The following is a 112,998-nucleotide window of genomic DNA, read 5'->3' as shown; positions in this document are numbered from 1 at the left end:
CACCTTTGATACCAGCGCCTACCCGGCGCCGGTGCGCGATTACGGCGCCTACCGCAATTGGGCCTGGCGCAACGGCCAGCTGCCGGCCGGCACGGCGTGGGCTGATTCGGCGCAAGTGGCCGAAGCGGTCAGCGGTGCCCTTGACCAGCGCGGCTTGCGCCCGCTGCATGACAAGCGTGCCCCGGACCTGTGGGTAAGCGCCGATGTGCGCCTGGAGAAGCGCCTCAAACAGGTCCAGGACGACTATGGCTACGGCTACGGTGGCTATAACCGTTACGGCAATGGCTACGGCATGTACAACTCGGCGCCCATCGTGCGCACTTATGAAGTGCAAGTGGTGGTGGTGCGCGTCAATCTGTTCGACGCGCGCAGTGGCCAGCCGGTGTGGAGCGCCAGCGCGGAAACCAGCAGCCAGGGCAGCCTCAGCGAGCGCGCGGATGCGTTGCGCCAGGCGGTGCAAAAGGCGCTGACGGCGTATCCTCCGAGTTAACAGCTATTCTCATCTGACGCCTTGCTCGTTTTTGGAGATCACCATGTTTCGTCGCATCGCTACGCTTGCTGTTGTCGTGCTGCTGGGCGGTTGCCAGACCAGCCAGGTCAACCACGATTTCGACGCCAGCCGAGATTTCGCCGCCTACCGCAGTTGGGCCTGGAAAGACCCGGCGCTGCAATACCGCCCGGATGATCCGCGTATCAAGAGCGACCTTACCGAGCAGCGCATCCGCCAAGCCGTGGGCGACCAACTCGACCAACGCGGCCTGCGCCCTGCGGCGGCCGGTACCAGGGCTGACCTGAACGTGCAGGCGTACCTGATCGTCGAAGACCGCCAGCAACAAGTCACCACCCGCTACGGTGGCGCCTGGGGTGGCCCGTGGAATGGCTATTGGGGCGCGCCGATGTACGACGAAACGCGCAACATCACCTACAAAGTCGCGACCATCCAGATCGACCTGCTCGACGGCAAGGACGGCAAACTGGTGTGGCGCGGCAGCGATGAACAGATGATGAGCAGCACGCCCAACCCGCAGGATCGCGACAAAGCCATCCGCACCACGGTCAGCCGCGTGCTCTCCAGCTATCCGCCGCACTGAAAAACGCCGCACCGGCCCCAGAGGCTGTCGTACCGGTGGTGATGGTCAGGTCGCGGGCGGTTACGCCTAAGATCGGCAAGCTGCCCAGGGTGGTGCCCAGCGTGTGTCGGTGCCGGCGCCGCTGCTGCAGCCGCCGAGCGTCATTGCGACTGCCAGGGCCAATGCGGTACTGGTTTTCCAAATGTATAGGTGTTTTAAATCAGAAGCTTAATTAACAGAAGCGGGCCTGATCAGGCCCGCTATAACTTTTTGCGTATATATACAATTAATCAATGCCGTTCCGTGATCGGCTGCCATTTACCCCGCATATGTTCAATGTCGCCCGCACCTTTCAACATCAATTCGCCACGGGCACCGGCAGCACTGGCAAGCAATACCACTTCACTGGGCAGGCGCACGGGCTTCTGGAACTCGACCGTTAGTTCAATATTGGCCGCGGGCAGATGCTCAGCCAGTGCGGCGAGTGTGCGCGCCTTGTTCCACAGGCCGTGGGCGATGGCCTGGGGGAAGCCGAACAGTTTTGCAGTGAAGGCACTGAGGTGGATCGGGTTGTAGTCGCCCGACACACGGGCATAGCGGCGACCGATATCGGCCGGGGCTTTCCAACGGGTGATTTCGCCGGTTTGAGTGGGGGCGGCTTGCACGGCCTGCGCCGTTTCGCCGTCGAGTTTCACGCCTCGGCACAGCATGCGACTTTCGGCTTCCCACAACAGGCCGAGGGAATCTTCGACGCGGGTCACCACGTCAAACGTCGCACCCTTGGGGTGTGGCTGCAGGTTTTGCGCGTGCACGGCGATGGACAGTTCACTCACACCGCCCAAAGGCCGGTGGATGCGTATGCGGTTGCTCAGGTGGATCAAGCCCAACAGCGGGAAAGGAAAGGCGTGATCGGTGAGCAGCTGCATCTGCAAGCCGAACGCCAGGATATGCGGGTAGGTGGCCGGCAGCACCGGGCTGTCGGCAAACCCGCAGACTTTGCGATAGGCCGCCACCTGCCAGGAATTGACGCTGACCCGGCAGCGCACGCCCTGTTCAGGCAGGGCCGTGCCGGTGATCTTGCGTTTGAGTGCCGCGCGCCAATACAGCGGCGGCAGAAACGGGGGGCTGCTCAAGGTCTGCCATTGCATGCATCACGCTCCTAATAGGCTTTGCCCACACACCCGCACGGCTTGCCCACTGACCGCACCGGAGCCCGGCTGGGCCAGCCACGCCACGGCCTCGGCGACGTCCTGCGGCACACCGCCCTGGCCCAGCGAACTCATGCGTCGCCCGGCTTCGCGCAGGGCAAACGGAATGTGCGCGGTCATCTGGGTTTCGATAAACCCTGGGGCCACGGCGTTGATGCTGATCCCGCGTTCCGCCAGCAGCGGCGCCCATGCCTGGGCCAGGCCAATCAAGCCTGCCTTGCTCGCGGCATAGTTGGTTTGCCCACGGTTACCGGCGATACCGCTGATGGACGCCAGCAGCACCACGCGTGCGTTGTCGTGCAGGGTGTGGCTGTCGAGCAGTGCCTGGGTCAGTACTTGCGGGGCACTGAGGTTGACCGCCAGCACCGCGTCCCAATATTCCGGGGTCATGTTGGCCAGGGTCTTGTCGCGGGTGATCCCTGCGTTGTGCACCAGAATGTCCAGGCCATCGGGCAACTGTTCGATCAACTGGCCGGCGGCGTCTTCGGCGCAGATATCCAGCACCACTGTGCGCGCACCCAGGCGCGCGGCCAACGCTTCGAGATCGGCCTTGGCTTGGGGCACATCCAGCAGGATGACGTCGGCGCCATCGCGGGCCAGGGTTTCGGCGATGGATGCGCCGATGCCTCGGGCCGCGCCAGTGACCAGCGCCTTGCGCCCGGCCAACGGGCGAGTCCAGTCTTCAACGGGCGTGGCGCAGGCCTGCAGGCGAATCACTTGGCCAGAGATGTACGCGCTTTTTGGCGAGAGGAAGAAGCGCAGCGCGCCTTCCAACTGGTGTTCGGCACCGTCGCCGACGTAGAGCAATTGCAGCACGCCGCCGTTGCGCAGCTCTTTGGCCACGGAGCGGCTGAACCCTTCCAGGGCGCGCTGGGCGCTGGCGGCGAACGGGTCGCGCAGGCTTTCCGGGGCACGGCCGAGGATCACCAGGTGCGCGCTGTTATCCAGGTTTTTCAGCAGCGGTTGGAAGAACTCGCGCAGTTGCTTGAGTTGATCGGTGTGCTGCAAGTGGCTGGCATCGAACACCACGGCCTTGAGTTTTGGGCCGTGCCCTGGAATCCACGTCGAGCTCTCGGTGCCGTAGCTGTAGATGGCCTCGGTGAGTTTATGGGCAAACGCCTGCACCCGGCTCGCCAGCGCGCCGCCGCCCACCAGCAGGGCACCGTCCACCGGGCGCAGGCGCCCGGCTTGCCAGCGTTCCAGGCGTACCGGTGACGGCAGGCCAAGGGCGGCGACCAGGCGATGGCCGAGGCTTGAGTTGGCGAAGTCGATATAACGGTCAGACATGGAACGCTCTCCGAAGGCTGGGGTTCAAAGGGTTGACCATCCCAGGGTAGCAGTCGTTCGACTAGGCTCAGCTATCTGGCCCACCGCAGCCGCCCACCCCACAGAGGGAGCTTTCCATGACTCAATTGCGCCGTGTAGCGATCATTGGCGGTAACCGCATTCCGTTCGCCCGTTCCAATGGCCCCTACGCCACGGCAAGCAACCAGGCGATGCTGACAGCGGCGCTCGAAGGCCTGATCGAACGCTACAACCTGCACGGCCTGCGCATGGGTGAAGTGGCCGCCGGCGCGGTGCTCAAGCATTCGCGTGATTTCAACCTCACCCGCGAATGCGTGCTGGGCTCGCGCCTGTCGCCGCAAACCCCGGCCTACGACATCCAGCAGGCCTGCGGCACCGGGCTGGAGGCGGCGCTGCTGGTGGCCAACAAAATTGCGTTGGGCCAGATCGAATGCGGCATCGCGGGCGGGGTGGACACCACCTCCGACGCGCCGATCGGCGTGAATGAAGGGCTGCGCAAAATCCTGCTGCAGGCCAACCGCAGCAAATCCATGGCCGATAAATTAAAACTTCTGTTACAACTTCGTCCCCATCACCTCAAGCCCGAGCTGCCGCGCAATGGCGAGCCGCGTACCGGGTTGTCCATGGGCCGGCACTGTGAGTTGATGGCGCAGACTTGGCAGATTCCCCGTGCCGAGCAGGACCAGCTCGCCCTTGAAAGCCACCAGAAAATGGCCGCGTCCTACGCCGAAGGCTGGCACAACGATTTGCTCACTCCGTTCCTGGGGCTGACCCGCGATAACAACCTGCGCCCCGACCTGAGCCTGGAAAAACTGGCGGCGCTCAAACCCGCGTTCGAACGCAGCGAAAAGGGCACGCTCACCGCCGGCAACTCCACGCCGCTCACCGATGGTGCATCCCTGGTGCTGCTGGGCAGCGAAGCCTGGGCCCAGGAACGTGGCTTGCCGATCCTGGCCTATTGGCGCGATGGCGAAGCGGCAGCCGTGGATTTCGTCAACGGCGCCGAAGGCCTGCTGATGGCGCCGGTGTATGCCGTGCCACGGTTGTTGGCGAGGAATGGTCTGACGCTGCAAGACTTCGATTACTACGAGATCCACGAAGCTTTCGCGGCCCAGGTGTTATGCACCCTCAAGGCCTGGGAAGACGCCGACTACTGCAAGACCCGCCTGGGCCTGGACGCGCCACTGGGTTCCATCGACCGCAGCCGGTTGAATGTGAAGGGCAGCTCGCTGGCGGCCGGCCACCCGTTTGCCGCCACGGGTGGCCGTATCGTCGCCAACCTGGCCAAATTGCTGGGCACGGCGGGCAAGGGGCGCGGGTTGATTTCGATCTGCGCCGCGGGTGGGCAAGGCGTCACGGCGATTATTGAGCGTTGATTGCCATGGAAACTGGCATATAGGATGCATTCTTGAGTGGTCAAAGGTCGGTCGCCTCTCCCACCGGCGGGCCGATTGCCGTATAACGAGTGCCATACGCGTATTTGGTAATAAAGGACCCACAATAAAAGCTGATGAAGACTCCTAAACGCATTGAACCCCTGATCGAAGACGGTCTGGTCGACGAAGTGCTGCGCCCACTCATGAGTGGTAAAGAAGCAGCTGTTTATGTGGTGCGCTGCGGCAACGAATTGCGTTGCGCCAAGGTTTACAAGGAGGCGAATAAACGAAGTTTTCGTCAGGCGTCCGAATACCAGGAAGGGCGCAAGGTCCGTAACAGCCGTCAGGCCCGGGCCATGGCCAAGGGCTCCAAGTTCGGCAAGAAAGAAACCGAGGATGCCTGGCAGAACGCCGAAGTCGCGGCGTTGTTTCGCCTGGCCGGTGCTGGCGTTCGCGTGCCCCAGCCGTTCGACTTCCTCGAAGGCGTACTGCTGATGGAACTGGTGGCCGACGAGTACGGCGATGCGGCGCCGCGTCTGAACGACGTGGTGCTGGAGCCGGACCAGGCGCGTGAATACCACGCCTTCCTGATCTCCCAGATCGTGCTGATGCTGTGTACCGGCCTGGTGCACGGTGACCTGTCCGAGTTCAACGTGCTGCTCACACCTACGGGCCCGGTGATCATCGACCTGCCCCAGGCGGTGGATGCGGCGGGCAACAACCACGCGTTCAGCATGCTGGAGCGGGATGTCGGCAATATGGCTTCCTACTTCGGGCGCTTTGCCCCGGAGCTGAAGAAGACCAAGTACGCCAAGGAAATGTGGGCGCTGTATGAAGCCGGCACTTTGCACCCGGCCAGCGTATTGACCGGTGAGTTCGATGAGCCGGAAGAATTGGCGGACGTGGGCGGTGTGATCCGCGAGATCGAAGCGGCACGTTTGGATGAAGAGCGTCGTCAGGCGATTCGGGCTGCGGATGATGCGCCCGCGAGCAAAGCGTCCGAAGAGCCACCGCCTCCGCCTTGGATGCAGTGATCTTCCAGCAAATGAAGATCTGAAAAATGTGGGAGGGGGCTTGCCCCCTCCCACATTGGTTTTTGGTGGGCCACTAAGATGATCAGGGGCAGCAACTGCCCGATGCCAACTCCTTGAGAATCGGGCAATCCGGTCGATCATCACCGTGGCAGTGTTCCACCAAGTCTTGCAACGTGTCGCGCAGTTGCCCCAGTTCCACAATTTTCTGATTCAACTCCTCGATATGCTGGCGTGCCAGGGCTTTCACATCGGCGCTGGCCCGTTGCCGGTCCTGCCACAGGGTCAGCAGCTTGCCGACCTCCTCCAGTGAAAACCCCAGATCCCGCGAACGCTTGATGAATGCCAGGGTGTGTAGGTCCTCAGCGCCGTACACGCGGTAACCGCTGTCGGTACGGTGGGCGGCCTTGAGCAGGCCGATGGACTCGTAGTAACGAATCATCTTTGCACTCAGCCCGCTCTGGCGGGCGGCTTGGCCGATGTTCATGGGCGTTGATCCTCCAGATCCTTGGGTTTCCAGGTTTTGAGCAGCAGTGCATTGCTCACCACGCTGACACTGGACAAGGCCATGGCTGCGCCCGCAAGCACCGGGTTAAGCAGGCCGAATGCGGCCAGGGGAATGCCGATCAAGTTATACACAAAGGCCCAGAACAGGTTCTGGCGGATTTTTGCGTAGGTCTTGCGGCTGATCTCCAGCGCGGCCGGCACCAGGCGTGGGTCGCCGCGCATCAGGGTGATCCCGGCGGCGTGCATGGCCACGTCGGTGCCACCGCCCATGGCGATGCCGATATCGGCGGCGGCCAGGGCCGGGGCGTCGTTGATGCCGTCGCCGACCATGGCCACCACCGCGGTTTTCTTCAGTTCGGCGACGGTGGCGGCTTTATCGGCGGGCAGCACTTCGGCGTGTACGTCGTCGATGCCCAGCGCCTGCGCGACTACTCGCGCGCTGCCGCGATTGTCGCCGGTAAGCAGGTGGCTGCTGATATTGCGTGCCTTGAGTTGCGTCACCGCTTGCAGTGCGCCGGGCTTGAGGGTGTCGCCAAAGGCGAACAGCCCCAGCACCTTGGGTTGCGCGCCTTGTTCAAGCAGCCACGACAGGGTGCGGCCTTCGGCCTCCCAGTCTTGGGCGCGGGTGGCCAGGTCGCCTGCGCTCAAGCCGCTCTCTTGCAACAAGCGGCGGTTGCCCAGGGCCAGTTGCCGGCCGTCCAGGGTGCCGGCGATGCCGCGTCCGGTCAGGGATTGGCTGGCGCTCACATCCGCGACTGCCAGCCCTCGTTCGTCGCAGGCATCCAGCACTGCCTTGGCCAACGGGTGTTCGCTGCCACGCTGCAGCGCGCCGGCCTGTTGCAGCAGCAAGGCTTCATTGCCATCCAGCGCCGCCAAGTGGGCGATTTTGGGTGCGCCGGACGTGAGGGTGCCGGTCTTGTCGAACACCACGGCGCTCACTGCATGGGCACGCTCCAGGGCTTCGGCGTCTTTGATCAGGATGCCGTAGCGGGCGGCGACGCCGGTGCCGGCCATGATTGCAGTCGGGGTGGCCAGCCCGAGGGCGCAAGGACAGGCGATCACCAGTACCGCCACGGCGTTGATAATCGCGGTTTCCAGCGAGGCGCCGTATAACCACCAGCCCAGCAGAGTGATCACGGCCAGCACCAGCACGGCCGGTACGAAGACCTGGCTGACTTTATCCACCAGTTTCTGGATCGGCGCCTTGGCGGCCTGGGCGTCTTCCACCAGGCGGATGATCCTGGCCAATACGCTTTCGGCGCCCAGCGCGGTGGTGCGTACCAGCAGGCGGCCTTCGCCATTGATGGCGCCGCCGGTGACCTTATCGCCCGGTTGTTTGGGCACCGGCAGGCTTTCCCCGCTGATCAGCGCTTCGTCGGCGTGGCTTTGCCCTTCGAGCACTTCACCGTCCACCGGGAAGCGCTCGCCCGGCTTGACCAGCACCCGGTCATCCAGCTTCAGCGCGCTGATGGCCACATCTTCTTCGCGGCCGTCCTGCACACGAATGGCGCGTTCAGGGCGCAGGGCTTCCAGCGCACGGATGGCGCTTGCGGTCTGGCGTTTGGCACGGCTTTCCAGGTATTTGCCGAGCAGTACCAGGGCAATCACCACGGCCGAGGCTTCAAAATACAGGTGCGGCATGCTGCCTGCGGGGGCGGTGAGCCATTCATACAGGCTCAGGCCGTAACCGGCGCTGGTGCCGATGGCCACCAGCAAGTCCATATTGCCGGCACCGGCGCGCACGGCTTTCCAGGCGGCGCTGTAAAAGCGCGCACCGAGGATGAATTGTACGGGAGTGGCCAGCGCGAATTGCGCCCAGGCGGGCAGCATCCAGTGCATGCCGAAGGGTTGCACCAGCATTGGCAGCACCAGGGGCAGTGCCAGCGCAATGGCCAGCAGCAGCGCCCAACGCTCGCGGTGCAGGCGCTGGGCCTGGTTGGCGTCGGTGGCGGTTTCACTTTGGGGCAGGGTGGCGGTGTAGCCGGCTTTGTCGACGGCCGCGATCAATACGGCCGCGTCCATCTGGCCCATGACTTCAACATGGGCGCGCTCGTTGGCCAGGTTGACGCTGACGCTTTGCACCCCCGGCACCTTGCCCAGCGCGCGCTCGACACGCCCGGCACAGCTGGCGCACGTCATGCCGCTGATGGGCAGGTCAAAGGTGGTGGATCCGTTCATGGGGCAGTCCTCCGGAAGAAGTTGCGCCTAGGATCAACCTTGACCTGTGGGGAAGGTCAAGCGCCTTAGTAGTCCAATTTGGCGCCTTTGAGGTACATGCCGTCCGGGCCTTGGGCGATACGCAACTTGCGCACGTCACCGGCCTTGAGCGTGATGTTTTGCGCAGGCGGAGCGAGCAGACCGGGCAAGCAGCCTGCTGCCTGGCCCGGCAACAGTTTGAGGCGCAGCGATACCGTTCCGGGCGCCAGGTTGAACGAGGTGGCCTGTTCCTGGAACAGCCGACCGGCGAGCTGGTCATTGAGATACAGGCCGATCTCACAATTGGTCGACACCTCCAGGCGCTCCCGGGAAATGATCAGCACTGCATAGTCTTCAGCGGCGCTGGCCAGGGGCGCAGCGGCAGACAAGCTCATCAGGCCGACAAGGCCAAAATACGACCAGCGCATGGCGAATGCTCCGTGGGTTGAATCAACGATGCCTCAAGCTTGGCCGACCGTGCCGCCGAATACCAGCCCGGCCGATATTTTCAAAACTTGACCTTGCCATCGTGGCAAGGTCGAGACTGGCGTCAACCTCATCAAAGGAGTCATGTCATGCAAGTATTCAGCGTTGAAGGAATGACCTGCGGCCATTGCGTCAAAGCGGTGACCCAGGCGGTGCAGAGCCAGGACCCGGCGGCCAGTGTGAAGGTGGATCTGGCTGCCGGGGAAGTGGGCGTGGAAAGCCGTTTGTCTGCCGACGAGGTGATCAACCTCATTAAAGAAGAAGGCTATAAAGCCACGCTCGCCTGATTTTAATAGTTAGCGAGCTATCGTTATGTTCAAGGCACCCAGGCCCGGCTAGACTGTCGGGCTGCCGACTCACTTGGGTGCCTGATGAACCTTCGCATAATTCTGATCCTGGGGGCCTTGAGCGCCTTTGCCCCGCTGGCGATCGACTTTTACCTGCCGGGCTTTCCGGCAATGGCCACGGCGTTCGCCACCGATGAAAAACACATCCAGTTGACCCTGGCGGTGTATTTCGCAGGGTTGGCCATCGGCCAATTGATCTACGGCCCGCTGGCGGATCGCTTTGGCCGGCGCGGGCCGCTGCTTAGCGGCGTGACCTTATTTACCCTGGCGTCTTTCGCCTGTGCCTACGCACCTTCCCTCGACTGGCTGATCGGCGCCCGCTTCGTGCAGGCCCTGGGCGGTTGCGCGGGCATGGTGATTTCCCGCGCGGTGGTCAGCGACAAATGTGATGCGGTGGGCTCGGCCAAGGTGTTTTCCCAATTGATGCTGGTAACCGGCCTGGCGCCGATCCTTGCGCCGCTGGCCGGCGGCTTGATGGTTGGGGTGTGGGGCTGGCAGTCGATTTTCCTGGCGTTGTCGATCTTCAGCGTAATGGCCGCCGTCGCCGTTGCATTCGGCCTGCCGGAAACTTTCCCGGCCCATCAGCCGCGCCAGCCGCTATCCGGATCGTTGCGCCGCTACTTCGGGCTGCTGTCGGACCGGGTTTACCTCGGTTATGCGCTTACCGGCGCGCTGTCGATTGCCGGCATGTTTGCCTATATCGCCGGTTCACCGTTCGTGTTTATCAAGCTTTATGGCGTGCCCGCCGAGCATTACGGCTGGGTGTTCGGTTCCAACGCTGCCGGTTTTATATTGGTGGCGCAGCTCAACGCGCGCCTGCTGGCCAAGCGTGGCCCGGCGTTTTTGCTGTCGCGCACGGTGTGGCTCTACGCGTTGGCAGGCATGACGCTGCTGGGCATTTCGGCGTTGCACACTGATGCACTGTGGCCATTGCTGGTGCCGCTGTTTATCTGCATCGCCAGCCTGGGCTGCATTTTGCCCAACACCTCGGCCTGCGCCATGAGCGGGCAGGGCGCCCGTGCCGGTAGCGCCTCGGCGTTGCTGGGCTGCATCCAGTTCGGCGTGGCGGCGGGGGCCGCGTCATTGGTGGGGATGTTGCACGATGGCACGGCTATGCCAATGGCGATGGTCATCAGCTTGTGCGGTGTATTGGCCGTGGCGGTAGCCGTGTCGACCCAGCGCCTGCAGCGGGCCAGGGCCTTGCAGGCGCAGGCCTGAAGGACGCTCAGCCGGCGGCGGATTGTGGCTGGCTGAGCGGGAAACGATGGGGCGCCTGGATGCGCGCCTGCAGGGTATCGGCAAAGGCGCGAGCCTCGGCTTCGGTGTGGAAAACAATGGCTTTCTGGTCCAGACGGACCTCCCATTGGGATTTTGCTAACGCTTTTATCAGGATCTTCATTGCTGACTTCCTCACGTAAAAGAATCGTGGCAAAGGCGGCCAATATAAACCTGAATACGCTCACAAATATGACAAGGATCAAGTCTCTGACTAGCGGTGTCGTCCCTTACTCACGCGAATAACGGACGACACTGACCGACGTTACTGTCAGAAGCCTTCCAGCACGATCTTGCCCTTGGCCTTGCCGCTTTCCAGCAGCGCATGGGCACGGCGCAGGTTGGCGGCATTGATCACGCCAAAGTGTTCACCCAGCGTAGTTTTCAAGGTGCCGGCGTCGATCAGTTCGGCCACGCGGTTGAGCAGGTTGTGCTGCTCGATCATGTCCGGTGTTTCGAACATCGACCGGGTGTACATGAACTCCCAATGCAGCGACAGGCTCTTGCGCTTGAGTTTGCTCACATCCAGCGCCTTGGGGTCGTCGATCAGGGCCAGCTTGCCTTGGGGCCGCAGCGCTTCTACCAGTTGGTCCAGGTGGTGGTCGGTCTGGGTCAAGCTCGCGACGTGGGTCACTTGCGCGTGGCCGGCCTGCTTCAGTGCTTCGCTCAGCGGTTGGCTGTGGTCGATCACCAGATCGGCGCCGAGTGCCTTGGCCCATGCCTGGGTTTGCGGCCGCGAGGCGGTACCGATGACTTTTAGCGCAGTGAGCTGGCTGGCCAATTGAGTCAGGATCGACCCCACACCACCGGCGGCGCCGACGATCAGCAGGCTCTGGCCTTCATCCTGTTTACCCTCACGCACTTGCAGGCGTTCGAACAGCAGTTCCCACGCCGTGATGGCGGTCAACGGCAGCGCAGCGGCCTCGGCAAAGCCCAGCGTCTTGGGCATATGGCCGACGATACGTTCGTCCACGGTGTGCAGTTCGCTGTTGCCGCCCGGGCATACCAGGGAGCCGGCGTAGAACACCTTGTCGCCGGCCTTGAACAGGGTCACTTCGCTGCCGATGGCCTTGACCACACCGGCCACGTCCCAGCCCAACACCTTGGCGGCGCCGTTTTCCGGGGCGACGTTCTGGCGCACCTTGGTGTCCACCGGGTTGACCGAGATGGCTTTGACTTCTACCAGCAGGTCGCGAGGGCCGGCGACCGGTTCCGGCAGGTCGATGTCCTGCAGGGAATTTTCGTCGTTGATGGGCAGTGATGCGTAGTAGGCAATGGCTTTCATGGGGGCTCCGGAAAAAGGGCGGTGATCAGGCAAGAAATTTCAGGCGCTTAAGCTCGAAGTGTTCGAGTACGTCAGCGGCCTTGGCGCGAAACTCCTGGATATGCGCGCTTTGGTCGTGGTCTGCCAGCGCGGCGTCGTTGCTCCAGCGTTCGAGCATGTAGAAGGTCTCGGGGTGTTGCAGGTCTTGGTGCAGGTCGTACTGCTCGCAGCCGGCTTCGCGGCGGGTCGGCTCCAGCAGGCCACGCAGCAGGGGTTCCAAGGTGGCCTGTTGGCCGGGCTTGGCGATCAGGGTGGCGATAACGTTAAAGGCAGCAGACATATTCAACTCCAGGCACGTGAAGAACGGGATGAACAGATCATTGGCTATTTCCCCGCAAGAAAAAAGCGGCTAAAACAGCACGCTGTTTCAACCAAATTTTGATAATGGGGCGCCAAATGCTGCGTTTTGATGATTTGCAGCTGTTTGTGCGCGCGGCGGACCTGGGCAGTTTGTCGGCGGCGGCTCGAGTGATGGACCTGTCACCCGCTGTAGCCAGCGCAGCGCTTAAACGCATCGAGCAGCAACTGGGCGCGCGCTTGCTGGCACGCTCCACTCGCAGCCTGCGGCTGACTGCCGAAGGTGAAGGCTTTTTGGAATATGCCCGCGCGGCCTTGAGCTCACTGGACGAAGGGCGGCGCCTATTGGCCAGCGGCCAGGACCATGTCAGTGGTGTGTTGCAACTGTCGGCGCCCTCGGATTTTGGTCGCAACCAGCTGTTGCCATGGCTGGATGAATTCCAGCGTGAACACCCCCAGCTTGCCGTGCGTCTGCTGCTGGGCGATCGGATTGCCGACCTGTTCCGCCAACCGGTGGACATCGCCCTGCGCTACGGTGAGCCCGAAGATTCGAGCCTGATCGCATTGCCGGTGGCGCCGACCAATATTCGCGTGCTGTGTGCCGCCCCCGGTTACCTGGCGCGCCACGGCGAGCCCCGGCACCTGGAGCAACTGGCCCAGCATAATTGCCTGCTTTACATGCTGGGCAGCCGGGTGCATGACCACTGGACATTCCACGACGGCAAGCGCGAAGTCAGCCTGACGGTGTCCGGAGACCGATTCAGCGATGATGCCGATGTCGTCCGGCGCTGGGCTGTGGCGGGAGTGGGCATTGCCTATAAATCCTGGCTGGATGTGAGCAGCGACGTGCTGGCCGGGCGCTTGCGCCTGATCCTGCCGGAGCTGCGTGGCGAGCCTACGCCGCTCAATCTGCTGTGCGCCCACCGTGCCCAGCTGAGCAAACCCATCAACCTGCTGCGCGAAATGCTCGCGGCGCGCTGTGCGACATTGACGGCGCAGTTGCCGTCCCGAGCGGGCGTTGGGCAATAACCTCCACCATCAGCGGAAATTTCGCTCAAGCCCTGTCCCTATTCCCGGTGTCAGACGCCACGGAACTGGCGCTTGGCGCACCTATACTTTGGCGCCAACTGCGGTACAAAAATAATTCGACAGGGAGTTAATAGATGGAAGAGGCACCTTGCATCAGTCAGATCGCCAGCTTGCTCGCCGAGCCCAAACGCACCGCCATGCTCTGGTCCTTGATGGACGGCTCGGTCAAGTCATCGCAGGAACTGGCGACAGTGGCCGGGTTGTCGGCGGCCTCGGCCAATGCGCATCTGGCACGGTTGACGGGTAGCGGCTTGCTGCGTGTCGAGGCGCGACGTGGCAAACGGCTGTTTCGCGTGGCGGCCGCCGATGTTTGCGCTGCCATCGACGCCTTGGCCAGTACCACCCTGGCCAGTGCGGCACGCAGCGCGCCGGATGCTTCACCCGCGGTGCTGCTGGCGCCGCCCTCGTTGAGACGGGCGCGACTGTGCCATGGCCACCTCGGTGGCGAAATGGCGGCGGGGCTGTATGAACGGATGATGGCGGCGGGGTGGCTCGAACGTCATGAGCATCGTACCGACGTCACGGTCAAAGGCGCGCATTGCCTGGCGCAGCTGGGCATTTTTACCCAGGCACTGGTATCGCCGCTGGTGTGCGACTGTTTCGACTGGAGCCAGCAGCAACCGCACTTGGGCGGTGCGCTGGGCGCGGGGTTAATGCAATTGTTCCTGCAGTCGAACTGGATCAGCCTGGTCAACGAGTCCCAGGCCGTGCAGGTCAACGAGATCGGCATTCAGGAGATCGCCCGATTGACCCTGCGGTAGGCGCCAGCGCCTTCAGGCGCCCACGCCTACCGTCGGGGCGTGTCAGGGTTTTACGAGGCGCGCATCCAGACTGTTTTGCGCCAGGCGTTTGGCCTGGTCCTGGGTCATGCCCAGCGAGGTGTACAACGCGTGGAAGTTCTCGGTCACGTAACCGCCGAAGTACGCGGGGTCGTCCGAGTTTACCGTCACCTTCACACCACGCTCGAGCATGTCGAGGATGTTGTGCTGGGCCATGTCATCGAACACGCAAAGCTTGGTGTTGGACAGTGGGCACACGGTGAGCGGGATCTGCTCGTCGATGATGCGCTGCATCAGGCGCTCGTCTTCGATGGCACGTACGCCGTGGTCGATACGCTGGATTTTCAGCAGGTCGATGGCTTCCCAGATGTACTCGGGCGGGCCTTCTTCGCCGGCGTGGGCCACGGTGAGGAAGCCTTCATGGCGGGCACGATCGAATACGCGCTGGAACTTGCTCGGTGGGTGGCCCATTTCCGAACTGTCCAGGCCTACGGCCACGAACGCGTCACGGAACGGCAGCGCCTGGTCGAGGGTTTTCTGCGCTTCGTCTTCGCTCAGATGGCGTAGGAAGCTCAGGATCAAACCGCTGGTGATGCCCAGTTGCTGCTCGCCATCTTTAAGCGCAGCGGCGATGCCGTTAAGCACCACTTCAAACGGCACGCCACGGTCGGTGTGGGTTTGCGGGTCGAAGAAGGGTTCGGTGTGGATCACGTTCTGCGCTTTGCAGCGCAGCAGGTAGGCCCAGGTCAGGTCGTAGAAGTCCTGTGACGTGCGCAGTACGTCGGCGCCCTGGTAATACAGGTCGAGAAACTCTTGCAGGTTATTGAAGGCGTAGGCCTTGCGCAGGGTTTCGACGTCATTCCACGGCAGCGCGATTTTGTTGCGTTCAGCCAGGGCGAACAGCAACTCCGGCTCCAGCGAGCCTTCCAGATGCAGGTGCAGTTCAGCCTTGGGCAGGGCGTTGAGCCAATCGTACATGTCTAAATTCTCATCAGGTGCAATGGCGGCATTCTACAGGTCATGGCTGAAATAATCGGCAAAACCTGACCGGCAGGAGAGTATTCGGTTTATTCGCGCAAGGGCGACGTGAACTAAGGTGTAACGAAACGTTAGCAGCGTGGCGCAGTCTCTACCCCATCAATGACTGATTTGGCGTTTGAAAAGGCCCGTAATGCTCACACTCCTCAAGCAAGAAAAATTCATGCTGCTGGCGCTGATTGCCGCCATCGCCGCTTATCCGCTGGAGCACTGGATGCTGCACAGCGGGCAGATAGTGGCGCTGTTGGCCGGTGTGGCGTTGATCGCTTTTATTGTGGTTGCGTCAATGCGTGTGGCGCATCACGCCGAGCAACTGGCGGAAAAAGTCGGTGACCCCTACGGCACCATGATCCTGACCCTCGCGGCGGTGTTGGTGGAAGTGGTGATCCTGGCGATCATGATGAGTAACGAGCCGTCGCCGACCTTGGTGCGCGACACCATCTATTCGGCGGTGATGCTGGATATCAACGGCATCCTCGGCCTGGCCGCGTTGATGGGTGGCATCAAACATGGCGAACAGTCCTACAACGATGATTCAGCACGCACCTACAGCGTGATGATTCTCACCGCCATGGGCGTATCGATGGTGGTGCCGGAATTTATCCCCGAAGCCGACTGGAAAATTTACTCGGCCTTCACCATTGGCGCGATGGTGGTGCTCTATACCTTGTTCCTGCGCATGCAGGTGGGGCCCCACAGTTATTTCTTCAGCTATAGCTACCCGGAAAAACGCCGCAAAAAACTGCCGGAAGAAGAACAGGAAACGCCGGTGAACCTCGCGTTTTCCATCGGCACTCTGGTGTTTGGCGTGATCGTGATTGGCGCGCTGGCCGAGGTGATGTCCAAGACCCTCGACCTGGGCCTGGAAGGCACGGGCGCACCGCCGGTGATCACGGCGATTGTGGTGGCGGCTATTTCGGCCGCGCCGGAGATTCTGACCGCGCTACGCGCCGCACTCGCCAACCGCATGCAGTCGGTGGTGAATATTGCGCTGGGCGCGTCGCTGTCGACGGTGATTTTGACCGTGCCGGTGATGGAGGCCATGGCGCTCTATACCGGCCAGCCGTTCCAGATGGCGATGACGCCGGTGCAAACGGTGATGGTGTTTATCACGTTGATCGTCAGTGCGATCAACCTCAACGATGGCGAAACCAACGCCATCGAAGGGATGACCCATTTTGTGCTGTTTGCGACCTTTATCATGTTGTCGCTGCTGGGCGTGTAGTCAGCCTGCAATCAGGTGTCGCGCGGCCTGGGTGTGATCGGCGATCAAGCCTTTGAGGTCCAGGCCTTCGACCTGGCCATCGACCACGCGCCATTTGCCCGCAATCATCACCCGATCGGCTCGGTCGGCGCCGCACAACAGCAGCGCCGAAATCGGGTCATGACTGCCGGAGAAGCGCAGCTCATCAAGCTTGAACAGCGCCAGGTCGGCCTGTTTGCCCACAGCCAATTCGCCGATATCCGTACGTCCCAGCAATTGCGCCGAGCCTTTGGTGGCCCAGCCCAGTACGCCTTCGGGAGTAATTTTTTCTGCGCCATAACGCAGGCGCTGAATGTACAGGGCCTGACGCGCTTCGAGGATCATGTTCGAGGCATCATTGGACGCAGACCCATCCACGCCAATACCGATAGGCGCGCCGGCAGCGAGCAAATCCAAGGTCGGGCAGATGCCGGAGGCCAGGCGCATATTCGAACTCGGGCAATGGCAGACACCGGTGCCGGCAGCGCCAAGGCGCGCAATTTCATCCGGGTTGAAGTGAATGCCATGCGCGAGCCAGGTGCGCGGGCCGAGCCAGCCGACGCTGTCGAGGTAATCCACGGTGCGCAGGCCGAAGCGTTGCAGGCAGAAGTCTTCCTCGTCGAGGGTTTCCGCCAAGTGGGTGTGCAGGCGCACATCAAGGCTGCTGGCCATCTCGGCGCTGGCGCGCATGATTTCGGCAGTGACTGAAAACGGTGAGCAGGGCGCCAGGGCAATCTGGATCTGCGCCCCGTCGTCCCGCTCATGGTATTGGCGGATCAGCCGTTGACTGTCGTCGAGGATCACCTGGCCTTGCTGCACCGTCTGCTGGGGCGGCAAGCCGCCGTCCGCTTCGCCCAGGCTCATGGAGCCCCGGGTGAGCATCGCGCGCATGCCCAATTCGCGCACGCTGGCGACTTGTACATCGATGGCGTTTTCCAGCCCATCGGGGAACAGGTAGTGGTGGTCGGCCGCCGTGGTGCAACCTGAGAGCAGCAACTCGGCCAGCGCGACTTTGCTGGCCAGGGCGAGTTTTTCCGGGGTCAGGCGTGCCCATACCGGGTACAGGGTTTTGAGCCACGGGAACAACGGCTGGTTGACCACCGGCGCCCAGGCACGGGTGAGGGTTTGGTAAAAGTGATGGTGGGTGTTGATCAACCCCGGAAGGACCACATGCTCACGGGCATCGAACACCTGTGTGCAGGGCTGCGTGGGGACTTGCCCGTGGGCCAGCACTTGGGTGATCACACGGTCTTGCAGCACCAGGCCGCCACGCGCGTCGAGGCCATTGGCGGTGAAAATCGCGAGGGGGTTTTTTAACCAGATACGGGTCGCAGGCATTGGCCGGCTCCTCTGAATGATGGGTTCAGGTTTGCCAGCTCAGTGTTGCCCTGTCTGCTGATCCAGGGTCGCCGGGAAGGGCGAGATGCTTAGACTACGTGTAGTTCGAGGTCTGGTCTAGATGTAGGAAAGCGGATACGGCCAGTGTGGGAGCGGCTTGCTCCCACCGTCTGCCCCGTGGTGTTTACCAGGCGATGGTGTCGCCTTTGTAGTCCACGAAGTGATGGCCGCCTTTGCCGGTGTAGGCGTTCACTTGGTCGACCAGGCCGCGCACGCTGGTGTCGACATCGATGTGCGCGTCTTCACCACCCATGTCGGTTTTGACCCAGCCCGGGTGCATCGACAGGACGGTGAGCTTATGGTCGCCGAGTTGGGTGATGAAACTGTTGGTCATCGAGTTGAGCGCGGCCTTGCTGGCCTTGTACAGCGCCAGGTCCGAACCGTCGGGGATGGTCACGCTACCCAGCACTGAACTCATGAAGGCCAGTACGCCGCTGTTTTTGCGGATCTGCCCGACAAAGCGCTGTGCCAGGTTGATCGGCGCCACGGCGTTGGTGAAAAACAGCTGGCCGACTTCGGCCAACGTAGCGTGGCCGGGCTCCTGGTTGGCGGGGCCTTTTACCCCTGCGTTGACGAACAGCAGGTCAAAGGTGCGCTCCTTGAGGCGCAGGGCCAGGGCGATCACGGCTTGCTGATCGTCCATGTCGAGTTTCTCGATCTGCACCGGGCCCACGGCTTTCAGGGCATCGGCCTTGCTTGGGTCACGCACGGTGGCGGTCACGTCCCAGCCGTCCTGGAGCAGTTGCTTGACCAGGCCAAGGCCCAGCCCGCGCGAGGCGCCGATGATCAATGCGGTTTTTGGCGTAGACATGAAAAGCTTCCTTTGGCGTCGAGGTTCAGAGGGGCAAGCAGTTTCAACGTTGCAGCAGGATACGCCCACGGCTCAAGTCGGCAAGCTGGGTTTGCAGCGTATCGATGTGGGCGGCGCCCAGGGCCAGTTGCAGTTCCACACCGTTGGCGGTGAAGTTTTCCTGCACCACCAGCCCGCCCAGTTCGGCGACGCGCAGTTTCACCAGGTTCAATTCGGAAAACCCACAGGCGCAGCTCAACGGCACGCGGCTGATCAGCTCGATGCGTTCGGCGTTTTGCAGGCATTTATTTGCACCGCCACCGTAGGCGCGGGCCAGGCCGCCGGTGCCCAATTGGATGCCGCCGTACCAACGGATCACCAGCACCGCGACTTGATCGAACCCCTGGGCCTCGATGGCTGCCAGGATCGGCCGGCCGGCCGTGCCGCCGGGTTCGCCATCGTCATTGCTGCGGTATTGATCGGCCAGCTTCCAGGCCCAGCAATTGTGCGTGGCGTTCAGGTCGCTGTGCTGCTCGAAAAACGCCTGGGCGTCCTGCGGGCTGGTGATGGGGGCGGCGAGGGTGATAAAGCGGCTTTTGCGTATTTCTTCACGAAATTCGCAACAGCCTGTGAGCGTGAAAGACATAGGTTGCTTCGTCTAGAGGGCCGGCTTGATGCCGCAGCCTTTGAGAATGATGTGGATCAGGTTGGTGCCGGCGTCTTCCATGTCTTGCTTGGTCAGTTTGGTGCGACCGGTGACGCGGCAGATCTGGGTCGCGAAGTCGGCGTAGTGCTGGGTGCTGCCCCACAGCAGAAAGATCAGGTGCACGGGGTCGATGGGGTCCATCTTGCCCGCATCGATCCAGGCTTGGAACACCGCGGCGCGGCCGCTGAACCAGGCGCGGTAGTCCTGGCTGAAATATTCGGTAAGGCATTCGCCACCGCTGATGATCTCCATGGCGAAGATGCGCGACGCCTGGGGTTGGCGCCGCGAGAACTCCATCTTGGTGCGGATGTAGCGGGTAAGCGCTAGCGCAGGGTCGTCCTCGGCGGTCAGTGTGTTGAAGGTGCTGTCCCACAGTTCGAGGATATTGCTGAGCACTGCGATATACAGGCCCAGCTTGTTGGTGAAGTAGTAATGCAAGTTGGCCTTGGGCAGCCCGGCACTCGCGGCGATGGTGTTCATGCTGGTGCCTTTGTAGCCATGGCGCGCGAACTCATCTTCAGCCGCCTGCAGAATCGCTTGTTCGTTCTTTTGCCGAATGCGGCTGGCGGGTTTACCGGCGTGGTTGCTATGGGCAGGAACTTCGAGGCTCATGGAGATTACCGTGCTGATCGATAGAGACGACGTGTGCACAGATAACCCACCCTCAAGCCCCAGACAAGTCCCGATGCAATAAAACCGTCAAAGCGATTCCAGTGTGTCGCTCTCCGGCGCGTGGTTTGCGCCCGCGTGGGCCGCGTTGGCTTCCGGCAACAAGAGGCACAACACAATGGCGGTCAGGCCGCCGCTGGTGATGGCGGAGTCGAACAGGTTCTGGACCAATGTCGGCATCAGGTGCAACAGGTTCGGTTGGGCTGCGATGCCCAGGCCGACGCCGAACGAGGTAGCGATGATCAGCATGCTGCGTCGGTCCAACGGTGCCTGGGCGAGGATGCGCACGCCGGCGGCGGCCACGCTGCCGAACATCACCAGGGTTGCGCCGCCCAATACCGGTTTGGGAATTTGCTGCAGCACGGCACCGATCAACGGAAACAAGCCGAGACAAAACAGCACCACACCGATGTATAAACCCACATAACGGCTGGCCACTCCGGTGAGTTGGATCACGCCGTTATTCTGCGCAAAAGTGGTGTTGGGGAAGGCGCTGAAGGTGGCGGCGATCATACAACTCACGCCATCGCCCAGCACGCCGCCCTTGAGCCGTCTTATATAGGAGGGGCCGCTGATGGGCTGTCGGGCGATCATGCAGTTGGCGGTGAGGTCACCGACGGTTTCGATGCTGCTGATCAGATAAATCAGCGCGATCGGTAGGAAGGCGCTCCAGTCGAAGTTGAACCCGAAGCGAAATGGGATTGGCAGGCTGACCCAAGGCAAGTCGGGCAGGGCCTGGGGCACCAGTTTTCCGCAGAGCCAGGCGGCGAGGCTACCGAGGGCCAGTCCGATGATAATGGCTGAAAGGCGCACCCAAGGTGTGTTCGAGCGGTTGAGGAGGATGATCGTCAACACCACGAACAAGCCCAAGGCCAGATTGGTGGGAGCGCCGAAGTCGGGGGCATTGAAGCCGCCGCCGAGGTCGGTGATGCCGACTTTGATCAGGCTGATGCCGATCAACGTAATCACGATGCCGGTGACCAGTGGCGTGATCACGCGGCGTAGTTGGCCGATGAAACGGCTCAGTACGATCTGCACCGCCGCGCCGAAAAAGCACACGCCGAAGATCATCGCCATGATGTCTTCCGGGCTGCCGCCACGTTGTTTCACCAAAAAGCCCGCTGACAGCACGGCGCCGAGGAACGCAAAACTGGTGCCTTGCAGGCAGATCATTCCGGCGCCTATCCCAAATGGCCTGCGCGCCTGGATGAAGGTGCCAACACCCGACACCATCAACGCCATGCTGATCAGGTAGGGCAAATGGGCTGCCAGGCCCAGAGTGGAACCAATGATAAGTGGCGGCGTGATAATGCCGACAAAAGCGGCCAGCACATGTTGCAGTGCGGCCAAAAAGGCCGGGGCGGGTTTGGGACGGTCGTTGAGGCCGTAGATCAGGTCGCTGGGGCTGGAGGATTCAGGTGTCATGGTGGGCAAACTCGTGGAGGACGGTTCAAGTGCCATGTGCCCTGCAAAAAGCTGTCCAGTTGCTCAGCTTTTTGTGCGAGGCCCGAGTTAGCGCGTTGCGGCCAGACTTTCCAGGAAGCTCTCCAGCACCAAATGAGGGCGGCGGCCCTTGCGCGTGACCGATGCCAGGCTTAAATCGTAAAAACGCGTAGCCGGTTTCAGCGCGCGCAGTCGTCCTTGTTGGACCCATAGGCTGGCATAGTGGTCGGGCAAGTAGCCGATATAGCGGCCGGTGAGGATCAGGAACGCCATGCCTTCGCGGTCCGAGGCGCTGGCGGTGCAGTTGAGCGCCTGGTAGTGGGCCTGGATCTCGGCAGGCAAGCGAAACGTGGGGGCGATGGCGTCCTGGCTGTCGATGCGTTCGTCGTCCAGTTGCTTGTCGTCAGCGTAAAACAACGGGTGACCGACCGCGCAGTAGAGCAGCGAGCGTTCGCTGTACAGCGGCTGGTACTCCAGCCCCGACAAGGCGCTGGCCTGCGGCACTACGCCGACATGCAGGCGACCATCGAGTACGCCTTGTTCGACTTCATTGGGGGCGATCATGCGGATCTGGATTTGCACGTCCGGGCCGCGCTCTTTCAACTGCGCCAAGGCGTGGGTGATGCGCATATGGGGCAGGGTCACCAGGTTGTCGGTGAGGCCAATGATCAGCTCGCCGCGCAAATGCTGGTGGAGGCCGTTGACCTCGGTGCGAAAGCTTTCCAACGCGCTTAACAGTTGCAGGGCGGACTGGTAGACCTCGCGGCCTTCTTCGGTGAGTGAGAACCCGGCTCGGCCGCGTTGGCAGAGCCGCAGACCGAGGCGTTGCTCAAGGTCGCTCATTTGTTGACTGATGGCCGAGCGGCCAATGCCGAGCACGGTCTCCGCCGCCGAGAAGCCGCCACACTCCACTACACTGCGAAAGATGCGCAGCAGGCGAATATCGAAGTCGCTGACTTGGGCCAGGGGATCGGGTCGGCGGCTGCTCATAGTTTAGTAGTGGCCTGACTGAAGGTTAGAAGAGTTGGATTTCACCGACTTTATCCCCGTGGCAATTTAGCTGCAACTACGCTTTTCAATCCCGACGCTGCCTTCTGCCCTGCGAGGTTTTGCTGATGAACATGCATGAAAACGCCCCATCGTCCCTGGCCAGCCAACTGAAGTTGGATGCGCACTGGATGCCTTACACCGCCAACCGTAACTTCCAGCGTGACCCGCGCCTGATCGTGGCCGCCGAAGGCAGCTGGCTGACGGATGACAAGGGCCGCAAGGTCTACGACTCGTTGTCGGGCCTTTGGACATGCGGTGCCGGGCATACGCGCAAGGAAATCCAGGAGGCGGTGGCCAAGCAATTGGGTACCCTGGATTACTCGCCGGGCTTCCAATACGGTCATCCGTTGTCCTTCCAGTTGGCGGAAAAGATTACCGACCTGACCCCAGGCAGCCTGAACCACGTGTTCTTCACCGACTCCGGTTCCGAGTGCGCCGATACGGCGGTGAAAATGGTGCGTGCCTACTGGCGCCTGAAGGGGCAGGCCACCAAGACCAAGATGATCGGTCGTGCCCGTGGTTACCACGGCGTGAACATCGCCGGCACCAGCCTGGGCGGGGTCAATGGCAACCGTAAGTTGTTTGGCCAGGCGATGATGGATGTTGACCATCTGCCGCACACCTTGCTGGCGAGCAATGCCTTTTCCCGTGGCATGCCGGAGCAGGGTGGTATTGCCTTGGCCGATGAGTTGCTTAAGCTGATCGAGCTGCACGACGCTTCCAACATCGCGGCAGTGTTTGTCGAGCCGATGGCCGGTTCCGCTGGTGTGTTGGTGCCGCCACAGGGTTATCTCAAGCGTCTGCGCGAGATCTGCGATCAGCACAACATCCTTTTGGTGTTCGATGAAGTCATCACTGGTTTCGGCCGTACCGGGTCGATGTTCGGTGCCGATAGCTTCGGCGTGACGCCGGATTTGATGTGCATCGCCAAGCAAGTCACCAACGGCGCGATCCCGATGGGCGCGGTGATTGCCAGCAGTGAGATCTACCAGACCTTCATGAACCAGGCGACGCCGGAATACGCGGTGGAATTCCCTCACGGCTATACCTACTCGGCCCACCCGGTGGCGTGCGCGGCCGGCCTGGCGGCATTGGACTTGTTGCAGAAGGAAAACCTGGTGCAGAGCGTAGCCGAAGTCGCCCCGCACTTTGAGAATGCACTGCATGGCTTGAAGGGCAGCAAGAACGTGATCGACATTCGCAATTACGGCCTGGCCGGCGCGATCCAGATTGCCCCGCGCGACGGTGATGCCATCGTGCGTCCGTTCGAGGCCGGCATGGCCTTATGGAAAGCCGGTTTCTACGTGCGTTTTGGCGGGGACACCCTGCAGTTCGGGCCAACCTTCAACAGCAAGCCGCAGGACCTGGATCGCCTGTTCGATGCGGTCGGCGAAGTGCTGAACAAGATCGACTGATTTCTCCTTCTATATAGAACAACTTTTCAGGAGCCCTGCATGAGCCTTATCCAACACTTGATCAACGGCGAATTGGTCAATGACAGCGGTCGCAGTGCCGACGTGTACAACCCGTCCACCGGCCAGGTGATTCATCAAGTGCCGTTGGCCAGCCGTGACACCATTCAGCGTGCAATCGACTCCGCCAAGGCGGCTTTCCCGGCGTGGCGCAATACGCCGCCGGCCAAGCGCGCCCAGGTGATGTTTCGTTTCAAGCAGTTGCTGGAGCAGAACGAAGCGCGTATCTCGCAGTTGATCAGCGAGGAGCACGGCAAGACTCTGGAAGATGCGGCTGGCGAGTTGAAGCGCGGGATCGAGAACGTGGAGTACGCGTGTTCGGCGCCGGAGATTCTTAAAGGCGAGTACAGCCGTAACGTCGGGCCAAATATTGATGCCTGGTCGGATTTCCAACCGTTGGGTGTGGTGGCAGGTATTACCCCGTTCAACTTCCCGGCGATGGTGCCGTTGTGGATGTATCCGCTGGCGATCGTGTGCGGTAACTGCTTCATTCTCAAGCCTTCGGAGCGTGATCCGAGCTCGACGCTGTTGATCGCGCAATTGCTGCAGGAGGCCGGCTTGCCCAAAGGCGTGCTAAGCGTGGTACACGGCGACAAGGGCGCGGTGGATGCCTTGATCGAGGCGCCGGAAGTGAAAGCGCTGAGTTTTGTAGGCTCGACGCCGATTGCCGAGTACATCTATTCGGAGGCGACCAAGCGTGGCAAGCGCGTTCAGGCGCTGGGTGGGGCGAAGAACCATGCGGTGCTGATGCCGGATGCGGACCTGGACAATGCGGTGAGTGCCTTGATGGGCGCGGCATATGGTTCCTGCGGCGAGCGGTGCATGGCGATCTCGGTGGCTGTGTGTGTAGGTGACCAGGTGGCGGATGCGTTGATTGCCAAGCTGGTGCCGCAGGTCAAGGCGCTGAAGATTGGTGCGGGTACGTCATGCGGGCTGGATATGGGGCCGCTGGTGACGGGGCAGGCGCGGGATAAGGTCAGTGGCTATATAGAAGACGGTGTGGCGGCGGGTGCTGAACTGGTCGTCGACGGCCGAGGCTTGAGTGTTGCGGGGCATGAAGACGGGTTCTTCCTCGGCGGCAGCCTGTTTGATCGTGTGACCCCTGAGATGCGCATCTATAAGGAAGAAATCTTCGGGCCGGTATTGTGCGTAGTCCGGGTGGACAGCCTGGAAGCGGCGATGCAGTTGATCAATGATCACGAATATGGCAACGGTACCTGCATCTTCACCCGCGACGGTGAAGCGGCGCGTCTGTTCTGTGATGAGATTGAAGTAGGCATGGTGGGGGTGAATGTGCCTTTGCCGGTGCCGGTGGCCTATCACAGCTTTGGTGGTTGGAAGCGTTCGCTGTTTGGCGATTTGCATGCGTATGGGCCGGATGGGGTGCGCTTCTATACGCGCCGCAAGGCGATTACCCAGCGTTGGCCGCAACGGGCCAGCCATGAAGCGTCGCAATTCGCGTTCCCCAGCTTGTAAGGCTCGGTAGCCAGAAGGCCGGCCCTTTGGGGCCGGCTTTCGCGTTTCTGGGCTTTTTTGGTCCATATGACAGAAATATGAAAAAGAAGGTTGACGCCAGATTCTGGAAGCCTATAATTCGCCCCACTTCCGGCGCAGTCGAAACGGAAAACTCCTTGGTAAACAATGAGTTACGCAGTTTTCGGCAGCAAGTTGCTTCAGTTCATCGAAGCCAAAAGGAAGTTGAAAAAGAGGTGTTGACAGCAGCGTGTAACGCTGTAGAATTCGCCTCCCGCTGACGAGAGATCGGAAGCGCAAGTGGTTGAAGTTGTTGAAGAAATCTTCGAAAGCTTCTGAAAATAACCGCTTGACAGCAAATGAGGCTGCTGTAGAATGCGCGCCTCGGTTGAGACGAAAGCTCTTAACCAACCGCTCTTTAACAACTGAATCAAGCAATTCGTGTGGGTGCTTGTGGAGTCAGACTGATAGTCAACAAGATTATCAGCATCATAAGTTACTCCGCGAGAAATCAAAGATGTAACCAACGATTGCTGAGCCAAGTTTAGGGTTTCTTAAAAACCCAAAGATGTTTGAACTGAAGAGTTTGATCATGGCTCAGATTGAACGCTGGCGGCAGGCCTAACACATGCAAGTCGAGCGGTAGAGAGAAGCTTGCTTCTCTTGAGAGCGGCGGACGGGTGAGTAATGCCTAGGAATCTGCCTGGTAGTGGGGGATAACGTTCGGAAACGGACGCTAATACCGCATACGTCCTACGGGAGAAAGCAGGGGACCTTCGGGCCTTGCGCTATCAGATGAGCCTAGGTCGGATTAGCTAGTTGGTGAGGTAATGGCTCACCAAGGCGACGATCCGTAACTGGTCTGAGAGGATGATCAGTCACACTGGAACTGAGACACGGTCCAGACTCCTACGGGAGGCAGCAGTGGGGAATATTGGACAATGGGCGAAAGCCTGATCCAGCCATGCCGCGTGTGTGAAGAAGGTCTTCGGATTGTAAAGCACTTTAAGTTGGGAGGAAGGGCAGTTACCTAATACGTGATTGTTTTGACGTTACCGACAGAATAAGCACCGGCTAACTCTGTGCCAGCAGCCGCGGTAATACAGAGGGTGCAAGCGTTAATCGGAATTACTGGGCGTAAAGCGCGCGTAGGTGGTTTGTTAAGTTGGATGTGAAATCCCCGGGCTCAACCTGGGAACTGCATTCAAAACTGACTGACTAGAGTATGGTAGAGGGTGGTGGAATTTCCTGTGTAGCGGTGAAATGCGTAGATATAGGAAGGAACACCAGTGGCGAAGGCGACCACCTGGACTGATACTGACACTGAGGTGCGAAAGCGTGGGGAGCAAACAGGATTAGATACCCTGGTAGTCCACGCCGTAAACGATGTCAACTAGCCGTTGGGAGCCTTGAGCTCTTAGTGGCGCAGCTAACGCATTAAGTTGACCGCCTGGGGAGTACGGCCGCAAGGTTAAAACTCAAATGAATTGACGGGGGCCCGCACAAGCGGTGGAGCATGTGGTTTAATTCGAAGCAACGCGAAGAACCTTACCAGGCCTTGACATCCAATGAACTTTCTAGAGATAGATTGGTGCCTTCGGGAACATTGAGACAGGTGCTGCATGGCTGTCGTCAGCTCGTGTCGTGAGATGTTGGGTTAAGTCCCGTAACGAGCGCAACCCTTGTCCTTAGTTACCAGCACGTCATGGTGGGCACTCTAAGGAGACTGCCGGTGACAAACCGGAGGAAGGTGGGGATGACGTCAAGTCATCATGGCCCTTACGGCCTGGGCTACACACGTGCTACAATGGTCGGTACAGAGGGTTGCCAAGCCGCGAGGTGGAGCTAATCCCATAAAACCGATCGTAGTCCGGATCGCAGTCTGCAACTCGACTGCGTGAAGTCGGAATCGCTAGTAATCGCGAATCAGAATGTCGCGGTGAATACGTTCCCGGGCCTTGTACACACCGCCCGTCACACCATGGGAGTGGGTTGCACCAGAAGTAGCTAGTCTAACCTTCGGGAGGACGGTTACCACGGTGTGATTCATGACTGGGGTGAAGTCGTAACAAGGTAGCCGTAGGGGAACCTGCGGCTGGATCACCTCCTTAATCGACGACATCAGCTGCTCCATAAGTTCCCACACGAATTGCTTGATTCATTGAAGAAGACGATAAGAAGCAGCCCGAAATTGGGTCTGTAGCTCAGTTGGTTAGAGCGCACCCCTGATAAGGGTGAGGTCGGCAGTTCGAATCTGCCCAGACCCACCAATTTTGTGTGGGAAACGCCTGTAGAAATATGGGGCCATAGCTCAGCTGGGAGAGCGCCTGCCTTGCACGCAGGAGGTCAACGGTTCGATCCCGTTTGGCTCCACCACTACTGCTTCTGACGTATGAAAGCTTAGAAATGAGCATTCCATCCTAGCGATGGTGAATGTTGATTTCTAGTCTTTGATTAGATCGTTCTTTAAAAATTTGGGTATGTGATAGAAAGATAGACTGAACGTTACTTTCACTGGTAACGGATCAGGCTAAGGTAAAATTTGTGAGTGATTACAGATTTTCGGCGAATGTCGTCTTCACAGTATAACCAGATTGCTTGGGGTTATATGGTCAAGTGAAGAAGCGCATACGGTGGATGCCTTGGCAGTCAGAGGCGATGAAAGACGTGGTAGCCTGCGAAAAGCTTCGGGGAGTCGGCAAACAGACTTTGATCCGGAGATGTCTGAATGGGGGAACCCAGCCATCATAAGATGGTTATCTTGTACTGAATACATAGGTGCAAGAGGCGAACCAGGGGAACTGAAACATCTAAGTACCCTGAGGAAAAGAAATCAACCGAGATTCCCTTAGTAGTGGCGAGCGAACGGGGACTAGCCCTTAAGTGGCTTTGAGATTAGCGGAACGCTCTGGAAAGTGCGGCCATAGTGGGTGATAGCCCTGTACGCGAAAATCTCTTAGTCATGAAATCGAGTAGGACGGAGCACGAGAAACTTTGTCTGAATATGGGGGGACCATCCTCCAAGGCTAAATACTACTGACTGACCGATAGTGAACTAGTACCGTGAGGGAAAGGCGAAAAGAACCCCGGAGAGGGGAGTGAAATAGATCCTGAAACCGTATGCGTACAAGCAGTGGGAGCCCACTTTGTTGGGTGACTGCGTACCTTTTGTATAATGGGTCAGCGACTTATTTTCAGTGGCGAGCTTAACCGAATAGGGGAGGCGTAGCGAAAGCGAGTCTTAATAGGGCGTCTAGTCGCTGGGAATAGACCCGAAACCGGGCGATCTATCCATGGGCAGGTTGAAGGTTGGGTAACACTAACTGGAGGACCGAACCGACTACCGTTGAAAAGTTAGCGGATGACCTGTGGATCGGAGTGAAAGGCTAATCAAGCTCGGAGATAGCTGGTTCTCCTCGAAAGCTATTTAGGTAGCGCCTCATGTATCACTGTAGGGGGTAGAGCACTGTTTCGGCTAGGGGGTCATCCCGACTTACCAAACCGATGCAAACTCCGAATACCTACAAGTGCCGAGCATGGGAGACACACGGCGGGTGCTAACGTCCGTCGTGAAAAGGGAAACAACCCAGACCGTCAGCTAAGGTCCCAAAGTTATGGTTAAGTGGGAAACGATGTGGGAAGGCTTAGACAGCTAGGAGGTTGGCTTAGAAGCAGCCACCCTTTAAAGAAAGCGTAATAGCTCACTAGTCGAGTCGGCCTGCGCGGAAGATGTAACGGGGCTCAAACCATACACCGAAGCTACGGGTATCACGTAAGTGATGCGGTAGAGGAGCGTTCTGTAAGCCTGTGAAGGTGAGTTGAGAAGCTTGCTGGAGGTATCAGAAGTGCGAATGCTGACATGAGTAACGACAATGGGTGTGAAAAACACCCACGCCGAAAGACCAAGGTTTCCTGCGCAACGTTAATCGACGCAGGGTTAGTCGGTCCCTAAGGCGAGGCTGAAAAGCGTAGTCGATGGAAAACAGGTTAATATTCCTGTACTTCTGGTTATTGCGATGGAGGGACGGAGAAGGCTAGGCCAGCTTGGCGTTGGTTGTCCAAGTTTAAGGTGGTAGGCTGGAATCTTAGGTAAATCCGGGATTCTAAGGCCGAGAGCTGATGACGAGCTAACTTTTAGTTAGCGAAGTGGTTGATGCCATGCTTCCAAGAAAAGCTTCTAAGCTTCAGGTAACCAGGAACCGTACCCCAAACCGACACAGGTGGTTGGGTAGAGAATACCAAGGCGCTTGAGAGAACTCGGGTGAAGGAACTAGGCAAAATGGCACCGTAACTTCGGGAGAAGGTGCGCCGGTGAGGGTGAAGGACTTGCTCCGTAAGCTCATGCCGGTCGAAGATACCAGGCCGCTGCGACTGTTTATTAAAAACACAGCACTCTGCAAACACGAAAGTGGACGTATAGGGTGTGACGCCTGCCCGGTGCCGGAAGGTTAATTGATGGGGTTAGCTAACGCGAAGCTCTTGATCGAAGCCCCGGTAAACGGCGGCCGTAACTATAACGGTCCTAAGGTAGCGAAATTCCTTGTCGGGTAAGTTCCGACCTGCACGAATGGCGTAACGATGGCGGCGCTGTCTCCACCCGAGACTCAGTGAAATTGAAATCGCTGTGAAGATGCAGTGTATCCGCGGCTAGACGGAAAGACCCCGTGAACCTTTACTATAGCTTTGCACTGGACTTTGAATTTGCTTGTGTAGGATAGGTGGGAGGCTTTGAAGCGTGGACGCCAGTCTGCGTGGAGCCAACCTTGAAATACCACCCTGGCAACTTTGAGGTTCTAACTCAGGTCCGTTATCCGGATCGAGGACAGTGTATGGTGGGTAGTTTGACTGGGGCGGTCTCCTCCTAAAGAGTAACGGAGGAGTACGAAGGTGCGCTCAGACCGGTCGGAAATCGGTCGTAGAGTATAAAGGCAAAAGCGCGCTTGACTGCGAGACAGACACGTCGAGCAGGTACGAAAGTAGGTCTTAGTGATCCGGTGGTTCTGTATGGAAGGGCCATCGCTCAACGGATAAAAGGTACTCCGGGGATAACAGGCTGATACCGCCCAAGAGTTCATATCGACGGCGGTGTTTGGCACCTCGATGTCGGCTCATCACATCCTGGGGCTGAAGCCGGTCCCAAGGGTATGGCTGTTCGCCATTTAAAGTGGTACGCGAGCTGGGTTTAGAACGTCGTGAGACAGTTCGGTCCCTATCTGCCGTGGACGTTTGAGATTTGAGAGGGGCTGCTCCTAGTACGAGAGGACCGGAGTGGACGAACCTCTGGTGTTCCGGTTGTCACGCCAGTGGCATTGCCGGGTAGCTATGTTCGGAATAGATAACCGCTGAAAGCATCTAAGCGGGAAACTAGCCTCAAGATGAGATCTCACTGGAACCTTGAGTTCCCTGAAGGGCCGTCGAAGACTACGACGTTGATAGGTTGGGTGTGTAAGCGCTGTGAGGCGTTGAGCTAACCAATACTAATTGCCCGTGAGGCTTGACCATATAACACCCAAGCAATTTGACTACTCGAAAGAGCATCAGATTGCGGTGTGTGAAGACGAAACGAACCGAAAGTTTGTAACTCACAAAACACCGACTGCTGTCACATACCCAATTTGCTGAAGCGAGGCCATCTGGTCACGAGTCAGTACCCGAATTTCTTGACGACCATAGAGCATTGGAACCACCTGATCCCATCCCGAACTCAGTAGTGAAACGATGCATCGCCGATGGTAGTGTGGGGTTTCCCCATGTGAGAGTAGGTCATCGTCAAGATTAAATTCCGAAACCCCATTTGCGAAAGCAGATGGGGTTTTGTTTTGGGCGCTCGAAAAGCCAGACGAAATTCTCCAGCGAGTGACCGACAAATTTGCACAGTTATTTCTGAACCAGACCACTAGAATAGGCACCTAACCTTTTTAGAGTCAGAGCCCTATCTATGCCCGATCCGGTTGATGCCCTCGGGGTGTCGGATTTACCACTGGACGATCTGGTGGCATGCCATGAGTGCGACTTGCTGATGCGCAAACCCGTACTTGCCCTCGGTGAAAAAGCCCAATGCCCGCGTTGCGGTTACGAGCTGTACGCTCACCGCCACAACGTCATTGAGCGAAGCCTCGCCTTGGTGCTCGCTGCGTTGCTGTTGTACATCCCTGCGAACTTTCTACCCATCATGCAGCTCAATCTACTCGGGCAATCCTCAGAGGACACGGTATGGAGCGGTGTAGTCGGCCTGTTCGACACCGGTATGCAAGGTGTAGCCGCCGTGGTGTTCATGTGCAGCATGGGCATTCCCTTACTCAAGTTGCTCTGCCAATTGGCCGTGCTGCTCAGTATTCGTTGGAAGATCGGCCGCAGCTATGGGCTGTTGTTGTACCGCATCTATCACCATATGAAGGATTGGGGAATGTTGGAGGTCTATCTGATGGGCGTCCTGGTGGCGATCGTCAAGCTAGCCGACATGGCCTCCATCACGATCGGTCTTGGTCTGGTCTGCTTCGTCAGCTTATTAATGGTTCAGGTTCTGCTTGAGGTGGTGATGTCGCCGCACCAGATCTGGCAAGCGCTGTCAGGGGGCGATGATCATGCGGGCGATTGATGCAGGCATTCTGATTTGTACCGAGTGCCACGAGTTGAACAGGCAAGAAGAGGATTGCGATGAGCAAACCTGCACGCGTTGCGGTGCACTGATCCATGCTCGTCGTCCCAACAGCCTTGCACGTACCTGGGCCTTGCTGATCACTGCGGCGATTTTGTATATACCCGCTAACTTATTACCGATCATGACGATCAACACGCTGGGCCAAGGCTCTCCCAGTACGATCATGGCTGGCGTAATCGAATTGGTGCAGCATGGGATGTATCCCATCGCCGCCGTGGTATTTATCGCCAGTATCCTGGTGCCCACATTCAAGCTGGTGGGCATTGGTCTGCTACTGTTCTCGGTGCAGCGTCACCAACCGCTCTCCGCGCAACAACGTATTGTGATGTACCGTTTTATCGAATTCATTGGGCGCTGGTCCATGTTGGATATCTTCGTGATCGCCATCCTGGTGGCGGTCGTTAACTTTGGACGACTTGCCAGTATCGAGGCCAACCTCGGCGCTGCGGCGTTCGCCAGTGTGGTGATCTTGACGATGCTTGCCGCTGTAACTTTTGATCCCCGACTGATTTGGGACAACACGGAGTCGGACGACGACCATGAGTGATCTACCTAAAGCTAAAACCCGCCCAGCCTCCAACTGGTCGGCCATTTGGGTATTGCCCCTGATTGCCCTGATCATTGGCGGCTGGCTGGGATGGCGCGCCTATTCCCAACAAGGTATTGAGATCCAGGTGCGCTTCGAAAGCGGCGAAGGAATCCAGGTCAATAAGACCGAAGTGGTCTACAAAGGCATGCCCGTGGGCAAGGTCAAGGCGCTGGCCCTGGACGATGAAGGGAACAATCGCGGCGTGATCGCCACCATCGAGATGAACAAGGACGTCGATCAATATCTTAAGACCAACACGCGCTTCTGGCTGGTCAAGCCCAGTGTCAGCCTCGCGGGTATCACCGGCCTGGAAACACTGGTATCGGGTAACTACATCGCCGCCAGCCCTGGCGATGGAGAGCCCACACGCAAGTTCAAGGCGCTCTCCGAGGAGCCTCCGCTGTCTGACGCCAAGCCCGGTCTGCACCTGACCATCAAGGCTGACCGTCTTGGTTCGTTGAATCGTGGCAGCCCGGTGTTCTACAAGCAGATCCAGGTCGGCCAGGTCAAAAGCTACCTGCTGTCCGAGGACCAGAGCACCGTTGAGATCAAGGTCTACATCGAGCCGACCTATGCCAGCCTGGTGCGCAAACACACGCGTTTCTGGAACGCCAGTGGTATCAGCATCGACGCCAATCTCTCTGGTGTGAAGGTGCGCAGCGAGTCGCTTTCCAGCATTGTCGCCGGCGGTATCGCCTTCGCTACGCCGGAAAACCGCAAGGACAGCCCGCCGACCGACCCAAGCCTGCCCTTCCGCCTATACGAAGACTTCGACGCCGCAGCCGCTGGTATCAGGGTCAAGGTCAAGCTCACCGACTTCGAAGGTCTGCAAGCCGGGCGCACGCCGGTGATGTACAAAGGCATTCAGGTCGGTAGCCTGAAAACCTTGAAGATCGACCCCGACCTGTCCAGCGCCAACGCCGAGCTGACCCTCGACCCGCTGGCCGAAGATTACCTGGTGCAGGACACCCAATTCTGGGTGGTCAAGCCGTCCATCTCCCTGGCCGGCATCACCGGGCTGGAAGCTTTGGTGAAAGGTAACTACATCGCCGTCCGTCCTGGCGACAAGGGCAGTGCCCCGCAGCGTGAATACGTTGCCCGCGCCAAAGCGCCACCATTGGACCTGCGTTCCCCCGGCCTGCATCTGGTGCTGTTCACCGACAACCTGGGCTCCCTGGATGTCGGCAGCCCGATTCTCTACAAGCAAGTCAAAGTCGGTTCGGTGCAGAGCTACCAGTTCTCGCGCAAGAACAAGCAACTGGTGATCGGTGTTCACATCGAAAAGGAGTACGAAAACCTGGTCAACGGTTCGACGCGTTTCTGGAATGCCAGCGGCGTCACCCTGACCGGTGGACTTACCGGCGGCATCCAGGTCAAGAGTGAATCCCTGGCCAGCTTGATGGCTGGCGGTATTGCCTTCGAAACTCCGGAACCGAACGTACCCCTGAAAAAACGCATCCCACGCTTCCGCCTGTTCGCTGATCGCGAGGCCGCCAATCAACACGGCACCCTCGTAACCATCAAGGTCGACCGCGCCGACGGCATGCGTCCCGGCACGCCCGTACGCTTCAAAGGCCTGGATGTGGGTAAGATCGAAAGCGTCGACCTCAGTGCCGACATGCAGTCGGTATTGCTCAGCGCCCGTATCACCCAAGTGGCTGACCGGATTGCGCGCGTCGGTACTCAGTTCTGGGTGGTCAAGCCTGAACTGGGCCTGATGAAAACCTCCAACCTGGAAACCCTGGTCACCGGCCAGTACATCGAAGTACAGCCAGCCGCGAAAAACGCCGGCCCGCAAAAGAGTTTCGTCGCGTTGGACCAGCCGCCTGAAGCCGTTCACCAGGAGGCGGGCCTGAGCCTCACCCTCAGCGCCGCGCGCCGCGGCTCGTTGAAGGAAGGCGTACCGGTCACCTACCGCGAAGTTACCGTCGGCAAGGTCACCGGGTACGAGTTGGGCCAGACCGCCGATCGCGTCCTGGTCCACATCCTGATCGAGCCCAAGTACGCACCCTTGGTGCGCAGCGGCAGTCGCTTCTGGAACACGAGTGGTTTTGGCCTCGACTTTGGTCTGTTCAAGGGCGCGACTGTACGCACGGAGTCCCTGGAAACCCTGGTTGCCGGCGGCATCGCGTTCGCCACCCCAGACGGTGAGCGCATGGGCAATGCTGCACGGCCGCAGCAAACGTTCCCGCTGTTCGACAAGTTTGAGGATGAATGGCTGACCTGGGCGCCCAAGATTCCACTAGGCAAATAGACCGAGGCGCGGCTATCGGGCCCCCTCCCACATTCGATGTATGAGTGCATGCAAAATGTGGGAGGGCGCTTGCTCCCGATAGGGCCTTCAAAGACACCGCAAAACCCCAGCCCAAAAAAAGGCCGCGATCCATAAGATCGCGGCCTTTTTGCATTTCAGCGCAACACGTCAGACCTCATCCAGCTCCGGCTCATCCGCCTGCACATTCATCGTTGCCTTCACCACATCGTGACGACGGATGTACTTCCAGTCCGCCTCATCGATGTAGATCCCGTTCGGTCCGCTGCCGCCTTCCAGGTCGATCGCCACCTGCGCCGATACCTGCGGCTTCACACTCGCCAGAATCGGCACGAAGCCCAGTTGCAGGCTGGTTTCCAGCAGTGCCGCCTGGTTCTTCTCGTCGATGTCTGCCGCTTCGTCGAGGTAGTACGGCAAACGCACGCGACCGGCTTGGTCGCGGTCCATCAAGTGCAGCAACAAGTACATGTTGGTCAGCGCCTTGATGGTCATGGTCGTACCGTTGGACGCCGCGCCATCGATGTCGGTGTGAATCACCGGCTGGCCATGCACCTTGGTGATCTCGAATGCCAACTCGAACAGGTCCTTGAGGCCCAACTGGTTATGGTTGGCCGCTACCAGACGAGCCAGGTACTCCTTGGCCTCTTCGTTCTTGTTGTCCTGTTCTGCGCTCTGGCTGAGGTCGAATACCGACAAGGTTTCGCCTTCTTCATACTGACCGGCACTGTGGATGATCTGGTCGATATGCTTGAGGGCTTCCTTGTTTGGCGCCAGTACGATGCGAAAGCTCTGCAGGTTGGACACCTGGCGTTTGTTGATCTCGCGGTTGAACAACGCCAACTGGTGTTCCAGGCTGTCGTAGTCACTACGGATATTGCGCAAGGTACGCGCGATATCGGTGACCGCCGCACGGCGAGCCTTGCCCAGCGTCAGCGCCTCGTCGGTACGATGCGCATAGGCGTTGATCAGCAGTTGCAGGCGACGCTCAACGTCATCCTCGCTGTCGAACTTGGCCACGCCCTTGAGGCGTACCTGAGCGTACAGCGCCTCGATCTGGCCATCGGCGCGCAGCAAGCCTTGCCAGCTGTCCTGGTAGTCGTTGAGCAGCGGCAGCAGGTTGTCCATGGAATCGTCGACCGGGTCCATGAATGGCGTGCCGAACGGCAGGTCCGCCGGCAGTAGCTGGCGACGGCGCAAGGCGTCATCCAGCGTCCGTTGCTTGGCTTCCATATCACCGATCTGGCGGCCGACCAGTTGCAGCTTGGCCGACAATTGCTGGACGCGTTCGGTAAAGGCATCGCTGGAGCGCTTCAACTCATCCTGGGCCGCTTCCATCTGCGCCAGGTTTTCCAGCTTCTCGCCTTCTTCGGCGCTCAAGGTTTGCGCGCGGCGGAAATCTTCCAAGGCTTTTTGCGCGTCCAGCACTTGCTGATACAGCGCTTCAGTCTGGGTCTTGCTGGCAGCACGGTCAGAGGCGACCGCTTGCTGGGTTTTCAGCTGTTTGAGTTCTTTTTCCAGGCGCTCTTTCTGATCACGCAAGGCCGCACGGTCCGCCAGGGCCTGCAACGCAGGCGGCTCGATGTGCGAAATGTCGATAGACAACCCCGGCACTTCAAAACGCTCGCCCTTGAAGCCATCCAGGATCTGCTCCAGGGATTTGACCCACTGGCCGTCCTCATCCAGCGTGATGCCATGCTCGCCCAACGGCAGGCTGAACAACGAGCTGTTGAATAGACGCATCAGGCGCTCGACATCCTGCTGCGAGAATTCTTCGCGCAGCTTGGCGTAGCTGTTGTTGTCCGCGTGATCGAGCTGCTGCCTGACCGACTTCAAGCGTTTTTCCAGATCGCGCAGGCGCTCATCCAGATCCTCGGCGCTGAACTGCCGCGACTGCGCCAAAGCGCCCGCCAGCTCATCGTGGGCATCCTTGGCCGCCAGCAATTGTTGCTCCAGCACCTTCACGTCATCGACCAGCGCAAAGCGATGTTTGAGCACCGACAATTCGCCCAGCCAACGCTGGATACCGCTGATCTCGCGCTCCAGGCGCATCAGCTCCTGGGTACCGCCGCGCTGGTCGTTCTGCAGCGCGTCCTGCTCGTTACGGTAGTGCTCGGCCTGGATGGTCAGCTCTTCCTTGCGGGCACTGGCGTAGTCCGACCAGGTCCCCAGCAGCGAATCCAGCAGCGGCGACAGGCGATGCAGTTTGCCGCGCAGGATGTCGCGCTGCTTCACGCCATTGGCCAGCGCTTCTACCAACGGTCCGGCGGCGACCAGAGAGTTGTAGTCCTGTTCCATGCGTCGCACATCGCGGAAGGCTTCTTCACACGCGGCGATGTAGTCCACGCTGCCGGAGCGCAGGCTGTGTTCGAACGCATCCAGGAACAATTGCTTGAGCTTGGCCGCCGTGATTTCGCGCATGTGCAGCAAGTTGATGAACAGCGCGCGGAAGGTCTTCAGGCTCTGCTCACTGGTGGAGCGCAGCGGAATCAGCGTCAGGTCCAGCGGGATCGACGTGTGGCCGCCCACCAGCAAGCGGCGTAGCTCATCGGGCTTGAGTTCGTAGGCTTTCAGGCCCTCGCGCTCAAGGTTGGTGAACAGCTCTTTCTGACGCAGGCAAGTGTCGTTCTTCTGGTAGTGGGCCAGGTCGAGCTTGCCCGCGTAGGCGAAAAACTGATGACCGAAACCGCCGCCCGGGCCGCGCCCGACCACGCCGATCACATGCGGGCCGTGGGGCAGGGAAACTTCCACCAGGATGTAGCTGGTGTCGGTGGCAAAGTAGAAGCGCCGTGATTGTTCCAGGGTGTACTTGCCGAAACTCATGTCCGACATGCGCGCCAGGATCGGGAACTGCAAGGCGTTGATCGACGCCGATTTACCCAGGTTGTTGGCGCCATACACTGACAACGGTTCTTCCAGCGGGAACAAGCCCAGGCTGTAACCGGCCGTGTTCAATAGGGCGAAGCGGCGGATGCCGTAGCGTTCCTTGCTCATGCATCGGTCTCCTGTTCTTCGGCAATGGCGCGGGCCAGGGCGTCTTCTTCGCTTTCTTCTGCAAAGTCGCTCAAGTCGAGCGGGTCATCGGTCTTCAGCAGTTTTTCATCGCTGTCTTCGTCGATGATCACAGGCGCCGGCAACGGCAACACGCTGTGCACGCTGGCAGCCAGGTCGCGGTCCTGCTGCACCGACAGGCACACGTCGAGGAAGCGGTGCATCGGCGGCAGAAAGCGATAGATGCCGTTGTCTTCGCTGGCAAAACCCAGTTGGGTCATGCGGCGCATGATTTTCTCTTCGAGTTCTTCCTGGGTCTGCACTTCGGCCTGGATAAACAGGTCGCGGTACTTTTCCAGCAGGGACGGCAGTTCATCACGGCCCAGGCTGCCACCGTCGAGCACGGCGATCGGGTCACGGCCCTGGTCGGCCAGGTGCTCGACGATGATGAAGGTGAAGAGTGCCAGGCGCTGGGCGGTCTTGTTCACTTGCGCAGCGGCCACGGCGGTGTCCGGCACGAAGTAATAGAAACCACGGGTATCGCAGACCAGCTCGAAGCCCAGGGCCTTGAACAACGTGCGGTATTGGTCCTGGAAGTTCGACAGTTGCGCGTACAGCTCCGGGTCGCGGCGGCTGACGTGGTAACCCTTGAACAGCTCGCGAAAAATCGGCGCCAACTGGGACAGTTCGGATAAATCAAGATGCATGAGGTGTACTCGCAGAGTGCTCGGCGGCGTCAGGCGTGGCCGGGAGCAGGGCGAATGAGCGCAGGCTGACCTGGTGCTCGTGTGTGTGGTAGTCGCGGCGTTCCAGGCGTTCGCGCTTGAAGCGTTTTTCCCGCGAGAGACGCGAGAACCAGTACAGCAATTCGTCGGTGGCGCCGTCCGGTTCCTGCTCCAGCAGCCAGGTCATCAGGTCTGGCATCGGCAACGCGTCTTCGCAACGCTCAAGCATTTCCTTGACCGTACGCGGCGCGCGCTGGGCTTCGCCCTTGTGGGATTTGTGCGCCTTGGGAAAGCGCGCCGGCTTCGGCTCGAAATTGGCCAGCGCATACACATAGGCTTCGACCTGGCTGGCGCTGCCGAGGAAGGTGCTTTGCGGCCGGGTAAACATCGGCATCGCCGCTTGCGGCACCGCGTCCAGGCCTTTACGGCGGATGGCCGACAGGGCCAGCGCCGCGCCCCGGGTCACGGCGTTGTGCCGGCGCGCTTCTTCACGCAGCGGCAACAACAGCTCGCGCGCATGGCGCAAGGTCAACTGGGCGCTGGTCTGCATTTCGAGGATGCGCGCATGGGTGCGCAGCAGCATGTCGTCGTCCACCAGGTGGCCGAGGCGCTGTTGCTCGGTGAGCAGGCGCAGCAGCACGTTTTCCACCTTGCGCACGCCTTGCTCGAAGGCGCCGTCGGCGTTCACCAGTTGAATCATCGGTTCGACGTATTCGTCCCAGGTCGCCAGGACTTCGGCGTAGCGCTGGCGCAACGGGATCTGGCGGTCGCTGGTCTTGGCGCGGTCGGCCACGGCGGCGAGAGCCTGCTCGTCGTTGGCGAGTTTTTTCAGTACGTCGCGCACGCGCATATCCAACAGGCGCAGTTGGCGCGCCAGGTCGTGGCCGTCGCGGATATCAAAGGCGTCCTGGATATAGCCGGCCAGGCGTTCGAGGTGGCGCAGGTAGGCTTCGATCTCCAGGCACAGGCCAAGCCGGTGCTCCTTGCGCAGGTACGCCAGAAAATCGTGGATCTGCGCGTTGAGCTCGAAACGGTTCGGGCTTTTGGCGACGGGTACCAGGATATCCAGGCGGATCCACACGTCCAGCAGGCTGGTGATGTCCTGGGGCGTGCTGTCCAGTTGTTGGGCGGCCAGTTGCGCGCGCAGCTCGCCGAGGCTCAGGGTGCCTTGGTCGAAGTGTTCGCACAGTGGCTCAAGTAAGGCCCAGTGTTCGGCGAGGGCGCGCAGGACGCGCTTGGGTTCGATCATGGGAATGGCCGGCTGGTTGGCGATTAAAAGTCGCGATTGTACTGCATCAGGCGCGGGATTTATCCACAGCCGGTCAGTGCGCAGTGGGCGATTGTTACCGAACAGCGGTAGAATCCCCGCTCTTTACTTATCCACAAGTGGCCGAGCTGTGCTTATCGAGTCCCGACGTCGCGCCTACTTGACCGCCATGCAGGTGGTCAACTGGCTACCCCGCACCGAACTGCCGTTTGCCGCGCCGTCGCGGCCCGAGCTGTTGCAGGCGCTTGAGCCCTATGAGGCGTTCGCGGTCTCGGGCGAGGAGGCGGCGGCGCCGGTGGCGCTGGTCAAGCCGGAGCCGCAGGTGCGTCCGTCGGTTGAACGGGCCAGGGTCGAGGTGCCGCGTCCGGCGCCGATGGCCAAGCCGGCGATCGCCGAAGTGGCGGCCCCGGTGGCCAAGGCGCCGGTGGTACCGCCGCCGCGTTTTGCCCTGCAATTGCTGCGGGCCGGGCGTTGCCTGCTGTTGGTGGAGCTGCCCACCGGCGAGCGCTTCCAGACCCGCGACCCCGCCTACATGCTGCTCAAAGACATGCTGCGCGCCGCCGGCCTGCCCGACAGCCCGCAAATCGTCGGTGACCCGGTGCGCTGGCCGCTGCTGGCGCGCGGCACCATGGACCAGGGCCCCGAAGCGGCGCGGGATTTTGTACAAGGCTTTGTTTCGGCGCGCCTGGAAGACGAACCCTGTGTGTGCCTGTGGCTGATCGGCCTGCCCGCCGTGCGCTTTGCCGGCGAAGCCAATGCCGAAGCCTGGTACCGCGAACTGCAGGTAGAAGGCCTGGGTTCGGTGTGGGCCCTGCCGGGCCTGGAATTATTAATGGAAGAGCCACAGCGTAAGGCTGATGTCTGGCAAGCCATGCGCCGGCTGATGGCGCGCTGGAAAACAACCGATGAGTGAGGCTTTATCCTTCCGCCCGATGACCGAGGCCGACCTCGACGCCGTGCTGAAAATCGAATACGCCGCGTTCAGCCATCCGTGGACACGCGGCATCTTCCTGGACGGCTTGGGCAAATACCAGATCTGGCTGATGTTCGAAGGTGAGCAGCAGGTGGGTCATGGCGTGGTGCAGATCATCCTCGATGAAGCGCATTTGCTGAATATCACCGTCAAGCCGGAAAACCAGGGCCGTGGCCTGGGCCTGGCGTTGCTGGAACACTTGATGTCCCGCGCCTACGCGGCGAACGCCCGGGAGTGCTTCCTGGAAGTGCGTGACAGCAATACCGGCGCGTTTCGCCTCTACGAGCGTTACGGTTTCAACGAGGTCGGCCGTCGGCGCGATTACTACCCCGCCGTGGGTGGGCGTGAAGACGCCGTCGTGATGGCTTGCACCCTGGTCGATTAAGCACACGAACCCTGTGAAAGGGGGCTTGCTCCCGCTATCGGGAGCAAGCCCCCTTTCACACATTTCAATCAGCGCTTGGCGTTGAGCGGGTCCAGATCGGCCAGCTCGGCCTCGTCCAATCCGTTTCCACCGCCGATGTCATCTTCACCGACAACGCTCAAGTCGTAGTCGGCGGCGCCGGCTTCACCTTCCTCGCGCGCATCCCGCGCACCGTCTTCCTGGATCAGCGTTTCCGGGCTCATGTCGTCATCAGTCGACTCATGATCATCCACCGAGGCCCCGGTCAGCCCGGCTTCGCGCACCCGTTCGTCGGGCATTAACAGGTCGCGTTCGCGGCCTGGCAGTTCGTCGCCGATCTCTGCTGTCTGGTCTTGTTCGTCAAAATCCAGCTCGCGCACTTCACCCATGCGGTCTTCGTTGTCATCAATCGGTTCGGGTTGCGTAGCGCCGTAGGGACGTCGTGATTCAGTCATGGCCAATCCTCATACTGTGGGGCTTATAGTGTGTGGACAGGCACAGCTACCCAAAGATTCAAGCTAATTGGCGCTCGGCGTGACCCGGACGAAGGCTCGTCAGTCACACACCTGCGCATCATTCCTGAGGCTTTCCCTGATGAACGAATTACAAGACCTGCTTGATAACAACGAACGCTGGGCGGATGCGATCAAACAGGAAGATCCCGAATTCTTCGCCAAGCTCGCCCGCCAGCAAACCCCGGAATACCTGTGGATCGGTTGTTCCGATGCCCGTGTGCCGGCCAACGAGATCGTCGGCATGCTGCCCGGTGATCTGTTTGTGCACCGCAACGTGGCCAACGTGGTACTGCATACCGACCTCAACTGCCTGTCGGTGATCCAGTACGCGGTCGATGTACTCAAGGTCAAACACATCCTCGTCACCGGCCACTACGGCTGCGGCGGCGTGCGTGCCTCGATGCAGGACCGCCAGTTCGGCCTGATCGACGGCTGGCTGCGTACCATCCGCGACCTCTACTACGAAAACCGCGACGTGCTGGCCCAACTGCCAACCGAAGAAGAGCGCGTAGACCGCATGTGCGAGCTGAACGTGATTCAGCAAGTGGCCAACGTCGGTCATACCAGCATTGTGCAAAACGCCTGGCACCGTGGGCAGAGCCTGTCGATCCATGGATGCATCTACGGGATCAAGGACGGTCGCTGGAAAAGCTTGAACACCACGATCAGTGGCTTCGAGCAGCTGCCGCCGCAATACCGCCTGCGCCCCTTGGGCGAAGCCTAAGGGCGTTTGCGCATCCGCCACTGGGCCATGAATGCCTGCCCTTCGGCGTTCAATGGTTCCTGGCTGCCGGTGATCCAGCCCCGGCAGTTCAGCTCGCCGCAATCGCAAGCGAACTGCCGGAACAGCACGTCCTCGGTGCTGGCGTAGTCCAGGGTCAGCGGGGCGCGGGCGGCGATAGGCTGCAGGGTCCAGAGCTCCAGGTACGTGGTGTCGAAAAACACATTCGGGTTGCACGAATGCTGTAACAGGCCGCAGAACCAACAATCGTACAAGTGGATGCGCGGCGATAGCTGCAACGTGTGCAGGCGGCGTTCGCCCACGACATAGCCGGAGACGTTGGCGATGCGTATGCGCCCGTCCAGGGCTCGGCGAGCCCGGACTCCGCCGCCTTGGTCAGCGACGCTTGGCACGACACTGAATTGCGCGCTCGAGGGGTAGCCTTGTTCAATAAGCAGCGTCTTGAAGGGGTAAAGACAGTCACCCACAGCCGTTTTAACCTTATCCATGGCTTGAGTTTTCATAACTCTCCTTGGTGAGGCTGCATCGACCTGCGGGTGATAGCTGAGTTCCAGTCTTGCAGCGGATAGGCGCGTGTTAAGGCTGGCTGAAGTTGGATTCGATTTCTACTGTCAAATATGACAGTAGAAACCGATCATTTTTTTGGCAGCTTAGAGCGCTGGCGCTGTGATTGCGGGGGTTGGAGCGGCGTTCTTGAGCTGTTTCAACTGGTTTTTGATGGTTGGCGTAGCGCATTTGGCATTCGCCTGCTCCGGGCTCAGGTCGCGTACCGAGGTGTAGAACAACTCGCAGGTCTGCTCTTTGCGCGTGACTTGCCAGGTGTTCATGCAGGCCTTGAGCAGTACATTCGGGTCGCTCGCCGGCTTCTGACCCATTCCTGCCTGCCAGCAAGCCGCGCTTAAATCCTGGCCCATCACCTTCAAACCAGCCTCGTCGGCCTTTTGCTCGTTGCCGTCATAGGTTGCGGGGTCGGCCGCATACCAGATATAGCTGGGATGGTTGGCGCCCAATACCGAAACGCTTTTGCCGTCCTCGGGGCTGATCTGCGCCAGGCCCAGCACGCCCACGGTTTGCCCGTATTGTTGCTTGACCCAGTTGCGCACCGGCGCGCCGAACGCGACCATCGGCAACGAGCCGGTGGGCCCCAGGCTCAGTTCCTTGACCATGCGCGTCTGGTAGTCGGTGAAATAGCTGTAGAGGCCCTCCAGGTCTTTGCCCGCATTGGAGGGCGCAGCGATAGGGGCGATATCGATGATCGTCTGGTAGGCCGGGGTTTCGGTGGCAGGCACGCCGTTGGTGGTGAGCAAGTCAGCCCAGCGGTCGGTGGTTTTGGACTCCAGGTAGTCCTGGGCCTGGGTCAGCGAGTAGTCCGGCGGAAAGTGCAGCAATTCGATGCTTTTGCGATTTTCCAGGGCCATGCCCAGCGGCAGGAACAGGTACCAGTTATAGGCCCACTTGCCGTCGCTGTTGAGCTTGCTGGCGCCCTGGTAGGCGAGGTCGGCCGTATCGAGCAGCTTCGTCAGGGGCTGGCCATAACTGTCGGGCACGCCGCTGAAGGTGGCCTTTACCTGCCCGTCATGGACCTTGACGCTGACTTTGGCTCGGCTGTAGCCGTCGCGCTGCACACTCTGGTTCAGATAGTGCTCGGCGGTCTGCTCCAGCGTCCAGGGCCGATAGCAGATCACGTTGCAGTTATTGGGGTAAGCGAACAACTGGGTGACGCGTTGCGTGCTGCCCAGTGGTACGTCGATGTCCGCCTGTACGACCGCACTGCCTATCAGTGCGGCCACGGCTAGGCAGAGCCTGGTCGGTTTGAACATAGTTGATTCCTTGTCAGCGAAAGCCCGTCTGCGCGGGTTGAAAGCCCACTTCCACACAGTAGCGGTTGACCAGGAAAACCGCGTGCTAAATCGTCGGGCATGTCGCTATTGGATAAGCGTCCTACACGCTGAACTGCAAAGCGTTGCTCAAATCGCCCATGGGTTTCTGCCCGCGTGCAACCATGGCGTCATCGCGCTGCTTGAGGCCATCCAGGGTCTCCAGCCCGAATACTCGGGTGATCAAACGCAGGATAGACGCCGTGTCGTACACCGTATGGTCCACCAGGCCTTTGCGCGCGAACGGCGACACCACCAGCGCCGGAACCCGTGTGCCAGGCCCCCAGCGGTCGCCCTTGGGCGGCGCCACGTGGTCCCACCAGCCGCCGTTTTCGTCGACCGTCACCACCACCACCATGTTTTTCCACTGCGGGCTTTCCTGCAGTACTTTCAGGGCGCGCGCGATATGGCGGTCGCCCGAGGCTATGTCGGCGTAACCGGCGTGCATGTTCAAGTTGCCCTGGGGCTTGTAGAAGGTCACGGCCGGCAGCTTGCCCGCCTGGGCATCGGCGAAGAACCTGTTGGTGCTGGACTCATCGCCCAGGCCGCCGTCGCGCAAGCGCTTGTCACGCTCGGCGCGATTGTGCGGGCCCTGTTGCTTGAAGTAATTGAACGGCTGGTGGTGATACTGGAAATTCGGGATTTTCGGGATGCCGCCCGAGTCCTTGAACTGATCCAGCGTCGCCTGCCAGGCGCCGGCGTACCACGCCCAGTCCACATTCTTTTTCGACAGTTTGTCGCCGATGTGCTCGTGGGTTTGCGGTACCAGTACGTTGGGCAGGTCGGGCTTGGCAAAATCCGGATTGTCCGGGTCGCGAATCCAGGTCGGCCAGTAGGGCGGGGCCAGGGTGTTCACGGCGTAACCGTCCGGGGTCAGCGCACTGGGGCCGAACTGCGGTGGGCCGGTCATGGCGCTGGCCGGGGATTTGTCCAGAGGCTTGAGGCGCGTATCGGTCGGGTCATCGCTTTGCAGCGTAGCGATCTGGGCCTTGGCCACCGATTGCGCGGCATTCGGGTACACCGGCGCGGTGGCGCTGATCAGGTATTGATGGTTCAGGAACGAGCCGCCGAACGCCCCCTGGAAGAAGTTATCGCAGAGCACAAACTCCTTGGCCACGTCCCACAGGCGCAGGGCATAACGGCTCTGGGCATAATTGCCCATCACCAGGGCGCCGGAATCGGCCCAGGCGACGAAACCGTCGTTCTTGCCGCCGTTGATCTGCATCTGGTTCTGGTAGAACACGTGCCACAGGTCGCGGGTGACCAGGCTCAAGGGCAGGTCTTCGCCATTTGGACCTTTGAGGGCGTAGGGCGCGTTGGGCAGGTTTTCCTGGAATTGTACTTCGCTGGGGTACGTGACCCCGTCCACCGTTTGCGGGCCCACCTGCAGTACGCCGCCCCAGGACGGGGGCAGGGTGGACAAGACGCTGCCATTGCGGTCGCGTTGCTGGTAATCGTTGGCCTTAAGGGCCGACAGTGGTTTCTCAACGCCTGGGAAGTCAGCAAATAAATTATTGAAACTGCGGTTCTCGGCATAGATCACCACCACGGTTTTCACCTGGTCGTGCAGGGCTTTATCCAGTTCTTGTGAGGTCAGCGGCCGCGCCACCGGTTTGCCCGGTGTTTCGCTGGTATTGCCGCAGGCACTCAAGGTCGCGCCAACCCCCAGCACCGCCGCGCCTCCGAGGAAGCGTCGACGGCTGGTGTCTACCGCCGGTTGGATGGCGGAATCGGAGGAAGGGCGGTCTTCGTGCTCATCACTCATTGCGGAGAGTCCTTGGCGAGTTGTTGCAAGATATTTCGCAGGACGGTAGCAATGCAATGTGACGGAACGGAGACAGACGATTACAGCAACCGCAGTGCCAGTTGGCTGCCGGCCCGCAAGTACTCGACCTGCGCGGTGAGGGCATCCTTGACGATGGCTTCGCCAGTGTCGGTCAGCTGGTTTTTCTTTGCGTCGATGACGCTGGTCTGTAGTAGCTGCATCGCAACGTCGATGGCTTTTTGAAAGGCCGTGACATTGTTGTGCAGGCCAAACTCTTTGATAACGGCAGACATGCGGCGGTCTGCATCGTCTCGCAGGGTTCTGTATTCAACGAACGACACGTTATCGTCCTGGTAAATAGCGCTGAGCAATTCTTCAAGCGTCTTGGATAACGGGGTCATCGGATTTCCTTGGTGTTGTGTGAGGAATCATCCGCGTCAGGTTAATCACAGGCGTTGAGGAAAAAAGTCAGGGGTTGCCATCGTGTTGAGTGGGACAAACCTGTGCGTTCAACTCGAAAAGTAGTTTTGCAGGCGTCGATTGTATAAAAGCATCGGTGTATTTTTCGAAGATCAATGCAAAGTCTCACCTATACCAAGGCGGTAGCAAGGATGCGATGGGCTGCCTGTGTCTACAGGCAGCCAGCGCTGCTAGACTGGCTCGATGATGGATAGCACCGAGGTGAACTGTGAAACCTTCAACAGGTGCGTTGTCCTTTGATCAAGGCATCACCGGCGGCAAATACTTCAACGTCGTCCCCAGCGCCCACAACAAAAACAGCACCAACGGCGTGTGCACCAACAACTGCACAAACGAAAACCCGATCAGATCCCGCGCTTTCAGCCCCAGTACGCCCAGCAGCGGCAGCATATAGAACGGGTTGATCAGGTTCGGCAGCGCTTCGGCGGCGTTGTAGATCTGCACCGCCCAACCCAGGTGGTATTGCAGTTCGTTGGCCACCTGCATCACGTAAGGCGCTTCGATGATCCACTTGCCGCCGCCCGAGGGGATAAAGAACCCCAGCACCGCCGAGTACACGCCCATCAGCAGCGCGTAAGTGTCGTGGGACGCGATGGACGTGAAAAAGGTCGAGATATGGTGCGCCAGGGTCTGGCCGTCGCCGCCCTTGACCACGGTCATCAGCGCGGCGATCGAGCCGTACAGCGGGAACTGGATCAGCACGCCAGTGGTGGTGGGCACCGCGCGGGCCACCGCATCGAGGAAGCTGCGCGGGCGCCAGTGCAGCAGCGCGCCGACCATGATGAACAGGAAGTTATAGGTGTTGAGCCCCGAAATGGCGCTGATCGCCGGCTTGGTCGAGAACTCATGGAACAGCCAACCGGCCGCCAGCAGCGCCAGCAAAATAGTCAGCAGCGGGCTGTGTTCCAACCATTCGCCGGGGCGGCTCGGTGCTTGCGGCTTGGGTAAGTTGAAGGCCGGGTCGACACCGCAGGCCTTGGCGTCACGCGCACTGTTCGGGCCGGGCGCGGTGGCGTAGGCGATGATCAGCGATACCACGATCAACGCCAGCAACAGCACGCCCGATTGCCACAGAAAAATGGTCTCGGTAAACGGGATCACCCCGGTGATCGACAAAATCGATGGCGGCAAGCTGCCCGGGTTGGCCTGCAATTGCGCGGCCGACGACGACAACCCCAGCGCCCATACCGCGCCGAGGCCCAGATAAGCTGCGGCACCGGCCGCGCGGTAGTCCATGCGTAAATCCGTGCGACGGGCCAGCGCCCGCACCAGCAGGCCACCGAACACCAGAGACAGGCCCCAGTTGAGCAGGGAGGCGAGCATGGAGATCAACGCCACCCACGCCACGGCGGAGCGGCCGTTTTTCGGGATGCGCGCCAGGCGGTCAATCAGCTTCACCGCCGGCGGCGAGCTGGCGACCACGTAACCGCCGATCACCACAAAGGCCATCTGCATGGTGAACGGGATCAGGCTCCAGAAACCATCGCCGAACGCCTTGGCGGCCTCGGTGGGCGCGGCGCCCATGCTCAGGGTCGCCACCGCGACAATGATCACCGCGAGAGCGGCGAACACCCAGGAGTCAGGGAACCAGCGTTCGGCGAAGTTGGAGCAACGCAGGGCAAATCGGGCATAGCGGCTTTCTTCGATAGCATCGGCCACGAGTCGTACCTCTTGTATTTATTATGGGGCGGCAGTTTTCGCGCATGTTCCTCCACGCCCATTGATATTGGAATGCAGTTATCTTCATCGATCCATGAGGAAAACAAATATATCTGCAGCGATTGCCATCCCCCGGCTCAGCTCATAACCTGCACGCCATTTTGTCTGTCTACCGAGCTTGCACATGACTGCCACCTTTGTCCCACAGGCGCAGCGTTTTTCCCGCTCCGACTACAAAACCCTGGGCCTGGCCGCTTTGGGCGGCGCCCTGGAAATCTACGATTTCATTATTTTTGTGTTTTTCGCGCTGACCCTCAGCCAACTGTTCTTCCCGCCAGAAATGCCCGAGTGGCTGCGCCTGCTGCAGAGCTTCGGCATTTTCGTCACCGGCTACCTGGCGCGCCCGCTGGGCGGCATCCTGATGGCGCACTTTGCCGATCACCTGGGACGCAAACGCGTATTCAGCCTGAGCATCCTGATGATGGCGCTGCCGTGCCTACTGATCGGGATCATGCCGACCTACGCGCAAATCGGTTATTTCGCACCGTTGATCCTGCTGGTGCTGCGCGTGCTGCAAGGCGCCGCGGTGGGCGGCGAAGTGCCCAGCGCCTGGACATTCGTGGCCGAGCACGCCCCGCGTCATCACCGAGGCTATGCCCTGGGTTTCCTGCAGGCCGGCCTGACTTTCGGCTATCTGCTTGGCGCCTTGACCGCGACGCTGCTGGCGCAAGTCTTCACCCCTGCCGAAATCCTCGACTACGCCTGGCGTTTCCCTTTCCTGCTCGGCGGTGTGTTCGGCGTGATCGGCGTATGGCTGCGCCGCTGGCTCAGCGAAACCCCGGTGTTCCTCGAAATGCAGGCGCGCCGCCAGGCGGCGGCTGAACTCCCGCTGCGCACCGTATTGCGCGACCACCGCGCTGTGCTGCTACCGGCGATGATCCTCACCTGCGTGCTTACCTCCGCAGTGGTCGTCCTCGTCGTCATCACCCCGACCATGATGCAAAAAACCTTCGGCATGAGCCCTGGCCACACCTTCGCCCTGAGCGCCCTGGGCATCGTGTTCCTGAATATCGGCTGCGTGCTCGCCGGCCTGCTGGTGGACCGCATCGGCGCCTGGCGCGCGGTGTTGGTGTACAGCCTGCTGCTGCCGCTGGGGATTTTTCTCCTGTATGCCAGCCTGATCAGCGGCGGAGTGTGGCTGGGCGCGGCTTACGCCGTAGCAGGCTTGAGTTGCGGCGTGGTGGGCGCGGTGCCCTCGGTGATGGTCGGTTTATTCCCCGCGCAGGTGCGGGTGTCGGGCATTTCCTTCACCTACAACATTGCCTACGCGCTGTGGGCCAGCACCACACCGCTGATGCTGATCGCGCTGATGCCCACCAGCCCATGGATTTGCGTAGGGTACTGCGTGGTGATGGGCGCGGTTGGGGTGGGCAGTGTGGCGTTGTTTGGCAAGCGCCACGCCTTGGCGGCCTAAGCGTACTCAGGTCAGGAAGTGCCAAAGCACCAACGTCCCCACCAGCCCGACCACCGACACGATGGTTTGCAACACCGACCACACCCAGATCGTCTGCTTTAACTGCAAGCCAAAGTATTCACGCACCATCCAGAACCCGGCGTCGTTGACGTGGCAGAAGAACACCGAGCCGGCGCCAATCGCCAGGGCCACCAGTGAGCTTTGCGTCGCCGCCAGACCGGCCATCATCGGCGCGAGGATACCGGCCGTGGTGGTGGTCGCGACGGTGGCCGAACCGGTGGCCTGGCGCAACGCCACGGCGATCAACCAGGCGAGTAACAAATAGGGCATGTGCGCACCTTCGGCGACCTTGCTGATGGTCTGGCTCACACCGGCGTCAAGCAGGGTTTGCTTGAGGCCGCCGCCGGCGCCGATAGTCAGCAACAGCACGGCGATGGGCGCAAGGGCTTTGCGCAGCGTGTTGCCGACGTCCGCGCGCGGCATGCCAGCGGCCCAGCCCAGGCAGACAACGGCGGCGATCACCGCCAGGCCGAGGGCGATCAGCGGTTCACCGAGGAACTTCAACGTCAGGCCGACGCTGCTTTGCGCCGGCAGCGCGACTTTGGCCAAGGTACTGCCGAGCATCAAGATCACCGGCAACAGAATGATCAGCAACGACACGCCGAAGCTCGGTTGGCGCGCGGCTTTAGGCGGGGCACTGAACAGCGCGCCGATGTCCGTCGGCTCATCCACGTGCAGGCGCCTGGACAACCAGTTGCCGTAGATCGGGCCCGCGAGAATCACCGCCGGCACCGCCAGGCAAAAGCCCAGCAACATGGTCAGGCCCAGGTCTGCGTGCAATGCGCCCACCGCAATCAGCGGCCCAGGGTGCGGCGGCATCAAGGCGTGCAGCGTGGTCATACCCGCCAGTGCCGGAATGGCGATTTTCAGCAGCGGCTGGTTCGAACGCTTGGCCATCACAAAGATGATCGGCACCATCATCACCAGGCCCACTTCGAAGAACAACGGCAAGCCGATCACCATTGCCACCAACGCCATTACCCACGGCAATGACTTGCCTTTGCCCAACCCCAGCAGGGTAGTGGCGATGCGATCCGCCGCGCCGGACTCGGCCATCAGCGCGCCGAGCATCGCGCCCAGGGCGATGATGATTCCGGCTTCACCCAGGATCGCTCCGGCGCCTTTGCTGAAAGCCTTGGCGACTTCTTCCGGCGGCAGGCCGGCGCCGACACCGGCGACAAAGGTGCCGATCAGAATCGACAGAAAAGGGGGCAGCTTGGTCGCGCTGATCAGCACGATGATGCTGGCGATGGCCAGCAGTACGCAGAGCATCAGGCGGGTGTCGTGAACCATCCACGCGGCAGTCGATAACTCCAAGACGGGACTCCTTATCGAACGAGGCTTGGGAAATTGTTTCTTTATGTTTCATGCCTGAAAAGCATACCTGATAGCAGCTGCTTCCAGTGCGCAGTACGGATGTGCCGTTTTGGTGCGGGCAGCGGTGCGCCCCAGAGGCCTGGGCCTACCGGCGAACGAATGTGGGCAAGGTACGCTGGAGTGCGGCGGTGAGTACGGCGACAGGATGTCAGCGCCCGAGCATTTTCACCCAGCGCGACGGCGGCATGCCGTAGGTGCTGCGAAATTGCCGGGTCATGTGGCTCTGGTCGGTGAAACCGGCGGTCATTGCCGCATCCACCAATGACTGACCCTGGGTCAACAGACTGCGCACCAGGTCCAGCCGGCGCATGGTCAGGTAGCGGTAGGGGCTGGTGCCGAACAGCACACGAAAATCCCGCGACAAGGCCCAACGGTCACGGCCGGCGTGGCCAGCCATTTCATCCAGGGTGATGCTGCGGCCCAGGGCGCTGTGGATAAATTCCCGAGCGCGTTCAGCTGCCAGGTAATCGAAGGTTTTGCGGCTGACAATGGCTCCCGAGGCATTGTCGAGGGCCTGGGCCAGGTCGAACAGGGCGTCCTGTTCCTGCAACGGGTCGATCGGGCAATCCAGGCTTTGCAGCAGCACTTCGCTGGCACGGAACAGCCTCGGGTCGGTGGTCAAGCCGCCAGGGATAAACGGCAGTGGCTTGCCGCCGAGGATCTGCTGGATCAACGCCGGTTCTACGTAAATCATCCGGTACATGAAACCCTCGTCGCTGCCTGCGCGGCCGTCGTGAATCTCATCGGGATGAATCACCATGGTCGTGCCCGGCAGGCTGTGGGTCATGCCGCCACGATAGTGAAAACTCTGCACGCCGAACAACGTACGCCCGATGGCGTAGGTGTCGTGGCGATGCGGGTCGAAGGCGAAGCCGGCAAAGTACGCCTCGATACGGTCCAGGCCGCTGGCGTGCGGGGCACGGTGCAGCCAGTCGAGAGTGTGGGTCAGGTTGCCCATGGTGACTTGTCATAAAAAAGAGGTGGAAACACGTTAACCCAGTCTGCGGGTCCTTGTCTGCCGGGGTCTTGTACGATTGTGCGGGCGTGGGGCGAGGCCTATGATCCTGGCTCGTGCATCGCGCTGATGGAGCTGAACGCCATGGATTTTCTCAACCCTGCTTACGTGGCCCCGCTGGTCTCGCTGGCCCTGCTATGGACCGTGGCGGTGGTCACGCCCGGCCCCAACTTCTTCAATACCGCGCAACTGGCCGCGAGCTGTTCGCGCCGTCATGGCGTGGTGGCGTCGGCGGGTGTAGCCACTGGCACGATCATGTGGGGGCTGGCGGGTGGGCTGGGGATCAAGTCGCTGTTTACCGCGGCGCCCATGTTGTACCTGGCGTTCAAGGTCATCGGCGGTTGTTACCTGATCTACCTGGGGCTGAAGCTGTTCAAGCGTTCCGCGCCAGCCATGGGCCAGCGCCTGTTGCCGGATGAGCCCAAGCGTTCGCTGTTCTCTGCCTGGCGTCTGGGTTTGCTGGGCAACCTGTCGAACCCCAAGGCAGCTCTGTTCGTCGCTACTATCTTCGCGTCCACCATGCCGCCGTCGCCCTCGCCGATGTTGCTCACGCTGGCGGTGATCACCATGGCCACCTTGTCGTTCAGTTGGTATTCCAGCGTGGCCCTGGTGTTTTCCAGCCAGCGCATGGCGAACCTTTACAGCCGTTCGCGCAAGTGGCTCGACCGCTTTGCCGGCGGCTGTTACATGCTGTTCGGCGCGCATCTGGTGGCGAATCGCTGACGGCCCGTGGTAAGAAGCCTTACGTTCAACAGTGAGGCTGGGTCATGAGCAAGGTGCGGGTAGGGATTATTTTTGGGGGCCGTTCGGCCGAACACGAAGTCTCGTTGCAATCGGCGCGCAATATCGTCGATGCGCTGGACCGTTCGCGCTTCGAGCCGGTGCTGATCGGTATCGACAAGGCCGGCCACTGGCACCTCAACGACACCTCGAACTTCCTGATCAACAGCGAAAACCCGGCGCTCATTGCCCTCAACCAATCCAACCGCGAACTGGCGGTGGTGCCCGGCAAGGCCAGCCAGCAAGTGGTGGAAACCGCGGGCCAGGGCGTGCTGGAACACATTGATGTGATCTTCCCCATCGTCCACGGCACCCTCGGCGAAGACGGCTGCCTGCAAGGCCTGCTGCGCATGGCGGACTTGCCTTTTGTCGGCTCCGACGTACTCGGCTCGGCCGTGTGCATGGACAAGGACGTCAGCAAACGCCTGCTGCGCGACGCCGGCATTGCCGTGACCCCGTTTATCACCCTGACCCGCCGCAACGCCGCGCGCACCTCTTTTGAGGCCGCCGTGAATAAGCTCGGCCTGCCGATGTTCGTCAAACCGGCCAATCAAGGCTCGTCGGTCGGTGTGAGCAAAATCGCCAGTGAGGCCGAGTACCATGCCGCGGTTGAACTGGCGTTGGGTTTCGACGAAAAAGTGCTGGTGGAATCAGCCGTCCGGGGCCGCGAAATCGAATGCGCGGTGCTGGGTAACGACAACCCCATCGCCAGCGGTTGCGGCGAGATCGTCGTGAGCAATGGCTTTTACTCCTACGACAGCAAATACATCGACGATCAGGCGGCGCGAGTGGTGGTGCCGGCGGCTATCAGCCACGCGGCCAACGAGCGGATTCGCAGCCTGGCCCTTGAGGCGTTCGGGGTGCTGGGGTGTGCAGGCCTGGCGCGGGTCGATGTGTTCCTCACCGATGACGGCGAAGTATTGATCAATGAAATCAACTCGCTGCCCGGTTTTACCCGTATCAGCATGTACCCCAAGCTATGGCAGGCGGCTGGGATGAGCTACAGCGAGTTGGTGAGCCGGTTGATCGAGCTGGCGCTGGAGCGGCATGCGGGGCGCAAGGGGTTGAAGATCAGTCGCTGATCTTAGAAAGAGGTCAGTAACGCCATCAGGCGTTACTGAGGACCTCACGAAAAACGTCTGGTCGGATGGTGGCAATGTGCAGCAGTGAGCGTGCTGCGCCGGAGGGTGAGCGCCGGCCTTGCTCCCATTCTTGAAGCGTTCTTACAGAAACCCCCAGCAACTCGGCGAATTTGGGTTGTGACAAGCCTGTTTTACTGCTTGCTTCGGCCGCTTGAGTGGTTTCTACGTGATGGACGCCGCCATGACGGCCCGCGCCTTCACGTCCACGATGGCGGCGAGCAATTCCTCGCCAATATTGCGCTTGGCGTCGCGTTCTCTTAGCTCTTTCTCAGTGAGTGGCATGGTTCATTTCCTTCGCGATTTTATACAGGACATGCGCTGGAATATTCTCGGTGGCGCCTTTGCCATAAATCAGCAGTGCTACCAGCGATCCGCGAAGGGTGTAGGAGCCATGTCACCGATCAGTACGACCAATCCACGAATACAACAACGTCTTCGCCTCCTCCGGGTGATGCGTCCTTCGGCGGTAGCTGGCAAACATCGTTGAAGTGCAATACGTACACACCTCACTCACCTCGATCTGTTCTCGCCGAACCCCGGCCGCTTGCAGCAGCATCAGCCCGTATCCGCTCAAGTCAAACCAGGCACTTTGTGCTTGCCGCGCCTGCGGTGGGGTGATCTGCGGTGGCAACAACGGCTTGGGTTGCGCAACGCTCCATGGTGCTTCGCCGTCACGCCACGTGTGCCCTTGATCCGCCTGAAACTCGGTAATAAACCCTTCGCTCACTTCATAACAGCAGGGCTTGATCGACGGCCCGATTGCAACGTGCAGTTGGTCGGCCGCAAGCCCCAGATCGGCAAAACGCCGCACCGTATTCGCCACGATCCCGCGTTGCAGTCCCTTCCAGCCACCATGAATCGCCGCCACATGCTGACCGTCCTGCGATGCGAGCAGAATGGGCAGGCAATCTGCGGTGATCACTGCGACAGGTTGATGCGTGTGCGCAAGCACCCCATCGGCCTCGACCGTATTGGCCACCAGCCCTGCCTGCCACTCAATCACCGCGGCACTGTGCACCTGCTTGCAGATAAACAGGTTATCCGGACGCAGCGGATCGTTGATCGAACAGAAACCATGATCGACGCCCGCAATGGCGCCGAGATTTTTTGCCTGGTGCAAAGGGTTGCCTCCGCTCAGTACCTCAGTCGCCGACCGCTTCGCCTTCGCGTCGTGGGTCGGCACCGCCACTCAATGACACTTTTCCCTGAGCATCCCGCGTACGAACAATCGCCTGGATACCGCTGGTCATCTCAATGTCGCTCAAGGCGTGGCCTTTGTCCTTGAGCGCCTGTTTCAACCCTGGGCTGAACAAGCCGGCCTCCAGCTCCGTAGGCCCATTGCGGCTACCGAAGTTGGGCAAGTTGATGGCGGTTTGCGGGTCGAGGTGCCAGTCGAGCATCGCCACCAGGGATTTGCTCACGTACTCAATGATCTGCGAACCGCCGGGCGAGCCGACCGTGGCCAGCAATTCACCGCTCTGGCGGTCGAACACCAGGGTGGGTGCCATGGCCGAGCGCGGGCGTTTGCCCGGTTGTACACGGTTGGCGACGGGTTGGCCGTTTTCTTCAGGGATGAACGAGAAATCGGTCATTTGGTTGTTCAGTAAAAAGCCCTGCACCATCACATGTGAGCCAAACGCGGCTTCCACCGTGGTGGTCATCGACACGGCGCCACCCTGGTCATCCACCGCCACCACTTGTGAGGTGGAGATGCGCAGCGGCGAACGGTCTGGCGCATACGCTACTTGAATACCGGCAGGCTGGCCTGGCTTGGCGATGCCCATGCTGCGCTTACCGATCAATGTGGCGCGTCGGGCCAGGTAATCCGGGGCCACAAGGCCCGCGACCGGCACGGGCGTGAAGTCCGCATCGGCCACATATAGCGCGCGGTCGGCGAAGGCCAGGCGGCCGGCTTCGGCAATCAGGTGGACGGCTTCGGGTGCTGGCTCCAGCCCGGCAGGTGATGCGGTTTTCACCGGTGTCATCGGCGCGATGGCCAGGCGCGGGTCGCGGGCCTCCAACGCCTGTAATGTCCCCAGGATCTGGGCGACGGCGATCCCACCCGACGACGGTGGCGGCATGCCGCAGATTTTCCAGCGTTTGTAATCGGTGCACAGTGGCGCGCGTTCCTTGGCGGCGTAGCCCTTGAGATCCGCCTGGGACAGGGTGCCCGCGTTGCGGTTGCCCTGCACTTTGCGCGCAATCTCGTCGGCAATCGCGCCGTGGTAAAGCGCATCCGGCCCTTCCTTGGCGATGCGCCTGAACACCGCGGCCAGCGCCGGGTTTTTCAACAGCGTGCCGGTGGCCTTGGGGGTGCCATCGGCATTCAGGAAGTAGGCTGCCATCTCTGGCGATTGCGGGATAAAGCGATCTGCGGCGATCAAACTGTGCAAGCGTGGGGAAATGGCAAAGCCCTGTTCAGACAAACGAATCGCCGGCTCGAACAGCGTGGCCCATTGCAGCCGGCCAGTTTTCTGGTGCGCCATTTGCAACGCGCGCAACACGCCGGGCGTACCCACCGAGCGCCCGCCGATCTGCGCATCGGTGAAGGCCAGCGGCGTACCGTCAGCGTTCAGGAACAACCGCTCAGTCGCTCCGGCCGGGGCCGTTTCGCGGCCGTCATAGGCGTGCACGTTGTTGCCGTCCCACAGCATGATGAACGCGCCACCGCCGATGCCGGAAGATTGCGGTTCCACCAGGGTCAGCACGGCCTGCATGGCAATGGCTGCATCTATCGCCGAACCGCCTTGGCGCAACATCTCACGCCCGGCTTCGGCGGCCAGCGGGTTGGCGGCGGCGGCCATATGGCGTGTGGCATGTTGGGTGGCCAGATCGGTGCGATAGCCTGACCCCAACTCCGGTGCCGGTGGCTGTTCGTTGACCGGGGTGTGGCAGGCCGCGAGGGCCAGGGCTGCGGCGATGACCGACAATTGACGGCGGGAAATCGAAAACACGCGCTGAACTCCGTTCATTTTGAGAATGATCTGTTGTCCTGGGGAGCTGCTTTTTACAGGTGAATCTGGCCTTGCAGATACAGCACGGCCTTGCCGGAAATGATCACGCGGTCCCCCTTGAGCTCGCAGCGCAACTGGCCACGGCGCTGGCCGCCTTGTTCTGCTGTCAGTGTTGTCTTACCCAGGCGCTCGGCCCAGAACGGCGCCAGCGAGGTGTGCGCCGAACCTGTAACCGGGTCTTCATTGACGCCCACATTCGGCCCGAACCAACGTGAGATGAAATCAAACTGTGTGCCCTTGGCGGTCACCGCGATGCCGCGCTTAGGCAGGCCCTTGAGGCTCGCGAAATCCGGAGCAAGCGCCGCGACCTGGGCTTCGTTGTCCACCCGTACGATGTAGTCATCGGTGCCAAATACCTCGGCGGTTTCAACCCCTAGTGCTTTCAGCATGCCGGCTGGCGGCTCACAGCGCTCAGGTTGCCTGGCCGGAAAATCCATCGCCAGTTCGTCGCCTTGGCGCGTGACCCGAAGCTCACCGCTGCGGGTGGAAAAACGCAGCACGTCAGGCGCATCGCGCAGTTGGTTGATCAACACCCACGCGGCTGCCAGCGTGGCATGGCCGCACAGCTCCACTTCGACTTGCGGGGTAAACCAGCGCAACTCATAGAACCCATCACGGGGCACGAAGTAAGCGGTTTCGGAGAGGTTGTTTTCGGCGGCGATGTTTTGCAGTTGCTCATCCGCCAGCCACTCGCCAAGCGGGCACACCGCCGCCGGGTTACCGCCAAAGGGCCGATGGGTGAAGGCGTCGACTTGATAGATGTCCAGTATCACTGTGGCGTACTCCGTGTGTGGGGGGAGGCTGGACACTAACAGTGGGGTCGGGCGAGCGTCAAAATACAGATGGGCAGTATTTTTGCGTGCATCTGTGATTGCGCCACTGCGATTGCCTGGCTGGCACATAGCCAAAAAAAACGGCATACCGAAGTATGCCGAATGAGAGGCGGGCAATCGTAGTCAGAACTTGGCGCGCAGTGTCATGGACACGGCACGGGGATCACCGAAGATATTCCCGTCCTGGAAGGTGTTAATCCGCTGGAAGTACTTCTTGTCGGCCAGGTTGGTGCCGAGTAAGTCGGCGGAGAGGTTTTGCGTGATCTGGTAGCCAATGCCCGCATCGTACAAGGCGTATCCGCCCTGGCGCAGTTTGGTGCCGTTCATGCCGATGCCGGGGACATCCAGTTTGTTGTAGGTCTCGCTGACGACGCTGACGCCGCCCTGGAGACTCCACTTCTCCAGCTCACCGGGCAGTTTGTACAGGCTCCAGACCCGCAACATGTTTTTCGGCAGGTAGGTCTGCAACTGCTCGTTGGCGCTGTCATAGCGTTTGTAGGTGTGGGTGAAGTTTGCGCTGAGAAACCAATCGGGCGTCATCTGCCCACTCAGTTCCGCCTCGAAGCCGCGCGTGCGTGCCTTACCGCCGGCCACCACGGCGCGCGAGGCAGGGTCGTTCATATCTGGAATCGCGCGGTTTTCTTCTTCGATCTGGAACGCGGCCAGCGAGGCGTTCAACGCGCCATCGAGGAACTCGCCCTTGATTCCCACTTCGTGCTGCTTGCCTTCCAGCGGCTTGAGGATGTTGTTGTTGATGTCCAGGTTGCTGACGGCCTGCGGTTGGAACACTCCGGAATAGTTGGCATACAAGGAGTAGGTATCGTTGAGGTCGTAGATCAGCCCGTAAAACGGGGTGAATTTCTGCGACACGCTGTCACCGTTCTTTTGCGACGGTGAACCCGCCTCGGGCTGGTGCTGGCTGCGGTGCATCTCAAGCCAGGTCAAGCGCCCGCCGAGCACCAGCGTCAACGGGTCGGCAAGGCTCAGGCGCAGATTGCTGTAGAGCGCTTTGGCGCGGGTGTTGGCCACGCTGGTGGGCAATTTGTCCGAGTCCGGGAAGGCCGGGTAAGCAAAGTCGGGCTGCGGATTCTTGAGATCTACGTCACCCAGGTAATCCGAGAAATACCCCCCGTTGGAGGCGAATTCGGAGCGCGAATAGTTGGCGCCCAGCAGCACTTTGTGTTCACGCCCCAGCAAGCTGAATGGACCGTCGACATACACGTCGGCCTCGTCCTGTTTTTCCCGGTAATCAAACATGATCGAGTTCATCGACACCTGCTTGTCCACCGGGTCTATGCCTCCACCGTTGCGCGCGTAAGCCTGGGTCAAGTCGTAGTTATTGTCGGCGTGTCGCAGGGACAACTTGGTTTTCCAGCCATCCCCTAACTGATGCTCGAGTTCGGTGAATACGGCGGTGCTCCAGAAGTAGTCACGGTTCCAGTCTTCACCGTAAAAATGTTTGCGCGACGCATCCGGCAGCGACATGGCCGCCTCACCGGCCGCATTGGTGTAACGATAGGCCGGCAGCGAGCGCTGGGCGCCGCGGATGTCGGTATTCTGATTGCTCGCTCCGATGGTCCAGACCGTGTCCGGCGTCAGGTCGATATCGACAATGCCATAGATCTGATTCGACTCACGCTTGCCGCCACCGTCGTAGTAGTAACCCTTGTCGTGCTCGCTGAGTACCAGGCGCCCACGCACATTACCGCTCTCGGTCAACGGGCCGGTGGCGTCCACCATGCCACGGTAGTCATCCCATGAGCCGGCGCTGATTTGCGCCGAGACTGCCGCCTCGGCCAGCGGTCGCTTGCGTACCAGGTTGATGCTGCCGCCGGGGCCGCCGGCACCGGTCAAGCTGCCGGACGGCCCTTTAAGTACCTCAACGCGGTCATACATGGTCAAGTCGGGAGACAGGAACACCCGGTTGTCCATGGTGGTCGGCGTACCGTCCAATTGCAGCGAGGTCATTTCGAAACCCCGCGAGAAAAAACTCAGGCGGCTGGCATCGATTCGCTGCACGGTCACGCCGCCGACCTTGCCCAACGCATCTTCAAGGGTATACAGGTTTTGTTTTTGAATGCGCTCCTGGCCAATCACGTTGATCGTCTGCGGCACCTCGCGCAGACGCAGCGGGACTTTCGTGCCCACGGAGACGGTCGGGGCTTCGGTCTGCATGCCGACAATCGCTTGCGCCGGTAACGTCATGCTGCCGAAGGCATCCAGTGTCAGGGTGCCACCAGAGGTGGTACGTACTGACAGGCCGCTGCCTTCAATGGCCATTTGTGCAGCCTGCTCGGCGTTCATGGTGCCCTTGATGGCTGGCGCGCGCAGCCCGGCGGCGAGATTCGGCACATACACAATTTCGCTGTCGCTCTGGCGAGCGATGCGGTCGAGGGTCGCCGCCAGGGCGTCGGCCGGCAAGTCAAAATGGTGTAGAGACTGGCTGCCCGTCGACGCCGATTCGGCAAGGCTGGTCGACGCGTATCCCTGGGCCAGTAAAAGGGCGAAGCACACAGACGTCAGCCTGAACGCACTGTTAAAACGATTGGACATAGGTCACTCCATGTTGGCGGCTCCGCTTTTATTAGCGGTTTATGTCTATGTCCAACGAGATTGAAAAAGCGATACAGGGCAGATGAAAAAAACTCAGCCGCGCAGTTCGATCTGGGTCCAGAAGCCCAGGTACTCCTTCCTGCGTACAGGCAGGATCTGCTCCAGCGCGGCAAGTGCGCGGTCACTGCTGTCCAGGGGGAACAGACCGGAGACACGTAGCCTGGCCGCCGCCGGGCTGATGCGTAACACCCCGCGCCGATAAGGCTGCAATGCCTCGATCACGTCGCCCAGCGACCAGTCGTCCACACTGAGCTTGCCGCTTTCCCAACTGCTTTCGCCTTTACGATTCGCCGCCAGTGGCGTGATGCCTTTGGAGTCCAGGCGTGCCCCTGCGCCGCTCTGGAGCACTGAACAAAAGCCGTTGGGGCGAGCAACGCAGAGGTTGGACCGCATGCCCCACACGTGCGCGGAGCCGTCTTGCAGCGAAACCATAAAGCGCGTGGCGGTGCCGCGTGCAAATCCGTAGGGCGTTTGCACAACCAACGGTCGAGGGTCGTCACTCGCCTCAATCACCAGCTTTGCCGGCATGCAGCATCAGGTTGCGCTCACTCTTGGTGAAATTGATATCCACCGCACTGCGCGCATCCAGCAGCAACGTGCTGCCATCCGCCAGGTTGAAGTTCGCCCGTTGCGCGGTGGCGGTCCGAAAGTCGGCGCCGACGGTGCTCAACAGTGTGCTCTGCCGACCCACCAGCGCCACACCGATGCCCACGCCGCCGAATACCAGCGCGCCACGCAGCAGGCGCCGTCGCTGCGGGTCGGGGGCTTGCAGCACTCGGCGTACTTGTGAGTCCGCGCCGCGTACAAGGGGGGAAAACGTCGCACCCAAATGCCCCTGCACTTTCTCCCAGGCCTGGGCGTTGCTCGGGTTGGCAAACCAGGCGTCGAAGGCCTTTTGTTCGTCGGCCAGGACTTCGCCCGAACGCATGCAGGCCATCCACTCGATGGCTTCATCGACCGCTGAGCACGTGCGTTTCATTCGTGCCTCAGCTGCTTGCAGCACAGCTTCAAACCCTTGGCCACGTATTGGCGCACCCGGATAGTCGAGACGCCGATCAGCTCGGCAATGTCGGCATACTTCATACCGTCTACCTGGCTGCATAGAAATGCGGTACGGGCCCGCGACGAAAGGCCTGCCAGCAAGGTATCGATTTCAAGCAATGCTTCAATTGCCAGGGCGTGGGCTTCAGGGGAGGGGGCGAAGGCTTCGGGTTGCAACGCCAACACTTCCAGGTAGGCGCGCTCCAGATCGCGTCGGCGCCAAGTGTCATACATCAAGCGCTTGGCAATGGTGGTCAGCAGCGCCCTGGGTTCGCGTATCGCCTGCGGCTCGGATAAGGCGACAACCTGCGCAAACACTTCGGCAGCCATGTCAGCGGCATCATAAGTACAACCAAGCCGCGCCCGCAGGCGGCTGAGCAGCCACCCATGGTGGTCGCCAAAAAGACTGTGCAGAACCGTCTGCCGAACACTGGAAGAAGCGAGCGCAACATGGGTCATCGGAGTGTACTTAATGATAATTCTTATCATTATCATGGGTGTTGCGATTTTTTCAAGGTGCCATGAGATTTCAGGCATTGGCCATGTTTTAGGAGTAGGGGGATACGGCGCTGAACGCCAGAAACAAGAAAGCCCGCACGAGGCGGGCTTCTTGAGGTGATTCACAGACTGCTGTAGACATCTATGGATCGGTACTTGGTGGCTACGCAGGGACTTGAACCCCGGACCCCAGCATTATGAATGCTATGCTCTAACCAACTGAGCTACGTAGCCAAGTGGCGCGCATTATTCGCGTAGAACGGAAATGCGTCAAGCGTTTATTTTTAATTTTTATCTGCGCTTTCAACTGTTTAACCAAAAATGCCAGTTTTGGGGCGGCTACAGCCCAACGCGGACCAGCGCTCTCGCCACAGAGGGTTGAACTCGCCCTCATGGGAGACGTGTGCAGGCAGTCGAGGGCTACGCGGGTGTGTGGGGGGGCGGGCGATATGCGGATGATCGCTGGCGGGGCTTCGGGTTGCTGGCGCTCTTGCAGCGGCGTACCCAAAAATTTGTGATCGAGTTGGGCAATATCCCTGCCGCCCAACACTTGGTTTTGCTTATGGGTAAATCGAGCTGTGGGTGACACGCTTGAGGTGTTCGCGCGCCCGTGACAGGCGTGAGCGAACGGTGCCTATGGGGATGTCCAACACGTCGGCAGTGTCCTGGTAGCTGCCGTCGGTTTCCAGTGAGGCGTACAGCGTTTTACGCATTTCCGCAGGTAGGTGGTCAATGGCGCTCAAGGTATTTTCCAGGCGCCGGTTGATCTCGAACTCCCAGTCCAGGTTTTTGTTGTCTTCCTGGCCATGCCACAGCGACTCGTCGAATTCGCAATGCACCGGCTTGGCATACAGGCGCCTGAAGTGGTTGCGGATCAGGTTCTGCGCGATGCCGCACATCCAGGTGCTGAGGGCCGCCTGGCCACTGAAACGTTCCCTGTTACGCCATGCTTCCAGGTACGTCAGTTGCAGGATGTCGTCCGCATCTTCGTGGTTGAGCACGCGTTTGTGAATAAAACGGCGGAGTTTTTTTTGTTGGTCGTCCGTCAGTTCGAGCATGAATTGAGGCGAGCCGCCAACAAGGTGCGCTAAAGCATCAATAGGGATATTCACGGTGTTTTCCTCAAGGTAGACACTGTCGAAAAGTTTTCGACGAGAACCCCTTTAGCACTGGCTGTGCCAACCGAGAGAAACGTTCAACCTACTGATTTATATAGATAAATATATTTAAATAGAGTGCTGCTGCGCAATTTTTTGCAAAAGGCCTCGATGGTTTGTGTCGGTCTTTTCAAGGCAGTCGACGGATAAACTTTGATGGAACCGTATCGGCGCGCGTTGCCACATAGGGACACACTCTTCCCGTCTTGGCATGCTCATGAAAGTCGAAGCTCTTAACGATGTGCCATCGTCCCAACGCCTGGATCAATCGGTCGTTGCACGCGTCTCCACGCCTGAGCCAGTCAAGCTCGAGGAGCTTGCCCAGCTCTTCGACCAAGAAGTAGTGGCCAATAACCGAGTGCTGCGCGCGACGTCGATACGCGTTCCGCCTGTCGAGCAGCTTGCGCAACTTTATGATCAGCTTGGTCATCCGGCCCAGGAGACCTTCGCGGCTATTTCTCGGCGGTTCAGGCAGCAGTTGCAGCACAACCCCAGTGCCGACAAGTTGCTGGAGCTTGCCGAGGGCGACCCGGCGCGTGCGTTCGTGGTGCTCCGGTACCTGGAAGTCCAGGCGGACGCTGAGGTGCGCTCGTCTGAAGCGGCCAAGGCGCGGGATGCCATTGCCATGCTGAGCATCGGCTACAAAGGGGAAATCCAGGCAGGCCTCAAATTCGCCACGGCGTTGCTGGAGGCCGGCGGCGATGCTCAGGAACGCCAGGCGCTGCGTGCTCTCTATTACGCCAGCGTGGCCACGCGCCAATCCCTGGCGACGATGATGCAGGCCCTGCTGGGTGTATACGGTGGCGATACGTTTTCCACCCGGCTCGGCAGCATGCGTAAGGCCTTGGCTGACGACATCGCAGTGCTGGTTTCTGCAATGCCCACCCCTCGGCTGCGCACCTTGTTGCTGGCCCTGCAAAGTTGCGCTCAGTTGAGCAGCGTGTTGGCCGGTTGCCAGGCGTTGAACCAGCGCCTGGCCCTGGACTGCGACGCCGTGAGCCTGCTGCAGCGTCTGCTGGGTTACGCCGGCAGCGGGATTGATGCGGGTGAAGTCCTGCGCCTTGGGCATGATCTGGGAAGTGCCCCGAATACCCAGCAAGTGGTCCTGCTTAACGCGCTTTTCCCGCTGATTCGGCAACTGCCCCTGGCCTTGTGGCCGGACAGTCGAGTGCGTCAGAGCGCCCTGGATAGCTTTTTGGCGGTAATGGGCGAGCTGGACCGGGTTGAGCGCGGCCCCGCACGCTTTGTCGGTGGTCTGGGGGCTCCGGTGTGACCGTGCTGTCTACCGTCAACAAGGTGTTGCTCAAAGCGGCACAGCGTGCCGAAGTGCTGGGCGCCGTGGTGGTCCTGGGCATCGTGTTTATCTTTATCGTGCCGCTGCCCACCTGGCTGGTGGATATTCTTATCGCGGTCAACATCTGCATCTCATGCTTATTGATCGTGCTGGCGCTGTATTTGCCGGGGCCCCTGGCGTTCTCTTCGTTTCCGTCGATCTTGCTGCTGACCACCATGTTTCGTCTGGCGCTGTCGATCGCGACCACACGCCTGATCCTGCTGGAACAGGACGCCGGCGACATCGTCGAGGCGTTCGGCAATTTCGTGGTGGGGGGCAACCTGGCAGTGGGGATGGTGATCTTCCTGATTCTGACCCTGGTCAATTTCCTGGTCATCACCAAGGGCTCGGAGCGGGTCGCCGAGGTCGCCGCGAGGTTCAGCCTGGATGCGATGCCGGGTAAGCAGATGTCCATCGACAGTGACTTGCGCGCCGGTCTTATCGACGGCATGCAAGCGCGGGAAAAACGCGAGCAGTTATCTCGCGAGAGCCAGCTGTTCGGCGCCATGGACGGGGCCATGAAGTTCGTCAAGGGCGACGCCATCGCCGGTTTGATTATCGTGGTGGTCAACCTGCTGGGCGGTTTTACCACGGGTATGTTCCAACACGATCTGAGTGCGGCCGAATCGATCCAATTGTATTCGGTGCTGACCATCGGCGACGGCCTGATCGCGCAGATTCCGGCGCTGCTGATCTCCCTTACGGCCGGCATGATCATCACTCGCGTGGCGCCGGCTGGGGGCAAGGGCATCACTCACATGGGCGCTGAAATTGCCCGGCAAATGACCAGTGAACCCAAGAGCTGGATGATTGCGTCGATAGGGATGCTCGCGTTTGCAGCGGTGCCCGGCATGCCCACCCTGGTGTTTATCCTGCTCGGCGCGGCAACCGGTGCCTTGGGGTATTACTTGATGCGTCAGCGTCAACGCAAGGACCAGCCCGAGGATGAAGCCGCCGACGCCGTCCGCCCCGAAGAGAACGGAGAGGAGGATTTGCGCGGGTTCGATCCCTCACGGCCTTATCTTTTGCAGTTCCCCCCGGCGTTGCGCGGCACACCTGAGGTGACGGATCTTATTCACGGGATCCGCCAGGCCCGAAATTCGCTGGTCGCCAATATCGGCCTGACATTGCCGCCGTTCGAGGTCGAGCTCGATGACGCCCTGGCCGACGACGAAATGCGCTTTTGCGTGCATGAAGTACCGATGATCAAAGCCTCGGTCGTCACCCGCTTGGCCGTTGATCGCGGGGCCTTCACGGCAGAGCCCGAGCACGCAATACCGGGGCTGGCCGAGCGTGACGAAGAGGGCTGGCTGTGGTTGCCGGCCGATGATCCGCTGCTTGATGACTCACAGTTGGAGCGCTTTAGCGCTACGAGCCTGATCATCGAACGCATGAGGCAGGCCATGATGCTCAGCGGGCCGCAGTTCCTGGGGATCCAGGAGAGCAAGGCGATACTCAGTTGGCTTGAGCACAACCAGTCGGAACTGGTGCAGGAGCTGCAGCGCATCATGCCGTTGTCGCGGTTTTCAGCGGTGTTGCAACGTTTGGCCAGTGAGGGCGTACCACTGCGAGCGGTGCGGCTGATTGTCGAAGCGCTGATCGAGTACGGCCAGCATGAGCGCGAACCGGACGCGCTTGCCGACTATGCGCGCATTGCCCTCAAGGCGCAGATCTTCCACCAGTACAGCGAAGAGGATGGTCTGCATGCCTGGTTGCTGTCCCCCCATAGCGAAAACATCTTGCGCGATGCCTTGCGCCAGACCCAGACCGGGGTGTTCTTTGCGCTTGATAGCGAAACCAGTGCCGCGTTGATCAACCTTCTCAACCAAGCTTTTACCTTACGTGCCAAAACTAAAAGTGTGATGTTGGTTGCGCAGGACCTGCGTAGTCCATTGCGCACCTTGTTGCTGGAGGAGTTCAACCATGTGCCGGTGTTGTCCTTTGCCGAGTTGGGAAGCACATCCAAGGTAAAGGTGCTGGGGCGTTTTGACCTTGGTCAGGATCAACTGATGCGCGGTGCGGCGGCATGATTGCCCAACCCGTTGCAACGCGCGGAAGGGCTCGCTGATGGTTGAGCTGCGCGTGCTCAATGGTCTGCGTCATGGGGCCGCGTTGCCGCTTTTTGGCGAGACGTGGAGCATTGGCGCTCACCCTGACGCGGACCTGGTGCTGAATGATCCAGGCATCGCCGAGCAGCACGCGCGGTTGCGGTTGATCGGCGCCAATTGGTCCGTGCAGGCCGAAGCGGGGCTGCTGCATGACGCCGAGGGGCAGGTGCTGGCGCAGATCACGAGCCTGACACTGAACGTACCGTTTTCAGTTGGGGCCATTCGTCTGTCTGTTGCCCTCGCCGAGCAGCCGTGGCCTGAGCTGCCCGCACCCACCCCGACGCAACGGGCCCATGAGGCGCCGCGTGCGTTGCCGTTGTCGTCCATGTCCCATGTGCAGCAAAAACGCCTGATCAGTGTGGTGCTGTTGGTTGCGGTGATCATCGCGGTAGTGGGCATGGTTTCCCCGGGGGAGCGTGATGCCCAGGCCTCCTTGATAGCGCCCGCGACGGCCAAACCGCTATTGGCCTCTGCGTTTGAAGTGCGGGAGCAATTGTTGAAGATGCTCGCCGAGCGCGAATTGAGCCAAAGGGTCAGCCTGGAGGTGGTCAATGGCCAGATCGTGCTCAACGGCGCGGTTTCCCCGGACGATGTGGAGCTGGTGTCGCGGATGCTCAACCGCTTTGGTGAGTTGTTCGACAACGCCGTGCCGGTGATCAGCCGCGTGCGTACGCGCGATGGGACGCTGCCGTTCAAGATTGTGCAGATCGTCGGCGGGCCGAACGGCCATGTCGTTCTGGAGGATGGCAGTCGGCTGTTTGTGGGTGACGAAGTGGAGAATGTGCGGTTGGTGCTGATCGACAATGCCAAGGTGGTCTTCGATGGCGCGCAGCGTTATGAGGTGCACTGGTGAGTGAGGAGCTGCGAGCACGCCTCGACGCCTGGGAGCGGCGCCAGACCCAGTCACTGAGCAACCTTTTGCCGGTGACGATGCGCGGTCGGGTCCAACGCGTCAACGGCATGTTGCTGCAATGCCGGTTGCCCGGCGCGCGTATCGGTGACCTGTGCCAGGTTGAAAAGTCTGTCGATGAACACATGCTGGCCGAGATCATCGGGTTCGATCAGCAGGACGCCGTCCTCAGCGCCTTGGGCAATCTTGAAGGGGTACGCGTGGGCGCGGGCGTGCAGCGTCTGGGCGTGTCGCATCAGGTGCGGGTCAGTGATGAGCTGCTGGGGCAAGTGCTGGATGGCTTCGGACGACCGATTACCGGTGTTGGCCCCAGCGCGTTTGTCGAGACCGAGAGCCCCGATGCCAGCATGGTGTTGTGTGAGGCCCCTTTGCCGACCGACCGGCCGAGGATCCATCGGGCCCTGGCTACCGGGGTGCGCTCGATCGATGGTTTGTTGACGCTTGGCGAGGGCCAGCGTGTGGGTCTGTTTGCCGGCGCGGGCTGTGGCAAGACCACCTTGCTGGCCGAAATTGCCCGGAACGTCGAGTGCGACGTGATTGTGTTCGGCTTGATCGGCGAGCGCGGCCGGGAGCTGCGTGAATTTCTCGACCATGAGCTGGATGAGCAATTGCGGGCCAAGGCCGTGCTGGTGTGCGCGACGTCCGACCGCTCCAGCATGGAACGAGCCCGAGCAGCGTTCACGGCCACCGCGCTGGCCGAGGGTTATCGCCGTGAGGGTAAGCGGGTGTTGCTGTTGATCGACTCCTTGACCCGGTTCGCGCGCGCGCAGCGAGAAATCGGCTTGGCGGCCGGTGAGCCTTTGGGCCGTGGCGGCTTGCCGCCTTCGGTATACAGCTTGCTGCCGCGGTTGGTGGAGCGCGCCGGGTTGACGCGCGACGGCGTGATCACCGCGATCTACACCGTGCTTATCGAGCAGGACTCCATGAGCGACCCGGTGGCGGATGAGGTCCGCTCGCTGCTCGATGGTCATATTGTGCTGTCGCGCAAACTGGCTGAGCGTGGTCACTACCCAGCGGTTGACGTACTGGCCAGCCTTTCGCGGATTCTGAGCAATGTCGCGACGCCTGAGCATATTAATGCCGGCACCGCGCTGCGACGCCTGTTATCGGCGTACCAGCAGATCGAGTTGATGCTCAAGCTGGGTGAGTATCAGGCCGGCAGTGACGCGCTGACCGACCTGGCAGTGGACAGTCGCGCGGCGGTGGATGGTTTTCTGCGTCAGGACTTGCGCGGGCCTTCAGCGATAGAGACGACCCTGCAACAACTGACGGAGCTGACGGCCTATGTCCCTTTCTGAGTTGGAAACCCTGCGGCGTCTGCGCAAGCATCGGGCAGACCGCGCCGAGCGCGTCCTGGGCGAGGCTAAAAGGCATCAGCGAGCGCTGCAATTGCAAGTCGAGCAGGCGCAGCGCGTCCTTGAGCAAACCCGCCTGCAGGAAGCCCAGCAAGGTGCGCAGCTATTGAGCAAGCATCAAGGGCAAGTGATCTCGTTTCAGGAACTCAAATCGTGGAATACGCAGGAACGCTCGTTGTCCGCCAGCACGCTGCGCGAAGAAGCGCAGGTGCGTGGGTTGCACGGGCAGCAAGAGCAGCAGGTGGCTCAGGTCGACACTGCGCAAAAGCAGGCCACCCAATGCTTGCGCGAAGTCGAAAAGCTTTTGGAGTTATCAAGGTTACTGCTGCAGGAAGAAACATGAGCAAGATATCTGAAGGCAAGCCCGAGCGGCCTGGTGCGCGCGAATATGGCGCCGACGAGGAACCCGCCATTGGCGGTGCGGTGCCGGTGGACGCCATGCGTGTGTTCGCCCGGCTGCTGGTCAATGCCGATGGCGTAGGCGGTTATGTTTCCTGCGCTCCCGCACCGCAGTTGTGGGCGAACAGGTTGATGATCGAGGCGCTGGCTGAGCAATTGGCGCCTCGAATACAGGCAGGTATGCAATGGCCGCTGCTGGCGGTGCTTTACCTGCGAGGGCAGGGGCGAATCAAGGCTTGTGTGCAGCGCCAATCGGGCGTCTGGAACATCGGGCTGCACGCTGAAGAACAGCACGCCACGCGATGGCTCGGCGCAGTGAGCAACAGCCTTCAAAACCGGCTGAGCGAAGCCTTGGGGCAGGCTGTCGATGTGCGCGTGACCTCGGCATGATCCTGTCCGCGTTAACACTGCCATTGGTTGAAGCCACCAGGGTGGCCGCGCTGCATCGGCTTGGGCGCGGCTTACGCATGCCGTTTGCGGTTGGCGATCAGCACGGCGCGTTTTCGCTCGAGCCAGGCTGTGCCCCTGACGCTGCCAGCCCGTTTTTTTTCGAGAGCGCCCTGGGTGTGCTCGCGTTCTCCGACCCCGAGGCGATGTTCAGCCTGATGGGTGAATGCCCGGTGACCCTGGCCGAGGCCGGCAACGACCCGACCTCCTGGTTCTGGGAGCTGTTCCAGCACCACCTTAGCCCGCAAGTGTTGGCGTTATTTGGTTACCTGCGTTTGCTGCCGACGCCCAGGAAGCTGAACTTTGGTTGTCGTTTTACGGTGACGCTGGGGCCTTCCAGGGTTGCAGGTTACCTGTGGATGGCTCCGCAGAGCTTGCTGGCTGCGTATGCGGCGGGCCCGTGGGAGCCGACGTGCGATCCGCTGCCTGCCTCTTTTCCGTTGGTCATAACGGCGTCCCTTGGCCGCTTGAACCTGCCCGTCGCGCAAGTGCGCGGCTTGCGCGCGGGTGATGTGTTGATACTCGAGCAGGCGTTTTTCGATGTGCAGGGCCAGGGCCACCTGCATGTCGGCCGTCATCGGCTGCACGGGCGTATTGATGATGAATCCGGGCGGTGGTGCCTGAACCTTACTGCGATAGAGGAAGCGCGTGTGAACGAAGAGTTTGTAATACCGGAGTATGCGCAAGAGGAGCCGGATCAGCCGATGGAGGATGTCTTTGGCCGGGAACCCTTTGATGACTTGAGTATGGCGCTGACCGTGCGCTGTGGCGTCTTGAACCTGACCCTGGGCGAACTGCGCAATCTGGCGCCCGGTGCTGTGTTGGGCATCACCGGCTATGCCCCCGGTACCGCCGGCCTGTATTACGCCGACCGGCCGATTGGGCAGGGGCAGTTGGTGGAAGTAGACGGGCGCCTCGGTTTGCAGTTGTCGCGCGTGGTGTTCTCGCGATGATATTCCAGGGCGTCGACCCCGTTGTCCTGGCGTTGTTTTTTGGTGCGCTGTCGTTGCTGCCGATGCTGTTAGTGGTGTGCACGGCGTTCTTGAAAATTGTCATTGTGCTGATGATTACGCGTAACGCCATCGGTGTTCAGCAGGTGCCTCCAAGCATGGCGATCAATGGCATCGCTCTGGCCGCCACGCTTTTCGTCATGGCCCCCGTGGGCTATCAGATCGCCGAAAACCTCCAGAGCACGCCCCTGGACATGAGTAGCGTGCAGACGATGCAAGAGACCGGCCTTGTGGCCGTGCAACCGTTACGCGTGTTCATGAAACGCAACACCGATCCGGATGTATTGACCCATCTGCACGAAAACAGCGTGCGCATGTGGCCGCCTGAAATGGCGCAGAGCACCCAGCGCGAAGACTTGATTTTGCTGATCCCGGCCTTTGTGGTGTCGCAGCTGCAGGCCGGGTTCGAGATCGGTTTCCTGATCTACATTCCGTTCATCGTCATCGATCTGATTGTGTCCAACCTGCTATTGGCGCTGGGTATGCAGATGGTGTCGCCCATGACCATTTCCCTGCCGCTCAAGTTGTTGTTGTTCGTCATGGTTTCCGGATGGTCGCGGTTGCTCGACAGCCTTTTCCTTTCTTACCTTTGAGTGCCCCATGGAACCGATCGTGCTGTTCAAGCAAGGCATGCTGTTGGTGGTGGTGCTGTCGGCACCGCCACTGATCGTGGCGGTGATTGTCGGTGTGCTGACGTCGCTGGTCCAAGCCCTGATGCAGATACAGGACCAGACCCTGCCCTTTGGCATCAAGCTGGTTGCCGTGGGCGTCACACTGATATTGACGGGGCGCTGGATCGGCGTGGAGTTGATTCAACTGATCAACCTGATGTTCGACATGATCGCCCGCTCGGCACTCAACTGAGGGCATGCCCGTGCTGCTTTATCTCGAACTTTTGCCCAGCCTGCTGATCGCCATGGCGCGTATCTATCCGTGTGCCATTCTGGTGCCGGCGTTCTGTTTCCAGCATGTTCGCGGTTTGTCTCGGCACGCCATCGTGATGGTCCTGGCGTTCATTCCGGCGCCAGGTATTCACGCGGTATTGGCGGGCCAGGACTACTCTGCGCTGATGATCCTCGGGCTGATACTCAAGGAGGCGGCCCTGGGTATGTTGCTGGGGGTGCTGTTGGCGATGCCCTTCTGGATGTTCGAGTCAGTCGGCGCACTGTTGGACAACCAGCGTGGCGCCTTGGCGGGTGGCCAACTCAACCCTTCACTGGGGCCGGACGCGACGCCCGTGGGGCATCTGTTCAAGCAGTTGGTGATTTACCTGCTGATCGCCGTGCTGGGGCTGAGCGTCCTCACACAAGTGATCTGGGACAGTTACCAACTGTGGCCGGCCACGGCCTGGGTGCCGCTGCCGGCCGTCAATGGGTTCGGCATTTTCCTGGGCCTGCTCAGCGATACCTTTAACCACATGATGCTCTACGTGGCGCCCTTTGTTGCGGTGCTGCTGCTCCTGGAGTTCGGCATCGCACTGTTGGGGGTTTACAGTCAGCAATTGCAGGTGAGCACCCTGGCGCCGCCGGTCAAGAGCCTCGCGGGCATCGCCGTTCTGTTGCTGTACTTTGCGTTGCTGCAGGACTTGATCGTCGGGCGCCTGAACCTGCTGGGCGACCTCAAGCACTCACTCGGGCTGATGTTTCAGGCCTCGACGCCATGAGTGATTCGGGGGAAAAAAGCACCCGGCGTCCGCCAAAAAGCTGCGCGATCAACGCAAGAAAGGTCAGGTTTCCCAAAGCAAGGACGTCGGCAAGTTGCTGGTGCTCACGGCCATCAGCGAGCTTGCGTTGTTCACCGCCCAAACCAGCATGCAACGCTTTCAGCAACTGATGGCACTGCCCATGTCGAGCATGGCCCAGCCCTTTGCACGGGCATTGGAAGAAGTGCTGTTTGAAGGGCTGAAGGTGTTTTTCTCGTTCGCGCTGTTAATGGCCGGCACGGCGATACTCATGAAGCTGATCAGCGGCTGGATGCAGTTCGGATTTCTGTTTGCTCCAGAGACGTTGAAGCTCGATTTCAACCGGATCAACCCGCTCAAGCAACTCAAGCAGATGTTCTCGGCCAAAGCGGTCATGGACCTGCTGATGAGCCTTGCCAAGGCAGTGCTCCTGGGGGTGGTGTTGTATGGGGTGATCTGGCCGTCATTGGGCACGCTGATCAACCTGGCCAACAGTGACCTGCACACTTATATCGTGGCGCTGATCACGCTGTTCCGCCATTTGCTGCATGTCTGCCTGGGGTTGCTGCTGGTGCTGGCGCTGATTGACCTGGCGATGCAAAAACATTTTTTCGCCAAGAGCATGCGCATGACCCAGGTCGAGGTCGTCAAAGAGTACAAGGACATGGAAGGCGACCCGCATGTGAAGGGCCAGCGCCGCTCGTTGGCCTATCAATTGGCTCAGGAAGAACCCAAGGTCAAGCTGCCCAAATTGGAGGAGGCCGACATGTTGGTCGTCAACCCGACGCACTTTGCCGTGGCCCTGTACTACCGGCCGGCAACACGCCTTTGCCCGTGCTGGTGAACAAAGGCACGGACGACGAGGCCCGCGAATTGATCCGGCAGGCCAAGGCGGCCGAGGTGCCGGTGATTCAGTGTGTGTGGTTGGCCCGCACCCTCTACACGCACAAGCTGGGTGCGAGCATCCCCCGCGAAACCTTGCAGGCTGTAGCGTTGATCTATCGTACGTTGCGCGAGCTCGATGATGAGGCCAAGCGCGAAACCCTGGAGTTGCCGGAGCTGGAGTTGCGCTGATCAGCGCCGCATCCGCGTTGTGCCAGGCCGGATGCCCCAGGCCGAGGGCAGGTGAGCGGCAGCGCCGCTCACCCGATAACCTCGGGCGTTAACGGTTGCAGCGCGACTGAAAACTCATCGTTCCAGCGAGATCGTCTGGTAGTCCGCGCGCTCGCCGGACGGGCCGGGCTCGCTGCGCATCTGCGGTGGCCACCAGATCACGATGGTGTCTTTGGTCGCTTGTGGGCGGGAGCAGGAGTCGCCTCTGCAAGTGGGGCTGCAGCCGCTGATAAGCAGCACTGTGCTGATCAAGATGAGGCACAACGAGCGGTGTTTCATGGGGTGGCCTTCTGAACGGGAGTGATCAAGGAGGGGCGGGGCACGCTGAGGTACTCATCTTTGACTACCGGGCGCATGGCGATGAATACCTCGGCTTCTTCACCGGGTTTGAGCCAGGCACGCGGCCATACGGTGACCGCCAGGGTCTGCGAATTGCTGCATTCTTTTTCGTCGATGCGCACATTGCGTTTGAACTGATTGCGCAGCACGACCACGGCTACGTTGAACTGCGGGCCGGCGTACCACTGACTGCGTTCGGTATTCATGGCCAGCAGCTCGCGAGTGCTGCACAAGGTGTCCAGCCCCAGTGGCATGGGGGCCGCCTTGAATGCCTGGGGCACTTCCCCCGCAACCAGATGGGCCAGGGTGCTGGTGATGTCACTGCGTTTGATGACCGGCTCGTGTTCGGCATAACGCCTGGCTAATGGCTTGAGCGCGGCCTGAAGCTCGACCTGATCGTCCTGCGGCAAGTAACGTGAAGGGTCGGCTTGATCACCGACCACGCGTGGAGTCAGGATAAACAGGCGTTCGCGACGATTGTTCTGGCGCTCGCTGGAAGAGAACAACGCCTTGCCCAGCAAGGGTATATCCCCCAGAAGGGGAACCTTGTTGCGCTTGTCGACGCTTTCGGTGACATGAAACCCACCCACTACCAGTGAGCGCTTTTCCGCCATGACCGCCTGGGTGCTGACATTGCCCCGGCGTACATCGGGGCCCAGGCGGTTGGGGTTGGATTCGTCGAAGTTGCCGTCTTCGATATCCACCAGCAGGTGAACCTGATGAGTGCCGCGTGTGGTAATCACCCTGGGCACGACTTGCAGGCTGGTACCCACTGTAATCGGCAGCACGGTGGCGACTTCTGTACCCGCCGTGAGGTATTGGGTGCGGTTGAAGTCAATCACCGACGGCTGGTTTTCCAGGGTGAGCACGGAGGGGTTGGAGACCATGGTCGCCAGTCCGCGTTGCTCCAGTGCACGTATTTTGGCAAAGAAACGGTCACGGTTTTCGATCGACAGCTGCGATGAGCTACCCGGTGCCAGCCTCATGTCGCTGCTGAAATGACGGTTGCCCCAATTGATCCCGAATTCGCGCAATTGTTCGCGTTCTATGTCGAGGATGATCGCGTCGATTTCCACCATTTTGCGCGCCACGTCGAGCTGGGCAATCAGCTCGCGGTACATCGCCTGTCGCTCCGGGAGGTCATAGATCAGCACGGCGTTGTTGCGTATATCGGCCTCGACGCGGATTTTGCTTGTGGGAACCGGGGCCCTGGGGGTGAGCGTCGCTCCCGTGCCCAACTCCCCAGCGTTCGTCGTCTGGCCGAGCATTTGCCCCAGCATCGGGTTGCTCAGCCGGGGGAAGTTCGGCGTGATGGGCGAGGGCTGTGATGCGAAGGGGCGGGGGTTAAGGCTGGAGAGCGAGGACGTTGCCCGAGGCTCCAATAACCCACGCAACATGCTGGCGACGCCAGGGAGGGTTAGTTTTTCGCCGCGATAATCTATCTGTCGGTCTCCCGCGTTGGCAAATTTCAGCGGGTAGCTGAGTACGCTCTGTTTTTCGTCGGGAGATTTACGCTGGCTGCTGAATTGCTTGATCTGCTCGATGTAACGCTTGGGGCCAGAGACCAGCACGACCCCTTCATCCGGCAATTCACCCCAGCCGAAACGGCTATCGAGCAGACCGATGTCGGTCAGCGCCCTCTTGAGGTCGGCAACGGTCTCGGCAGACACCTCCAGACGCGCGGACTCCTGCAGGTCCAGGGTGCTGATATAGAGCGTTTTGTTGTACAGGAACCACTGGAAACGGTGCTCTACCGCCAGCCTGTCGAGCATCGACTGCGGGGTATTGGCGCGTATCTTGCCATTCACGCTCCCCTCCAGCAGGCCGTCTATTTGCACCTGTATACCAAAGGTCTGAGCGAAGTCCTCCAGCACTTCTTGTAGGGGCTTATGCTCGGCTTCATACGCATAGGCGGTGTTTTTCCATTCGGTGGGAATAGCGGCAAGCGCGCTGTGCAGCGGCGCCAGCAAAAAGGGCAGGGCGAGCAGGCAGCGCCAGTGAGGGCTTTTTATTGGCGCAGGGCGCGGGTTTAAACGCAGGCCGGTGGGCTTGTTGAGTTTGCTATACATGACAGGTTCTCTGTTTCAGTGCCGTAGCTTACGAAATGAAGTGGGCGCAGATTCCCGCCCGGCCTTGTTCCGGCGCGCAGTGACGCTGCGCCAGGTATCACGGTGGTTGGAAAGTGCTTTGGCGGGGAACTCGTCAGGCTGGGCTGATCGAGGTGAGACCAGGGCCGCGGCGGAGTGTGTACTCGTGGGCCACTCCCAACGTCAGCCGGGATTGGCTGCCAGTCACTAGACGACATTGATGGCGGATTTAAGCGTTTCGTGCTTGTAGCTGAGATAGGTCGAGTTCACCGCCAGGTTGTTCACAAGGGCGGACTTTTGCTCATTGAGCTGTTCGAAGAGCCGTGCGAATTCTTCAGTGTCTTCGCTGGTAATAACCTCGCTACCGATCTGGTCGAGGCGCTTTTCGGAACGGACTTGCTCTCTGTAGAGACTGTTGGATACGCGTGAGTCGGTATTCATCGCTTGAGCTCCGGTGGGGGTCTGCTCCTGTGTGGTGCCTGAGTGATGGCCAGTTCCATTGACCGACATACTTCATAAAAGAAGAAAGGCTCCAGCGATAAAAGTTGTTACTTGGTCTGGGCCTTGGGGGGGATTACCACCAGGTTATCGAGGGCATGGGCCCAGTTGATGTGAAACCCACCCTCTTGTGTCTCAAGCAGCAGCGACTGGGCGGCGAGTCCATCTTCCACTTGAAGTGTCCAGGGCACGTTGCAGTGCAGGTTGAGCCATAGCTCGACGTGCTCGCGGTCCAGTGGGTTGCACATCAGGTTTGCCTCGACCGCAGGCAGTTGCGCCGCCAGCAGCTTATTGAGCAATGCGCTGAGGCGTTGAGCGGGTACGGCCTCCTCCAGGAGGCTTCGAATGGCGGTATTAATGACCGAGGTCGCGGCGTGTTCCAGATGGTCGACCATCATCTGGCGCTCAGACTCCCAACGATGCAGTTGGGCATTGGCACGCTGCCAGAACTCATCGCTGGCGCGTTCGAGCATCTGCTCGCATTGGTCCTCGGCTTGGCGTATGAGCGCCTGCGCTTGGGTTTGGGCGTGATCAAGCAATTGCTGCGCCTGGGAGTGTTCGGCAAGCATTTGCCTGGGGATCAGCGCCGTTGGCAGATCGTGAGGCTGGGTCTTCAGCTCAATCTTGTGGGCGCAAAACATGCTGGGAATTCTCTTGGGAGGCACGCAGGGTGTTATCGACGGTGGGAGAGGTTGCGCGCCAGACAGTGGCTTGCCACAGGGTATCCAGCCGGCCATGGGTGTCCGCCGGTTTGGGATGTCGTTCCAGCTCGAGCACCCTTGGGCGCGCAAAGCACAAGCGCAGCCGCTGCCAGATAGCAGGGGCGACCCACGCGCGCAGATATTGCAAGGGATCATCGATGCTCGACGAGGCCGGGCCAGGCGGCAGTGCCTTGGCCAAGCGCTGGCACCAAAGCAGTTGTTCCTGATTCAAGCGCTTGTCATGGGGCGCGTTGTACACCTCATTGACGAGGATGAGCACGAGGTCCCGTTGCTGCGCGCTGCTCAGCACCAGGTGTAACAATGCCGAAGACGCGGCCGGGGGCAGCTCGGGCTCGATGCCGAACAGGCTGCTCACACGGCGGTGATGGCTGCGTGAAAGCGCTGCGGCGTCGACAAAGCCCGTTTGGGTGAGCCAATCGATGTGGGCATGTTTCCACGGCAAGGCCCACCATGTTGCCCAACTCAGGTCTTCACTCATGAGCCTGTGCCAATGCAGGCTCTACAGGGTTGGGCTGTTTGCCGCGGCGCCATAACCGCCAGCCAACGCCAGCCAGGATGAGGGCGACCAGAGGTAATAAAACGCTGGCGCGCCAAAACCCCAGGTCATGCTCCGGCACCAGGAACGGGCCGAAATACACCAGCTGTTGCTCTTCTTTGTAGGCGATGGCCGGTACGAAAATCACGGTCAGTTTTACGGTGTTGTCTAGGGCCGAGGCCATCCCGGGGATGCTGCTGGCCACCATCCTGCGCACACGCGGGTTTATTTTGTCCGGGTCCAATCGCGGGTCATGCTTGATGAATACCGAGGCGGAGGCCGGCTGTACCGGCTCGCCTGGCGCGACTCGTTCAGGGAGCACCACGTGAACCCGGGCGACGATCACACCGTCTATGTTCGATAGGGTCGACTCCAGTTCCTGGGACAGCGCGTAGATGTAGCGTGCACGCTCTTCCAGAGGCGTGGAGATGACGCCTTCCTTGCGAAATACGTCCCCCAGTGTCGAACGGGCCAGCCTGGGCAGCCCCGCAGCGTCCAGGGTACGCACCGCTCGACTTATGTCACTGGCATTGACGCGAACGGCGACGCCGTCTTTGCCTGGGATTTTCTGGGCGCGGATCTGTTTATCGGCCAGTTCTGCGATGACTTCGTTAGCTTCCTGCTCAGAGATGTTGCGATGAAGCTCTACGCTTTCACCACAGCCAGTCAGCATCAGCGCCGATGACAGAAACACGAGGGCGATCAGGCGGCGATACATGCATCTACCCCAGGTTTGAAATTTTATCGACGCCTTTTGCGATTGCGCCAATGACCTTGACGCGTGACATCACGTCTATATGCGCCTCGGCGAGCGATTGGGGAAACTCGTTCGCATCCTTGGTCTTCTTGTTCTGGCTTGCATCCCGAAACCCTTTGGATACGCGTCTGGACAGTGTTTGCGACTCAGTGGAGTCCCAGGGCGATGCGGCAGAGGCCAGGGCGGGCGCAATGCCGTTACCGGACTGTTCGGTGGTGTTGAGTTGGGCGTTGAAAAAATTAATGTCAGAAACCGCGCTGTTCGCGTCTGGCGTGTCGACCTGGGCAGCGATGGTCGCGTTTTTTCGAAACCCGGCATGGGTAATATCCATGTGAACCTCTATCGAACGAATCAGGTGCTGTGCCTGCAGTGAGCGTAAAAACCTCCTCAACCTGCGGGTTGAGGAGGCTCGTCTTACTTAGGCGAATCGCAGGGATTTAATGCGGCCCGCTTTAGCTGTGGTCAGTTCTTGCTCAGCGGTTTTTTTTGCTTCTTCAACCACTTTTCGTTCTTTGTCTGCGTTGATTGCGTCCAATTGTGCTTGGTTGCCAGCGCTACCACCAATGCCAGAGATCATAGATCACCTTTCAAGTTTTAAATAAAGAGTGATAGCAAGTAACCTGCTATCTGTGCATGTTGAGCGACGTTGAAGTTGCTCAGGCTTTGGGTGGTTTGTTACAAATGAAACGTTCCATTTTATTGCGCGTGAAATATTTAAATTTATTTCGGTTGGTGCGGTAGTGTTTATATTTCGAGTTGTTTCATCCGGTAATAGAGTGTGCGCTTTACCACCCCCAACTCAGTCGCCACGCTATCGACACAGTGGTCGTTGCGCTGCAGTGACTCTTCAATCAGCGCTTTTTCGATTTGTTGCAGGCGGGTCTTGAGGCCTATTTCGTTACCTTGTGGGTTGCTCATCGGGGTTGCGAGCGGTGCCAGGCCCAATACGAAGCGTTTGGCGGCCGAACGTAGCTCACGAATGTTTCCCAGCCAGGAATGGCAGAGTATTTGTTGCAACAACTGGGCGGGCGGGGTTGGCGCAGGACATTGGAACTGTTCGGCCTCCTGCCGGACCATGTTGAGAAACAACGGGATGATCCGTTCTCGTTGGTCGCGCAGGGCGGGAAGCTGGAGGCTGACAATGTTCAATCGAAAGTACAGGTCACGTCTGAAAGTGCCTGATTCGACCATCTGGTGCAGCGACTGCTGGGCTGAGGCAATGACGCGCATATCCACCGGGATGAAACGGGTTGAGCCTAGGCGCTCCACGCCGCGAGACTCCAGTACCCGCAGCAGTTTGGCTTGCAGGTTCAACGGCATGCTGTCGATCTCGTCGAGGTAAAGCGTGCCCAGATGAGCGGCTTCCACAACGCCTGCCCGCGACTGCACCGCCCCCGTAAAGGCGCCGCTGTTGACCCCAAACAACTGGCTTTCCGCAAGGCTTTCGGGGATGGCCGCACAGTTCACGGCAACGAAGTTACCGCGCCGTCCCGATAAACGATGAACCCGTTGGGCCAGCGTGTCCTTGCCGGTGCCGGTTTCTCCCAGCAATAAAATATCGATGTTGAGTTTCGCGGTGCTGTGAAGCGTACTTTCAATGTCTGGGTCTTCCAGGAACGACATGTCCGTTTCAACTTCCCCATGACAGGAATTCAACATCGAAGGGGTGCTCCATTATGTTTCGCGATTGAGAAGGCCGTGATCAGCCACGCCTTCACTGGCGCGAAAAATTATAGGTTTCTCACACGGAGCTTGAAGTAGGAAGTTACGTGAATGCTGTAGGAAAAGTTAGATAGGTTTATGTTTTGTTGTGGCTAATTACGAACGCGTCAAAGTTCGGGTGTTAAATAATGGCCCACAAAAAAGCCGATGCAATGCATCGGCTTTTTAAGTGCGGGGTAAGCCGCGAATACTACTTACACGTTGAAACGGAAATGCATCACGTCGCCATCCTTGACGATGTATTCCTTGCCTTCCAGGCGCCATTTACCGGCTTCCTTGGCACCGGCTTCACCCTTGAACTGGATAAAGTCGTTGTAGGCGATCACTTCGGCGCGGATAAAGCCTTTTTCGAAGTCGGTGTGGATCACGCCGGCAGCCTGTGGCGCGGTGGCGCCGACTTTGACGGTCCAGGCGCGGACTTCTTCGACGCCGGCGGTGAAGTAGGTCTGCAAGTTGAGCATTTCGTAGCCGGCACGGATCACGCGATTCAGACCAGGCTCTTCCAGGCCCAGGGCCTCAAGGAACATATCTTTTTCTTCGCCGTCGTCGAGTTCGGCGATTTCCGCTTCGATCTTGTTGCACACCGGAACAACTATGGCGCCTTCTTCGTCGGCAATGGCCTTGACCACATCCAGCAGCGGGTTGTTCTCAAAACCGTCTTCAGCCACGTTGGCGATGTACATTACCGGTTTGGTGGTCAGCAGGTGGAAGCCCTTGATCACGGCCTTCTCATCAACGCCCATGTTCTTCATCAGGCTGCGCGCAGGCTTGCCTTCGGTGAAGTGAGCGATCAACTGCTCCAGCAGGCCTTTCTGGACCACTGCGTCCTTGTCACCGCCCTTGGCGTTACGCGCAACTTTCTGCAATTGCTTTTCGCAGCTGTCGAGGTCGGCGAAGATCAGTTCCAGGTCAATGATCTCGATGTCGCGTTTCGGGTCGACACTGTTGGAGACGTGAATCACGTTCTCGTCTTCGAAGCAGCGGACCACGTGGGCGATGGCATCGGTTTCGCGGATGTTGGCCAGGAACTTGTTGCCCAGGCCTTCACCTTTCGATGCGCCAGCCACCAGGCCGGCGATGTCGACGAATTCCATGGTGGTTGGCAGGATGCGCTTGGGGTTGACGATGGCTGCCAGCGCGTCAAGACGCGGGTCCGGCATCGGCACGATACCGCTGTTGGGTTCGATGGTGCAGAAGGGGAAGTTCTCCGCCGCAATACCGGACTTGGTCAAAGCGTTGAACAAGGTGGATTTGCCGACGTTGGGCAGGCCGACGATGCCGCAATTGAATCCCATGGTGTTTCCCCTCGGTAAGAGTCAGGCCTTCTGGCTGTGCAGGTTTTTCATCGCACGGTTCCATTCCCCGGCGAAGATATCCGGCAGCACGCCGAGGGCAAAGTCGATGCTGGCATCGAGTTTTTCCTGTTCGGCGCGTGGCGCACGACCCAGGACGAAATTTGAAACCATACTGGCAACGCCTGGGTGGCCAATGCCGAGCCGCAGGCGGTAGAAATTATTCTGATTACCCAACTGCGCGATGATGTCGCGCAGGCCGTTGTGCCCACCGTGCCCGCCGCCCAGCTTGAGCTTGGCAACGCCGGGTGGCAGGTCCAGTTCGTCATGGGCCACCAGGATTTCTTCGGGTTTGATCCGGAAGAAGCCCGCAAGCGCCGCGACAGACTGGCCGCTGCGGTTCATGTAGGTGGTGGGAATCAGCAGACGAACATCCTGACCCTGGTGCGAGAAGCGCCCGGTCAGGCCAAAATACTTGCGATCGGCCGCCAGGTTTACACCCTGGGCATGGGCGATACGCTCAACAAAAAGGGCCCCCGCGTTATGCCGGGTCTGTTCGTATTCGGCGCCTGGATTTCCCAGGCCAACGATCAGTTTAATGGCAGTCACGACAGGGGCCCTTCCTTTGGAGTTGTGGATAACATCGCCGACCTGAGTGCGGCGAAAGTGGATGACAGGAGCTCACTTATCCAGAGATAAACTTCGCGTTGTCGCCCGCTTTCTCGCTACGTTCCGGTCCGCGATGTTGCCTCAAGCTCCGGCAAGACAGAGTGAATTACTCTGCAGCGCCTTCTTCAGCTTCTGGTGCAACGCGTGGAGCGTGTACGTTTGCGACAGCTTTGTCGTCACCGTGAGCCAGTGCAACGAACTCAACGCCTTTAGGGGCTTTGAGGTCGGACAGGTGAACGATTGCGCCGATTTCCAGAGCCGACAGGTCGACTTCGATGAACTCAGGCAGATCTTTCGGCAGGCAGGTCACTTCGATTTCGTTCAGGACGTGAGAGATCTCGCCGCCTTTCTTGACCGGAGCTTCTTCACCAACAAAGTGTACTGGAACGATAGCGGTCAGTTTCTGACCGGCTACGACGCGTACGAAGTCAGCGTGCAGTACGTGACCCTTGGACGGGTGACGTTGCAGGGCCTTGATGATGACGTTCTGCTTTTTGCCGCCAACGTTCAGTTCGATAACGTGGCTGTAGGCAGCATCGTTTTCGAGCAGTTTGGCAACTTCTTTAGCCAGCATGCTGATGGATTCAGGGGCTTTGTCGCCACCGTAAACTACAGCTGGAACCAGGCTTGCGAGACGACGCAGGCGGCGGCTCGCACCTTTCCCCAGGTCGGAACGCAGTTCAGCATTCAAAGTAAAGTTGTTCATGTTGTATCTCCAAATTAACCACATTCGCCCCAGCGTTTGCGACCAGCGCTAAAGGCGATATGGGCAAAAAAGCCCCGCCCCAACAGAATGCTGGGGCGGGGCGCTTTTCGTCAGGTTGATGTCGCTAAGGTTTGACCCTTAACGGAACATCGCGCTGATCGATTCTTCATTGCTGATACGGCGAACCGCTTCGGCAACGACCGGTGCGATATCCAGTTGACGGATACGCGCACAGGCTTGAGCAGCGGCGGACAACGGGATGGTGTTGGTCACCACCAGTTCGTCCAGCACGGAATTCTCGATGTTCTCGATCGCTCGGCCCGACAGCACAGGGTGTGTGCAGTAGGCGAAGACTTTAGCCGCACCGTGCTCTTTCAAGGCTTTAGCCGCGTGGCACAGGGTGCCGGCGGTGTCGACCATGTCATCAACCAGAATACAGGTACGCCCTTCGACATCACCGATGATATGCATCACTTCAGAGTGATTGGCTTTCTCGCGGCGTTTGTCGATGATCCCGAGATCCACACCCAGGGATTTGGCAACGGCCCGTGCACGCACGACGCCACCAATGTCCGGGGACACGATCATCAGGTTTTCAAAGCGCTGATCTTCGATGTCATCCACCAATACGGGGGAGCCGTAGATGTTATCTACCGGAATATCGAAGAACCCCTGGATTTGGTCAGCGTGCAGGTCAACCGTGAGAACACGGTCGATGCCTACCACGGTGAGCATGTCAGCAACGACTTTCGCGCTGATAGCCACCCGTGCGGAACGCGGACGGCGATCCTGACGGGCATAACCAAAGTAAGGGATTACAGCTGTGATTCGAGTCGCTGAGGAGCGGCGGAAGGCATCAGCCATCACGACGAGTTCCATCAGGTTATCGTTGGTCGGAGCGCAGGTCGGCTGAATAATGAAGACGTCTTTACCGCGAACGTTTTCATTGATCTCGGCTGTAATTTCGCCGTCGGAGAACTTACCGACAGAGATGTCACCGAGAGGGATATGCAGCTGACGTACGACACGTCGAGCCAGATCGGGGTTGGCGTTCCCCGTAAAGACCATCATCTTGGACACGCGCAGTACCTAGAGGCTGAGGGTAACCTGGATGAGTATTAGAAAATGGCAGGGGCGGCTGGATTCGAACCAACGCATGGCAGGATCAAAACCTGCTGCCTTACCGCTTGGCGACGCCCCTGTATCTGTTGCAACGAGTACCCAGTACTCGATTCCTTTTAGAGCAGACTTTGCAGCTTGCGATGCAACATCGAAACGTTGCTTCCCTTTGCTACAAACCCTGTAAGGGTCTCTGTAAGAAGGGCCGAGACTTTATCAGCTTCAGCTTTGCTTGGGAAGCCCCCAAACACACAACTTCCAGTTCCGGTTAATTTTGCTTCGGTAAATTTACCTAACAAATTCAAAGCGTTACGTACCTCTGGATAACGCCTTGCTACAACCGGTAAGCAGTCATTTCGACTGTTTCCCTTGGGAACGGGGCGCACTTTAATGGGAGAAGAGTTACGTGTCAACAACGGATCTGAAAAAATTTCTGCTGTACTTACAGATACTTGCGGGACAAGCACGACATACCACGGCTCTTCGGGGAATTGCGGGGTAAGTTTCTCCCCTACGCCCTCGGCAAAAGCCGCATGCCCATGCACGAAAACCGGGACATCGGCGCCCAGCGTGAGGCCCAGCGCGGCCAGGCGATCTTGGCCCCAGCCCAGTTGCCACAAGTGGTTGAGACCCAGCAGGGTGGTCGCGGCATTTGAGCTGCCCCCGCCGATCCCGCCACCCATCGGCAGGATTTTATCGATCCAGATGTCGATGCCCTGCGAACAGCCGGATTGTTCCTGAAGTTTTTTTGCCGCCCGCACAATCAGATTGCTGTCGTGGGGCACGCCGTCGAATTCGGTGTGCAGTTGGATCACGCCATCGTCGCGTACGGCGAAGGTCAGCTCATCGCCATAGTCGAGAAATTGAAACAGCGTCTGCAACTCGTGGTAGCCGTCTTCGCGGCGCCCCAGAATGTGCAGCATCAGGTTCAGTTTGGCCGGGGAGGGCAGAGTCAGTTTGTCTACGCTCACGTCACTGCCCCAATTTGCGCGGTTGCCAGTCCTTGATCACCAGCGTCACGTCCAGGTCGGTACCGTGCAGCTTGATGCGCTCGGGCAGCCAATAACCGCTTTGTTGCACATAACTGAGGTACTCGACCTGCCAGCCATCCTGTTCCAGGGTGGCCAGGCGGCTGTCACCGTTGAGGCTCAGGCGACTCTTGCTGTCCGGCGCGGGCAGGCCGCGAACCCACCACACCAAGTGCGAGACAGGCAGCTTCCAGCCGATCTGCTCTTGCAGCAAAGCTTCCGGTGACGTCGCTTCATAGCGGCCCTGGTTGGCCACTTCAAGGCTCACCTGCCCCGGACGCCCGGTCAGGCGAGCCGCGCCACGGCCCAGTGGGCCCGATAAACGAATGTCGTAATAATCCTGGCGTTGCAGCCAGAACAACGTGCCGCTGCCGGAGTCTTTCGGTGCGCGCACCCCGACTTTGCCTTCGATCTGCCAGCCATCAATGCTGGCTAGCTGATCCTTATGCTGCTTCCATTGCGCCGGGTTGCCCTGGCCTTCAACGGATTCACGGTTGCCCAGGCCTGCGCAACCGGCGAGCAGGGCGATAAGACTGAACATTACAACGTGGCGCAAGAACATAAGCTTAAAGGGTCTCGGATCCGGTCAGGCGCTTGATGGTGCCGCGCAGGATGGGGCTTTCGGGTTGTTCGTTGAGGAATTTTTCCCAGATTTGGCGTGCTTCGCGCTGTTTGCCATTGGCCCACAACACTTCGCCCAGGTGGGCGGCGACTTCCTGATCGGGGAAGCGCTCCAGCGCCTGGCGCAGCAAACGTTCGGCTTCGTCCAGGTTACCCAGGCGGTAGTTCACCCAGCCCAGGCTGTCGAGCACGGCCGGGTCTTCGGGGTTGAGCTTGTGCGCTTGTTCGATCAGTACCTTGGCTTCGTCGTAGCGCGTGGTGCGGTCGGACAAGGTGTAGCCCAATGCATTCAGCGCCATGGCGTTGTCGGGGTCGCGCTTGATGATCAGCCGCAGGTCTTTTTCCATCTGCGCCAAATCGTTGCGTTTTTCCGCCTGCATGGCGCGGGTGTACAGCAGATTCAAGTCGTCGGGGAATTGCAGCAAGGCTTGTTGCAGCAGTTTCCAGGCGCGCTCGCCCTGATTGTTGGCTGACAAGGTTTCGGCCTGGATCAAGTACAGTTGGATTGCGTAATCCGGCTCGGCATCGCGGGCGGCGGCCAGGCGTTTTTCGGCCTCGTCGGTGCGGCCGTTGCTTATCAGGATATCGGCTTGGCGCAACTGAGCCGGCAGGTAGTCATTACCGGGGCCGACCTGGGCGTATTCGAGCAGGGCGGCCTGTGGGTCGTTGCGCTCTTCAGCGATACGGCCCAGGTTCAGGTGCGCGGAGTCCACGTGGCTTTCCCGGGCAATCAGCTCTTCCAGATACCCCTTGGCCTCGTCCCAGGCCTTGGCTTCCAGGCACACCAGCGCCAGGGAGTAACGCAGTTCGTCATCGTCCGGGTATTGCTGGACCAGGCTGGCGAACTGCACTTTGGCGTCCTCCATGCGGTCCTGCTCGACCAGCATGCGCGCATAAGTCAGGCGCAGGCGTTTGTCTTCCGGGTACTTCTTGATGCTTTTTTCCAGCAGTACAATCGCTTCCTTGCCACGATTGAGGTTCTGCAGCAGGCGCGCGCGCAGCAGGATCGGCGCGACCTCGCCCTCTTCCGGCGGGTTCTGCTCCAGCAGCTTAAGGGCCGCTTCGGCTTCGTCATCCTGTTGCAGCAACAACGCCTTGCCGAAAATCAGCTGGCTGTTCTTTGGATGCTTTTGCAGCAGGCGGTCGAAACCTTTCATCAACCCATTGCGCGTGTCCTGGTCGGTGTCGGCGGCCGATAGCGCGAGAAAGTCGAAATGCGTGTCACCCTTGCCCTGCAGGACTTTCTCCATATACACCATGGAGTCGTCATAACGCCCTGCTCGTGCCAACTGAATGGCGGCTGCGCGCTGCGCTTCCAGATCATCGGGCGCGTTTTTCGCCCAGATCAACGAGGTATCCAGCGCAGCCTGATCGGCACCCAGGTACTCGGCGATGCGAAACGCTCGCTCGGAGATTCCCGGGTCCTGGGTGTTGATGGCCTGGGTCACGTAATTATCCAGCGCAATGTCGAAGCGATTGCGTTGGCCGGCCAGTTCCGCACTCAGCAGGCTGAACACCGTTTCTTCACTGAACGAGGAGTAAACCTTGGGCTTTTCAGGGGCGGGAGTGCTGTCTTCCACCGGCGGGGTACCGTCCGGCGACACGGGGGCCAAGGCCTGGCAGCCGCTGAGGAAGACAAAAGCAAGGAGCAACGCGGAAGATCTATTCATATAGGAAGAGGACGACTAACCTGCGGTCGGATCATCATGACACAAGCCTTCGGCCAAACATAACCGAGTCTCAGTGGATACCTTTATAGGCACAAGGTATAGGGACAATAGACGACGGTGGTTGTTCTGAATCTTTCGAAGTAGGACAATTGTCGGCTTCCCGACATCATCAGCGATATTGAATGGCCTTCCTCGCACTCGGTATTAACCACAAGACTGCCTCCGTAGACGTGCGCGAGCGCGTGGCGTTTACCCCAGAGCAGTTGGTTGAGGCCTTGCAGCAGCTCTGCCGGCTCACCGACAGCCGCGAAGCTGCGATCCTTTCAACCTGCAATCGCAGCGAACTTTATATAGAGCAGGAACATCTCAGCGCGGATGTCGTCTTGCGCTGGCTGGCGGATTATCACCATTTAAGCCTCGATGACCTGCGCGCCAGTGCCTATGTGCACGAAGACGATGCGGCAGTTCGTCACATGATGCGTGTGGCTGCCGGTCTCGATTCGCTGGTACTCGGCGAGCCGCAGATCCTCGGCCAGATGAAGTCCGCCTACGCGGTAGCGCGTGAGGCCGGTACCGTCGGCCCGCTGCTGGGTCGCCTGTTCCAGGCCACGTTCAATTCGGCCAAGCAGGTGCGCACCGACACCGCCATCGGCGAAAACCCAGTGTCCGTGGCGTTTGCCGCCGTCAGCCTGGCCAAGCAGATTTTCAGCGACTTGCAGCGCAGCCAGGCCTTGCTGATCGGCGCCGGTGAAACCATCACTCTGGTGGCCCGCCACCTGCATGATCTGGGTGTGAAGCGCATCGTGGTCGCCAATCGCACCCTGGAGCGCGCAAGCATCCTGGCCGAACAGTTTGGCGCCCACGCCGTGCTGCTGGCGGATATTCCGGCCGAGCTGGTGCGAAGCGATATCGTGATCAGCTCCACCGCCAGCCAATTGCCTATTCTTGGCAAGGGCGCGGTGGAAAGCGCGCTGAAGCTGCGCAAGCACAAGCCGATCTTTATGGTGGATATCGCCGTTCCCAGGGATATCGAGCCCGAAGTCGGCGAGTTGGACGACGTTTACCTCTACAGCGTCGATGATCTGCATGAAGTGGTCGCCGAAAACCTCAAGAGCCGCCAGGGCGCTGCCCAGGCCGCCGAGGAAATGGTCAGCACCGGCGCCGAAGACTTCATGGTGCGCTTACGTGAACTGGCGGCGGTGGACGTGCTCAAGGCGTATCGTCAGCAGGGTGAACGCCTGCGCGACGAGGAGTTGCTCAAGGCTCAGCGCTTGCTGGCCAACGGCAGCAGCGCCGAAGAGGTGCTGATGCAACTGGCTCGCGGCCTTACCAACAAGCTGCTCCACGCGCCCAGCGTGCAATTGAAAAAGCTTACCGCCGAAGGCCGCCTCGATGCGTTGGCCATGGCCCAGGAACTCTTTGCCCTCGGTGAGGGCGCGTCAGAAAGCTCTTCGGATAAAAAACCGCAATGAAAGCGTCACTGCTCAATAAACTGGACGTGCTCCAGGACCGTTTCGAAGAACTGACCGCCTTGCTCGGCGATGGCGAGGTCATCTCCGATCAGGCCAGGTTCCGCGCTTATTCCAAGGAATACGCCGAAGTCGAGCCTGTCGTGGCGACCTACAAAAACTTGCTGAAAGTGCAGGCCGACCTTGAAGGTGCCCAGGCGCTGCTCAAGGACAGCGACCCGGACATGCGCGAAATGGCCGTGGAAGAAGTCCGCGAAGCCAAGGACAAACTGGCCGAGCTGGAAGGCGACCTGCAACGCATGTTGCTGCCCAAGGACCCCAACGACGGGCGCAACGTGTTCCTCGAAATACGCGCCGGCACCGGTGGCGACGAGGCGGCGATTTTTTCCGGCGACCTGTTCCGCATGTATTCGCGCTATGCCGAGCGGCGTGGCTGGCGGGTGGAGATCCTGTCCGAGAACGAAGGCGAGCACGGGGGCTATAAAGAAGTCATCGCGCGGGTCGAAGGCGAGAATGTCTACGGCAAGCTGAAGTTCGAATCCGGCGCGCACCGTGTACAGCGGGTGCCGGCGACCGAATCCCAGGGCCGCATCCATACCTCGGCGTGCACGGTGGCCGTATTGCCCGAGCCGGATGAGCAGGAAGCGATCGAGATCAACCCGGCGGACCTGCGCGTCGACACCTACCGCTCGTCGGGCGCCGGTGGCCAGCACGTCAACAAAACCGATTCGGCGATCCGCATCACCCACTTGCCGTCGGGCATCGTGGTGGAGTGCCAGGAAGAACGTTCCCAGCACAAGAACCGTGCCCGCGCCATGTCCTGGCTGTCGGCCAAGCTCAACGACCAGCAGACCAGCGCCGCCGCCAATGCGATTGCCAGCGAGCGTAAATTGCTGGTGGGCTCGGGCGACCGTTCCGAGCGCATCCGTACCTACAACTTCGCCCAGGGCCGGGTCACCGACCACCGGGTCAACCTCACCCTTTACTCCCTTGACGAGATCCTCGCCGGTGGCGTCGATGCGGTGATCGAGCCGCTGCTCGCCGAATACCAGGCCGATCAATTGGCGGCGATAGGTGAATAAATGACCATCATCGCCAGCCTATTGCGCGCCGCCGACCTGCCGGACTCGCCCACCGCGCGCCTGGACGCCGAATTGCTGCTGGCCGCTGCCCTGGGAAAATCGCGCAGCTACCTGCACACCTGGCCGGAGAAAATCGTCAGCAGCGAAGATGCGCTGACCTTCGCCGGCTACCTGCAACGCCGCCGCGCCGGCGAGCCGGTGGCTTACATTCTTGGCCAGCAAGGTTTCTGGAAACTCGACCTGGAGGTCGCGCCGCACACGCTGATCCCGCGTCCGGACACCGAATTGCTGGTGGAAGCGGCGCTGGAATTATTGCCGGCCACGCCCACCCAGGTCCTCGACCTGGGCACCGGCAGCGGCGCCATTGCATTGGCCCTGGCCAGCGAGCGTCCCGCCTGGCGGGTCACGGCCGTTGATCGCGTGCTGGAGGCAGTGGCCTTGGCCGAACGCAACCGCCAGCGCCTACACCTGAACAACGCCACGGTGCTCAACAGCCATTGGTTCAGCGCCCTGCAAGGTCATACTTATGACCTGATCATCAGTAACCCGCCCTACATCGCCGATAACGACCCGCACCTGGCGGCGGGCGATGTGCGTTTCGAACCGGCCAGCGCGCTGGTAGCGGGCCATGATGGCCTGGACGACCTGCGCTTGATCATCAAAGAGGCTCCGGCCCACTTGAATGCCGGTGGCTGGCTACTGCTCGAACACGGTTACGACCAGGCTCTGGCCGTGCGCGATCTGTTACTGAGCCAGGGCTTTGACGACGTGCATAGCCGCATCGATCTGGGCGGCCACGAACGCATCACGTTGGGGCACCGGCCGTGCTGACCGACCAAGAGCTGTTGCGCTATAGCCGACAGATTCTGTTGCAGCATGTCGACATCGACGGCCAACTGCGTCTGAAAAACGCCCGCGCGTTGATTGTCGGCCTGGGTGGCCTGGGCGCGCCCGTGGCGCTGTATCTGGCGGCCGCCGGCGTGGGCGAGTTGCATCTGGCCGACTTCGATACGGTTGACCTGACCAACCTGCAACGCCAGATCATCCATGACACCGACAGTGTCGGGCAGGCCAAGGTCGATTCGGCCATGCGCCGCCTGACGGCGATCAACCCGGACATCGCCTTGGTTCCTCATCGCCGCGCACTCGATGCGGACTCCCTGGCGGCGGCCGTGGCAGCGGTGGATGTGGTGCTCGATTGCAGCGACAACTTCTCCACCCGCGAAGCCGTCAATGCGGCCTGTGTCGCTGGCGCCACGCCCTTGATCAGCGGCGCGGCGATTCGCCTGGAGGGGCAATTGTCGGTGTTCGACCCGCGCCGCGCCGACAGCCCGTGTTACCACTGTTTATATGGGCACGGCAGCGACACCGAGCTCACCTGCAGCGAAGCCGGCGTGGTAGGGCCGCTGGTCGGTTTGGTGGGCAGCCTGCAAGCGCTGGAAGCCTTGAAGCTGCTGGCCGGCTTCGGCGAGCCGCTGGTGGGCCGCTTGTTGCTGATTGATGCCTTGACCACGCGCTTTCGCGAGTTGCGCGTCAAGCGTGACCCAGGTTGCAGCGTCTGCGGGACGCAGCATGGTTAAGGGCGCGCCGGTCGGTGTGTTCGATTCCGGTGTCGGCGGCTTGTCGGTGCTGGATGAAATCCAGCAACTATTGCCCCACGAATCACTGCTGTATGTCGCCGATGGCGGGCATATCCCCTACGGCGAGAAAACCCCCGCATTCATTCTTGAACGCTCGCGGCGGGTGGCCGAGTTTTTCCGCGCGAAAGGCGCCAAGGCATTCGTGATCGCGTGCAACACGGCCACCGTCGCGGCAGTGGCCGATTTACGCCAGGACTACCCCGACTGGTCACTGGTGGGCATGGAGCCCGCCGTCAAACCCGCCGCTGCCGCTACCCGCAGTGGTGTGGTCGGCGTGCTGGCCACCACCGGCACCCTGCAAAGCGCCAAGTTCGCAGCCTTGCTCGACCGTTTCGCCACCGATGTGCAAGTGATCACCCAGCCATGTCCGGGCCTGGTGGAATTGATTGAAACCGGCGACCTGAACAGCCGGGCCCTGCGCCAGTTGTTGCTGGGCTATATACGCCCGCTGCTCAGTGCCGGTTGCGACACCATCATCCTCGGTTGCACCCACTATCCCTTCCTCAAGCCCCTGCTGGCACAGATGCTGCCCCCCAGCATCATCCTCATCGACACCGGCGCCGCCGTGGCCCGCCAGCTCAAGCGCTTGCTGGGCGAGCGCGACCTGCTGGCGGTCGGCCCGCCCGAGCCCGCACAGTTCTGGACCAGCGGCGATGTGCGTCATCTCAGAAATATCCTACCGACACTATGGAAACATTCCGGAGTTGTGCGAAGCTTCGATTCGTGAAAATTTCGTGAAACGTCGCTGAACTTCTGGCTGTGGGTCAGCTTCTATAGCGAGATGGCCTGTACAAAACCATACAACTTCGTTTTCAAAGGATTGTTTCTTATGAAGCGCTTGTTCTGTTTGGCTGCAATCGCAGCCGTAGTGGTGGGACACTCGGTTTCAGCCCAGGCTGCCGGCCTGGAATTGGGGGTGGGAAGCACCAGCGACTCCACCATGACCTATCGGTTGGGGCTGACTTCGGAGTGGGATAAAAGCTGGTGGCAAAGCGACGTGGGCCGGTTGACCGGCTACTGGAGCGGCGCCTACACCTACTGGGATGGCGACGAGCGTGCCGGTGCCAGCAGCCTGTCGTTTTCGCCGGTGTTTGTGTACGAGTTTGCCGGGCAATCGGTCAAACCCTACATCGAAGCCGGGATCGGCGTGGCGGTGTTCTCCCGTACCCAACTGGAAGACAACAACATCGGGCAGGCCTTCCAGTTCGAAGACCGCCTGGGGTTCGGCCTGCGGTTTACCGGTGGACATGAAGTGGGCATTCGCGCCACGCACTACTCCAACGCCGGCATCAGCAGTCATAACGATGGGGTCGAGAGCTACTCGCTGCACTACACCCTGCCGTTGTAATTCCTCACAACACTGCAGGTCTCCTGTGGGAGGGAGCAAGCCCCCTCCCACATTTGATCTCCATAAGTTTTAGATCAGCGGTAGGCCGTGGCGATTCCTTCGCGCTCTTCCAGGCATTCCGGCGCGCCCATCTCGAACTCCCGGCAAATCAGCGGCCGCCGTTCATAAATCGTACACATCATCGTGTCCCGATCCAGCGCCGCGCACCAGCCGTCGTCCAGGCGCAGCATCACTTCGCCGCCCCAATCGTCCGTGTCGATATAGCGCTCCGGCACGCCGGTGTCGGTGATCAACATGACTTCCAGCTGGCAGCAGCAGGCGGCGCACGTTGAGCAGGTGACGGCGGGTTCGGTGATTTGGGTGTGGGGGATGTTGGTCATAGGCGCGCAGTGTAAGGCAAGCCGATGCTGTGCGTATGAATGCTCTGACGGACGTCAGCGCGCCAGCCGGTGTAGCCCGACGAAAACCCAGACCCAGATGACGGCCAACCCGGCCATCGTCGGCCCCAGGCCGAAACCGAACTGCACGCCTGCCAGCTGGCTCCCGGCGTAGTAGGACAACGGCCCCCCCATCGCGCCGAGCAGGGCGGCGCACCACCAGGGCCGAGCGCTCCAGGCCAGGCAATGGTGCAACGTGGTCGCCAGCAACGCCCACAGCAACATCAGCCAAAACGGAATCAATGGCCCCGGTTCGCTGAAGTGGAACACGCCCAGGCTACGTAGCAGCGTGTCCAGCAGCGTGCCTGCCAGCGTGACGCTGATAATCAACACGCCATCCTCGGCGGCCGAACTTATCCACAACAGGTGAATGACCAGCGCCGCCACCCCCACCAGCAGCCACAGGCTGTCACCGCCGAGCACACAGGCAAACCAGCCGCACTGGAACAGCACGGCATTGGCCAGGTTTTTAAGCATCGAAGCGTCCCAGCAGCGGCGGGTTGATCGCCGAGGGCTTGGCCAACAGCAATTGCGCGGTGCCGATGGTGCGCTCCATAAAGCCGCCTTCGCAGTAGCACAGGTAAAACTCCCACAGCCGCAGGAAGTACTCGTCATAGCCCAGTTCCGCGAGGCGGCCGTGGGCGCGGCGAAAGTTCTCACGCCACAGGCGCAGGGTTCGCGCGTAATGCAGGCCGAAATCTTCCATGTGCAGCAGGTTCATATCGGTGTCACGGCTGACGATATGCAGCATGTTCTGCACGCTCGGCAGCGCGCCACCGGGGAAGATGTAGCGCTGGATAAAGTCGACGCTGTTCTTGGCCTGCTCGAACCGCTGGTCGCGGATGGTGATGGCTTGCAGCAGCATCAAGCCGTCGTTCCTGAGCAGATGCGCGCATTGTTTGAAGTAGGTCGGCAGAAAGCGATGGCCCACCGCTTCGATCATCTCGATGGACACCAGCTTGTCGTACTGGCCGGTCAGGTCGCGATAGTCCTGCAGCAACAGCGTGACCTGGCCGTGCAAGCCCAAGGCTTCGATGCGCCGTTCGGTGTAGGCGAATTGCTCCTTGGACAGCGTCGTGGTGGTGACCTTGCAGCCGTAATGCTGCGCCGCATATAGCGCCATGCTGCCCCAACCGGTGCCGATTTCCAGCAAGTGGTCGGTGGGTTTGAGCGCGAGTTTCTGGCAGATGCGCTCCAGTTTGTTCAGTTGCGCTTGTTCCAGCGTGTCGTCGGCGCTCAAGAATTGCGCCGCCGAATACATCATGGTCGGGTCGAGAAACTCTTCGAACAGGTCATTGCCGAGGTCGTAGTGGGCGGCGATGTTTTTCTGCGAGCCCTTGCGTGTATTGCGGTTCAACCAGTGCAGGCCTTGGGTCAATGGCCGAGCCAGGCGCGCCAGGCCACCTTCCATTGCGTCGAGTACGTCCAGGTTGCTGACCATCACGCGCACCACGGCGGTCAAGTCCGGGCTGGTCCAGTACCCATGGATAAACGCTTCGCCGGCGCCAATGGAACCGTTGGCTGCCACCAGGCCCCATACGGCCGGGTCGAGGATCTGGATCTCTCCCAGCAAATGCGCTTCCCGTGCGCCGAATATTTGCCGTTCGCCGTCTTCAATCACCACCAGTTGGCCGTGGCGCAATTGGTTGAGTTGACGCAGCACACCCTTGCGCAGCAGCGCGGTAGTCATGCCGTTGACGTTCAGGCGGTTGGCCTTGACCGATAAGCTAGGGGGTTTCATGGCGGCGATCCTTGGTGTAACCGACGGCTGTGCGAGAGGCGCCATCGGCGGCCCGGTGGGGAAAAATCGGTGTGCGTTTGAGCAGCAGGCGCAGCGCCTGCCAATAAATCGCCAGGCAGGTCTTGGCGGTCATCCACGGAAAACGCCACAAGTAGCGATGCAGGCTGGCGCGGTTCAGTGTGTGTTTTTGCAGGCTCAGGGTGGCGTCGAAGATTTTCAGCTCGCCCTGCCAGTCGGCCATGTGCACGCCGAGCCGGGCAGCGGGTAGGCTGAAGCTCATGCGGTATTCCAGGTCGCGCGGTAAAAACGGCGACACATGAAAGGCCTTGGCCACGGCGAAATGCTGGTGTTCATCCGCGCCCAGGGCTTGGGCCGGCAGCACGTAGTGGTAGCGCTCGCGCCATGGGGTGTTGGTCACTTCACAGAGGATCGCGGCCAATTGCCCATCGGCCTCGAAGCAATAGAAGAAACTCACTGGGTTAAAAGCCAGGCCCCAACTGCGGGCCTGGGTCAGCAGGCAGATAACGCCCTGGGGCGCATGCCCAAGGGCCTTGCCGACTTCCTGGCGCACGGCATCGCTCAAACTCATGCCGTGGCGCGTCAATTCACGCAGGTAATCCTGCTGGCGAAAGCCAAAAGGCGCGAACAGGCTGCGTCCGGCCAGGGGCGATAGCCCAAGTACGTGCTCTTCTTCGCTTAGATCCAGGTACAGCAGGCCGATGCGGTAGCGAAAGGCGTGGGCCCTGGGCGCAAACCGGCGATGGGCGATCCAGCCGCTGTACAAGGCACTGTTCACAGGGCCTCTCCAAAGGCTCGGGCTACGCGCAAGGCGCTGACCACGCCGTCTTCATGGAAACCATTGGCCCAATAGGCGCCGCAATAAAAGGTGTTTTGCGCGCCCGCCAGTTCTTCCCAGCGGTTTTGCGCGGCCACCGCCGCCAGGCTGTATTGCGGGTGGGCATAGGTGTAGCGCGCAAGGATCTTCAACGGGTTGATCATGGCTGTCTGGTTCAGGCTCACGCAAAAGGTCGTGGCGCTGTCGATGCCTTGCAGGATGTTCATGTCATAGGTCACGGCCGCCTGGGCCTGGGCAGGGCCGCTCAGCCGGTAGTTCCAGCTGGCCCATGCCAGTTTGCGGTCGGGCAACAGGCGTGTATCGGTGTGCAGCACCACGTCGTTGTCAGCGTAGGGCAGGGCACCGAGGATCTCCTGCTCGGCCTGGCTTGGGTCGCCGAGCAACGCCAGTGCCTGGTCGCTGTGACAGGCGAACACCACGTTGTCGTACGCCTCGGTGCCGGCCGCGCTGTGGATAATCACCCCGTCTGCGTTGCGCTCAACCCGGTGTACCGGGCAATTGAGGCGTACCTGCTCGCGAAAGCTGCGGGTCAACGGTTCGATATAGCAGGAGGAGCCGCCTTCGATCACGCACCACTGCGGGCGATTGTTGACCGAGAGCAAACCGTGGTTCTTGAAGAAGCGGACGAAAAACTGCAAGGGAAAGCCCAGCATGTCGGCCAGGGACATCGACCAGATCGCCGCGCCCATCGGCACGATGTAATGCCGCACAAAGCGCTCGCCGTAGCCGCCGGCGGCAAGGTAATCGCCCAAGGTCATCTCGGCGCTGATGCGCTGCTCTTGCAAGTCTCGCGGCGCCTCGCGGTTGAAGCGCAGAATATCGCGCAACATGCCCCAGAAGCCCGGCGACAAGAGATTGCGCCGCTGCGCGAACAGGCTATTGAGGTTGTTGCCGTTGTACTCGAACCGCGTGCTTTCATCGCACACCGAAAAGCTCATCTCGGTAGGTTTGAACGTCACCCCGATTTGCCCCAACAGGCGAATGAAGTTGGGGTAGGTCCAGTCGTTGAACACGATAAAACCGGTGTCCACCGCGTAGCTTTTGCCTTCCACCGTGACATTGACCGTGTGGGTATGCCCGCCGATGCGGTCGCCCGCTTCGAACACGGTAATGTCGTGCCGCCGGCTGAGCAGGTAGGCGCTGGTCAGCCCGGCAATGCCGCTGCCGATAATGGCGATTTTCACGGGTTGTCCTTTTTCGGTGGCGGGCTGCGCAGCATGCGTTTACCGATGATCAGTTGCGCGCGGTTGGGCAGTTTCGACAGCGGCCACAGCGTGGCGATAAACAACGCCGGGAAGGCGATTTCCAGCGGGCGTTTTTCCAGCTTGGCGAAGATATGCCGAGCGGCTTTGTCGGCCGGCCAGCTCAGGGGCATGGGGAAGTCGTTGCGCTCGGTCAGCGGGGTGTCGACAAAGCCTGGGCTGATCACCGTGACGTCGATGTTTTCCGGCGACAGGCTGATGCGCAGGGATTCGAACAGGTAACGCAGGCCGGCTTTGGACGCGCCGTAGGCTTCGGCGCGAGGCATCGGCAGGTACGTCACGGCGCTGGCGACGCCTACCAGGTGCGGGGTAACCCCGGCGCGCAACAACGGCAGGGCCGCTTCGATGCAGTAACTGCTGGCCAGCAGGTTGGTGCGCACCACGTGTTCGATGATGGATGCATCGAACTGCCGCGCGTCGACATATTCACAGGTGCCGGCATTGAGAATCACCGTATCCAGCGAGCCCCAGTCCGCGGCGATCCGTTCGCCGATTTCGCGCACGGTCTGGCTGTTGGTCAGGTCGCCGGCCACTACCAACACTTGGCCAGGGTAACGTTGCGCCAGGGCGTCCAACGGCGCTTTGCTGCGTGAGCTCAAGGCCACATGGGCGCCGCTGTCGAGCAGTTCCACGGCCAATGCGGCGCCAATGCCACTGCTGGCGCCGGTCAGCCAATAACGACGGGGTGATACAGCGTTCATCCCACTCTCCTTTTCAGCCAACTGACGACTCTGCCCAGCACGGGCAGGTGTTCGTACAGCATGGCGCCGGCATCGAAATAGTCGCGATGGCGGTAAACCTTGTCGCGCCACATCAGGTGCGAGCAACCCTCCACCCGTATGACTTGGCCCTTGGCCAGGCGCGGGTGGCAAAAACTCATGTTCCAGCGCAGGTAGCCTTCGCCCTCGGCCACCTGATCGAAGCCATGAAAATCGAAGCGCAGCTGGCTGACGTTGCTGTACAGCGTTTCGAAGTAACGGTGCAGCGCCGTCAGGCCGTGGACCTCATGCAGCGGGTCGGTGAAGGCGACGTCCTTGCTGTACAAGCTGTCGAGCAGGTGCAGGTTGTGCTTGTCCAGCGTGGCGAAGGTGTGGGCGAAGCGGCGCAGGAAATCACTCATGCTCGGCCACCTCCTGGCGTGAAGGCAGGCTGCGGAAAGCGGCCAAGGCGCGCTCGCGGGATTTTTTCAAGTCGACGATGGCGCGTGGGTAATCCGCCACGCCAAACAGACCGCCGGCGGCCTCGGGGTTATGGACTTCCTTTTTATTCAATGCGGCCAGCTCCGGCAGCCAGTGCTTGATAAACAGGCCTTCGCTGTCGAATTTTTCCGACTGGCTCAAGGGGCTGAAAATCCGGAAGTAGGGCGCCGAATCGGTGCCGGTGGACGAACTCCATTGCCAGCCACCGTTGTTGGCCGCCAGATCGCCGTCGATCAGGTGGCGCATAAAAAAGCGCTCGCCTTCACGCCAGTCGATCAACAGGTTCTTGGTCAGGAACATCGCCACTACCATGCGCAGGCGATTGTGCATCCAGCCGGTTTCCAATAGCTGGCGCATGGCTGCGTCGATGATCGGCAGGCCGGTGCGCGCTTCTTGCCAGGCGGCGAGGTCCTTGGGCGCCTGTCGCCAGGCCACGGCTTCGGTCTCGGGGCGGAATGCGCGGTGGCGCGAGACCCGTGGGTAGCCCACCAGAATGTGCTTGTAGAACTCGCGCCAGAGCAGCTCGTTGATCCAGGTAATGGTGCCGATGTCACCGCTCTCGAACTCGCCCCTGTTGCTTTGCAATGCCGCATGCAGGCACTGGCGCGGCGAAACCACGCCGGCGGCGAGGTACGCCGATAGTTGGCTGGTGCCGGGCTTGGCGGGATAGTCGCGTTCGTCTTTGTAGTAGCTGATCTGTTGGTCGGCAAAGGCGTCGAGGCGGCGACGGGCTTCGTCCTCGCCTGCGGGCCACAGCGCGCGCAGGGTGGCGCTCGGCGGCTCGAAGCCGTCGACGGTTGTCGGAACCGGGTCGCTGGCGAGGTCGAGTTTCGGCTGGGCTTTCGGCGTCGCGATGATAGGCGGCAAGGCGCTGTGCAGGCGCGCGTAGCAGACCTTGCGGAACTGGCTGAACACCTGGAAATAAGTGCCGGTCTTGGTCAGCACACTGCCCGGTTGGAAAAACAATTGGTCCAGGTAACTGTGGAAGGTCACGCCGCAGGCTTCCAATTGCTGGGCCACTGCCGCATCGCGGCGGCTTTCATGGATGCCATATTCCTCGTTGACGTGTACCGACTTTACCGACAGCTCCCGGCACAGTGCGCTGAGTACGCCGGGCGCCTGGTCCCAGGTGGCGGCGCTGCGGATCAGCAGGGGAATGTTCAACTCGCCCAGGGCCCGGCTCATGTGCTGCAGGTTGCGCAGCCAGAAGTCCACTTTGCACGGCGCATCGTCATGGGCCAGCCATTGCTCGGGCGTGATCAGGTACACGGCCGCAACCGGGCCGCGCTGGCTCGCGGTGGCCAGGGCGGTGTTGTCGTGAAGGCGCAGGTCGGTGCGCAGCCAGATCAGGTGCATTTACAGGAGTCCACGCTGGAGCAACAACTGGTGGGCCGACAAGGGGTCTTCGGCGACGGACAGTGTTGGGTTGTCACGGGTCAGCACGGCCAACTCGGCCTGGTGGATACACACGGTCGGCCCGACGATCAACGTTGGGCAACTGACGCCGCCCAGCAGTTTGTGCAGCGTGGGCAGGTGCAGGGCCTTGCTTGAATACAGCAGCACCGCACGCGGTTGCAGATGCTCCGCCGCCAGGGCCAATTCGCCGGCGGGCAGCGGCCAATCGAACACTTCCACCGGGCAGTCGGCGCTGCTGGCCAGCCAGGCGCTGAGCCACAGGTGCGGCTCGAGCGGCAGGTCGGACTGGTTGACCAGCAACAGCGGCGGGCCCTGTAGCTGACGGTTGTTGTGGTAGATGCGCGCGCCGAATTTGCTGCGCAGCCACGACAGGAAAAACACCCGTTCCATCTGTGCGCCGAACTGGCCTTGCCAGCGCTGCTCCAGTTCGTTGATCAACGGCAACAGCAATTGTTCGCACAGGGTGCGCGGCGGATACAGCGCCATGGCCTGGTTAAAGGCGTCGTCGACCCGGCGTTCGGCCAGTTCGCCGATGGCCTGCACCAGGGCCTGGCGCAGGGCATGCCATTCATTTTCGACCGCGTCGGGGCTGGTTTGGGCGGAGTCGATCAGGTGTTTCACCTGGCTGACCGGCACGCCACGATTGAGCCAGGTCAGGATGGCGTGGATGCGTTGCACGTGCTCGGCACTGAACAACCGATGACCCTTGGGCGTACGCTGGGGCACGATCAGGCCATAGCGGCGTTCCCACGCGCGCAGGGTCACGGCGTTGACGCCGGTCTGGCGCGCCACTTCACGGATCGGCAACCAGCCGTCCTGGAGGGCTTGGGCGATGTCTTCGCCGGGTTCGTCTTGCAAGGCGGCTTTCATGGTCTAGATCGCATTACGCAGGCTGAGATTTTCCGGGTGCGGTTGCAGGTAGGCCTGCTGCGCGATGTAACGGTCCGGGTGTTGGCGAAAGTGATGCTTGAGCAGGGTCAGCGGCACCACCAGTGGCACGATGCCGTGGCGGTATTGGCCAATGAGCGCCTGCATTTCCTGTTTATCGTCGGCGCTGATCACCTGTTTGAGATGACCGCTGATGTGGTGCAGCACATTGGTGTGGGTGCCGCGGGTGGCGCACTTTTTCAACCCGGCCATCAATTCGCCAAAGTAGCCGGTGGCCAGTGCTTTAAGGTCGATGTGTTTGTCCATGCTGCCCAGCAGGTGGCCGAGGCTTTTGTAATGCGCCGGGCTGTGGGCCATCAGCAGGTATTTGTAACGCGAGTGGAATGCGAGCAGGCGATGACGGGTCAGGCCCTCGGCCAGCAAGCGTTGCCAACTGGCGTAGACGAAGACGCGTGTCAGGAAGTTTTCCCGCAATACCGGGTCATTCAGCCTGCCATCCTCTTCGACCGGCAGGTGGGGGTGCCGGGCACAGAACGCCTGGGCGTAGATGCCGCGCCCACCGCCGTCCACCGGCGCGCCGTTGTCGCGGTAAACCTTGACCCGTTCCAAGCCACAGGACGGCGACTTTTGCATAAAGATGTAGCCGCACAGGTCGGTGTGTTCGCGCGCCATTTGCTGACCGTATTCATCCAGCGGCTGGGTCACGTTGAGCTCGCGGTGCACGGTGCCCACGGCCTGTGGGTTGGCGGCGTCGCCCACCAGGCGAATGGTCTCGCGAGGGATACCCAGGCCGATGGCGACTTCAGGGCACAGCGGCACAAAGTCGAAATAGTCAGCCAGGGTCTGGCTGCACAGCAGGGATTGTTTGTGTCCGCCGTTGAAACGCACGTTCTCGCCCAAAAGGCAGGCGCTGATGCCGATCTTCGGTTTCGCGGGAGTGGACATAAGCAAACCTCTGCAAGATTCCTGTACAAACTAAAGTCGCTGTACAACTAGGTCTTATCATAGGTTTGAAGCTGTACAAGTCAAATTATTTGTACAGGTTTGTGCGTTGAGGCTATTTCCACCCCATTTTCCACGCGTCGGCGTTCTGCAGCGTTTGCCACGGCAGGCGTTCGCCGCGGCGGGTGAGGACGGCTTGCAGCTCGATTTCCAGCACGGTGCCTTCCTCATCGCGAAACAACTCGGTGACCAGAAAGTGTTTTTCCTTGCGCAAGGGGCGGGCTGCCGTCCACTTCGACAGCAGCAGTTTTGCCGGGTTGATGCGGTTCATTGCAGGTGTTCCGTCAAGCGTCGGGCGGCTTCCTGGCCGCTGAGCCAGGCGCCTTCCACGCGGCCGGAGAGGCACCAGTCACCACACACGTATAGGCCCAGGTCGGCATCGGCCAGCACGCCAAACTCGTGGGCGCCGGACGGTCGGGCGTAGAGCCAGCGGTGCGCCATGCTGAACGACGGCGCGGGCATGGCGCTGTGCAGCAGCTCGGCGAAGGCGCCGTGCAGGTGCTCGATCACGGCTTCCTTGGGCAGGTCCAGGTGCGCTTTGCTCCAGGCGCTGGTGGCGTGCAGCACCCAGGTGTCGAGGGTGCTGTCACGCCCCGGTTTACTGCGGTTGCGCGCCAGCCAGTCGAGGGGGCTGTCTTGTACGAAACAGCCTTCCATCGGCGTGTCCAGCGGCTTGTCGAAGGCCAGCGCAATGGCCCAGGTCGGGTCCATTTTTACCCCGGCGGCGGCGCTCGCCAGTTTGGGCGCTGCAGCCAGCAGAGTGGTGGCCTGGGGTGCCGGTGTGGCGATGACCACATGGCTGAAGGGGCCATGGTTGCCGCCGTCGGCGTCGAGCAGGTTCCAATGTTGTGCGCCCTGGAACACCTCGGTGATGCGACAGCCGAACTCCACGGGCAGGTCGTCGAGCAAGGCGCGGGTAATGGCGCTCATGCGCGGCGTGCCGACCCAGCGGATCTGCTCATCAGGGGAGGGCGTGAGCTGGCCGGACTTGAAATTGTACAGCTGCGGTTTCCACTGCTCGGCCCAGCCGTTGCTCTGCCAGCGTTGCACCTCGTTGACGAAGCGCCGGTCGCGGGCGGTGAAATATTGGGCGCCCATGTCCAGTGCGCCGGCATCGCTGCGCTTGCTGGACATGCGGCCACCACTGCCGCGGCTTTTATCGAAGAGTTGTACGACATGCCCGGCGTCTTTAAGCGCTCGGGCGGCGGAGAGACCGGCTATGCCGGTACCGATGATCGCGATGGGGACAGTCATGGGAGGCCTCGTTTTACCGTTGGGTACAGACTACGCCGACACCAATAGCTGTACAATCTCGTTTTTTGGTATAAGTTTTGGCGTGCCTGAACGTGTGGCGTGACCTATGGTTAAGCTAAGACTTAAACCTGATGCCTAAACAAAGGCCGCGCCCGATTAAGTTGATCCCTGCTTATAAAATAGACCAATGACGGGCGGCGAACGTTACATGAGGAAGATCCCATGCATATTTTGCTGACCGGCGGTACGGGTTTGATCGGCCGCCAACTCTGCCGACACTGGCTGGCCCAGGGGCATCGCCTGACCGTATGGAGCCGTCAACCTGAACGCGTTGCCGCCTTGTGCGGTGCGCAGGTGTTGGGGGTTGCGCGCCTGGAAGAGGTGATCGGCGTCGTGGATGCGGTGGTCAATCTGGCCGGCGCGCCCATCGCCGACCGCCCCTGGACCCACAAGCGCAAGGCGTTGTTGTGGAGTAGCCGTATCGGGCTCACTGAAACCCTGCTGGCGTGGCTGGAGCGCCTTGCGCAAAGACCGGCGGTGTTGGTGTCCGGCTCGGCGGTGGGTTGGTACGGCGACGGTGGCGAACGTGAATTGACCGAGGCCGGCGGCCCGGTACTGGACGATTTTCCCAGTCAGCTGTGCATCGCCTGGGAAGAAACCGCTCAACGCGCCGAAGCCCTGGGTATTCGTGTGGTGCTGGTGCGCACCGGCCTGGTGCTGGCGGCCGAGGGCGGCTTTTTGTCGCGGTTGCTGCTGCCCTTCAAACTGGCGCTGGGCGGGCCTATCGGCAATGGGCGGCAGTGGATGCCATGGGTGCATATCAAGGATCAAATCGCCCTGATTGATTTTCTTCTGCACAAGGATGACGCCAGCGGTCCTTATAATGCGTGCGCGCCGCACCCGGTGCGTAACCGCGAGTTCGCCAAGACCCTGGGCCAGGTGTTGCATCGCCCTGCATTCATGCCGATGCCGGCGTTTGCCTTGAAGGTTGGCTTGGGGGAGTTGTCCGGCTTGTTGCTGGGCGGGCAGAAGGCGGTGCCCGAACGCTTGCTGGCCACCGGTTTCACTTTTCAGTTCACTGAGTTGCGCGCGGCTCTGGACGACCTGTCCAGCCGCCTCTAGCCATAGGATGTTGCATGACGGATCACGCGTTGTTACTGGTCAACCTGGGTTCACCGGCCTCCACTTCGGTGGCCGATGTGCGCAGCTACCTCAATCAGTTCCTGATGGACCCTTACGTGATCGACCTGCCGTGGCCGGTGCGGCGCTTGCTGGTGTCGCTGATCCTGATCAAGCGCCCCGAGCAGTCGGCCCATGCCTATGCGTCGATCTGGTGGGATGAAGGCTCGCCGCTGGTGGTGCTCAGCCGCCGCCTGCAACAGCAGATGACCGCCCAGTGGACCCAGGGGCCCGTGGAGTTGGCGATGCGCTACGGCGAGCCGTCCCTGGAAACGACCCTCACCCGTCTGGCCGCCCAGGGTATTCAGAACGTCACCCTGGCGCCGCTGTACCCACAATTTGCCGACAGCACCGTCACCACGGTGATCGAAGAGGCGCGCCGCGTGGTGCAGGACAAAAAACTCAATGTGCAATTCTCGATCCTGCAGCCGTTCTACGATCAGCCGGAATACCTGGATGCCCTGGCGGCGAGCGCACGGTCTTATGTCGAGCAGGACTACGATCATTTGCTGTTGAGTTTCCACGGCTTGCCCGAGCGTCATCTCACCAAGCTCGACCCCACCGGCCAGCATTGTTTCAAGGACGCCGACTGCTGCAAAAACGCCTCTGCCGAGGTGCTCGCCACCTGCTATCGGGCGCAATGCTTCAGCGTTGCTCGCGACGTTGCCGAGCGCTTGGGCTTGCCTGACGGCAAATGGTCGGTGGCGTTCCAATCGCGCCTGGGCCGTGCGAAGTGGATCGAACCCTACACCGAGGCGCGCCTGGATGCACTGGCCCGGCAAGGCGTGAAAAAGCTGCTGGTGATGTGCCCGGCGTTTGTGGCCGATTGCATCGAGACCCTGGAAGAGATCGGCGATCGCGGGCGGGAGCAGTTCCGCGAGGCCGGGGGGGGAGGAGTTGGTGTTGGTGCCGTGTTTGAATGATGACCCGCAGTGGGCGGCGGCGCTCAATACGCTGTGTGAAAGAGCACCTCTTTCCCTGTAATTGAACCTGGCGCAGATCCAAATGTGGGAGGGGCTTGCTCCCTCCCACATGTTTGATTTGTGTTAGAGCTTTAGGGTCAGGCTAACCGTTAAATTGCGCGGTTCACCGGGGTTGACCCAGTAGTTGCTGTAGGACCGCTCGTAGTACTTCTCGTCAAACAGGTTGTTGAGGTTCAGGCCCACGGTCACGTTGTCAGTGGCTTTGTAATGAGCCAGTAAATCCACGGTGTGGTAGGCGGGCAGTTCGAAGCTGCCCCCGGCCTCGCCGGAGCGGTCGCCCACGTAGGTGAACGCCGCGCCCAGGTCTGAGCCGCGCAATGCGCCATCCCGGAACTCATACACGCCCAACAGGCTGCCGCTGCGCTTGGCCACGCCAAGAATGCGGCTGCCCGTTGGAATGGTTTTGTCACCCTTGGTCACTTCGGCGTCGATGTAGGCGAAGGCGCCGATCACTCGCACGGCATCGGTCACTTGCCCGGTCAGTTGCAGGTCGAAACCTTGGCTACGGGCCTTGCCCATGGCGCGGTTGAGGTTGGTGGACGGGTCCAGGGCCAGCACGTTTTCCTTCTCGATATGGAACGCGGCGAGTGTGGCGCTGAGGCGGTCGTCGAACAATTCGCTCTTGACCCCCACTTCATAACCCACGCCTTCCTCAGGCTTGAAGGTATTGCCGGTGGCGTCCAGGCCACTGTTGGGCTTGAACGAGGTCGAGGCGTTGGCAAACACGCCGATTTCGGGCGTGAGCTGGTAAAGCAGGCCGGCGCGCTGGGTGAGCGCGTCGTGGGTTTGCCGGCTGGGTGGGGCGTTACGGGTGAAGTCGTCGACGGTTTGCTCGAAATGCTCAAAGCGCGCGCCAATCATGCCGCGCAGGCGGTCGGTAAAGACGATCTGGTCTTGCAGGTTGAGCGCGTGGCTTTTGGTCTGCTCAAAGAAGTCGGTACCGGAGCGTGTGCCGTTGGGTTTTGGCTGGCCGTAGACCGGGTTGTAGAGGTCGATGGGGTAGCTGCCCGCGATAGCGGTAACGCGTTCGTTCTTGCGGTAGTCCTCGTATTCGGTGCCCACCAGCAGTTCATGCTGCCAACTGCCGATGTCGAACAGGCCGCGCAGTTCCAACTGAGTGATGCTGTCGTGCCAGCCCATGGAGCGCTCGCGGTAGCGCCGGTTGAGGGTGTGGCCGTCGGCGTTCAGGGCCCGGTTTTCCGACGCGTCGCCCCACAGGCTGCCCTGTTTGTAGTGGCTGGCCAGGCGCAGTTTCCAGGCATCGTTGAGGTGATGTTCCAGGGTGGCCTGGATGCGATTGTTGTGGTTGTCGATGTCGCCGTCGTTGGGTTCGCCGAGGAAAGTGGAGCGTGATACCCCGGGTGCGTCGACGATGCCGCGATCGAAGGTGGAGCTGTGGCGCACGAATTCGCTTTCTACCAGCAAGCTGGTGTCCGGGCTCAGTTGCCAACTGAATGAAGGCGCGACGAACACGCGCTTGCTTTCGACGTGATCACGGAAGCTGTTGTTGTCTTCCACGGCCAGATTGACCCGTGACAGCAGATTGCCTTCGGCGTCCAGCGGAGTGTTGACGTCCAGGGCGGTGCGATAGCGGTCCCAGCTGCCGGCACTGGTTTGCAGGGTGGTGAAGGCTTGCGGCTGGGGCTTTTTGGTAACGATATTGACCGTGCCGCCCGGATCGCCGCGCCCGTACAAACTGGCAGCGGGACCTTTGAGCACTTCGATGCGTTCGATGTTGGCCACATCCGGTGTGCTCGGGTAGCCACGGTTGGCGCTGAAACCGTCCTGATAGAACTCCGACGTAGTGAAACCGCGCACGCTGTATTCGTAGAGCGTGAGGCCGCCGAAGTTGTTTTGCTTGGACACACCGCCGGCAAATTCCAGAGCGCGTTCCACATTGGTACTGCCTAGGTCCTTGAGCACCGTAGCGGGAATTACGCTGATGGACTGTGGGATGTCGCGCAGGGCCGTGTCGGTTTTTGTCGCGCTGGTCGAACGGGTGGCCCGGTAGCCATCGACCGGGCCGGTGGCGGACTCATAGGCATCAGACGTGACGCTGATGGTATCGAGTTCCAGGGTGTTTTCTTCGGCGAAGGCGGGGTCCAGCAGTAAACCCAAGGCCAGGCCGGCCAGGGGAGCGATTTTTCGAGACGGCATGATAGAGCGTTCCAATGTCGATATTGAAACAATATAACATGCCAGATGAGACTGAATCGCTTTTAAATGTCAGCGCACAGATGCCCGCGAACGGGCACCTGTGCGCAACGGCTTATTCTTCTTCTTTGACCGGGGCGGGCGGCGGACGCAGACCGATTTCGGCCGCCAATTTGATCTCTTTACCGTTGCGCATCACCAGGATCGCAACTTTGTCGGTGGGTTTGATCCGCGCCACCTGGTTCATCGACTTGCGCCCATCGCCGGCCGGTTCGCCGTTGATGCTGAGGATCACATCCCCCAGTTGCAAACCGGCTTTTTGCGCCGGGCCGTCGCGGAAGATCCCGGCGACCACGATGCCAGGGCGCCCGGTCAGGCCAAATGACTCGGCCAGTTCCTTGGTCAGCGGCTGCACTTCAATGCCCAGCCAGCCGCGAATCACCTGGCCGTGCTCGATGATCGACTTCATCACCTCCATCGCCAGCTTCACCGGGATCGCAAAACCGATGCCCTGGGAACCGCCGGATTTGGAGAAGATTGCCGTGTTGATGCCGGTCAGGTTGCCGTTGGCATCCACCAGCGCGCCGCCGGAGTTGCCCGGGTTGATCGCGGCGTCGGTCTGGATGAAGTCTTCGTAGCTGTTAAGCCCCAACTGATTGCGCCCGGTGGCGCTGATGATGCCCATGGTCACGGTCTGGCCCACGCCGAACGGGTTGCCGATGGCCAGCGCCACGTCGCCCACCCGCAGGCCATCGGAGCGGCCCAGGGTGATGGCCGGCAGGCTCTTGAGGTCTATCTTCAGCACCGCCAGGTCGGTTTCCGGGTCGCTGCCGACCACGCGGGCCAAGGTCTCGCGGCCGTCACGCAGGGCCACCACAATCTGGTCGGCGCCGGTGGTCACGTGGTTGTTGGTGAGGATGTAGCCTTCGGGGCTCATGATCACCCCGGAACCCAGGCTGGATTCCATTCGACGCTGCTTGGGCCCGTTGTCGCCGAAATAGCGGCGGAACTGCGGGTCTTCAAACAGCGGGTGCGCCGGTTTGTTGATGACTTTGGTGGTGTACAGGTTAACCACGGCCGGCGCGGCAATGACCACCGCATCCGCGTAGGTCACCGGGCCTTGCACCACCGCGCTGGTCTGCGGTGCCTGCTGCAGGTTTACGTCAAGGCTTGGTAAGCCCACCCACTGTGGGAAACGCTGAATAATCAGCATCGCGATCAGCACGCCAGCCAACAATGGCCATCCAAAAAAACGCAGTGCCTTGAGCATCAAGTAAGTCCTGACAGGTTGCAGGGGGCGGGAGAGCGCCCATAATGTCGCGCATTATACGAGGCTGCGAGCACCTCGGAACCGGATATTTAGGAGTCTTTTATGGCCGTCCCTCTTACCACCCTCGTCGAGGAAGCGGACCGCTACCTCGCCAGCGCAAAAATTGCTGATTATTGCCCCAATGGCCTGCAGGTCGAAGGTCGCCCGCAGGTGATGCGCATCGTCAGCGGCGTGACCGCCAGCCAGGCCCTGCTGGACGCCGCCGTCGAGGCCCAGGCCGATTTGATCCTGGTGCACCACGGTTATTTCTGGAAAGGCGAAAACCCCTGCATCACCGGTATGAAGCAGCGTCGCCTGAAAACCTTGCTCAAGCACGATATCAGTCTACTGGTCTACCACCTGCCTCTGGACCTGCACCCGGATGTCGGCAACAACGTGCAACTGGCCCGCCAATTGGACATCACCGTCGAAGGCCCGCTGGACCCTGGCAACCCCAAGGTCGTCGGCCTGGTCGGCTCCCTCGCCGAACCCCTGTCGCCGCGCGATTTTGCGCGCCGCGTGCAGGAGGTCATGGGCCGCGAGCCGCTGCTGATCGAAGGCAGCGAGATGATCCGCCGCGTCGGCTGGTGCACCGGTGGTGGCCAGGGTTATATCGATGACGCAATTGCCGCCGGTGTCGACCTGTTCCTCAGTGGCGAAGCCAGCGAGCAAACCTTCCACAGCGCGCGCGAAAACGACATCAGCTTCATCGCTGCCGGCCATCACGCCACCGAGCGCTACGGCGTGCAGGCACTGGGCGACTACCTGGCCCGGCGCTTCGCCCTGGAGCATTTGTTTATCGATTGCCCGAATCCGATCTAAGCCACACAGCTCCCGCAGGAAGCCCAAACTCGGGGGCATATTCATATACCGTTTCGATCTAGCCGGCGCCCTGAATAGAAGAAGGTGCTGTGCTAGCATGCCCCGCTCGAACACGGCCCGCTGGCCGTCCATAAGATCGTTTTTCCGTGAGTAGCCATGGTCGACAAACTGACGCATCTGAAACAGCTGGAGGCGGAAAGCATCCACATCATCCGCGAGGTCGCCGCCGAGTTCGACAACCCGGTAATGCTCTACTCGATCGGTAAAGACTCCGCCGTGATGCTGCATCTGGCACGCAAGGCCTTCTTCCCGGGCAAACTGCCGTTCCCCGTGATGCACGTCGACACCCGCTGGAAATTCCAGGAGATGTACAGGTTCCGCGACAAGATGGTCGAGGAGCTTGGCCTGGACCTGATCACCCACGTCAACCCGGATGGTGTTGCGCAGGGCATCAACCCGTTCACCCACGGCAGCGCCAAGCACACCGATATCATGAAGACCGAAGGCCTCAAGCAGGCGTTGGACAAGCATGGTTTCGATGCCGCGTTCGGCGGTGCCCGTCGCGATGAAGAGAAATCCCGCGCCAAAGAGCGCGTGTACTCGTTCCGCGACAGCAAGCACCGCTGGGACCCGAAGAACCAGCGCCCGGAGCTGTGGAACGTTTATAACGGCAACGTCAACAAGGGCGAGTCGATTCGCGTGTTCCCGCTGTCCAACTGGACCGAGCTGGACATCTGGCAATACATCTACCTCGAAGGCATCCCGATCGTTCCGCTGTATTTCGCCGCCGAGCGTGACGTGATCGAGAAGAACGGCACGTTGATCATGATCGACGACGACCGCATCCTCGAGCACCTGTCCGACGAAGACAAAGCCCGCATCGTCAAAAAGAAAGTACGTTTCCGTACCCTTGGCTGCTACCCGTTGACGGGCGCGGTGGAGTCCGAAGCCGAGACGCTGACGGACATCATCCAGGAAATGCTCCTGACGCGAACTTCCGAGCGCCAGGGCCGGGTCATCGACCACGATGGCGCAGGCTCAATGGAAGATAAAAAACGTCAAGGTTATTTCTAAGGGGCTGTCATGTCGCATCAATCTGATTTGATCAGCGAGGACATCCTCGCCTACCTGGGCCAGCACGAGCGCAAAGAGATGTTGCGCTTCCTGACCTGCGGCAACGTCGACGACGGCAAGAGCACCCTGATCGGCCGCCTGCTGCACGACTCCAAGATGATCTACGAAGATCACCTGGAAGCCATTACCCGCGATTCGAAGAAGTCCGGCACCACCGGCGATGACATCGACCTGGCGTTGCTGGTCGACGGCTTGCAGGCTGAGCGTGAGCAGGGCATCACCATCGATGTCGCTTACCGCTACTTCTCCACCGCCAAGCGCAAATTCATCATCGCCGACACCCCAGGCCATGAGCAGTACACCCGCAACATGGCCACTGGCGCGTCTACCTGTGACCTGGCGATCATCCTCATCGACGCCCGCTACGGCGTGCAGACCCAGACCCGTCGCCACAGCTATATCGCCTCGTTGCTGGGTATCAAGCACATCGTGATCGCCGTCAACAAGATGGACATCAATGGCTTTGACCAAAGCGTATTCGAGGCCATCAAGGCCGATTACCTGAAGTTTGCCGACGGTATCGCGTTCAAGCCGAGCACCATGGCCTTTGTGCCGATGTCGGCGCTCAAGGGTGACAACGTGGTGAACAAGAGCGAGCGCTCGCCTTGGTACACCGGCCAGTCGCTGATGGAGATCCTCGAAACCGTCGAGATCGCCAACGACCGCAACTACACCGACCTGCGTTTCCCGGTGCAGTACGTCAACCGTCCGAACCTGAACTTCCGTGGTTTCGCAGGCACCCTGGCCAGCGGCATCGTGCACAAGGGCGACGAAGTCGTGGTGCTGCCGTCGGGCAAGAGCAGCCGCGTCAAATCCATTGTCACCTTCGACGGTGAACTGGAGCATGCCGGCCCAGGCCAGGCCGTGACCCTGACCATGGAAGACGAGATCGACATCTCCCGTGGCGACCTGCTGGTGCATGCCGACAACGTGCCGCAAGTGGCCGACGCCTTCGACGCCATGTTGGTGTGGATGGCCGAAGAACCGATGCTGCCGGGCAAGAAATATGACATCAAGCGTGCCACCAGCTACGTGCCGGGCTCCATCACCAGCATCGTGCACCGCGTGGACGTGAACACCCTGGCCGAAGGCCCTGCGAGTTCGCTGCAATTGAACGAGATTGGCCGGGTCAAGGTCAGCCTCGACGCAGCCATCGCCCTGGACGGTTATGACAGCAACCGCACCACCGGCGCGTTTATCGTCATCGACCGCTTGACCAACGGCACCGTGGCCGCCGGCATGATCATCGCACCGCCGGTCACTCACGGCAGCGCGGCGCAGCACGGCAAGTTGGCCCATGTAGCCACCGAGGAGCGCGCCCTGCGCTTCGGCCAGCAGCCGGCCACCGTGTTGTTCAGCGGCCTGTCGGGCGCCGGCAAGAGCACCCTGGCCTATGCGGTTGAGCGCAAGCTGTTCGACATGGGCCGTGCCGTGTTCGTACTGGATGGCCAGAACCTGCGTCATGACCTGAACAAGGGCTTGCCGCATGACCGTGCCGGGCGTACCGAGAACTGGCGTCGTGCCGCCCACGTTGCGCGCCAGTTCAACGAAGCCGGCCTGTTGACGCTGGCCGCGTTTGTCGCCCCGGATGCCGAAGGCCGTGAACAGGCCAAGTCGCTGATTGGCGCCGATCGCCTGTTGACCGTGTACGTGCAGGCGTCGCCGCTGGTGTGTGCCGAGCGTGATCCGCAAGGTTTGTACGCTGCGGGCGGGGATAACATCCCTGGCGAATCCTTCCCTTACGACGTGCCGTTGAACGCCGATCTGGTAATCGACACCCAGGCCCTGTCGCTGGAAGAGAGCGTCAAGCAAGTGCTGGAGCTGTTGCGTCAGCGCGGCGCGATCTAACACTCGCCGCAGTCAAATGTGGGAGGGGGCAAGCCCCTCCCACATTTTGATCATTTTTTGTCTGGGTAATCGGCGTGCAGCTTGTCCAGCAACTGATCCTTCTCTTCCCACAGCCGGTTGATCCAGCCCTGGAACGCCAGCCTGTACTCGGCATCCTGCTCATAATTCTTGCCAATGAACTCGGCCGGGATCGGCACTTCTTCAAACTGCACCACCACGTCCTTCACCTTACCGCACAGCAAATCCCAGTAGCCTGGGCGCCCGGCAGGGTAGTGGATGGTCACGTTGACCAGTGATTTGAGCTGTTCCCCCATGGCATCCAGCACAAACGCGATACCGCCAGCCTTGGGCTTGAGCAAATA

Annotated in this window: 105 protein-coding genes, 4 tRNA genes, 3 rRNA genes and 3 pseudogenes (2 of these 115 only partly in view); 47 read left to right on the top strand and 68 right to left on the bottom strand. The window is 60.4% G+C overall.

All coding sequences use genetic code 11. The annotated features are described in order from the left end of the window. Together AB4N98_RS09310 and AB4N98_RS09305 are read left to right on the top strand one after the other, a co-directional pair. Window positions 1-490 carry the 3' portion of a DUF4136 domain-containing protein gene (locus AB4N98_RS09310; protein ID WP_017527867.1) on the top strand. The gene continues 113 nt to the left of window position 1, outside the view, so only the last 490 of its 603 coding nucleotides appear in the window; its start codon lies off the left edge, out of view; its stop codon occupies window positions 488-490. Window positions 491-533: 43 nt separating this feature from the next. Next, a complete protein-coding gene (locus AB4N98_RS09305) occupies window positions 534-1,091 on the top strand; it encodes a DUF4136 domain-containing protein (RefSeq protein WP_068937852.1) in 558 nt (185 codons plus the stop codon). 269 nt (window positions 1,092-1,360) lie between these two features. Here the strand turns inward: AB4N98_RS09305 and AB4N98_RS09300 are convergent, their stop codons facing one another. Beyond that, a complete protein-coding gene (locus AB4N98_RS09300; protein WP_065879407.1) occupies window positions 1,361-2,218 on the bottom strand; it encodes a MaoC family dehydratase in 858 nt (285 codons plus the stop codon). Between the two features lie 3 nt (window positions 2,219-2,221). Continuing rightward, a complete protein-coding gene (locus tag AB4N98_RS09295) occupies window positions 2,222-3,565 on the bottom strand; it encodes a 3-oxoacyl-ACP reductase (protein ID WP_068937853.1) in 1,344 nt (447 codons plus the stop codon). A 116-nt stretch (window positions 3,566-3,681) separates the two neighbouring features. Between AB4N98_RS09295 and AB4N98_RS09290 the strand changes: the two genes are divergently transcribed. Then, entirely contained in the window at window positions 3,682-4,959 is a 1,278-nt protein-coding gene (locus tag AB4N98_RS09290) for an acetyl-CoA C-acetyltransferase (RefSeq protein ID WP_065879405.1), read from the top strand. 134 nt (window positions 4,960-5,093) lie between these two features. Further along, window positions 5,094-5,993: a PA4780 family RIO1-like protein kinase gene (locus AB4N98_RS09285; protein WP_017527845.1), complete on the top strand. Its 900-nt coding sequence runs from the start codon at window positions 5,094-5,096 to the stop codon at window positions 5,991-5,993. A gap of 82 nt (window positions 5,994-6,075) precedes the next feature. On the opposite strand, the gene cueR is transcribed toward AB4N98_RS09285, so the two are convergent. From cueR to AB4N98_RS09270, 3 genes are all read right to left on the bottom strand, one after another. Then, a complete protein-coding gene (gene cueR / locus AB4N98_RS09280) occupies window positions 6,076-6,477 on the bottom strand; it encodes a Cu(I)-responsive transcriptional regulator (RefSeq protein ID WP_065879404.1) in 402 nt (133 codons plus the stop codon). Beyond that, window positions 6,474-8,675: a heavy metal translocating P-type ATPase gene (locus tag AB4N98_RS09275; protein WP_065879403.1), complete on the bottom strand. Its 2,202-nt coding sequence runs from the start codon at window positions 8,673-8,675 to the stop codon at window positions 6,474-6,476. The genes cueR and AB4N98_RS09275 overlap by 4 nt, the downstream gene beginning before the upstream one ends. Window positions 8,676-8,740: 65 nt before the next feature. Further along, window positions 8,741-9,121: a hypothetical protein gene (locus tag AB4N98_RS09270; protein WP_017527842.1), complete on the bottom strand. Its 381-nt coding sequence runs from the start codon at window positions 9,119-9,121 to the stop codon at window positions 8,741-8,743. Between the two features lie 147 nt (window positions 9,122-9,268). Between AB4N98_RS09270 and AB4N98_RS09265 the strand changes: the two genes are divergently transcribed. After that, on the top strand, window positions 9,269-9,466 hold the full coding sequence (locus AB4N98_RS09265) for a heavy-metal-associated domain-containing protein (protein ID WP_017527841.1): 198 nt from the start codon (window positions 9,269-9,271) through the stop codon (window positions 9,464-9,466). Between the two features lie 84 nt (window positions 9,467-9,550). Continuing rightward, complete coding sequence (locus AB4N98_RS09260; protein WP_017527840.1) at window positions 9,551-10,744, top strand: multidrug effflux MFS transporter; 1,194 nt, start codon at window positions 9,551-9,553, stop codon at window positions 10,742-10,744. Between the two features lie 7 nt (window positions 10,745-10,751). Here AB4N98_RS09260 and AB4N98_RS09255 read toward each other — a convergent pair whose 3' ends face one another. The 3 genes from AB4N98_RS09255 to AB4N98_RS09245 form a co-directional block, all read right to left on the bottom strand. Then, complete coding sequence (locus tag AB4N98_RS09255) at window positions 10,752-10,925, bottom strand: hypothetical protein (protein WP_017527839.1); 174 nt, start codon at window positions 10,923-10,925, stop codon at window positions 10,752-10,754. A 147-nt stretch (window positions 10,926-11,072) separates the two neighbouring features. After that, window positions 11,073-12,086 carry a zinc-binding alcohol dehydrogenase family protein gene (locus AB4N98_RS09250; RefSeq protein ID WP_065879402.1) on the bottom strand — a complete coding sequence of 338 codons (1,014 nt, stop codon included), beginning with the start codon at window positions 12,084-12,086 and terminating at the stop codon, window positions 11,073-11,075. A gap of 25 nt (window positions 12,087-12,111) precedes the next feature. Beyond that, the gene (locus tag AB4N98_RS09245) at window positions 12,112-12,405 is read right to left on the bottom strand and encodes a putative quinol monooxygenase (protein ID WP_017527837.1); all 294 of its coding nucleotides are present in this window, start codon (window positions 12,403-12,405) and stop codon (window positions 12,112-12,114) included. A gap of 116 nt (window positions 12,406-12,521) precedes the next feature. On the opposite strand from AB4N98_RS09245, the gene AB4N98_RS09240 reads away from it, so the two are divergent. Together AB4N98_RS09240 and AB4N98_RS09235 are read left to right on the top strand one after the other, a co-directional pair. Further along, window positions 12,522-13,451: a LysR family transcriptional regulator gene (locus AB4N98_RS09240; protein WP_065879401.1), complete on the top strand. Its 930-nt coding sequence runs from the start codon at window positions 12,522-12,524 to the stop codon at window positions 13,449-13,451. Between the two features lie 134 nt (window positions 13,452-13,585). Then, the gene (locus tag AB4N98_RS09235) at window positions 13,586-14,272 is read left to right on the top strand and encodes an ArsR/SmtB family transcription factor (protein WP_068933844.1); all 687 of its coding nucleotides are present in this window, start codon (window positions 13,586-13,588) and stop codon (window positions 14,270-14,272) included. Between the two features lie 42 nt (window positions 14,273-14,314). On the opposite strand, the gene AB4N98_RS09230 is transcribed toward AB4N98_RS09235, so the two are convergent. Beyond that, window positions 14,315-15,268, bottom strand: coding sequence for an adenosine deaminase (locus AB4N98_RS09230; protein WP_068933845.1), 954 nt, complete (start codon window positions 15,266-15,268; stop codon window positions 14,315-14,317). Window positions 15,269-15,461: 193 nt separating this feature from the next. Between AB4N98_RS09230 and AB4N98_RS09225 the strand changes: the two genes are divergently transcribed. Then, on the top strand, window positions 15,462-16,553 hold the full coding sequence (locus AB4N98_RS09225; protein ID WP_065879399.1) for a calcium:cation antiporter: 1,092 nt from the start codon (window positions 15,462-15,464) through the stop codon (window positions 16,551-16,553). Here the strand turns inward: AB4N98_RS09225 and AB4N98_RS09220 are convergent, their stop codons facing one another. The 6 genes from AB4N98_RS09220 to AB4N98_RS09195 form a co-directional block, all read right to left on the bottom strand. Then, window positions 16,554-17,909: an 8-oxoguanine deaminase gene (locus AB4N98_RS09220; RefSeq protein WP_017527832.1), complete on the bottom strand. Its 1,356-nt coding sequence runs from the start codon at window positions 17,907-17,909 to the stop codon at window positions 16,554-16,556. A 184-nt stretch (window positions 17,910-18,093) separates the two neighbouring features. Then, window positions 18,094-18,780, bottom strand: coding sequence for an SDR family oxidoreductase (locus AB4N98_RS09215; protein WP_017527831.1), 687 nt, complete (start codon window positions 18,778-18,780; stop codon window positions 18,094-18,096). Window positions 18,781-18,823: 43 nt separating this feature from the next. After that, window positions 18,824-19,405, bottom strand: a complete 582-nt coding sequence (locus AB4N98_RS09210) for an IMPACT family protein (protein ID WP_017527830.1) — start codon at window positions 19,403-19,405, stop codon at window positions 18,824-18,826. Between the two features lie 12 nt (window positions 19,406-19,417). After that, complete coding sequence (locus tag AB4N98_RS09205; protein ID WP_017527829.1) at window positions 19,418-20,077, bottom strand: TetR/AcrR family transcriptional regulator; 660 nt, start codon at window positions 20,075-20,077, stop codon at window positions 19,418-19,420. An 87-nt stretch (window positions 20,078-20,164) separates the two neighbouring features. Further along, window positions 20,165-21,559 (bottom strand): nucleobase:cation symporter-2 family protein, encoded by a 1,395-nt coding sequence (locus tag AB4N98_RS09200; protein WP_116079071.1) that lies wholly within the window; start codon window positions 21,557-21,559, stop codon window positions 20,165-20,167. A gap of 87 nt (window positions 21,560-21,646) precedes the next feature. Then, window positions 21,647-22,567 (bottom strand): LysR family transcriptional regulator, encoded by a 921-nt coding sequence (locus tag AB4N98_RS09195; RefSeq protein ID WP_065879397.1) that lies wholly within the window; start codon window positions 22,565-22,567, stop codon window positions 21,647-21,649. 125 nt (window positions 22,568-22,692) lie between these two features. Between AB4N98_RS09195 and aptA the strand changes: the two genes are divergently transcribed. The 10 genes from aptA (at window position 22,693) to AB4N98_RS09145 (ending at window position 35,076) form a co-directional block, all read left to right on the top strand. Then, window positions 22,693-24,042, top strand: coding sequence for an omega-aminotransferase AptA (aptA, locus tag AB4N98_RS09190; RefSeq protein ID WP_116079073.1), 1,350 nt, complete (start codon window positions 22,693-22,695; stop codon window positions 24,040-24,042). Between the two features lie 39 nt (window positions 24,043-24,081). Beyond that, complete coding sequence (locus tag AB4N98_RS09185) at window positions 24,082-25,575, top strand: CoA-acylating methylmalonate-semialdehyde dehydrogenase (protein ID WP_017527825.1); 1,494 nt, start codon at window positions 24,082-24,084, stop codon at window positions 25,573-25,575. 571 nt (window positions 25,576-26,146) lie between these two features. Further along, window positions 26,147-27,683, top strand: a 16S ribosomal RNA gene (locus AB4N98_RS09180). Between the two features lie 82 nt (window positions 27,684-27,765). After that, window positions 27,766-27,842 (top strand) — tRNA-Ile (locus tag AB4N98_RS09175). 30 nt (window positions 27,843-27,872) lie between these two features. Continuing rightward, window positions 27,873-27,948: transfer RNA gene (locus tag AB4N98_RS09170), tRNA-Ala, on the top strand. Window positions 27,949-28,182: 234 nt separating this feature from the next. Beyond that, window positions 28,183-31,074 (top strand): 23S ribosomal RNA (locus AB4N98_RS09165). Between the two features lie 157 nt (window positions 31,075-31,231). Next, a 5S ribosomal RNA gene (gene rrf, locus AB4N98_RS09160) occupies window positions 31,232-31,347 on the top strand. Together the 16S, 23S and 5S rRNA genes with 2 tRNA genes alongside form the textbook arrangement of a ribosomal RNA operon. Window positions 31,348-31,510: 163 nt before the next feature. Beyond that, window positions 31,511-32,170, top strand: a complete 660-nt coding sequence (locus AB4N98_RS09155) for a paraquat-inducible protein A (RefSeq protein ID WP_017529964.1) — start codon at window positions 31,511-31,513, stop codon at window positions 32,168-32,170. Then, on the top strand, window positions 32,157-32,780 hold the full coding sequence (locus tag AB4N98_RS09150) for a paraquat-inducible protein A (RefSeq protein ID WP_017529963.1): 624 nt from the start codon (window positions 32,157-32,159) through the stop codon (window positions 32,778-32,780). Before AB4N98_RS09155 ends, AB4N98_RS09150 begins: the two co-directional genes overlap by 14 nt. Further along, a complete protein-coding gene (locus AB4N98_RS09145; RefSeq protein ID WP_065877355.1) occupies window positions 32,773-35,076 on the top strand; it encodes a PqiB family protein in 2,304 nt (767 codons plus the stop codon). The genes AB4N98_RS09150 and AB4N98_RS09145 overlap by 8 nt, the downstream gene beginning before the upstream one ends. 168 nt (window positions 35,077-35,244) lie before the next feature. Here the strand turns inward: AB4N98_RS09145 and mksF are convergent, their stop codons facing one another. The 3 genes from mksF to mksB are packed head-to-tail and all read right to left on the bottom strand — an operon-like array spanning window position 35,245 to window position 40,056. Next, the gene (gene mksF / locus AB4N98_RS09140) at window positions 35,245-38,085 is read right to left on the bottom strand and encodes an Mks condensin complex protein MksF (RefSeq protein WP_017529961.1); all 2,841 of its coding nucleotides are present in this window, start codon (window positions 38,083-38,085) and stop codon (window positions 35,245-35,247) included. Next, window positions 38,082-38,789, bottom strand: a complete 708-nt coding sequence (mksE, locus tag AB4N98_RS09135) for an Mks condensin complex protein MksE (protein WP_017529960.1) — start codon at window positions 38,787-38,789, stop codon at window positions 38,082-38,084. Before mksE ends, mksF begins: the two co-directional genes overlap by 4 nt. After that, window positions 38,779-40,056, bottom strand: coding sequence for an Mks condensin complex protein MksB (mksB, locus tag AB4N98_RS09130; protein WP_017529959.1), 1,278 nt, complete (start codon window positions 40,054-40,056; stop codon window positions 38,779-38,781). The genes mksE and mksB overlap by 11 nt, the downstream gene beginning before the upstream one ends. Window positions 40,057-40,243: 187 nt before the next feature. Between mksB and AB4N98_RS09125 the strand changes: the two genes are divergently transcribed. Then, window positions 40,244-40,987, top strand: a complete 744-nt coding sequence (locus AB4N98_RS09125) for an energy transducer TonB (protein WP_065877353.1) — start codon at window positions 40,244-40,246, stop codon at window positions 40,985-40,987. Continuing rightward, window positions 40,980-41,432 carry a ribosomal protein S18-alanine N-acetyltransferase gene (gene rimI, locus AB4N98_RS09120; RefSeq protein WP_017529957.1) on the top strand — a complete coding sequence of 151 codons (453 nt, stop codon included), beginning with the start codon at window positions 40,980-40,982 and terminating at the stop codon, window positions 41,430-41,432. Before AB4N98_RS09125 ends, rimI begins: the two co-directional genes overlap by 8 nt. A gap of 68 nt (window positions 41,433-41,500) precedes the next feature. Here rimI and AB4N98_RS09115 read toward each other — a convergent pair whose 3' ends face one another. Further along, window positions 41,501-41,905: a hypothetical protein gene (locus AB4N98_RS09115; RefSeq protein WP_017529956.1), complete on the bottom strand. Its 405-nt coding sequence runs from the start codon at window positions 41,903-41,905 to the stop codon at window positions 41,501-41,503. A gap of 139 nt (window positions 41,906-42,044) precedes the next feature. On the opposite strand from AB4N98_RS09115, the gene can reads away from it, so the two are divergent. Beyond that, window positions 42,045-42,689: a carbonate dehydratase gene (gene can, locus AB4N98_RS09110; RefSeq protein WP_003188288.1), complete on the top strand. Its 645-nt coding sequence runs from the start codon at window positions 42,045-42,047 to the stop codon at window positions 42,687-42,689. Here the strand turns inward: can and AB4N98_RS09105 are convergent. The 5 genes from AB4N98_RS09105 to AB4N98_RS09085 all read right to left on the bottom strand — a co-directional run bounded on the left by AB4N98_RS09105 (window position 42,686) and on the right by AB4N98_RS09085 (window position 48,488). Next, window positions 42,686-43,210: a hypothetical protein gene (locus AB4N98_RS09105; protein WP_017529955.1), complete on the bottom strand. Its 525-nt coding sequence runs from the start codon at window positions 43,208-43,210 to the stop codon at window positions 42,686-42,688. The two genes, can and AB4N98_RS09105, sit on opposite strands and share 4 nt — an antisense overlap. A 147-nt stretch (window positions 43,211-43,357) precedes the next feature. Further along, window positions 43,358-44,527 carry a hypothetical protein gene (locus tag AB4N98_RS09100; protein ID WP_460149385.1) on the bottom strand — a complete coding sequence of 390 codons (1,170 nt, stop codon included), beginning with the start codon at window positions 44,525-44,527 and terminating at the stop codon, window positions 43,358-43,360. Window positions 44,528-44,648: 121 nt separating this feature from the next. Then, complete coding sequence (gene acpA / locus AB4N98_RS09095; RefSeq protein WP_460149383.1) at window positions 44,649-46,349, bottom strand: acid phosphatase; 1,701 nt, start codon at window positions 46,347-46,349, stop codon at window positions 44,649-44,651. A gap of 80 nt (window positions 46,350-46,429) precedes the next feature. Then, entirely contained in the window at window positions 46,430-46,750 is a 321-nt protein-coding gene (locus tag AB4N98_RS09090; protein WP_017529952.1) for a hypothetical protein, read from the bottom strand. A gap of 319 nt (window positions 46,751-47,069) precedes the next feature. Beyond that, the gene (locus AB4N98_RS09085) at window positions 47,070-48,488 is read right to left on the bottom strand and encodes a short-chain fatty acid transporter (RefSeq protein ID WP_065877350.1); all 1,419 of its coding nucleotides are present in this window, start codon (window positions 48,486-48,488) and stop codon (window positions 47,070-47,072) included. Window positions 48,489-48,672: 184 nt separating this feature from the next. On the opposite strand from AB4N98_RS09085, the gene AB4N98_RS09080 reads away from it, so the two are divergent. Then, entirely contained in the window at window positions 48,673-49,962 is a 1,290-nt protein-coding gene (locus tag AB4N98_RS09080) for an MFS transporter (RefSeq protein WP_017529950.1), read from the top strand. Window positions 49,963-49,968: 6 nt separating this feature from the next. Here the strand turns inward: AB4N98_RS09080 and AB4N98_RS09075 are convergent, their stop codons facing one another. Next, entirely contained in the window at window positions 49,969-51,339 is a 1,371-nt protein-coding gene (locus AB4N98_RS09075) for a GntT/GntP/DsdX family permease (protein ID WP_017529949.1), read from the bottom strand. Between the two features lie 208 nt (window positions 51,340-51,547). Next, on the bottom strand, window positions 51,548-52,357 hold the full coding sequence (locus AB4N98_RS09070) for an AraC family transcriptional regulator (protein WP_135196356.1): 810 nt from the start codon (window positions 52,355-52,357) through the stop codon (window positions 51,548-51,550). A 141-nt stretch (window positions 52,358-52,498) separates the two neighbouring features. On the opposite strand from AB4N98_RS09070, the gene AB4N98_RS09065 reads away from it, so the two are divergent. Both AB4N98_RS09065 and ddlA read left to right on the top strand, forming a co-directional pair. Further along, window positions 52,499-53,137: a LysE family transporter gene (locus AB4N98_RS09065; protein WP_017529947.1), complete on the top strand. Its 639-nt coding sequence runs from the start codon at window positions 52,499-52,501 to the stop codon at window positions 53,135-53,137. Between the two features lie 44 nt (window positions 53,138-53,181). Then, a complete protein-coding gene (ddlA, locus tag AB4N98_RS09060) occupies window positions 53,182-54,276 on the top strand; it encodes a D-alanine--D-alanine ligase (RefSeq protein ID WP_135196357.1) in 1,095 nt (364 codons plus the stop codon). A 25-nt stretch (window positions 54,277-54,301) separates the two neighbouring features. Here ddlA and AB4N98_RS09055 read toward each other — a convergent pair. The 10 genes and pseudogenes from AB4N98_RS09055 to AB4N98_RS09010 all read right to left on the bottom strand — a co-directional run bounded on the left by AB4N98_RS09055 (window position 54,302) and on the right by AB4N98_RS09010 (window position 63,447). Continuing rightward, window positions 54,302-54,618 (bottom strand): annotated as a pseudogene (locus AB4N98_RS09055) (helix-turn-helix domain-containing protein). A gap of 112 nt (window positions 54,619-54,730) precedes the next feature. Further along, a complete protein-coding gene (locus tag AB4N98_RS09050; protein ID WP_026067424.1) occupies window positions 54,731-55,456 on the bottom strand; it encodes a purine nucleoside phosphorylase YfiH/LACC1 family protein in 726 nt (241 codons plus the stop codon). 22 nt (window positions 55,457-55,478) lie between these two features. Then, window positions 55,479-57,308, bottom strand: coding sequence for a gamma-glutamyltransferase (gene ggt / locus AB4N98_RS09045; protein WP_050554007.1), 1,830 nt, complete (start codon window positions 57,306-57,308; stop codon window positions 55,479-55,481). Window positions 57,309-57,343: 35 nt separating this feature from the next. Then, complete coding sequence (locus tag AB4N98_RS09040) at window positions 57,344-58,123, bottom strand: PhzF family phenazine biosynthesis protein (protein ID WP_065877345.1); 780 nt, start codon at window positions 58,121-58,123, stop codon at window positions 57,344-57,346. A gap of 183 nt (window positions 58,124-58,306) precedes the next feature. After that, a complete protein-coding gene (locus AB4N98_RS09035; protein ID WP_223495152.1) occupies window positions 58,307-60,736 on the bottom strand; it encodes a TonB-dependent siderophore receptor in 2,430 nt (809 codons plus the stop codon). 93 nt (window positions 60,737-60,829) lie between these two features. Then, window positions 60,830-61,324 (bottom strand): FecR family protein, encoded by a 495-nt coding sequence (locus AB4N98_RS09030; RefSeq protein ID WP_460149382.1) that lies wholly within the window; start codon window positions 61,322-61,324, stop codon window positions 60,830-60,832. Beyond that, entirely contained in the window at window positions 61,302-61,775 is a 474-nt protein-coding gene (locus tag AB4N98_RS09025; RefSeq protein ID WP_460149381.1) for a DUF4880 domain-containing protein, read from the bottom strand. Before AB4N98_RS09025 ends, AB4N98_RS09030 begins: the two co-directional genes overlap by 23 nt. Further along, a complete protein-coding gene (locus tag AB4N98_RS09020) occupies window positions 61,772-62,296 on the bottom strand; it encodes a sigma-70 family RNA polymerase sigma factor (protein ID WP_460149380.1) in 525 nt (174 codons plus the stop codon). The genes AB4N98_RS09025 and AB4N98_RS09020 overlap by 4 nt, the downstream gene beginning before the upstream one ends. A gap of 196 nt (window positions 62,297-62,492) precedes the next feature. After that, window positions 62,493-62,569: transfer RNA gene (locus tag AB4N98_RS09015), tRNA-Met, on the bottom strand. Window positions 62,570-62,895: 326 nt separating this feature from the next. Next, window positions 62,896-63,447 carry an RNA polymerase sigma factor gene (locus AB4N98_RS09010; RefSeq protein ID WP_017529938.1) on the bottom strand — a complete coding sequence of 184 codons (552 nt, stop codon included), beginning with the start codon at window positions 63,445-63,447 and terminating at the stop codon, window positions 62,896-62,898. A gap of 262 nt (window positions 63,448-63,709) precedes the next feature. Here AB4N98_RS09010 and AB4N98_RS09005 point away from each other — a divergent pair, with 262 nt between their 5' ends. The 11 genes and pseudogenes from AB4N98_RS09005 (at window position 63,710) to sctU (ending at window position 73,809) form a co-directional block, all read left to right on the top strand. After that, the gene (locus AB4N98_RS09005; protein WP_026067423.1) at window positions 63,710-64,765 is read left to right on the top strand and encodes a TyeA family type III secretion system gatekeeper subunit; all 1,056 of its coding nucleotides are present in this window, start codon (window positions 63,710-63,712) and stop codon (window positions 64,763-64,765) included. Then, a complete protein-coding gene (sctV, locus tag AB4N98_RS09000) occupies window positions 64,762-66,855 on the top strand; it encodes a type III secretion system export apparatus subunit SctV (protein ID WP_460149379.1) in 2,094 nt (697 codons plus the stop codon). Before AB4N98_RS09005 ends, sctV begins: the two co-directional genes overlap by 4 nt. A 37-nt stretch (window positions 66,856-66,892) precedes the next feature. Beyond that, window positions 66,893-67,786 carry an FHA domain-containing protein gene (locus AB4N98_RS08995; RefSeq protein WP_460149378.1) on the top strand — a complete coding sequence of 298 codons (894 nt, stop codon included), beginning with the start codon at window positions 66,893-66,895 and terminating at the stop codon, window positions 67,784-67,786. Further along, on the top strand, window positions 67,783-69,141 hold the full coding sequence (locus AB4N98_RS08990; RefSeq protein ID WP_017529933.1) for a FliI/YscN family ATPase: 1,359 nt from the start codon (window positions 67,783-67,785) through the stop codon (window positions 69,139-69,141). Before AB4N98_RS08995 ends, AB4N98_RS08990 begins: the two co-directional genes overlap by 4 nt. Next, entirely contained in the window at window positions 69,128-69,541 is a 414-nt protein-coding gene (gene sctO, locus AB4N98_RS08985; RefSeq protein WP_017529932.1) for a type III secretion system stalk subunit SctO, read from the top strand. The genes AB4N98_RS08990 and sctO overlap by 14 nt, the downstream gene beginning before the upstream one ends. Further along, complete coding sequence (locus AB4N98_RS08980) at window positions 69,538-69,987, top strand: type III secretion system HrpP C-terminal domain-containing protein (RefSeq protein WP_460149377.1); 450 nt, start codon at window positions 69,538-69,540, stop codon at window positions 69,985-69,987. The genes sctO and AB4N98_RS08980 overlap by 4 nt, the downstream gene beginning before the upstream one ends. Further along, window positions 69,984-70,997, top strand: coding sequence for a FliM/FliN family flagellar motor switch protein (locus AB4N98_RS08975; RefSeq protein ID WP_017529930.1), 1,014 nt, complete (start codon window positions 69,984-69,986; stop codon window positions 70,995-70,997). The genes AB4N98_RS08980 and AB4N98_RS08975 overlap by 4 nt, the downstream gene beginning before the upstream one ends. Next, window positions 70,994-71,647, top strand: a complete 654-nt coding sequence (gene sctR / locus AB4N98_RS08970) for a type III secretion system export apparatus subunit SctR (protein ID WP_068933661.1) — start codon at window positions 70,994-70,996, stop codon at window positions 71,645-71,647. Before AB4N98_RS08975 ends, sctR begins: the two co-directional genes overlap by 4 nt. A gap of 7 nt (window positions 71,648-71,654) precedes the next feature. Further along, window positions 71,655-71,918, top strand: coding sequence for a type III secretion system export apparatus subunit SctS (gene sctS / locus AB4N98_RS08965; RefSeq protein WP_017529928.1), 264 nt, complete (start codon window positions 71,655-71,657; stop codon window positions 71,916-71,918). 10 nt (window positions 71,919-71,928) lie between these two features. After that, the gene (gene sctT, locus AB4N98_RS08960; RefSeq protein WP_068933666.1) at window positions 71,929-72,717 is read left to right on the top strand and encodes a type III secretion system export apparatus subunit SctT; all 789 of its coding nucleotides are present in this window, start codon (window positions 71,929-71,931) and stop codon (window positions 72,715-72,717) included. Between the two features lie 40 nt (window positions 72,718-72,757). Next, a pseudogene (gene sctU / locus AB4N98_RS08955) lies at window positions 72,758-73,809 on the top strand (type III secretion system export apparatus subunit SctU). 114 nt (window positions 73,810-73,923) lie between these two features. On the opposite strand, the gene hrpT reads toward sctU, so the two are convergent. From hrpT to AB4N98_RS08870, 17 genes are all read right to left on the bottom strand, one after another. Then, window positions 73,924-74,127 (bottom strand): HrpT family type III secretion system protein, encoded by a 204-nt coding sequence (gene hrpT / locus AB4N98_RS08950; RefSeq protein WP_017529925.1) that lies wholly within the window; start codon window positions 74,125-74,127, stop codon window positions 73,924-73,926. Next, window positions 74,124-76,256 carry a type III secretion system outer membrane ring subunit SctC gene (gene sctC / locus AB4N98_RS08945; RefSeq protein WP_460149376.1) on the bottom strand — a complete coding sequence of 711 codons (2,133 nt, stop codon included), beginning with the start codon at window positions 76,254-76,256 and terminating at the stop codon, window positions 74,124-74,126. Before sctC ends, hrpT begins: the two co-directional genes overlap by 4 nt. Before the next feature lie 225 nt (window positions 76,257-76,481). After that, the gene (locus AB4N98_RS08940; RefSeq protein WP_017529923.1) at window positions 76,482-76,715 is read right to left on the bottom strand and encodes a hypothetical protein; all 234 of its coding nucleotides are present in this window, start codon (window positions 76,713-76,715) and stop codon (window positions 76,482-76,484) included. Between the two features lie 107 nt (window positions 76,716-76,822). Next, the gene (sctL, locus tag AB4N98_RS08935) at window positions 76,823-77,413 is read right to left on the bottom strand and encodes a type III secretion system stator protein SctL (protein WP_068933662.1); all 591 of its coding nucleotides are present in this window, start codon (window positions 77,411-77,413) and stop codon (window positions 76,823-76,825) included. Further along, on the bottom strand, window positions 77,391-77,972 hold the full coding sequence (locus AB4N98_RS08930) for a hypothetical protein (protein WP_017529921.1): 582 nt from the start codon (window positions 77,970-77,972) through the stop codon (window positions 77,391-77,393). Before AB4N98_RS08930 ends, sctL begins: the two co-directional genes overlap by 23 nt. Next, window positions 77,965-78,747, bottom strand: a complete 783-nt coding sequence (gene sctJ, locus AB4N98_RS08925; RefSeq protein ID WP_017529920.1) for a type III secretion system inner membrane ring lipoprotein SctJ — start codon at window positions 78,745-78,747, stop codon at window positions 77,965-77,967. The genes AB4N98_RS08930 and sctJ overlap by 8 nt, the downstream gene beginning before the upstream one ends. 4 nt (window positions 78,748-78,751) lie before the next feature. Beyond that, on the bottom strand, window positions 78,752-79,117 hold the full coding sequence (locus AB4N98_RS08920) for a hypothetical protein (RefSeq protein ID WP_017529919.1): 366 nt from the start codon (window positions 79,115-79,117) through the stop codon (window positions 78,752-78,754). An 87-nt stretch (window positions 79,118-79,204) separates the two neighbouring features. Further along, on the bottom strand, window positions 79,205-79,363 hold the full coding sequence (locus tag AB4N98_RS08915) for a hypothetical protein (protein ID WP_017529918.1): 159 nt from the start codon (window positions 79,361-79,363) through the stop codon (window positions 79,205-79,207). A 167-nt stretch (window positions 79,364-79,530) separates the two neighbouring features. Beyond that, the gene (locus AB4N98_RS08910) at window positions 79,531-80,445 is read right to left on the bottom strand and encodes a sigma-54-dependent Fis family transcriptional regulator (RefSeq protein ID WP_017529917.1); all 915 of its coding nucleotides are present in this window, start codon (window positions 80,443-80,445) and stop codon (window positions 79,531-79,533) included. Window positions 80,446-80,702: 257 nt separating this feature from the next. Then, window positions 80,703-81,803 (bottom strand): redox-regulated ATPase YchF, encoded by a 1,101-nt coding sequence (ychF, locus tag AB4N98_RS08905; RefSeq protein WP_017529916.1) that lies wholly within the window; start codon window positions 81,801-81,803, stop codon window positions 80,703-80,705. A gap of 21 nt (window positions 81,804-81,824) precedes the next feature. After that, complete coding sequence (pth, locus tag AB4N98_RS08900; protein ID WP_017529915.1) at window positions 81,825-82,409, bottom strand: aminoacyl-tRNA hydrolase; 585 nt, start codon at window positions 82,407-82,409, stop codon at window positions 81,825-81,827. Window positions 82,410-82,575: 166 nt separating this feature from the next. Then, window positions 82,576-83,175 carry a 50S ribosomal protein L25/general stress protein Ctc gene (locus tag AB4N98_RS08895; protein WP_003171597.1) on the bottom strand — a complete coding sequence of 200 codons (600 nt, stop codon included), beginning with the start codon at window positions 83,173-83,175 and terminating at the stop codon, window positions 82,576-82,578. Between the two features lie 138 nt (window positions 83,176-83,313). Beyond that, a complete protein-coding gene (locus tag AB4N98_RS08890) occupies window positions 83,314-84,255 on the bottom strand; it encodes a ribose-phosphate pyrophosphokinase (protein ID WP_003171603.1) in 942 nt (313 codons plus the stop codon). Window positions 84,256-84,301: 46 nt separating this feature from the next. Continuing rightward, a tRNA-Gln gene (locus AB4N98_RS08885) sits at window positions 84,302-84,376 on the bottom strand. A 37-nt stretch (window positions 84,377-84,413) separates the two neighbouring features. Then, window positions 84,414-85,265 carry a 4-(cytidine 5'-diphospho)-2-C-methyl-D-erythritol kinase gene (gene ispE / locus AB4N98_RS08880; protein ID WP_017529914.1) on the bottom strand — a complete coding sequence of 284 codons (852 nt, stop codon included), beginning with the start codon at window positions 85,263-85,265 and terminating at the stop codon, window positions 84,414-84,416. A gap of 1 nt (window position 85,266) precedes the next feature. After that, entirely contained in the window at window positions 85,267-85,884 is a 618-nt protein-coding gene (lolB, locus tag AB4N98_RS08875; protein ID WP_017529913.1) for a lipoprotein insertase outer membrane protein LolB, read from the bottom strand. A gap of 4 nt (window positions 85,885-85,888) precedes the next feature. Then, window positions 85,889-87,613 carry a tetratricopeptide repeat protein gene (locus tag AB4N98_RS08870; protein ID WP_065877337.1) on the bottom strand — a complete coding sequence of 575 codons (1,725 nt, stop codon included), beginning with the start codon at window positions 87,611-87,613 and terminating at the stop codon, window positions 85,889-85,891. Between the two features lie 182 nt (window positions 87,614-87,795). Between AB4N98_RS08870 and hemA the strand changes: the two genes are divergently transcribed. The 6 genes from hemA (at window position 87,796) to AB4N98_RS08840 (ending at window position 93,152) form a co-directional block, all read left to right on the top strand. Then, window positions 87,796-89,085 carry a glutamyl-tRNA reductase gene (gene hemA / locus AB4N98_RS08865; protein WP_065877336.1) on the top strand — a complete coding sequence of 430 codons (1,290 nt, stop codon included), beginning with the start codon at window positions 87,796-87,798 and terminating at the stop codon, window positions 89,083-89,085. Continuing rightward, window positions 89,082-90,164, top strand: a complete 1,083-nt coding sequence (gene prfA / locus AB4N98_RS08860) for a peptide chain release factor 1 (RefSeq protein ID WP_017529910.1) — start codon at window positions 89,082-89,084, stop codon at window positions 90,162-90,164. Before hemA ends, prfA begins: the two co-directional genes overlap by 4 nt. Next, window positions 90,165-90,995: a peptide chain release factor N(5)-glutamine methyltransferase gene (gene prmC, locus AB4N98_RS08855; protein WP_065877335.1), complete on the top strand. Its 831-nt coding sequence runs from the start codon at window positions 90,165-90,167 to the stop codon at window positions 90,993-90,995. After that, window positions 90,989-91,744, top strand: a complete 756-nt coding sequence (locus AB4N98_RS08850; protein ID WP_017529908.1) for a molybdopterin-synthase adenylyltransferase MoeB — start codon at window positions 90,989-90,991, stop codon at window positions 91,742-91,744. Before prmC ends, AB4N98_RS08850 begins: the two co-directional genes overlap by 7 nt. Beyond that, window positions 91,737-92,531 (top strand): glutamate racemase, encoded by a 795-nt coding sequence (gene murI, locus AB4N98_RS08845; RefSeq protein WP_460149373.1) that lies wholly within the window; start codon window positions 91,737-91,739, stop codon window positions 92,529-92,531. Before AB4N98_RS08850 ends, murI begins: the two co-directional genes overlap by 8 nt. A gap of 102 nt (window positions 92,532-92,633) precedes the next feature. Then, window positions 92,634-93,152: an acyloxyacyl hydrolase gene (locus AB4N98_RS08840; RefSeq protein ID WP_065877333.1), complete on the top strand. Its 519-nt coding sequence runs from the start codon at window positions 92,634-92,636 to the stop codon at window positions 93,150-93,152. A gap of 74 nt (window positions 93,153-93,226) precedes the next feature. Here the strand turns inward: AB4N98_RS08840 and AB4N98_RS08835 are convergent, their stop codons facing one another. The 12 genes from AB4N98_RS08835 to AB4N98_RS08780 form a co-directional block, all read right to left on the bottom strand. Continuing rightward, the gene (locus AB4N98_RS08835) at window positions 93,227-93,532 is read right to left on the bottom strand and encodes a YkgJ family cysteine cluster protein (protein ID WP_017529905.1); all 306 of its coding nucleotides are present in this window, start codon (window positions 93,530-93,532) and stop codon (window positions 93,227-93,229) included. A gap of 54 nt (window positions 93,533-93,586) precedes the next feature. Continuing rightward, complete coding sequence (locus tag AB4N98_RS08830; protein WP_460149372.1) at window positions 93,587-94,066, bottom strand: DUF2878 domain-containing protein; 480 nt, start codon at window positions 94,064-94,066, stop codon at window positions 93,587-93,589. Beyond that, entirely contained in the window at window positions 94,059-95,330 is a 1,272-nt protein-coding gene (locus tag AB4N98_RS08825) for an SAM-dependent methyltransferase (protein ID WP_137219986.1), read from the bottom strand. Before AB4N98_RS08825 ends, AB4N98_RS08830 begins: the two co-directional genes overlap by 8 nt. Continuing rightward, complete coding sequence (locus AB4N98_RS08820; protein ID WP_068935959.1) at window positions 95,317-96,126, bottom strand: DUF1365 domain-containing protein; 810 nt, start codon at window positions 96,124-96,126, stop codon at window positions 95,317-95,319. The genes AB4N98_RS08825 and AB4N98_RS08820 overlap by 14 nt, the downstream gene beginning before the upstream one ends. Continuing rightward, entirely contained in the window at window positions 96,123-97,370 is a 1,248-nt protein-coding gene (locus AB4N98_RS08815; protein ID WP_068935958.1) for an NAD(P)/FAD-dependent oxidoreductase, read from the bottom strand. The genes AB4N98_RS08820 and AB4N98_RS08815 overlap by 4 nt, the downstream gene beginning before the upstream one ends. Further along, complete coding sequence (locus AB4N98_RS08810) at window positions 97,367-98,149, bottom strand: SDR family NAD(P)-dependent oxidoreductase (protein ID WP_017529900.1); 783 nt, start codon at window positions 98,147-98,149, stop codon at window positions 97,367-97,369. The genes AB4N98_RS08815 and AB4N98_RS08810 overlap by 4 nt, the downstream gene beginning before the upstream one ends. Further along, window positions 98,146-98,568: a nuclear transport factor 2 family protein gene (locus AB4N98_RS08805; protein ID WP_017529899.1), complete on the bottom strand. Its 423-nt coding sequence runs from the start codon at window positions 98,566-98,568 to the stop codon at window positions 98,146-98,148. The genes AB4N98_RS08810 and AB4N98_RS08805 overlap by 4 nt, the downstream gene beginning before the upstream one ends. Continuing rightward, entirely contained in the window at window positions 98,561-100,003 is a 1,443-nt protein-coding gene (gene phrB, locus AB4N98_RS08800) for a deoxyribodipyrimidine photo-lyase (protein ID WP_017529898.1), read from the bottom strand. Before phrB ends, AB4N98_RS08805 begins: the two co-directional genes overlap by 8 nt. Continuing rightward, a complete protein-coding gene (locus AB4N98_RS08795; RefSeq protein WP_068935955.1) occupies window positions 100,004-100,933 on the bottom strand; it encodes a MerR family transcriptional regulator in 930 nt (309 codons plus the stop codon). 3 nt (window positions 100,934-100,936) lie between these two features. Next, window positions 100,937-101,896, bottom strand: a complete 960-nt coding sequence (locus AB4N98_RS08790) for a YbgA family protein (protein WP_017529896.1) — start codon at window positions 101,894-101,896, stop codon at window positions 100,937-100,939. Window positions 101,897-102,008: 112 nt separating this feature from the next. Further along, on the bottom strand, window positions 102,009-102,224 hold the full coding sequence (locus AB4N98_RS08785; RefSeq protein WP_137219984.1) for a TIGR02450 family Trp-rich protein: 216 nt from the start codon (window positions 102,222-102,224) through the stop codon (window positions 102,009-102,011). After that, complete coding sequence (locus AB4N98_RS08780; protein ID WP_065877327.1) at window positions 102,221-103,207, bottom strand: NAD(P)/FAD-dependent oxidoreductase; 987 nt, start codon at window positions 103,205-103,207, stop codon at window positions 102,221-102,223. The genes AB4N98_RS08785 and AB4N98_RS08780 overlap by 4 nt, the downstream gene beginning before the upstream one ends. Window positions 103,208-103,429: 222 nt before the next feature. On the opposite strand from AB4N98_RS08780, the gene AB4N98_RS08775 reads away from it, so the two are divergent. Continuing rightward, window positions 103,430-104,329 (top strand): TIGR01777 family oxidoreductase, encoded by a 900-nt coding sequence (locus tag AB4N98_RS08775; protein WP_017529893.1) that lies wholly within the window; start codon window positions 103,430-103,432, stop codon window positions 104,327-104,329. 14 nt (window positions 104,330-104,343) lie between these two features. After that, window positions 104,344-105,370, top strand: a pseudogene (gene hemH, locus AB4N98_RS08770) (ferrochelatase). A 62-nt stretch (window positions 105,371-105,432) separates the two neighbouring features. Here the strand turns inward: hemH and AB4N98_RS08765 are convergent. Both AB4N98_RS08765 and algW read right to left on the bottom strand, forming a co-directional pair. Next, entirely contained in the window at window positions 105,433-107,526 is a 2,094-nt protein-coding gene (locus AB4N98_RS08765) for a TonB-dependent siderophore receptor (protein WP_065877325.1), read from the bottom strand. 112 nt (window positions 107,527-107,638) lie between these two features. Beyond that, entirely contained in the window at window positions 107,639-108,793 is a 1,155-nt protein-coding gene (gene algW / locus AB4N98_RS08760; protein ID WP_017529890.1) for a Do family serine endopeptidase AlgW, read from the bottom strand. A gap of 102 nt (window positions 108,794-108,895) precedes the next feature. Between algW and AB4N98_RS08755 the strand changes: the two genes are divergently transcribed. The 3 genes from AB4N98_RS08755 (at window position 108,896) to cysN (ending at window position 112,636) form a co-directional block, all read left to right on the top strand. Next, window positions 108,896-109,654, top strand: coding sequence for a Nif3-like dinuclear metal center hexameric protein (locus tag AB4N98_RS08755; RefSeq protein WP_135196368.1), 759 nt, complete (start codon window positions 108,896-108,898; stop codon window positions 109,652-109,654). Window positions 109,655-109,810: 156 nt separating this feature from the next. Then, complete coding sequence (gene cysD / locus AB4N98_RS08750; protein ID WP_017529888.1) at window positions 109,811-110,728, top strand: sulfate adenylyltransferase subunit CysD; 918 nt, start codon at window positions 109,811-109,813, stop codon at window positions 110,726-110,728. Between the two features lie 9 nt (window positions 110,729-110,737). Further along, a complete protein-coding gene (cysN, locus tag AB4N98_RS08745) occupies window positions 110,738-112,636 on the top strand; it encodes a sulfate adenylyltransferase subunit CysN (RefSeq protein WP_017529887.1) in 1,899 nt (632 codons plus the stop codon). 50 nt (window positions 112,637-112,686) lie between these two features. Here cysN and AB4N98_RS08740 read toward each other — a convergent pair whose 3' ends face one another. Then, window positions 112,687-112,998, bottom strand: the end of a protein-coding gene (locus tag AB4N98_RS08740; protein ID WP_460149371.1) for an acyltransferase. Its footprint extends 588 nt past the window's final position; the window shows 312 of its 900 coding nt (coding positions 589-900); the start codon falls outside the window, past its right edge; it ends in the stop codon at window positions 112,687-112,689.

The sequence above is a fragment of the Pseudomonas sp. S3_E10 genome (genome assembly GCF_054667615.1).
The sequence above is the reverse complement of the archived record's forward strand: the minus strand, read 5'-3'. Positions and strand labels throughout refer to the sequence as shown.

Coding starts and splice junctions, on each gene's coding strand:
- AB4N98_RS09305 (WP_068937852.1), top strand. CDS start 534: ATGTTTCGTCGCATCGCTACGCTTGCTGTTGTCGTGCTGCTGGGCGGT.
- AB4N98_RS09300 (WP_065879407.1), bottom strand. CDS start 2,218: ATGCAATGGCAGACCTTGAGCAGCCCCCCGTTTCTGCCGCCGCTGTAT.
- AB4N98_RS09295 (WP_068937853.1), bottom strand. CDS start 3,565: ATGTCTGACCGTTATATCGACTTCGCCAACTCAAGCCTCGGCCATCGC.
- AB4N98_RS09290 (WP_065879405.1), top strand. CDS start 3,682: ATGACTCAATTGCGCCGTGTAGCGATCATTGGCGGTAACCGCATTCCG.
- AB4N98_RS09285 (WP_017527845.1), top strand. CDS start 5,094: ATGAAGACTCCTAAACGCATTGAACCCCTGATCGAAGACGGTCTGGTC.
- cueR (WP_065879404.1), bottom strand. CDS start 6,477: ATGAACATCGGCCAAGCCGCCCGCCAGAGCGGGCTGAGTGCAAAGATG.
- AB4N98_RS09275 (WP_065879403.1), bottom strand. CDS start 8,675: ATGAACGGATCCACCACCTTTGACCTGCCCATCAGCGGCATGACGTGC.
- AB4N98_RS09270 (WP_017527842.1), bottom strand. CDS start 9,121: ATGCGCTGGTCGTATTTTGGCCTTGTCGGCCTGATGAGCTTGTCTGCC.
- AB4N98_RS09265 (WP_017527841.1), top strand. CDS start 9,269: ATGCAAGTATTCAGCGTTGAAGGAATGACCTGCGGCCATTGCGTCAAA.
- AB4N98_RS09260 (WP_017527840.1), top strand. CDS start 9,551: ATGAACCTTCGCATAATTCTGATCCTGGGGGCCTTGAGCGCCTTTGCC.
- AB4N98_RS09255 (WP_017527839.1), bottom strand. CDS start 10,925: ATGAAGATCCTGATAAAAGCGTTAGCAAAATCCCAATGGGAGGTCCGT.
- AB4N98_RS09250 (WP_065879402.1), bottom strand. CDS start 12,086: ATGAAAGCCATTGCCTACTACGCATCACTGCCCATCAACGACGAAAAT.
- AB4N98_RS09245 (WP_017527837.1), bottom strand. CDS start 12,405: ATGTCTGCTGCCTTTAACGTTATCGCCACCCTGATCGCCAAGCCCGGC.
- AB4N98_RS09240 (WP_065879401.1), top strand. CDS start 12,522: ATGCTGCGTTTTGATGATTTGCAGCTGTTTGTGCGCGCGGCGGACCTG.
- AB4N98_RS09235 (WP_068933844.1), top strand. CDS start 13,586: ATGGAAGAGGCACCTTGCATCAGTCAGATCGCCAGCTTGCTCGCCGAG.
- AB4N98_RS09230 (WP_068933845.1), bottom strand. CDS start 15,268: ATGTACGATTGGCTCAACGCCCTGCCCAAGGCTGAACTGCACCTGCAT.
- AB4N98_RS09225 (WP_065879399.1), top strand. CDS start 15,462: ATGCTCACACTCCTCAAGCAAGAAAAATTCATGCTGCTGGCGCTGATT.
- AB4N98_RS09220 (WP_017527832.1), bottom strand. CDS start 17,909: ATGCCTGCGACCCGTATCTGGTTAAAAAACCCCCTCGCGATTTTCACC.
- AB4N98_RS09215 (WP_017527831.1), bottom strand. CDS start 18,780: ATGTCTACGCCAAAAACCGCATTGATCATCGGCGCCTCGCGCGGGCTG.
- AB4N98_RS09210 (WP_017527830.1), bottom strand. CDS start 19,405: ATGTCTTTCACGCTCACAGGCTGTTGCGAATTTCGTGAAGAAATACGC.
- AB4N98_RS09205 (WP_017527829.1), bottom strand. CDS start 20,077: ATGAGCCTCGAAGTTCCTGCCCATAGCAACCACGCCGGTAAACCCGCC.
- AB4N98_RS09200 (WP_116079071.1), bottom strand. CDS start 21,559: ATGACACCTGAATCCTCCAGCCCCAGCGACCTGATCTACGGCCTCAAC.
- AB4N98_RS09195 (WP_065879397.1), bottom strand. CDS start 22,567: ATGAGCAGCCGCCGACCCGATCCCCTGGCCCAAGTCAGCGACTTCGAT.
- aptA (WP_116079073.1), top strand. CDS start 22,693: ATGAACATGCATGAAAACGCCCCATCGTCCCTGGCCAGCCAACTGAAG.
- AB4N98_RS09185 (WP_017527825.1), top strand. CDS start 24,082: ATGAGCCTTATCCAACACTTGATCAACGGCGAATTGGTCAATGACAGC.
- AB4N98_RS09155 (WP_017529964.1), top strand. CDS start 31,511: ATGCCCGATCCGGTTGATGCCCTCGGGGTGTCGGATTTACCACTGGAC.
- AB4N98_RS09150 (WP_017529963.1), top strand. CDS start 32,157: ATGCGGGCGATTGATGCAGGCATTCTGATTTGTACCGAGTGCCACGAG.
- AB4N98_RS09145 (WP_065877355.1), top strand. CDS start 32,773: ATGAGTGATCTACCTAAAGCTAAAACCCGCCCAGCCTCCAACTGGTCG.
- mksF (WP_017529961.1), bottom strand. CDS start 38,085: ATGAGCAAGGAACGCTACGGCATCCGCCGCTTCGCCCTATTGAACACG.
- mksE (WP_017529960.1), bottom strand. CDS start 38,789: ATGCATCTTGATTTATCCGAACTGTCCCAGTTGGCGCCGATTTTTCGC.
- mksB (WP_017529959.1), bottom strand. CDS start 40,056: ATGATCGAACCCAAGCGCGTCCTGCGCGCCCTCGCCGAACACTGGGCC.
- AB4N98_RS09125 (WP_065877353.1), top strand. CDS start 40,244: ATGCAGGTGGTCAACTGGCTACCCCGCACCGAACTGCCGTTTGCCGCG.
- rimI (WP_017529957.1), top strand. CDS start 40,980: ATGAGTGAGGCTTTATCCTTCCGCCCGATGACCGAGGCCGACCTCGAC.
- AB4N98_RS09115 (WP_017529956.1), bottom strand. CDS start 41,905: ATGACTGAATCACGACGTCCCTACGGCGCTACGCAACCCGAACCGATT.
- can (WP_003188288.1), top strand. CDS start 42,045: ATGAACGAATTACAAGACCTGCTTGATAACAACGAACGCTGGGCGGAT.
- AB4N98_RS09105 (WP_017529955.1), bottom strand. CDS start 43,210: ATGAAAACTCAAGCCATGGATAAGGTTAAAACGGCTGTGGGTGACTGT.
- AB4N98_RS09100 (WP_460149385.1), bottom strand. CDS start 44,527: ATGTTCAAACCGACCAGGCTCTGCCTAGCCGTGGCCGCACTGATAGGC.
- acpA (WP_460149383.1), bottom strand. CDS start 46,349: ATGAGTGATGAGCACGAAGACCGCCCTTCCTCCGATTCCGCCATCCAA.
- AB4N98_RS09090 (WP_017529952.1), bottom strand. CDS start 46,750: ATGACCCCGTTATCCAAGACGCTTGAAGAATTGCTCAGCGCTATTTAC.
- AB4N98_RS09080 (WP_017529950.1), top strand. CDS start 48,673: ATGACTGCCACCTTTGTCCCACAGGCGCAGCGTTTTTCCCGCTCCGAC.
- AB4N98_RS09070 (WP_135196356.1), bottom strand. CDS start 52,357: ATGGGCAACCTGACCCACACTCTCGACTGGCTGCACCGTGCCCCGCAC.
- AB4N98_RS09065 (WP_017529947.1), top strand. CDS start 52,499: ATGGATTTTCTCAACCCTGCTTACGTGGCCCCGCTGGTCTCGCTGGCC.
- ddlA (WP_135196357.1), top strand. CDS start 53,182: ATGAGCAAGGTGCGGGTAGGGATTATTTTTGGGGGCCGTTCGGCCGAA.
- ggt (WP_050554007.1), bottom strand. CDS start 57,308: ATGAACGGAGTTCAGCGCGTGTTTTCGATTTCCCGCCGTCAATTGTCG.
- AB4N98_RS09035 (WP_223495152.1), bottom strand. CDS start 60,736: ATGTCCAATCGTTTTAACAGTGCGTTCAGGCTGACGTCTGTGTGCTTC.
- AB4N98_RS09030 (WP_460149382.1), bottom strand. CDS start 61,324: ATGCCGGCAAAGCTGGTGATTGAGGCGAGTGACGACCCTCGACCGTTG.
- AB4N98_RS09025 (WP_460149381.1), bottom strand. CDS start 61,775: ATGAAACGCACGTGCTCAGCGGTCGATGAAGCCATCGAGTGGATGGCC.
- AB4N98_RS09020 (WP_460149380.1), bottom strand. CDS start 62,296: ATGACCCATGTTGCGCTCGCTTCTTCCAGTGTTCGGCAGACGGTTCTG.
- AB4N98_RS09005 (WP_026067423.1), top strand. CDS start 63,710: ATGAAAGTCGAAGCTCTTAACGATGTGCCATCGTCCCAACGCCTGGAT.
- AB4N98_RS08995 (WP_460149378.1), top strand. CDS start 66,893: ATGGTTGAGCTGCGCGTGCTCAATGGTCTGCGTCATGGGGCCGCGTTG.
- sctO (WP_017529932.1), top strand. CDS start 69,128: ATGTCCCTTTCTGAGTTGGAAACCCTGCGGCGTCTGCGCAAGCATCGG.
- AB4N98_RS08980 (WP_460149377.1), top strand. CDS start 69,538: ATGAGCAAGATATCTGAAGGCAAGCCCGAGCGGCCTGGTGCGCGCGAA.
- AB4N98_RS08975 (WP_017529930.1), top strand. CDS start 69,984: ATGATCCTGTCCGCGTTAACACTGCCATTGGTTGAAGCCACCAGGGTG.
- sctR (WP_068933661.1), top strand. CDS start 70,994: ATGATATTCCAGGGCGTCGACCCCGTTGTCCTGGCGTTGTTTTTTGGT.
- sctS (WP_017529928.1), top strand. CDS start 71,655: ATGGAACCGATCGTGCTGTTCAAGCAAGGCATGCTGTTGGTGGTGGTG.
- hrpT (WP_017529925.1), bottom strand. CDS start 74,127: ATGAAACACCGCTCGTTGTGCCTCATCTTGATCAGCACAGTGCTGCTT.
- sctC (WP_460149376.1), bottom strand. CDS start 76,256: ATGTATAGCAAACTCAACAAGCCCACCGGCCTGCGTTTAAACCCGCGC.
- AB4N98_RS08940 (WP_017529923.1), bottom strand. CDS start 76,715: ATGAATACCGACTCACGCGTATCCAACAGTCTCTACAGAGAGCAAGTC.
- sctL (WP_068933662.1), bottom strand. CDS start 77,413: ATGTTTTGCGCCCACAAGATTGAGCTGAAGACCCAGCCTCACGATCTG.
- AB4N98_RS08930 (WP_017529921.1), bottom strand. CDS start 77,972: ATGAGTGAAGACCTGAGTTGGGCAACATGGTGGGCCTTGCCGTGGAAA.
- sctJ (WP_017529920.1), bottom strand. CDS start 78,747: ATGTATCGCCGCCTGATCGCCCTCGTGTTTCTGTCATCGGCGCTGATG.
- AB4N98_RS08920 (WP_017529919.1), bottom strand. CDS start 79,117: ATGGATATTACCCATGCCGGGTTTCGAAAAAACGCGACCATCGCTGCC.
- AB4N98_RS08915 (WP_017529918.1), bottom strand. CDS start 79,363: ATGATCTCTGGCATTGGTGGTAGCGCTGGCAACCAAGCACAATTGGAC.
- AB4N98_RS08910 (WP_017529917.1), bottom strand. CDS start 80,445: ATGTTGAATTCCTGTCATGGGGAAGTTGAAACGGACATGTCGTTCCTG.
- ychF (WP_017529916.1), bottom strand. CDS start 81,803: ATGGGATTCAATTGCGGCATCGTCGGCCTGCCCAACGTCGGCAAATCC.
- AB4N98_RS08895 (WP_003171597.1), bottom strand. CDS start 83,175: ATGAACAACTTTACTTTGAATGCTGAACTGCGTTCCGACCTGGGGAAA.
- lolB (WP_017529913.1), bottom strand. CDS start 85,884: ATGTTCTTGCGCCACGTTGTAATGTTCAGTCTTATCGCCCTGCTCGCC.
- AB4N98_RS08870 (WP_065877337.1), bottom strand. CDS start 87,613: ATGAATAGATCTTCCGCGTTGCTCCTTGCTTTTGTCTTCCTCAGCGGC.
- hemA (WP_065877336.1), top strand. CDS start 87,796: ATGGCCTTCCTCGCACTCGGTATTAACCACAAGACTGCCTCCGTAGAC.
- prfA (WP_017529910.1), top strand. CDS start 89,082: ATGAAAGCGTCACTGCTCAATAAACTGGACGTGCTCCAGGACCGTTTC.
- prmC (WP_065877335.1), top strand. CDS start 90,165: ATGACCATCATCGCCAGCCTATTGCGCGCCGCCGACCTGCCGGACTCG.
- murI (WP_460149373.1), top strand. CDS start 91,737: ATGGTTAAGGGCGCGCCGGTCGGTGTGTTCGATTCCGGTGTCGGCGGC.
- AB4N98_RS08840 (WP_065877333.1), top strand. CDS start 92,634: ATGAAGCGCTTGTTCTGTTTGGCTGCAATCGCAGCCGTAGTGGTGGGA.
- AB4N98_RS08835 (WP_017529905.1), bottom strand. CDS start 93,532: ATGACCAACATCCCCCACACCCAAATCACCGAACCCGCCGTCACCTGC.
- AB4N98_RS08830 (WP_460149372.1), bottom strand. CDS start 94,066: ATGCTTAAAAACCTGGCCAATGCCGTGCTGTTCCAGTGCGGCTGGTTT.
- AB4N98_RS08825 (WP_137219986.1), bottom strand. CDS start 95,330: ATGAAACCCCCTAGCTTATCGGTCAAGGCCAACCGCCTGAACGTCAAC.
- AB4N98_RS08810 (WP_017529900.1), bottom strand. CDS start 98,149: ATGAACGCTGTATCACCCCGTCGTTATTGGCTGACCGGCGCCAGCAGT.
- AB4N98_RS08805 (WP_017529899.1), bottom strand. CDS start 98,568: ATGAGTGATTTCCTGCGCCGCTTCGCCCACACCTTCGCCACGCTGGAC.
- phrB (WP_017529898.1), bottom strand. CDS start 100,003: ATGCACCTGATCTGGCTGCGCACCGACCTGCGCCTTCACGACAACACC.
- AB4N98_RS08795 (WP_068935955.1), bottom strand. CDS start 100,933: ATGAAAGCCGCCTTGCAAGACGAACCCGGCGAAGACATCGCCCAAGCC.
- AB4N98_RS08790 (WP_017529896.1), bottom strand. CDS start 101,896: ATGTCCACTCCCGCGAAACCGAAGATCGGCATCAGCGCCTGCCTTTTG.
- AB4N98_RS08785 (WP_137219984.1), bottom strand. CDS start 102,224: ATGAACCGCATCAACCCGGCAAAACTGCTGCTGTCGAAGTGGACGGCA.
- AB4N98_RS08780 (WP_065877327.1), bottom strand. CDS start 103,207: ATGACTGTCCCCATCGCGATCATCGGTACCGGCATAGCCGGTCTCTCC.
- AB4N98_RS08775 (WP_017529893.1), top strand. CDS start 103,430: ATGCATATTTTGCTGACCGGCGGTACGGGTTTGATCGGCCGCCAACTC.
- AB4N98_RS08765 (WP_065877325.1), bottom strand. CDS start 107,526: ATGCCGTCTCGAAAAATCGCTCCCCTGGCCGGCCTGGCCTTGGGTTTA.
- algW (WP_017529890.1), bottom strand. CDS start 108,793: ATGCTCAAGGCACTGCGTTTTTTTGGATGGCCATTGTTGGCTGGCGTG.
- AB4N98_RS08755 (WP_135196368.1), top strand. CDS start 108,896: ATGGCCGTCCCTCTTACCACCCTCGTCGAGGAAGCGGACCGCTACCTC.
- cysD (WP_017529888.1), top strand. CDS start 109,811: ATGGTCGACAAACTGACGCATCTGAAACAGCTGGAGGCGGAAAGCATC.
- cysN (WP_017529887.1), top strand. CDS start 110,738: ATGTCGCATCAATCTGATTTGATCAGCGAGGACATCCTCGCCTACCTG.